This window comes from Desulfosporosinus sp. Sb-LF, from assembly GCF_004766055.1.
In the GTDB taxonomy this organism is placed as follows: domain Bacteria; phylum Bacillota; class Desulfitobacteriia; order Desulfitobacteriales; family Desulfitobacteriaceae; genus Desulfosporosinus.
Genome location: NZ_SPQR01000009.1, coordinates 1 through 115,343 on the forward strand (window position 1 = coordinate 1; position 115,343 = coordinate 115,343).

Consider the following 115,343-nt stretch of genomic DNA (forward strand, 5'->3'; position numbering starts at 1 on the left):
AAGCGCTTGTGTTAATTTTTTAACTTTGGCGAGATTGCCACTGATAACGCTTTTTGATAGTTCTTCAAAGTTTGCCATTGGTCTAATAACCCCTTTCAAATCAATCTATTGGTAATTACTTGCAAATGTTATGCCAATCGCAACGAAAAAGCCTATTCCAATTTGCCGCCTCGGTACGCACCTAAATAATTAGCACAATAGCTATCGCGACCCGCAATGGTCTCAGCGGCTATTATATTAGCCATCATTTGCTTATCTAAAGGATTGATGATTAAACCGTCTAAACCTCGATCAATCGCCATTACTGCAAAAGACTGGTTCAATAATTTCCGGATGGGTAATCCGTAAGAAATGTTCGACAAACCACACATGGTGTGAACCCCTTTATAGGTCGTCATAATCTTTTCAACCGCTTCTAAGAACTCAATTCCAAAAGCATCTTTCGTGGACACTGGCTGTACTAGCGGATCGACAAAAATATTGTCCATTGGGATATTATTCTGAACTAGCCCATTAATAAGTTTATCTGCAATGGAGAGCCTAGCATCTGTGGTTTCAGGCATCCCCTCGTCACTCATGCACAGAGCTACAACTTTGTGTTCTGTACCAGCGATCAAAGGCAAAAGAGCTTTGTAGCGTTCTTTTTCTAAAGAGATAGAATTAATCATAGCGACCCCTTTATGTACGGAAAGCGCTTTTTCAATAGCTTTTGGATCCGGACTATCGATGCAACAGGGAGCACCCTCTGTAGCCTCCTGCACAATTTCTACAAGCCATTTTAAATAGTCGGCCTCTTTACCTACAAAAATCCCGGCGTTTACATCGATATAATTGGCCCCCGCTTCTAATTGATCTACCGCCACTTTTTGAATTGCCACTGTGTCTTGTGTTTCAATCGCAGCTCGAATAGCCTTGCGGCTCGCATTGATTAACTCTCCAACTATAAACACGATCGATCACTCCTTTATATTTCTGAATCTTCCTTTTCTTTACTATTATGCAAGAATTGTGCCAACCCTTAGACCACCTATCTCTTGCCTTAGTCCACTAAAACCAGAAAATAGATTTGCCTATTAACAATCGATGTCTCAAATTAGGATGTAACGCGTGGTAAATCCCCATAAATGGCTTATTGGCGTTTATGTCATTATAGGAAATATATCCTATTATTTTGAGACATGGACAATATAAGAACCTACCCCCTCGGGTAGGTTCTTATATTGCTATCTTTCGCCTATAAATTAAGGCTTTTTTATTGAAGTCCTTTCGCATTAATCTGATCCTCTAAATCCATCTCCTTTATTTTTCTATAAAGAGTTGAACGACTCATTCCTAGTGATCTCGCAGCTCTTTCTTTGGCACGGCTGCCCGGACCAAACCTATTTAAAGCCTCAGTTAGGGCATTTCTCTCCAAATCCGCGATTGATTGAATACGCTCTTGGTGCTGATTCACTGGTATAGTCGTAGCATGTTTAATAATTCGATCAGGTAGATAGTTTACATCAATCAACGAATCAGTGCAGACGTTAGCAGAGTACTCAAATGCATTTTCTAATTCCCGAACATTGCCCGGCCAAGGGTATTCGAGCATTTTCGTTAGAGCTTCCTTTGTATATCCTTGAATATGTTTTTCCAGAATCAAATTGTACTTTTGGATAAAACAGTGAATCAGCAACTTCAGATCCTCCTTTCTTTCCCTCAAAGGTGGAATATGGAAAGGGATAACACTTAAGCGATAAAATAAATCGCTTCGGAATTGGTTTGCCTGTATCATCTCTTCCAAGTTCCTATTGGTGGCAGCGATAATTCGAACATCCACAACTAAAGGTTTGATCCCGCCCACTCGCTCAATTGTAAAGTCTTGGAGTACGCGCAAGAGTTTGACTTGTAAATGTAATGGCATGTCACCGATCTCGTCAAGCAATATGGTTCCACCATTGGCCAATTCGAATTTTCCTGGTTTACCAGCACGTCGCGCTCCTGTGAATGCTCCTTCTTCATAGCCAAACAACTCACTCTCAAGTAGGCTTTCGGGAATAGCTCCGCAATTTACTGCAATAAAAGGAGCATTCTTCCGCATGCTTTCTTGATGAATCGCACGTGCAAACAGCTCCTTACCTGTGCCGCTTTCACCCGTGATCAGAACCGTTGAATCCGTTGTCGCTACTCTACACATTTTCTTTTTAATATCAGTCATTGCCGTGCTTTGGCCAAGAATACCATCAAACGTATGCTTGCGTTCTTCCCGAATAACACGCCCAGCCAACTTACGCATTTCTCCGATTGAGCGAATAGAAATTACGAATCCCCCAACTTCTTCTCCATACTTGACTTCCGTAATTGTACTCATGAAATGCAATGTTTTTTGATCTTTCTTATAAAATACATCTTGCTCTACATAAGGTTGAGTCATCTTTAGGAGCGTACCCATGCTGATTCCTGAAAAGACTTCTTCAACCCGTCTTCCATTTAGCAGATTAGATTGTACCATGAGAAGATTTTCAGCTGAGCGATTAAGGTGGGTTATTTTGCCATGATAATTTACCGCCACAATTCCTTCACGTACAGAATTAATCAAGGTATTAAATTGTTCAGCCACCTCCTTTGATTGTTTGTATAGTGCCATTTCATTAAGTTTTCCTGATATTAATTCAACGACATGCTGTAAAAACGTTTCGAGTTTAGCGAAATCTTTTAATAGATTTTCTTTTTGCGTTTCATTGAATGCGTACAGTGAGATTGAACCAAATACCTTATCTCTAAGCTTAATTGGGTATAACAGGCCCGCCAATACCTTGCAGGTCTCCTTGAGATTACAATTCTGACACAGCTGACCTTTCATGGGATCGGATACTAAGAAACTCTTCTGTGTGCATCGCAACTGATAACTTATTGATCCTGTACCATAAATAACTCCAATTTGATCTTTATACTTTCCAGTACCCGCTATGACCTCTAGGTTCTCATCTACAATGGCTACTTCGAAATCAAGTACTGCTGCAAATGCATCTGCTACGCTTTGGATATAATCTTGCACTGACTTAAGATTAGAAAAGCTTGTGTAATTTTTCTTCAAGCTATTACCTCCCTTTATCTCCAGGCGACATATATTTATAGGCATAGCTTATCCCCCAATTAGGATGGAGTGGGATATAAAAACCTCATGGCCAATAACACCTTCTATCCATATTTATCCATTGTCTTAGTGTACACCTTTTGCAGCTATATTCCAATATGTTCCATTTATATATTTATTGAAAATTACAAATAAAAAGCAATAACTATATTCGACTTCGAAAAGTCGAATATAGTTATCCTTTATTGATTAATTAACTCAATAAGCTTTTCTTCGATATACGCTAACAATTCTTTTTCACCAATATGAACTTGCTCATTTATATCATTTGGTTTCACAACAAAGAAGTTGATGATGAGCTTATTATTTTCAATGAAATATTCCTCAAGATGAAGGGGCAAAAAAATTACTTCTAATTCCTTAAAAAGCTTGTTGCTTTTAGTTGGATCAATTTTCTCTACTAAAGATTGCAAATTGAGTTTCTTAAGCGGCCGAATCATTTTATCAGTGTAAGTGAGATCTTCTAACATCCATAGGTTATTGCTATAAAAACGACCTTCTTTTTTATTTTTGCCGGAAAAGGATTCTCGATTTGTGATAGCACTTAGCGCTTTACGTACAGACTCCGGTGTAAATTCGTCGTCATAGGCATATTTCAATCCTGGCATATCCATTACGTCAAATATGAATAATTCGGAAACCTTGTTCCTCTCTTTTATGGAGTGCCAGTAGAACAGCAGAGCCTCCACAACATCTAAGTTCACCATAATTCTTTCGATCATATTAGTACCCCCGCGGTCTAGGCCAACTTTTAGCACCAGCCTTAATAAACGATGTAGTATTTACAAATTTATACCGGTGAAATTTAAACCACAATGAGGCGAGTATATAGAATAGAAAACCGGACAGGATGTTTACCCAGTAACCGAAGTACATCCCCCCTAAGGTAGCAATGGCCAGAATCAGTAAGATAACAGCTGGCATGGGATGCCAAGGCGCAGTATACCCTCTCTTAATAGTCCCTAACGGATACATTGATCGGAACTTAAACATCATCACTGCAGTTAGTACGTATACCATTATGGCCGAAAATATGGAAAAGGTAATGACTTGGTCCAAAAGTCCCGTAAAGCCAAAGGCTATTGAAATAGGTAGCAGGAAAAGGATGGCTCGATACGGGGTTTTATACTTTGGATGGGTTGCGGCAAAGACTCCAGGAATTAAGGTATCTCGGGACATAGCAAACCAGGCCCGACTGGAATCGTTAATACATCCATTTGCACTAGCAAGGCAGGCTAGAATGGTGCCGATAAAGAGGGCTAGAATGATGTAAGGTTTCCCTGTCGCTAAGGCCGCATCATATAAAGGAAATACAGATTTCCCCAATTTTTCAGCTCCGACCATACCAGAACATACAAACCAAGTTGTAGTGGCACCCACAATTAGGGTGACTAATCCTACCATAGTTCCTACAGGTAGTGCTCGACTAGTGGATCGACATTCTTCTGCCGCCAAAGCAGTCCCTTCAATTCCCAAATAGAACCAGATTCCGAATTGTAAGGCAGCGATGATGCCTACCCATCCGTAGGGCAGTCCATCTGTAAGTTGCTTAATCTGAAGGAGGCTAGTAGCGGGATCATAAAATTTTGTCCCAAGGAGCAAGATGAAAATCGTGACGAAGGCAATGGCTGTAATGAAGAAGTTCAAGGTCAACGTAGCATATACTCCTCGATAGTTTAAATAGGTGAGAAGCAGTAAACTCAAAATGATGTAGGGTAGTGCTTGAACATCAGGATTCAGTGATTTAAGGATCTGCCCTACCACGAGTGCATCTGCTGCTTCGAGCATCACGTATTCGAAAACGAGCATGAGCCCGACGTTAAATGAAGCAAGTGGACCCAACATATATTTTGCCATGGCATATTGACCACCCGCTTCAGGAATAACGGATCCAATTTCAGTGTTTATCATGACTAGAGCGATAAAGAGTATCCCTATAACCCAACAGGCAATAATTGCCCCTAAGGATCCCCCTTTAGCAATCGTAAAATTCCATCCCATGAATTCACCGACTAAAACAATCCCTACTCCAAGTGCCCAAATATGCATGGGGCCAAGTACTTTAAGAAGATGCGATTCTTTAGTCTTGTCACTTGTCTGATTTAGTACAGGCTTTTCTTCCACCTTGCCTCCTCCACCCTTTCTCGCTAAGTTATTACTTTCAAGTGAAACTACTTCTTAGCGTTTTGTTCTTTTTCCACTAGGATGAAATCACTCATAATCAGGAGGAAAATTACACCACACATCCCCCAAGCAACCCAGTTCATGATGCTCCAGAAACTCATTTTTTTACCTCCTTGGGGTTCAGATACACCTGCTTGACCATGACTCTTAACTCTTTTTCACTTTGAGGAATAATAAAGATGAGGTAGCCAACAAACCCCGCTACAATCACTAGAAAAGTGCTGATTTTAAAGACATAATGTATACCCGAAGTAGAATCACCGACGAGTACTCCGCCCTGCATCAACATCGTCGTAAGTAGAGTGGCAAAGCATAATATCATAATAAATAATACATCAAAAATTCCCATCAACCGGGTGTTCTTTGGCGTTTCATTCATTCTATCGCCCTCGATCATTTATTTCTCTACGAATTGGACCCCATGATGTCTTCACTATAGAGTTCGTTTCGATGCTTTTTTAGGTGAGCTAGTACTGCGATGGAAGCAGAGGTAACAGACAAGCCTGCAATCATTCCGACTGTTAGAGCAATCAGACGAACTGTTGCTGTGGGGGCCAGCTTACTAACCACCGTCATCGTATAGATTAGAACTACCCATAGAAAGAGGATAAAGGCAGTCATTAGACTGCGGTCCCTGAAATGCATTTTTAGGATTTTTTCTTCCATTTTTTTACCCTTCGTCTTCTGATAATTAAAAACCAAATTAATCTAATTTCGAGGACCGGAAATTTTGCTGCCGGTCCTCTACAATAGTATTGACTTACTCAAAATGAGTCGGCTTGGTAACTTCAATAGTCAAAGCGTCCACAGCCTTTTTAACTAAGTTTCTTCTAAGGGTATGCTCATTTTCCTTGTTAAGTTTTGGATTTCCTACCGGGAAAGGAATAGCTATCGTCGGAACAATTCTGTTTGCGCCGACTGACTCAGAAATAGTCGTAATAGTTGCCATGTGAACAATAGGAATACCATATCGTTCGATTTCTTTTACAATCGTTGCGCCGCAACGAGTACAAGTCCCTCAGGTTGAGGTTAAAATAACACCATCTACCCCTGCAGCTTTTAATTCTGCTCCGATTTGTACCCCAAATTCCACAGATTTACCGACAGCTGTTCCCGTTCCGGTGGTCGTATAGAACCAGTCGAAGACCTTTCCAATATATCCTTCAGCCTCAAATTCTTTTAACACATCTAAAGGCGCAACGCGGTCAGGCATCTCATTAGCATAGACTGGGTCATAGCCCCCATGGGTTGTATAATAGCAAGGAGCCTCAAGTGCATTAATTTGGCTAATGTTGTATTTACCCCATTTTTGAGCACTGGCTGACTGTATATGATCCGGATTTCCTGCAGGAACGATGCCACCCGAAGTGCACAAAGCAATGGTTGCCTTGCTTAAATCTTTAATGGCTGCAGCCGGTGAAACCACGTCGAACACAGGCATTGGCATTTCCGTTTCAAAGGGCTTGCCTTGTAGGCGGTTAATCAGCATTTCTACCGCTCTTTGTGAGCCTCTTTTTTCCACGAAGAGAGTCTTTCTCATGCCACGGGCAATGTAGCCTTCTACTTCGGGAGGTCCTACTTCGATTCCTTTGGCTAATTTGCAGGTTAGAGAAGCCATTATAGGTAATGCCTTGCGCATTCCGCCTGCAGAATCACTCGTACCGACTACGTAAGCAATCTCTTTGCAAAGATCTAATCCCGGGTTTTCCAAGTACATGCCCGTTATTACCGGGATGTTTAGTTCTTTAGAAACGGCTATAGAAATCTCTGCACAGGCGACTCCATACCGACCAGCATTAAAAGCGGGTCCTGCTACAAACACATCCGGAGAAGCTTCTTTAATGGTGTTTAGAATGCTTTCCATTACCTCTTGTTTGTTCTCATTAAAGTAATTATCACCACAGATAATCGTGCCAACGACTTCGCCCTCTCCTTTAATCAACGTGTTAAAGCCTGTAGCGGGGCCGACCGTTTCCGGCCTGTACTCGGGAGGCATACTCGCTTTATCTTCACCTCCTACCTGGCCAAAAAATTGGTTTACGTAGTAAACAACTCTAAATTTATCTGACATCACATATCCCCCTTTGCGATTAATACAATCTACAGGTCACATTGTGAAAGCCAATTTCCGAAGTGGCACCTATTACCGCATTCAATTCACACATCAAAGTACCATCTTCCAACAAAGCACCCTCCCAGCCACCGGCCAAGACAGCAATAGCAGCCGCATTTCCAATGATCTTATCAGCAGGAGGCAAGGTAACCACGTGACTCACATTTCCACCCGATACGACTGCTACTGCTTCTACTGCTGTATCTGCTAAGGGTTGAGACATGCCGTCTCTTCCTGCACACTCGTCGGTCATCAAGACTGTTTTAATTCCGGAGTTTTCACATTTCTTGCAAATCATTAGTAGATCTGAATCAGGATTTCCGTAGCCTTCTTCGGAAACAATGACTGCATCCGCACCGAATAGTTTCGCCAATTTAACCGTGTAGTCGGAGGCACGGAGTTTTCCCGCTAGGGTCGTATGTTCGGGAACCATGATGCATCCCATGAAATTGATGGTCTTACCATGCTGTGCATATAGGTCAAGGATCATCGAATTGTTTTGATGCTGGTAAGTCGTGATTTTATCACAGGCTGCAACACAGTTTCCGCTAATAACAGCATTGTCTAATTCTTCATTAGGATGGAGTATAGACGGCAAAATAGTCTGGGCGTTGACACCGTAGATATAGGTATCATGGAGTAAACCCTGAGTAATCATCATCTCAGCATACAAAACTTTGGGCAATTCAGGATATTTAGCCGTTTCTTCAAAAACGTTACCAATTTCAAAGGTTAATACCTCATCTGGAACGAGATCCTTTCCTGCTTGCCCAATATAAGTTGCTGCCCGCAAGCCAGCGAACCGGACCGTTTCTTCATGGGTATGCGGAGCGAGATCTTCGACCACACGAATATCCACCGTCAAATTATTCGTCTTGGAAAATGGGGTCCATTTAGCCCCTTCACCCCACATGTCAATAACGCCTTCCTGAAAACCTACCACATCACCCACGGTTACCACAGCACAACCCGATAATACATGGGTTCTTCCTTCCCCACACTGAGCCTGCTTCTCAGTGACCCCTGGAAACCCGTTATTGCCCCCTTGAATTTTCACCCTGGGCTCAATCACGTCTTTCACAGGAATAATCCTTACTTTTTCTCCCGGCATAGCCACATCAAGGATGACGTCTTTGATTCGTTCGTCTTCTTTTAAATAGGCAATCAAGCCCATCTTATCTACTGTCAAGACGCCATTACTTATAGAGCACTCATTACCGAACTGGATATCGTTAATATGAATCCGCCCAATTTCCAGTTTCATTTTATTCACTCCCTATGTTTTGACTTGCATCACCATGTTGCCATTTGTTCCTTTATGGCTGATTCGAGAAGTAGCTGGTCTAACTTTTTGTAGTCATCCCCATTGACGGTATCGGCTTTACGAAAATCCATATGATTTTTGAATTTGATAATGCTATCCTCAATGATTTCTGCATCCAAGAAATTCATACTTTCCAATTTTCTCCCAATAATAATGGAGCGAAATGGAGAGAACATCATCCTTAGGCTCGCCGGCAACGGGTGACTGATTAACTCATAACCCTCATGGACTAAATCCCGCACTTTAATCAGAATCTCTTCCACTGATCCATCCAGGAAAAGGACATGGTCATGTTTTTCGGCGACGATGGGGTTATTGGTGATGATCACGTTTTTCAATCAAGCTCTTCCCCTCTCAACGCAATTCATCCGTGGGGTTATAGAAAATCACTTTTTTTCAAGATTTCTAAGGCTTTTTCCCTATCTTCTGGGGCAATTAGAACAATAGGCCCCGTGCAACCCATGCCACTCTCGGCATAAATGTTGACTTCCCACAACACCTGGACAGCGTCTTCCAATTGCATTACTTCAATACCAGGAATGGCATCGGTTACTGGCTTTTTCAGTGGAGGTGTCACGTTACTTTCCTTTTTGCTAATCATTCCTCCTTGCCTCACGGATTCAAGTAAATCCTCCCACCCTGCTTTTCGGGCAACCGCAAATTCGGTTTTAATCGTTTCTGTCAGGTTTCCTTTGACACAATCCGCCGCAAATCGAAGAGCACCTGATACGACCGGGGCCCCTGAAGCCCTGGAGATAATGCCAATGATTCGGTTAAAGTCTTCTCCTACTCCGGGTCCATAGCCATATCCAGATGCTTCATAATTTCCGCCGGTATTACAGGCCGAAAACACCTTCATTAAGACGTTTCCAGTTAGACTATCTTGAACCATGACATCAGGTACACCCATGAGCAAGTCGTTACCCCGCATGACTAAACCGCCATCCGCCCTGGCTGATTCTGTGAAAGTAATGGGGTAACCCCCTTCTTTCAGCTTGACTAGGGCTCTTTCCAGTTGTCTTGCGCCCTCAATATTTAAGATTCCTACTGTGGGATTCGTCTTCCCACAAGCTTTCGCTACGGCTATCCCATAGATCGTATTCCTGAGCATGGCGGGTATCCGTTCTATGGCCGCGGTACCCGTCGTGGTTGCCAGAAACATTTCTCTCCCCTTAGCCGGAGTGATGACCCTGCCAACCGTCGATACCCCAATGGGGAAACTGTAATGCATCGTTACCGCAGCATCGAGAGTATGGTTTAGTAACATTTCATCCATCAGCGCATGGGCTTTTTCTTCATCGGATGCCGCCACAGTTTCCAAGTGCGTTTGGACCCCATTGCCCAGTAAGACAACTTGGATGTCCGGATTCAGAGCTTGGGCAAGTTCTCCCCCGCGTACAAGTTCCTCAGGCCCATGTTCACTTCCGAGGATGGTTAGACCTACTCTGACCTTTTTACCAAAAGAATTGGCAGCAGCATTGGCTTCGAGATGCTGAGCAATTTCTTCAAAAACATCTGCGATAGTCGAACGAATCGATTCCTTTTTCATGATTAATTTCACCTCCCTTTGGGATGCATATCATCATCAATCGTTTGCCAAAGCCTTAGAAAGATCTCGCATGGCTTCCGCAATCATTAAACGCACGTCTTCTTTTTTGAATCCGATATCAAGCATTCCATTGTTCTTTTCTATAGTGAAGGAGACACCGTCAAAAAGATTGGTCAACCTTCCCAAGAAAAGACTGCCTTTTCCAATGATCATAGCTCTGGAAATATCTCCAGCGAGGATCATCTCTCGGGCGTGACCAATAAATGGAATTCCCGAGGGAATGTGGCCCTGAGTTGGGGCAAATCCAGGCATGCCGAATCCCGCAACAACCTTCGCTAAATCTCCCTTTTCTAATTCCCCTCGTTTAACTCCCAGTGCCCCGATCATTTTGTAGTTGGCAAGGGGCACGTCGCCTGCTCCAGCCGGTTCAGTAATTTCCGGGTTTTGCAATTCAGCCGCATAACGATCGACTTCGGAAATCTTATACCCCATCCTGTCCAGTGGATCGGTCACAATGGCCGTCATTACAGCCTGAGGAGAGGCCCCTGAGCCAATTTTATGTCGTCCAACCCCATCGGTACGAATCACGGGGTTGATACCGTCATTTTCAGCAACGTGAATCGCGAAGGCCCCAAGCATGTCTTCCAAAGCAGGCAGTCCCTTTTTAACATGATCCTTAGAATTCATCCCGAGTTTGGTGGAGGCACCACCGGCTAGGACGACAATGTTTTTATAAATTCCGCTTTGAGCTAGGGCAGCTGCTTCAATGAGTGCATGAGTAGGTCCAGCACAAAAACTCCGGGTATCTGAGCCCGTAGCATTTACACAACCACACATCTCTCCAATGGCTTTGGCAAAGTTTCCGCCCCCACGTTGGTTCATATCTCCACACGCTTCCTCTGAGCATTCGATGAGATATTCGACTTCTTCTGCTTTTAAATCTGTTTTCATCAAGAGCAGTTGTAAAGCAAATGCAGCCGAAGCTTTACTTACGAGATTTTCCATCATGACATGGTCTGATAACGCTTCATCAAACTCATGAGCTTTTTTTACACACCCCACTAACTTGGCGTTAAAGTACAGCGGCTGGGCTAAATGATTATCCACTAACTTCTGAATTTCTTCCGCTATGCCAGGTTGTTTTTCGAGTTTATCCAGTCCTTTCAGTTTGTTGAGTATGATATGGTTTGCAACTTTTTCTTTAACTTCAGTCTGAAATTGTCCCTCTAAAATGACCAAATCAAAGACATCCACCATTTTCATTAACCCTATAAATTCATCTTCTGGCATAATTTCACCAAATTTACCGTCCCGACTCGTACTCAAATCCAAGTGTTCATACCAGGGACGAGCGTAGTCCTTCAACTCATCCGGTGATATATTTCCTATGTACACCTGGTTAGGTGGATACGACACCGCGTGGTCAAAGCTTCTTAAGTGCTTTGGGAGGTCTTGAAGGTGATCTGATTCGGCATTCTTACGTCGTTCCGATGTCTGGGTGGTACCATGATGAACAAGCATGTCGTTCGCTTGGATTAAAGCATAAGCAGCACCTTTTACCACTGGAAAATTCATTACATCACCTCTATAAATTACGCAAAGGGTAATGGAAATAAAAAACTTCATTTATCATTACCCTTGCGAAATACTATTTACGATAGGTTTTCACTTCTTCTATGATCTCATCTACATTGAGTACCATTTCCATCATGCTGATCTGTTCGTCATAGACATCAGCATCAACCTGGTCCTTCAATTCGAACACGTGATAAGCTTTGAGTCCCAACGAGACTCCGGATAACGGACCTGCAAACGTAGGATCGCCGGTTGATACGGTTTCTGCAGCTAGGCCGGAAGCTTCTGCCTCCGCTCCTCCTAACACCACGATGAAATCTTCCTTACCGTATTTTTCCGCTAAATCCTTGATACGCGTTTGGTTTTCCAGATCCATTGCCCCAGCGGCAGTTCAAACAAAGCACTCTGTCGTGGAGAATACCACGTCTGCTCCAGCTGATTTGATACATTCTTCGATGGCAGGCCCTGGTATACCGTCGCGATCACCCAAAATGGCTACTTTTTTACCTTTCAGCATTTCACTCTCTCCCATCCTAAATTAGTTCTTGAAGTTTAGCTTCCACATCTTCAATGGAAAACTCCTTACAAAGTTCTCCCACTATTTTACCCTCTCGGTAAAATAGAATGGTGGGTAAGCCCAAGACCTTTTGGCTAATGGCTAGTCTCTTACTATTGGTGGTATCAAGACTGCAAAATTTGGCTTTTTCAGCGTTTCTGTCGGCTAGTTCATGAACACTGGGCATCATTGCTTTGCACGGTTCACATTTTGGCCCCCAAAAATCGACCATGACTAGACCTTCTGCTTTTAACACCTCTTCTTCAAAGTTCTCCTTGGTTAGTACGATCACGTTGATTCATCTCCTTTTAGGATAAACTCTCCTCATTATTGGGTAATATATTTTTCAGCCTGTGTTGCAGCAATAGCACCATCAGACACAGCTGTAACCACCTGACGAAGTGACTTTTTCCGTACGTCACCAGCGGCAAACACGCCCAGGATGTTAGTCTTCATTTCATCGTCGGTTAAGATGTAGCCACTGTCCATTTTGACCTTATTTTCGAACAAGCTACTTAAGGGTACAAAGCCAACGAATACGAACACACCGAAGGCGCCGTCCTCCTCCGGTGCAAAGATTTCAGTCTCCTCACCACTTTTAACATGCTTGACTACCATACTCTCAAGTAGTCCATCACCTTTAAGTTCTGTGATAACCGTGTCCCATAAAAAGGCAATTTTCGGATTGGCAAAAGCCTTTTCCTGTATGGATTTGGCTGCCCGAAGTTCGTCTCTCCGGTGGATAATGGTGACTTTGCGAGCAAACCTTGTAAGATACAAAGCCTCTTCCACCGCTGCATCTCCCCCACCGATTACATAGATTTCCATGTCCTCAAATAAGGCCCCATCACAGGTAGCACAGTAGGATACACCCTTCCCCACAAGCTTTTTCTCCCCAGGACAGCCGATGGGGCGTGGAAACGCACCGGTGGCTAAAATAACTGTTTTGGCAAGATACTCGCCTCTTTTACCAGTGATCTTTTTCACTTCGCCCTCAAGCTCCACATTCACGATGGTGTCGTATACCTTCGCGGTACCGAAATGCTCCGCCTGATGCACCATGCGTTCAATGAGCGATGGACCGGTTTCGCCCTCTATGCTGCCAGGATAATTTTCAATTTCAGAGGTGATAACAATTTGTCCTCCGTCCTTTTCCTTTTCTACAATTAAGGTATCCAACTTTGACCTACCTGCATAGATACCTGCTGATAGCCCTGCCGGACCTGCACCGATAATAATCAGATCATATATTCTCTCCACTGTAACTCACTCCCCACAAAACCTTTGTCTCTTTTTCTAAAATCCCTGTTTTTTAAATACGATCTTAATCCGTAAAGCGCTGCAGTCATCCCGCCCGGACCGCCGCCAACAATGAGAACATCATAGACCTCAGACGTTTCTGCTCCTCCTTCAAGAAATTCAGACCTTTTGAATCTTCTTTAAACAGGTGATTTACGCTCTCTGTCTGAGATTTAATTTATGCAATTATTATGCCAACTTTAAATGGTACTGCTAAGCAGGCATTTGAAGCATGGGGGTCAAACTAAAAAAGTAACTCGTCTCATTTTCGAACGAAGATCTGTAATATTTATGAAAATAGGCCATTCTAACTCATGGAATTAATAAAAACAGTCCCATTTTAGGACTGTTTCTATAGAAAGACTTTAAAATTATTCCAAAATTAAAACCAAATAGTTAAAAAACGTAGGCCTCACTCTCTTGATGTGAGGCCTACGTTTGAACAACGTATTATCTCATATTTTTCTTGAATCCTTTTTTTGGAGAGACCAATGGAATATTCAGTAACTTAGACGGTTTTAGGGCTTTTCTTCTTTTAGGACGGATTTTCTCATTTTGAAACCTTTGCGACACGTCTTTTTGATAATCGAGTAGGAGTCTACCCATTATTTGAGTAGCCGACCTCGCATGACAAATCTTGTTTCAACCGTGATTGAAACTTATCTCTTCGCGTCCATGATACCTCCTACGGTAAGACGATTCACTTTCATTCCATGCACCAACATCATTTACACTGGTATGTCTGTGTAATTAATTGGACTTCGTTTTGTTTAGCAAACTCGTCCCATATCCTATGCCTGATCATAGTGGACTTTCACCACCAAGTTAATCGCCATGTGTGGCGCACCGAAAAGGGAGCGTAACGAAACTTTAGTTTCGCTACGCCCCCTTTTTATATAGGTATCTAATGGGCTGATCATTATGACAGCTATTGAATGGGTGATCGTTCTAAAGTGCTGCTGCTCCTTATACCCTTTATCTTAGACGATCTTAGTGGTCCACTCTTCCAAATTCCACACATCCGTTACCCAATCTTCGTAGAAGTCTGGTTCATGGGAAACGACAAGCACTGTCCCTTTATAGTCAGTAATGGCTTTCTTAAGTTCTGCCTTAGCCTCAACATCTAAATGATTGGTAGGCTCGTCGAGAACCAGCCAATTTACATCCTTCAGCATAAGTTTACATAGTCGAACTTTAGCGTTCTCTCCACCGCTCAACACCATCATCTTACTGGAGATGTGTTCACTGGTCAAACCACACTTCGCTAAGGCCGAACGCACCTCGCCATTCGAGAGTCCTGGAAACTCGCCCCACACTTCATCCAGCGCCGTTTTCGCGTTCTTGCGACTAGATTCCTGCTCGAAATAACCAGGATATAAATAGTCTCCAAGTTCAACTTCACCAGAAACCGGCGGAATATGCCCAAGCAAGGTCTTTAACAAGGTGGATTTACCTAACCCGTTGACCCCACGAATCGCAACCTTTTGCCCTCGCTCCAGAGATAAATCTAAGGGTCGGGTCAAAGGTTCATCATAACCCAACACGACATTCTTTGCCTCGAAAATCACCTTTCCTGGCGACCGAGCTTCTCTAAATCTAAACTTGGGTTGGATCTTCTCTCTTGGTCGCTCAAGCAGGTCCATCTTTTCCAACTGCTTCTGGCGACTTTTGGCCCGACCCGTCGTTGAAATTCGAGCTTTGTTCCGGGCAATAAAATCTTCAAGCCGATCTACTTCTTTTTGCTGCTTATCGTAAGCTTTAATTTCTTGAACCTTACGGGTTTCGAAGAGAGCCATGAATTGCTCGTAGTTTCCGGTATAGCGAGTTAAATTGGCATTTTCAACATGATAAATAACGTTCACAACGCTATTCATAAAAGGCACGTCGTGGGAAACGAGGATAAATGCATTTTCATACTGATTAAGATAGCGCTTCAACCACTCAATATGCTCCACATCCAAGAAATTCGTCGGCTCGTCGAGAATCAATATACTCGGATTTTGGAGCAAAAGTTTCGTGAGTAAGACCTTTGTTCGTTGCCCTCCGCTTAAATCCGTGACATCTTTGTCCAAACCGACTTCGCCAAGACCCAGTCCATTGGCAATTTCTTCAATCTTCGTATCAATCATATAAAAACCATTGTGTTCTAGTATGCTCTGAATTTCCCCGACATCTTCCAACATCTTGTTCATTTCGCTTTCCGAAACACTGCCCATTCGGTCGTAAAGTTCTAACGTCTCCGCTTCCAAATCAAACATTCCTTGAAACGCCTCTTTGAGAACATCGCGGATTGTTTTTCCTTTTTCCAAAACTGTATGCTGGTCCAGATAACCGACCGTCACCCGGTTTGACCATTCAACGTTCCCTTTGTCAGGCATAAGCTTTCCAGTAATAATATCAAGAAACGTTGATTTTCCTTCCCCATTTGCCCCAACTAAGCCAACGTGCTCCCCTTTTAATAAGCGAAAGCTAACCTCTTCCAAAATCTTACGTCCGCCAAACCCGTGGCTAACGTTTTCTACATTCAATATGCTCATGTGACTTGACTTCTCTCCTTAATTGCAACTTTACTTATCGAACATTCCGCCAACTTTGCGACGTTTAATACCTTTTCTCTTCTCACCGATTTTCTGCGTGGCTTTGGTCGGTCCACCTTGTTCAGAACTCTTCCGCTTTTTCTCTTCAACTAACCGTTTCATCTGTTCCAAAGCTTTATCATCCATATTATAATACATCCTCCAATTATTTTAAGGTAAAATTCGATTCTTTCGATTCAACACTTTTAGCTTATAACTTTTAGCCTTTTAACTTTTTAACGGACGACTATCCTATCCTTTATTTTGAGCTATTTTTTCCGCTAGTTCGTTCAAATGCGTCCAACGCTCGAGCATATCGTCCAGTTTTTGCTCTAAGGCTTGTTGAATTGCCACTAACTCAGTTAGCTTTCCAAAATCACTGCCCACATCATTCATAAGTTGATTGTTTTTTTGAAGTTCCTCTTCCGTTTGCGAAATTTGAGCCTCAATTTGTTCATAATCCTGCTGTTCTTTATAGGTCATTTTAAGCGGGCGTTCTTTCTTCCTCTCAGGTTCAACATTTTCCGACTGAACGTCCGTCTTTCGATACGTTTTAGCCAAAGAAGCTAAGTTATCCGCCTGAGCCTCCGCTTGAGCTATCGCATAGATTTGTTCACGATAGTCCGAGTAATTTCCCACGTACGACCGAATAACCCCCTCTCCTTCAAAGGAGAAAATCTTATCCGTGATTCGGTCGAGAAAATACCGATCATGGGAAACAGTAATGACTGCCCCTGGAAATTCATCCAGATATCCCTCTAAAATCGTTAAAGTTTGAATGTCCAAATCATTGGTCGGCTCGTCCAATAAAAGGACATTCGGAGCACCCATCAAAATCCTCAACAGATAAAGTCTACGTTTTTCCCCTCCGGAAAGTTTCCCTATCTGCGTCCATTGAACAGCTGGTGGAAATAAAAAGCGTTCCAGCATTTGAGACGCAGTCAAAAAGCCCCCATCAGCCGTGGGAATCACTTCAGCCACCGCTTTGATTTCATCAATTACACGAATGTCCGGATTCAAATACGTATTTTCCTGAGTAAAATACCCCATATTGACCGTGGAACCTAGCTCTATACTTCCCCTATCTGGGGTGAGGCGACCAGCAATCAAGTTTAATAAGGTCGACTTACCACTTCCATTAGGGCCGATTATCCCAATTCGATCATTTCTCAAGAGAATATAATTGAAATCTTCGATCACGACACCCCGGTCAGGAAACTCTTTTCGCACATCTGTACATTCTAAGATTTTTTTTCCTAAGCGTGAAGCCCCAGCAGGCATTTCAAGTCGATCAGCGTGCTCCATCGGTTTATCTGCCTGAAGCTTTTCAAAACGATCGATCCTTGCCTTCTGCTTAGTCGTACGGGCCTTAGCTCCTCGACGCATCCATGCAAGTTCACTGCGGAAAAGGTTTTGCCGTTTTCTCTCGGTTGCCTCGACTTGCTCTTCCCGCTCCACTTTCAATTCTAAGAAACGACTATAATTTCCAGGGTAAGGATAAAGTTTTCCCTGGTCTAACTCTAGCACCCGGCCAACGACACGATCAAGAAAATACCGATCGTGCGTAATCATGACCAGCGCACCTTTGCGTTTATTCAAATACTGTTCCAGCCAATCCACCGTATCATTGTCAATGTGGTTCGTCGGCTCATCGAGAATCAGAATATCCGTTGGGTTGATGAGCGCACTTGCTAAAGCCACTCGTTTTCTCTGCCCGCCTGATAGAGTCCCTACCAAGGTATCGAATTTAGAAATTCCGAGTTTATTCAGAATGGATTTAGCTTCGTTTTCCAGTTGCCAAGCATCCAGCTCATCCATTTGTTGCCCTAGCGCAATCAGCGTTTGTTGAAGCCTCGGCTGATCTGGGTCTTCATCCAGCTTTTCCAAGGCCATTTCATACTCCCGCAACAATTGCATAACAGGGGAATTCCCCTTAAAAACCTGCTGTAAGACAGTCGCTTCATCTTCAAAATCTGGATTCTGAGGGAGATACTCTAGGCGCACGCTATTTCCCATCGTGACTTTGCCCTGATCCGGCCATTCCACTCCCGCCAAGATTTTGAGCAGAGTGGATTTACCCGTCCCATTAACCCCGATGAGCCCTATTTTTTCTCCGTCGTCAATCCCAAAGGAAATATCAGCAAACAGTACTTTTTCGCCATAACTTTTCGTCAAATTCTCAGCAGTTAAGATGTTCATGTTTTGTTCCTCTTCCCCTTACCAAAAGCTGTAGAACACCTTATTATATCATAGTTCACTAAAACGTGCCGAAACAAAAATCCCATAACCGTGCAGAAATGCACGGTCATGGGACTAACTTATCTTATCTATAACATTGACCCTATTATCAATTATACCTAGCCTTAAGATACCTCTTCATTGGCTAATCCGTTCAAAATTTCATGAGCACCACGACGAATAGCGCCAAATTATCTTAGCCGACTCCATTTTTAATTGATCCCTCTCTATTTCGGAAATGGAGCCTTTCTCTTCCAACGTCTTCATCCGCTGGCGACTTTCTTCAGATCCTTTCAACATGAGATACATCTCATCTTGACGTGAACCCATGAAATCCATTCTCTGGTTCATGACATCCATTCTCTGGTTTAATCCTGCCACGTCTGTCTTCAATACTTGCACGTCCGTTTTCACGGTCTCAAGTAAGCCTAGGACTTTTCCAAACATCTCTCGAGTTTCTTGATCCACTTCATTACTCCTCCCCGAGCTTGTTTTCTATCCTCTCCCATATGTTTCCATATTACAAATCTTCAAGTAGTTTGTCTATCAAAAATCTTGGAATCCCATACCACGTTCCCCCGTTTAATCACCGTCCCAACCGGATTATTTCCAAAATGATACGGCAAATAATTCAAATTCGGTATGTCGAGAATAAGAACATCCCCCTGTTTCCCCACTTCTAAACTTCCCACCTCATTCGCCCTACCAATGGCATGTGCAGCATTGATTGTCGCCGCCGTCAAGGCTTCCTCAGGAGTAAGGCGAAGATAAAGACAAGCAAGGGTCAAAACTAGGGGCATGGACTCTGTAGGGGATGACCCAGGGTTCGAATCTGTGGCCAAAGCCACAGGCACCCCAGCACTGATCATTTCTCTTGCTCTTGCATACGAATTCTTGGCAAGATTAAACGACGTCGCCGGAAGTAGTACCGCGATCACTCCTTGTTTAGCAAGAGCGGTAATCCCTTCATCCGAAGCCTGAAGTAAATGGTCCGCACTCGTCACGCTCAGTTTCGCTGCCAATTCTGCTCCTCCTGCCGGATCTAATTCATCGGCATGGATCTTCAACTTAAAGTTAAGTTGTTTAGCTTTAGATAAAATTCGCTCACTTGAGTTGACGCTGAACACCCCAGGCTCGCAGAAAACATCACAGAACTCTGCAAGACCCTCAGCTGCAACGTTTGGCAGCATATCTTCAATAATGTAATCTGTAAACTCCTCTTCGCTAAAACCCGGCGGAACCGCATGTGCTCCCATAAATGTAGGTACTAGATCGATTACCTGTTCATGGTTTAATTCCTTAATAAGACGCAACGCCCGCATTTCTTCATCTAACGTTAAACCATACCCGCTCTTCACCTCAACCGTCGTCGTTCCCAGACTAAGCATCGTCTGAAGTCGGCGGCTTGTTTGAGCCTTAATCTCTCCATCCGTAGCCTGTTTTGTACTCCGAACCGTTGAGAGAATTCCCCCGCCTTGTTTAAGAATCTCAAGGTAAGGAACTCCTCTAAGTTTCAAGGACAATTCATTTTCGCGCGAACCAGCATAGATAACGTGCGTGTGTGGATCAACAAACCCCGGAGACACAACCTTACCCTGGGCACCAATTCGCCTAGTTTCCGGCCCAACCAATCCACTAGCAAGAACCTCTTCCGTTGTGCCTACCGCTACAATCTTACCCTCTCGAATAGCCACAGCACCGTCTTCAATCAAACCAATCTCGGACATACCTTCCCCACGAGCCGGACATCCAGAGTGACCCTTCATCGTCACCATCACCTGCGCAGAATGGATCAAAAGATCCGCATACAGCACCAAACCATCTCCTTTAAAAGCTTATCAACCTCGTTCCCAGCCCCACGGCACAGCACCCAAGCAGAGGTGCGATTTTCTTAGAGAGCATGTCAGCGGCGTTGCGTCAAACAATAGCATGCAGCGCATGTATACGTAGAAAGCTCTCCTCGTCGTTCCAATCCCCTTCCGACCCCAGACCAGAGGAAGTTTCTTAGCTTAGAGAAGCACTTTAGCGGAATCGCGTCAATGAGCGCAGACGATAAAGCGTAAAGAAACTCAACGGGACTTGTCCATGGATGGACTGATGCCGCGGTGCCAAGGATGGCAAGGAGCGGCGCACTACAGAACGCCCCAGGGTTTTGCGTTTTAGCCTTATCGTCAAGCGAATAGCGATGCAGCGTGTGCGATCACGATAGTCTCCGGTGGAGACTATCGCCAAAGGCGCTTACCTAAAACGAACACATACCGCCGTAGGATGCTATGACACTTCCTTCCCCTAAAACCCAAACACACGCTTCTCTAAAATCTGCTCACTTGAAAAATCACGCAAACCCAAATAGTAGGTTGCCACATCCATCATAGCATCAAGCGGAACCAGACCAACAATTTCGCTACCGACAATCGGCACTCCGAAGTGAGCGGCTTCAGTTTTAATAAACTCCATAGCCCGATACAGTGGAGTTCCTTCGGTATCCACCATATTCATTGAGATTTGCACAAGACCTTGCTCGGAAAGATCAATCCCCAGCGCCTTGACGTTGACAAATCCTCCGGAGCTCCCACGAATCCCCTTGGCAATAGCCTTACCAATCTCAATATTTGTAGTTCCAAGGTTTACATTAAACGCAACAAGAGGCGGACGAGCCCCAATGGCAATCGCTCCCGCCTTTCCCAAAACACTCGGTCCATAATCCGGAGCACGCTCAGGCGTCGTGATACTCTCCTTCAGTCCTTCATATTGCCCTCTACGAACCTCCGCGAGATTCCGTCTTTCGGCCCTTGTCGCCGCCTTCTCATAGAGATAGACAGGGATTGAAAGTTCTCGTCCAACCCGTTCCCCTAACGTTTTAGCCAGCTCAACACACTCTTCCATGGACATACCCCGTACAGGAACGAAAGGAACAACATCCGTAGCTCCCATCCTTGGATGTTCTCCCTGATGTTGATCAAGATCAATCTTCTCGGCCGCTTTAGAAATCAGCCTCCAGGCAGCTTCAAGCACCTTCTCTGGTTCACCAATCATACTAATAACCGTCCGATTGTGGTCCGCATTACTAGAATAATCCAGCAAAGTAACACCCGCTACCTGCCTCACCTCAGCAAGAATTTCATCTACAACATCCAGCCGCCTACCCTCACTAATATTTGGAATACATTCTACGACTTTTACCACATACAACATCTCCCTAAAACTACTAATCCTTGTATCTCAATATTCCATTTCCCACATTCCGTATCCTATATCCCGCAGGCCCGTTTTCACGTATTCATGTATTCCCGTATCCTGATCCCCGGCGCAGCACCGAAGCAGGGGGGCGATTTGCCTCAAGCCAGAAACTATCCCCAATGTGCGTCCGTGATCCAACCCTGAATCGCTTCAATGAGCGCAAACGCCAAGGCGTTAAGAAACGCAACGGAACTTGTCCATGACTCGAACAGGACGTTTGAGGTTAGAGCATCGCCATGGATGGCAAGGAGCGGCGCACTTACAGAACAACCTAGAGGTTTTGCGTTTTAGCCTCGGCGTCAAGCGAATAGCGATGGAGCGTGTGCGAACGGGCTAAGACACTGACTCTTCTACTTCAACCTCTCCAACACCGTACCCTGACATTCCTCGAACAATCGATTTCCCTCAGAACGTATCACTTGGCATTCCACCAACAAATCCTCTTTCGTTTCAATGGACTTTAACCCCAACGCATTAATTTGCACATTATAGAGAGCTCCCTCAAGACCCGACTTGAACATTAAAGCCGCAACTCCCATGTCACTCAAAGCGTTGGGATTTCCCTTAGCAAGCAAACTAGGGATTTCACGTAAACCTGCCAAACACTCCTTAGCCGTTCGCAAGGGAATCTCCGCCGCCTTAATTGTGGCCACTTCCAAAGCCTCACGACGAAGCATCTTTTCATCCTCAGTATTCTTCGGAAGACCCAAGGCCTCCATCACGACCTTGAAACCATGGGTATCCTCATCAACTAAAGCCAATAACAATTCTTGCCTCGCCACTGCCATGTCCATTAATGACCTCATCTCATCCTGAACAGCAGCAAACTTCTCCCGCCCAATCGTCAATCGACAAACCATAGCCACCAGCGCATATCCTTGAGCCCCAGCATAAGCAGCCACACTCCCGCCACCCGGCGCAGGCGACGACGAAGCCACTTCACGGGCAAATTCACTTAAACTCAAATCCCTAAGATTCAAATTACCCACACCCTTCGTTAGTGTCAACCCAAAATTCCCCAAATCAAGAACTCCCACTGTATCCGTTAACGTTAGCCAAGCCTACGTCCCTCGTCCCCCGCTTAACAAACGCTTTTTCGTCAAAGACGCAAACATCCTCACACGTTCCAACCCCGTCGACCCACAAACCCAAGGGAGTTTCTTAGCTCAGAGAAGCACGAAGAGCGGAATCGCGTCAATGAGCGCAGATGCTAAGGCGTAAAGAAACGCAACGGGACTTGTCCATGGATGGACTGATGCCGCGGTGCCAAGGATGGCAAGGAGCGGCGCACTTGCAGAACAGCCCCAGGGTTTTGCGTTTTAGCCTTAGCATCAAGCGAATAGCGATGCAGCGTGTGCGAACGGGCTAAGAAACTTCCTCCTCGATACAGCAGCGTGTTTCTAAGAAACTTCCCCCCCGAACAACCCCTCAACTAACCTATCCACCAATTCCTCCTTAGGAATAAAAGGAACCGTAATATGTCCTAAACCCTTATAACGCTCATTAAACTCAATGCTCGTTTCAATAGAGTGTTCGTTTCTAGCCCAAGACCGCCGTGCCACTCCGCCCATGACGTCCCATAACAGAGCGGACTTAATCACGTTATCCACTCGCTCGCTCCCATCGAGTACCAAGCCAAAACCACCATTGATAGCTTTTCCAATGCCTACTCCCCCACCGTTGTGAAGGGATACAAGGCTCATTCCTCTAGCGGCGTCTCCGGCAAAGCTTTGTACAGCCATATCTGCCATAACATTACTGCCATCTTTGATATTGGCGGTTTCCCTAAACGGTGAATCCGTCCCGCTCACATCATGATGATCCCGTCCGAGCATAACCGGTCCGATCTCGCCCGTGCGAACCATTTCGTTGAATTTAAGCGCGATCTTTATCCGCCCTTCAGCATCCTGATATAGGATTCTAGCTTGCGTGCCGACCACGAGTTTATTTTTCTCAGCATCCTTAATCCAGATATAGTTATCCCTATCTTGGCCCCGACGATTTGGATCGATACAAGACATCGCTGCCTCATCCGTTTTTCTCAAATCTTCTTTTTTGCCGCTGAGGCAAACCCATCTAAAAGGCCCATACCCATAATCAAAGAGTTCTGGCCCCATAATATCTTCAACATAGGACGGGAAAATAAAGCCATCCTTTTCATCTACACCGTTTTTGGATATCTCATTCACCCCAGCATCATAAACCGCTTTCATGAAAGAATTTCCATAATCAAAGAAATAGGTGCCTTGTTCTACTAAAGTACTGATCAACTCGAATTGACGCTTTAAACTCCGATCGACGAGTTCCTTAAATTCAGCCCGATTCGTGCTAAGAAGCCTTGTCCTCTCTTCAAAAGAAATACCCTGCGGGCAATAGCCCCCTTCATAAGCAACATGGCAAGACGTCTGATCTGAGAGCAAATCCACTTTGATCTTATTTTCAACCGCATACTCCAGCAAGTCCACGACATTCCCTTGGTAAGCAATCGACATAGGTTCTTTCTTCTGCACATACTCATCAGCAATACGGAAAACTTCGTCAAGATCAGCCGACACACGACTAACCCAGCCCTGAGCATAGCGGGTCTTTATCCTCGACTCATCGACTTCCGCGATAATCCCAACCCCTTGGGCTATTTCCACGGATTTCCCTTGAGCCCCACTCATACCACCAAGACCCGACGAGATAAATAATCGTCCTCGTATATCCCCATCATGAGGAACCCCTAACATTAATCTTCCGGCATTGAGCAAAGTGTTGAACGTACCATGCACAATTCCCTGGGGTCCGATATACATCCAGCCGCCCGCCGTCATTTGACCATAATTGGCCACACCCATTTGTTCAGCAACTTCCCAATCCTTCTGATTGTCAAACATACCGACCATCAAAGAATTGGTTATAATCACCCTAGGCGCTTCTGGCCGCGAGGGGAATAGTCCTACTGGGTGGCCCGATTCCATGACCAAGGTCTGATGATCTGTTATCACTTCAAGATATTTCTTAATCAAACGATACTGCAGCCAGTTTTGACAGACACTCCCCGTTTCACCATAGGTGACAAGTTCATAGGGATAAAGGGCTACTTCAAAATCCAGGTTATTATCGATCATAACCTGGAAGGCCTTACCTTCAATGCAGTTCCCTTTATAGTCATCGATTGGCTTCCCATGCAATGGCCCGGCTGGACGAAAACGATAAGCGTAAATCCTACCTCTGGTCCGCAATTCTTCGAGAAATTCCGGGGCCAATGTTTCATGCAGTTCCTCAGGCACATAGCGCAGAGCATTTTTCAAAGCGATCTTCGTTTGAGCCTGTGATAGACTAAACCCCCTGTCAGGAGCCCTTCTGATTCCTTCTACAAACTCCTGTATTTCTGGGAGTTCCGGTTTTAGCTTTATGGTCATGGCTTGTGAGATGTCATAATTATTGATCATAACATAGTCCTCCTCACCCAAATAAGAGATTTACAATCCAGTAATATGCAACAGCCTTAGTTTCAAGTTTCCTACCCATCTTGATATATATCAAAGTATTAAAAACTTAGAATTAGCCTTCCCCAAAACCAGCAGAGTTTTCCAAACAGCTACAGTAGCCCCTTAGGGCTACTGTATTCATTATCTCTACAGATCGTTGACTCCGAACTTGTCCCTTGCTTGTCTAAGAACAGCGTTAATTCCTTCCTTGACTTCCTCACTAACAGGATTTGGCTGGTGCGTCTCTAGGATATGTTTAATTCTCTCTCTAGCACGGTCAACCATCGTCTTACTCCCGTTCCCTGACCAACTTTGATAACTATCGAAATCCGAGAGATCAGGGAACCAATTCTTTCTAAAATGATTAACCGTATGTTCATCTCCCAGGAAATTACCTCCCGGGCCAACCCTCATGATCGCGTCGACCCCTAAGGATTCTTTATCAGTGTCAATCCCTCTTAGCAATCGTCTGGTTCGACCAATAACCTCATTGGAAATCAGCAGCAACTCTAATGATCCAGTTAAGCCAAATTCCATATAGAAAACATCATGCATAATGTTGCACCCTTGAAGCGCCCCCATCAAGGTGAACATGGTCGATTCTGCAATGGCCTGTTCGTCGCAAACCTTCGAGTTGCAGCATCCGGCATAGCCCCAAGATGGCAGCTGGTAGTAATGCGCTAAATCGACAGCCCCTCCTTGGAAAAGCACAGCTTCGGGTGTACCATAAACCGCTTGCATGGTCCGCATATCTAACGGAGAATTACCATAGCCATAAACAAAAGGCGCCCCCGGAGCTTTCAACTGGTGAATAACTAAACCACTCAAGGCTTCGGCATTAGCCTGAACTAAAGCCCCTCCAACCGTCGTAGGCACTGAAGCTCCCGCTACACCACCACACGCGAAATTGGTCGGAACCCCATTTTCTGCGGCAATTAACAATTTATCCACAGATTCTTGCGGATGCTGAAGCGGAGACGTCGGTTCAGTGTAAATCATGAACAGAGGCCTCTGACGCAAGCGTTCTTTCCCGCCCACTGCCACCGCTGCCATCTCGATAATATCCCGCAGAGTATCCCCGTCCTCAGCAATGACCACCTGAGGCTTCACGGTATTTTGCACCATGATGGCATATTGTTCTCGATTAATCATATGGGGACTGACATCGGACAGTAGACCCATAGACATGACAAAATCAATATTTTCCAGATTGTCACATATTCTTATGGCCTGCGCCACGTCCTCTTGGCGCCAACTACGCCTTTCTTGACTAAACGGATCTAAATAATTAAGCGTGTCTGATCCAGTACCAAAATGCACGTTGGTTCCTTCTAAATTCAGTGCTGCCTCTCCATTACGATTGTATAGCGTCACGCGCGAAGGTGCAGTCTGCAGTGCTTTCTTCACAAGATGTGTTGGGAAATAGACCCGATTACCGTTTTCTACATAGGCCCCTGCCTGCCGAAGCAGCTCGACCGCTTCCTCATGGTAAATCACCATACCGGTCTCTTCAAGTATCTTACAACTGGCAAGATGAATCTCCTCTGCCTGTTTTTCAGACAAAGTGCGGAAAAACAGCCCGTTTCCGTGTGAACTTCCCACTCCCATAACGATACCCCCTTTTCTTTCAAACAAACCTATGGATAGCTTAAAGGTCTTTATTAATTTTTTCTGTTTCTGCAATAATATCATTCAACCCTTGGCGGATCGTTTCATCTAACAACATAGGAACGTGGGTGGCAACGATTTCTTTGGCCAAATCAGCGGCATGGTCTTCAACCGTTTTAGATCCCTGTTCTTCCCAAACTTCCCAGAACGAACGGTTAAACTGTTTGGGCATCCAAATTTCTTCACGGAAGTGGTCAAACGTGTGCTGATGACAAACATAGTTTCCACCAGGGCCCACTTCATCAATCACATCGACTGCAAGCGTCTCCTCATCGATGCGTGTTCCCCCACCTATGTAACGTGCGTTATCCATAAAATCATTACACATCGTGAGGAAGGTGAGCGAACCGGTTTTTCCGCCTTCTAGGTACCCTACATCATGGACTAAGTTAGCTCCCATTAATTGAGCCATCAAAATACCGTTTCCTGCTTCCATACCTGCCTGAGCATCTGGCACTGGAGAATTGACACATCCCGCTTCGGTGAAGTTAGGAATTCCGTAAAACTGGGATAATTGCGTCATGATCGCATAATTCATCATGGTCTCCGGAGATCCATACAAGGTTGCAGTGGTTCCCATGTCCATAGGGGTCGCTCCACCACCAATGATGATAGGGGCACCTTTGCACTTTAATTGAGCCATCACGACCCCAGCTAAAGCTTCAGCATTCATTAAGACGATTGTCCCAGCTTTCGTCACGGGTGTGGTAGCTCCAGACAAGATCCCCGGAGTATAAACCACCGGCACTCCATATTCAAAGCAGGCAAACATTTTTGCAATCCCATCATTCGTGTGGACCAAAGGAGAAATCGGCTCAGAGTAAAGGACGATGAACGGGTTTTTCCGAAGTTCTTCCTTCCCGCCAGCCACTAAGGCTGCCATCTCTAATTGAGCACGCATGTTTATCTCATCATGTGCGGTCACTATAATGGGTTTAACGGTATTGGAAACCATGGCTTCTAGTTGATGAAGATCGCTTACTTTGCTACTTTGGTCAGAAGCGATGGCATAACTCATGACAAAATCATAGTTCGGCAAATAATCCATGACCCGACACGCTAATTCCACGTCTTTTTTCGTAGAGCGCCTTCTCATACCCGTTTCAAGATCGATCGTAAAGGGAAGATCTGAGCCCGTTCCGAAATACGTTCTATTCTTCTCCAGAGGCATTACGCGCTTACCTGTTCGATTTGCTACGACGATCTTGCTCGGGGCCAGACGAATGCATTCTTCAACGAGCCAACTCGGAATCCGTACACGGTGCTCATTCACAATACAGCCAGCATCTTTGAGTAGCTGTAACGCTTCCGGGTGGTCTACTTTAACTCCAGTGCGCTCAAGGACCTCCAATGTCGCGAAATGGATTTGCTCTATCTGTCCCTCACTAGCCCAACGTAACTGGGGAGTCAAATTCTCTATACTATTGGAACGAATCTTTTTCATGGGTTAATTACCTGCCCTTCAGAATAGTTTATTACCTTCACCAAGCTTTAAAAGCCACAATCATGATCTTCCAAACTACTAACAGGAACTAGCTGCCTTCTATAAAGGCTTTGCGATCGATCGATAATCAAGGATACTTTCTGCATTCAATACTGTTAATAAAGTAAGCTTGCAACATTTGTGCCAGACCCTCATCAAAGTACATTTTGGTCCGAACGATCCTTTTTCTTAGTAAGAGTAGGCTATATAGCCCTTTTCTAATACGATGCAATTCTTCATCTATGAACTAGTGAAAATTTCTAACGCATAAAATGTTTGCTATAAATCATCTTTTTGAATTCCTATTAACAAATTAGAGATCTCTATAGATTCTTCCCCACAGTGATGTCTTAAGGATTTATTTCAACGTTTATAGAAAGGGTGCATAATTCTTTTGCACTTACCGAAATTTTGCTACAAATATACCTTCAAACCCTTTAGGGTCTTCTAAGTAACTGTCAGTACCTAACTCTCAGGACAGCCCTTCTTTTTAGCCTACCCTAACCATTGTGATAGCCTTATCTGAGCAAGTTTCGACACAGATCCCACATCCCCAACATTGTTCCGGATCGAACTCCACTTTCCTCCGTATTTTCCCGTCGATTACGGTTTCTGTCTCTCCTAAACTAAACGCTGAAAAATTACATCTTTTAGTACAAGCCCCACAATGCGAACATTTATCTTCGTCGCGCTGGGCCACGTATTGGATCACCGGAAAAACGCCCTTCGTTCCCTTTTCTAAAGCCAGACGCGTAGGATAACAACAGCAAGCACAACAATTACATATCCAAGCTAGACCATTTGTCCGCCAGTCACTGTTTACTTGATGCATCAGACCCTTCCGATGCGCCATTTTTACGATCTCTTTCGCTTCTTCCTTCGTTAGAGACTGACCAAAGGTACGATCTGTAATGGAATGATCAAAGCCTAAACAAGTTCCAGTTGGCTTAGTACACTGGCCCGCGAGCTTTCGGCAATTGCAAGGAACTAGGCGTATTTCGCGAACAGAATCCAATAATTCTTCAAGGTTCTCTATCAGCTCAAACGTTTCTGGTACCCTATCTACCGTCTCCCCATTTTGAAGTGATTCAAGATATGGCCCCATTCTCTCTGTGTAAACTTCATAGCACCAATGATCCAACGCCTGACGCAATTCTGGTCCAACTTTCATTTGATAGTTTTCATCAAATTTGCATACATAATCTAACCGTTCATAGAAATCAGCTGCAAAATAAACGAGTTCTTCCCCACGCTTCTCTCTATTGACAATATGCTTATTGTAACAGCCTTCTAATAGATCTTGTGCCTGCTCCGAAGTGCATTCCATCCTGATGGCGATTTCAGAGACAGAACACAACTGACCGTCCATCCCGACCACCAAATCCATATCCCGGTCTGACACAAAACTAGACATATGAGGAACAACGAATTCAGGCACCCCAAACAAGGTGGCAAATTTCTCAATCAAGGCCATAAGAAATCCTCCTTTCACTCGCTTTCATTTTAAGCCTGGATAAAGGCCACTTTACACCCCCAAAACAAGCCGAGAGGCATTTTCAGGGAATAAAGTGGCCAATTTTAAGAGGAGGGGGGAGTTAATGAAGGGGGACTTACTTCAGCAAACCTTTGCTCTTTAGGAACGTCGTCGAAACTTCTTCAATAGACTTCTTCTCAATATCTGCCTGCATATTCAATTCTGTAATTGTCTTGGTATCCAGAATTGAACTCAATTTCTTAAGGTCAGCAGCCAAAGTCGGATAAGCATCGACAATTTGCTTTCTAACGACAGGGCAAGCATTGTAGACAGGAAAAGCCTTCTTATCGTCTTGGAGCATGACAAGCTTATCAGCAACAATTCTCGGTTCTGTGGTGAAGGCCAAGGCCAAATCCCCTTTTTTGGCTTTGAGAGTATCGTAGTTTAGCCCCATAGCCACATCGACAATATCGTCTTTCGGCATTTTGAAATCATACGACTTTTCAAACGATGGCAACCCATCTGCACGACCATCCCATTCAGGGAAGCTAACGAATTTCAAGTGTTCACCCTTCTTCACTTGAGCAACATAGTCCGAGGTCGTTTTTAGGTTGTACTTCTCAGCGACATCTGAACGAACGACGATCCCATAGGTATCATCCATGGGAGCATAATCCAGCCATTCAATCCCGTTCTTGGCATCCCATTCTTTAATGAGTTTGTAGCTTTCTTGCGCTTCAAACACAGGTGCATGATTCATTAAGTTCATGACGCCCGTGCCAGTGTACTCCCAATAAAGATCAATTTGACCAGATGTCAGAGCTGGTCTGATGACAGCCAGTTCACCAAGTCCCATCTTGTTTTCGACGGGGTATCCCAGGCCTTTTAGATATTGCAAGCTAAGCGTTCCCAGTAGTGACGCTTCCGTGAAAGTCTTCGATGAGATCTTAATAGTAGGTCCCTTTTTTGCCGTTTCAGCTTCAGCACCTTTGCTGGCTGTCTGTGAACCGCAGCCCACAACACCCCCCAATGCTAGTGCCAAGGACAAGACTGCAACAATGAAAACTAATGATCGTTTTTTCATGCACATACTCCTTCCTTAGGATAAGTAATCATTGACTAAGTATTAATGGTCATCCTCTCAGAGCCCTTGGTTTATGTTTCAGTCCCCTTACCTAGTTGATCCCCCTCCCTTCAACCGTTCATCAAAGTATATTATTCAACATGCATGCCCGGTGGAGTGATCCGATACTCGATGTAACTTAAAACACGGTCCAGAAGAATTGCCATCAATGCTCCCAAACCTGCTCCGACCAGCAAGTATTCCGGTCGAAAGAGTGCTAATCCGCCTATAATGAGATTGCCCAAACCTCCTGCCCCGATCAGAGCCGCTAATGTACCAATACTGACTACGTAAACAGTAGCCGTTCGAATACCGCTTAGTATGATCGGCATAGCCAGCGGAATTTCCACCTCATAAAGGATTCTTCCTTGGGACATCCCCATACCTGCAGCCGCTTCCTTCACATCCGGGCTTACCTCTATCAAACCAGCAATCGTATTTCTGACGATGGGCAACAGACTCTGGAATAGCAACGCAAGCACTGCAGGTTTCATTCCCAATCCCAGGATCGGCAAAGCCAGGGCAATAATTGCCAAGCCAGGAATCGACTGCAAGACATTCAGCAAATTCAGGGTCACCATGCCGAACGACTTGAATTTGGGTCGAGACAGAAATATCCCGAGCGGAATAGAAATCAAGATCGCTAGAGTGATGGTGATCAAAACGATCAGTGAATGGGTCAGAAGAGCATCCGGGGCCTTTTCGAATAGGGCAACCCTGAAATTCTCCCAAGTCATTTACTCACCCTCTTTCCTGTAAACATGTTTCCTAATGTCTTTGAAAGAGAGCATCCCAACGAGTTCTTGGCCCTTAAGAATCCCAAGATAATCAGCATCAAATTCCAGCAACAAGGAGAGCGCATCGGGTAGGGAGGTTGTCGTTTGGGCGAAAGCTTTCTGAGTGCGAAGAACTCGCTTTCTTAAGCCCTCCAGGTCACTCCCAAAATCCCTCAAATCTTCCAGAGTAAAATACCCGGAAGGCTTACCCTCCTTATTCAAGAGGAACCCCACCTCAGCACCCGCATCCTTCATTTTCTGGGCGGCACTTCGCAATTCAGGGTCTCCTACGATGCAACCGACGGATTTCATGGCTTCAGCAACACGATATAAGTTCAATTTTTTGACGACCCGATCATGACCAATAAAATTCTCAACAAACTCATTCACCGGATTAGTTAAGATCTTTTCAGGCGTGCCAAATTGAACTAACTTACCAGCATTAAAGATGGCGATCTTGTCTCCCATCTTAATAGCTTCATTAATGTCATGCGTGACGAAAACAATGGTCTTCTTAATCTCCTTTTGCAAACGTAGGAATTCATCCTGCAAGCGGGCGCGTGCTATGGGATCGACTGCTCCGAAGGGCTCATCCATCAGCATAATCGGAGGATCCACGGCCATTGCCCTGGCTACCCCTACCCTTTGCATTTGCCCACCGCTAAGTTGAGAGGGATATTTTCCCGCAGTCTTTTCCGGATCAAGCCCCATCATGACGAGGAGCTCTTCCACACGTTTCGCGATCTTTTCCTTTGGCCATTTGTACAACCGTGGCACGATAGCAATATTTTCAGCGATCGTCCGGTGCGGCAGTAAGCCAATCTGCTGAATCACATAGCCAATCCCCATTCTCAACTGATCCGTGTTCGTGCGTGTAATATCTTCTCCGTTAATTTTGATGACACCAGAAGTCGGTTCGATCATGCGGTTAATCATGCGCAAGGTAGTGCTTTTTCCACAGCCCGAGGGACCCACTAAAACGCAAATCTCTCCTTCTGGAATGGAAAGAGACAATTGGTCCACGGCCGGTATCACTTGACTGGGATATTGTTTTGAGATTTGCTTTAGTTCAATCATCTGGATCCCCCTTAGCAACTTTATCCTAGCGGTTAATTCTTAATCCACGTGGAACAATTCTCTTCTCGATCGCCCCAAGGATTGTGTCTAATCCAATGGCAATCACAGAGATAATCAAGGCTCCAGTGACCATCATGGGAGTGTTTGAACGAACAAGCCCTTCCGAAATAAAGCGCCCCAAATTGCGTTCTCCGATATAAGTAGCAATAGCGGCAATACCTGTAGTCATGACCACTGTAATCCGAAAACCAGCAAAAATAATGGGCATACCTAAAGGGACAAGGATTTCGCGCATGATCTTCCCCGAACTCATCCCCATCCCTTTAGCAGCTTCGATGACATTCCGATCAACGTTTTTAACCCCGTCATAAACACTGCGAATTAAAGGCATCATTGCATAGAGAACTAAGGCAAACAGAGCCGACTTTCGTCCCAATCCGAAGTAAGGGATAGCAACCAAAATAGCAAACATCGACAAACTTGGAATGCAAAAAATCGTGTTCGCCAGTGCTAAGACCCGAGCTGCCCATTTATCGCTTTTTGTCAACAACAGTCCAACAGGTACCCAGATCACTAAGGAAATTGTCACTGCCAACAGAACAAGGGTGAAATGATTCTTGCTATATTCCATGATCGTCCCAGTATTTTTTGCGAAAAAATTCATAAAGTCGTTTAAGGTCACTCGCTATCATCCCTCTTTCTTTTCATGCATTTTTTCCCTCTGGGACGCTTTAACGCATTATCGATCGGAGAGTCTCCTCTTAAAGGGTGGAACCTAATCGTTAGTTGCACGAATTGTGAATCCCCAACTTTTTTATTCGGTATTGCAGATTCTGCCTGGCTATTCCGATAGAATCGGCAGCCTTGGTAATGTTTCCGCTGTGGCTTTTCAACGCTTCCCAAAGCACTTGCTTTTCCACCTCACGCAAAACGCTGGCTAACGTGTTGGAACCCTTATTGTAGAGTTCAGAGAACGCTCCATTCTTACTAAGAAATTTCGATTTTAGATAATGGGGTAAATGGTCAATAGTTATCACGTTTCGGCCATCCAGCATGTTCATAGCACTTTCAATAATATGCTCTAATTCACGAACATTACCTGGCCACTGGTACTTTTTGAAAACATTTTTTAATTCAGCACTCATTAAAACGCTTTCTAAGCCATAAATTCTTTGATATTTGTTCAGGAAATAATCGATTAAGGTCTCTATATCTTCCTTCCGTTCTTTTAGCGGAGGAATGAAGAGTGTCATAACCGCTAAGCGATAAAAAAGATCGTTGCGCAAACTTCCGTTATCGACCGATTCCCATGGATCGACATTGGTCGAACTGATGACCCTGCAATGAACCGGAATCTCCGTGGTCCCCCCGACGCGCCTCACCATCTTTTCTTGCAAGACACGTAAGAGCTTAGCCTGGAGGGCAATACTCATGGAATTCAGTTCATCCAAAAACAAAGTCCCATTCCCCGCTTGTTGAAACAGCCCCTTCGATTCTACTGCCCCTGTAAAAGCTCCTTTCGCCGTGCCAAAAAGAATACTTTCCAGCAAAGTTTCAGGAATCGCGGCACAGTTAATGGCCACGAAGGGTTCATATTTTCGAGCACTGTGATTATGGATCGCTTGGACCACTAATTCCTTGCCTGTGCCTGTTTCTCCGAAGACTAAGATAAATCCATCTGCCAAGGCCGCTTTCTTTGCTGAATCAATTAGGCTCTGCATCACCGGACTTGAAAAGACGATCGAAGCGAAGGTATAGCGAGTGCCATTATTCCCACGCTCGTCAAGCCCTTCCAAACCAATTTGATCCTGTAACTGCATAGTCTTAGTCAACAACTCTTTGTATTTAGTAATGTTTTTACACACCGAGTAGACAGCTACAACCTCACCATTTTCTACCACTGGAAAGGTACTGGCAACAATGTTGACCTCTTTCCCTTGGTTGGTAAAATAAGTTTTATGCTTATCCAGAACAGGTTCTTTCGTGAAGACAACCCTTAAATGCTCACTGCTTTCTACCGTCACCGCATCGTATACTTCTGTTAAATACTTCCCGACCACGTTTTCCGATATTAAGTCTTCGAGTTTTGCCATTTCGGAGTTGTAGAAAATTATTTTTCCCTCGCAGTCTGTAACAATGACCCCTTCTTCAATCGAATTAAAGAGTTGCCTAAAAACTTGCGTTAAAACATCCATGGGCAAACTATCACTAGGCACTCTGTTACCTCCCGTTTTGGTTCAAATACATAGACATCTGCCCTGGAAATAGATCTGCAAGAAGATCATAGGCTAAACCCTGAATGGCCTGGCGTTTATAGTCTTGCGAATACCGACCAGGAATAGCCCGATCGACGGCCTCAGTCAATCTCTCGGCAATCTCTTGTGCGAGACCCTCATTTACGCTCTTTCCCTGCAACGCCTGTTCTAGCTCTGCCAGACGAAATGGAGTCCGCCCTAAGGCTCCCACAGCCCATCTTGATTGATGTATACGTCCGCTTTCTGAGTCCACTTCAAACCACGCCGCCATATTCAGACGAGCAATGGTTACCGTAGTACGACTGCCCACTTTGGCAAATCCGCTTAGGACTTGTGCTTTCGCCTCTGTTTCCCATACCGGGAAGTCAATTTCCGTGATCAATTCTTTGGCCTGTAGGCCTGCTCCGCCGCTTGCTGCTTGTAGCTCTGCAAACGAGACTCTCCTTGACCCCCGGGGTCCTAGAATACTCACCCATGCTTCAAGAGCTAACAATGTAGGAAGGCTATCGCCTGCTGGTGAGGCCTGGGCAATATTACCTCCCAGAGTAGCTCGGTTGCGAATCTGAGTGGAACCAACCTGAGAAGCAGCTTGCCCCAGACATCGAGCATTCTTCCAGATGAGACTGTTCTCACGGATTTGAGTGAACGTTGTGGCACTCCCAATTCTGAGCCTGCCCTTTTCTTCTTTTATGTAATTAAGCTCTGGAATTTGGGATAGATCAACAACCCAAGCCGGCTTAATCTGCCCGCTATTTAACTGAAGGACCAGATCAGTCCCTCCACTTATGAAAATAACTTCCCCCTCAAGGCGCGGAAGGGTGTCAGCAACCTCTAGAATATTAATTGGACAGACAAACTGAAATTCCTGCATCATGATTCAAGTCCCTTCATGTTTCTGGCTCATCTATCACTAAAATATCCCAGTTATATTTAATTGATATTAATTCGATGGCAAGCTTAAGATCCCTTCTTCATCACAACAGAAAAGGCTTAATTATTTTGCACTACCCCTAAAATTTTGGCACCCTTCGTATATCTTCCTCGACAGATAATGCATTGTGCAAGCTAAAAAGGAGAGGGCCTAGACGTTTCACGTCCAAACCCTCTCCAAAAGGATATATCCTGCTCCCCCAATCTCGTTGCCTACGCTTATTGGCACCCCTGCTTAATAATTTGTCACGCTGTCAGCAGCTTGAAACCATTTCAATACTTGAAGTAAATCAATTGTGGTTGTTTCATCGAGAGCTTTGGTTGAATCTGTTAAATCGTTTGCATTAGTTACTGAGTTGTTACTTAGATCATACCATAAGCCATTGAAAGATTTGAAGTAGATATGTTGGCCAGGTGCTGTAGCCATTGCTTCTAGAACATTAGCTTGAGTTAATCCATTTGTGTTCAATCGTTGGAATAAATATTTGCCAACTAGCACTGAGTTGTTGAGAACATAAGCTTTAATAGTACCCAAAGTAGTCGTACCACTAATCGCAGCCGGTACTGTAAACGTATTCGCGCTCATCTGTTGCTCGCTCAAGTAACTCACGCTATAGACAACGTTTTGATTAAACGAAACGGGCTTGATGTTTGGCACGTTCAAATAAAGTGTCACATTATCTCCACCAGTGTAACTTGCACTAACTGGGATCGGTGCACTACCATTAATGGACATTGTCACTAAAAACATAGATGTTGTCGGCCCCCCAGTTGAATTCCAGGATGGATCAACTCCGCTCATGGTTAATGTGATTGTTCCATTTACTGCTGATACGTGTTGCAAAGTAACTGCTCCGCCTGAATTACTCACCGTCAAATTGAATGAACCAGTGATACTGCTTCCAGTACTATCCGTCACTGTCACCGGTATACCATTCCAAGTTCCTCCCATTATTGGTGTCCCGCTCAATACCCCATTCGAACTAATGCTGAGACCATCAGGATAATCTGAAGGCTCCCCGGCTGGAATAGGTAGGCTGAATGTATATCCACTGCCCCCGGTCGCAACAAAAGTATAGCTATACGGTGTACCTACCACTGCTTGAGGTAGATCCTGTGGACTCACAAACGCCAGGAGAGTATTTGTTGCATCTATAGCTTCGAACGCTCTGTTATATTTTGCAGCATAATCTTTTGCAGTAGATGAGACATATCCTATAATCTTTGTGGCGGCTGGAATTGTGTATGAACCATCAATTATTGTTGTTGCCGAGTTAAATCTAATAGCAGATAAGCCTGTGCAACCATCAAAAACATCGTTGCCTATACTTGCTACTCCTGCAGGAATACTAATCGTAGTTAGGCCTGTGCAACCGGCAAAAGTCACGTTGCCGATACTTGTTACTCCTTGCGGAATAGTAATACTCGTTAAGCCTGTACAATTTATAAAGGCCCTGTCGCCGATACTTGTTACACTCTCCGGTATGCTAACAGAAGTTAAGATTGAGTAATAGGCAAAAGCCTGGTAACCAATACTTGTTACCGGAAACCCTCCCAAGGAATTTGGTATTGTAACATCTCCTCCAGTCCCTGTGTATCCCGTAATTTGGGCTTTGCCATCTGCTACATTATAAGAATAATCAGGCATCTGTGGAGCGGCTACTATCTGCACTTTGTACGTGACAGTCTTACCACCCACTGTTATTGTAAGCACTTGGTCTGTCGCTGCTACTGTATTGTCAAAGCCCGTTATATTCGCAGCAGTTATGGCCTCAGGCGTAGTGCTACCATCGTTAAATGTACCAATTATCACCAATCCTGTAATATCTAGTGCATCCCCTACGGTATAGTGTAATTTGGTGGCTGGAGTACTTATGGTAATACTTTGTAGAATATTTGTTGCGTCTATAGCTTCGAATGTTCTTCCATATTTTATAGCGTAATCTTTTGCGGTAGATGGGTCATATCCTATAATTTTTGTAGCTGTCGGAATTGTACTCGCGCCAATAATTATTGTTGTTGTCGAATTAAATACTATAGTATTTAAGCCTGTGCAACCTTTAAAAGCCGACTCTCCGATACTTATTACTCCTTGTGGTATGCTGATACTTGTTAAGCCTGTGCAATCCTGAAAAGCCAAATCACCGATACTTGTTACAGGAAGTCCACCTAATGCACTTGGTATTGTAACATCTCCTCCAGCCCCTGTGTACCCCGTAATTTGGGCTCCGCTAGCTGTTAGAATATAAGTATAATCGTTTGCCGGTTTCTGCTCAAACACCGCTGTCACTGTAACATTTGCTGCTGGCATAGTGAAGCTTGTGCCGATGATGACGTGATCCGTTCCATCATTGTACTTCAGCGTTCCTGCTTTCAGTTGCATACCTTCATCTGGAGTTATTGTGAGATTGATGGCTGTCCCGGTAATTGCCAATGTTGGGTTCGCTGTAATATTACCATCTGTTAGAGTTCCAATACTGACGCTGTAGTTTGTTGTGCCAATAGCTTCGAACGCCCTGTTATATTTTGCAGCATAATCTTTTGCAGTAGATGGGTCATATCCTATAATCGTTGTTGTAGACGGAATTGTATCTATACCATCATTATTAGATATTGTTGTTGTTGACGAGTTAAACCTGAGAGTAGTTAAGCTATCGCAGAAAGCGAACGCCCCCCAGCCGATACTTGTTACACTTTGCGGAATGCTAATACTAGTTAAGTGATCGCAGTTGTAAAAAGCCTGGTAGCCGATACTTGTTACACTTTGCGGTATGCTAATACTAGTCAAACCTCTGCATGAGCTAAAAGTCCCTTCGCTTATACTTGTGACTCCTTGCGGAATGCTGATACTAGTTAAGCTTCGGCATCCGAAAAAGGCCCCTTCGCTTATATCTGTAACTCCTTGCGGAATGCTGATACTAGTTAAACCTTCGGGACATGCTATTAAACTAGTCCCTGCTTTGTTATAAAGCACACCATCTATACTCTCATAGTTTAAATTATCAACAGCTACTGAAATACTAGTTAAGGAATCGCAATTTTCAAAAGCATAGTCGCCGATACTTGTTACCCCTTGCGGAATATTTATAGTAGTCAAACCAAAGCATCCGCCAAAAGCTCCCCAGCCGATATTTGTTACTCCTTGCGGTATGTTAATATTAGTTAATAACCATCCGCAATAGAAAAAAGCCCCGTCGCCGATACTTGTTACCCCTTGCGGAATGCTAATACTAGTTAAGGGGCAAAATTGAAAAGCATAGTTGCCGATACTTGTTACTGGGGCTCCTCCTAATGTACCTGGTATTACAACATCTCCTCCAGACCCTGTGTACTTCGTAATTTGGGCTTCGCCATCTGTTACCGTGTATGTGTAATCAGGGTTTACATTTGCTGCTACGTTGACTGTAATTGCCTGGCTAGTAGTTTTACCGTTGACCGTGATCAAAATTGCCGTATCTGCCAGAATAAGGGCATCGCCATCTGCTTTGATTGTTGCTATGTTATTCTCAGCAAAATTTGAAAGAGCAACATCTTGTATGGTTGAATCTGATTTGTTTAAGGATACAACTAAACCGCTTAAGTCTAAGGTATCACCGGCATAATAAGCTACTTTTGTTGGTGCTGTTTTTACTACTACACTGTTTACTGTTACTGCAAGATTTACCGTCCACTTCGCGTATAGCGAAATATCCGTCATCACGCTATCAGTACTGAAATCCCACGCATTGATGCAACTAGATTCCTTGTACCAGCCACCGAAGGCGTATCCCGTCCGTGTCGGAGCTGTCGGTGCGATTATGGCGGAGCCGGAGGTGACATTGTTTATGCTCGATACCGCACTGCCTTCCTGAGAGTCAAAGGTCACGGTATAGGATGATACAGATTGAATGATCGTACCGTAGTCGCCCACCGCCACGAATGTGCTGTTGCCGCAGGTTACTCCTCTGAGAGGATAACTGGTGTTTGACCAATTCCAGGTCGCTCCGTCCAGTGAGGTCAAGAACTTGCCGTATTTGCTCACCGCTACGAAGGTATTGTTGCCGTAAGTTACTCCGCTGGGATAATAGTTGCTGCTTGAAATACGGGTTGTCCAGACCGCTCCGTCCGGTGAGGTCAGGATCACTCCGTTGTAACCCATCGCCACGAATGTGCTGTTGCCGTAGGTTACTCCTTTGAAAAAATCTTCGCTCCATGATCTTCGGGTTGTCCAGGTTGCTCCGTCCGGTGAGGTCAGGATCGTGCCGTACCAGTTCGTGTATCCGTCCGCGCCGTAGGCACCCACTGCCACGAATGTGCTGTTGCCGTAGGTTACTCCACTGAGAGAATTGGCGGTGATTGCGTTTCGGGTTGTCCAGGTCGCTCCGTCCGGTGAGGTCAGGATCGTGCCGGCGTCGCCCACCGCCACGAATGTGCTGTTACCGTAGGTTACTCCAACGAGAGAATTGGTGCTGCCTGAGCTTCGGGTTGTCCAGCTCGCTCCGTCCGGTGAGGTCAGGATCGTGCCAGCGTCGCCCACTGCCACGAATGTACTGTTGCCGTAGGTTACTCCAGCGAGAGAATTGGTGCTGCCTGAGCTTCGGGTTGTCCAGCTCGCTCCGTCCGGTGAGGTCAGGATCGTGCCAGCGTCGCCCACTGCCACGAATGTACTGTTGCCGTAGGTTACTCCAGCGAGAGAATTGGTGCTGCCTGAGCTTCGGGTTGTCCAGCTCGCTCCGTCCGGTGAGGTCAGGATCGTGCCAGCGTCGCCCACTGCCACGAATGTACTGTTGCCGTAGGTTACTCCAGCGAGAGAATTGGTGCTGCCTGAGCTTCGGGTTGTCCAGCTCGAACCGTTTGCTGAGGCTGATCCTGGGACACCCACTATAAAAATAACCAACAACATAAAGGAAAGTACTAAATACATAAACTGATTAAATTGTTTTATCATATTAATCCTCCCACTACTTAAATTTTCCCTGACCAAGAATTAAGACACCTCCGTACGTATTTCCCCGCACTCCATCCTAAACCATAAAAATTGATGCATTGAATTAGTTCCTGACCATTTCGCAGTGGGAGAGTTCTTAGACGCCTTCTTTATTGCATTTCCATCTTACATTGCACAATAGGGTTTCTACCCTGGCATAACGCAAGCACAAATAACTTCTTTAAGCCTTTGTCCCTCATGGATATCCTCTCAATGTTAATAATTCATTGCACCCGAACCGTTGCCATTTGTTGTAGTTCCGCTCAAAATCGATTGACCAACTTGATTTCCAGATGCATCGAATAGTTTAACTGTTAATTGGGTCATGTCTCCAAAGGCAACACTCAACGTTCTGAAGTAGTTATTGGCTCCAATGATATTTATTTTGCCTGAAATCGCACTGCCGTTCGCCCAAACCTCATATTGAGTGGCTTCACTAATGCCAATTACATTGATTGTAAAATCGCTGGTTATGGCATCATTAAAGGTTTTCCCTAAATTCCAAGTACCGGTTACAGGAGTAACCATCATTTGTCCAGATCCTGCACCATCAACTACTGTTCCCGACAGAATGCCTTTAGCGATCATTTGTATGCCTCCGGCATCTTTGTAAAACTTTACTACTAATTGAGATGGATCACTGAATACGATGCTACCTGTTCTGATAGTCGCATTGGTAGCTTTATACGTATCGATTTGAGCTCCGTCAGTTGTAAATAATCCATAATACGTTGCCCCAGCCGGTACAGCGCTGGCATTTAGGGTAAAGTCACTGGCGTTTCCGCCATCTACTGATTCAACTAACCAATTAGCAATGGTACTATTATTTTGAGAATTTTGGCCCCGTGACGGAGTTTGGGTTGGTTCCGGTGTTGGATTTTGAGTCGGCTCAGAAGCCGGTGTCGTAGCAACACCTATAGCCTCTTTCCCAATACTATCAATTTGTTCCTGACTCACTCCGGCTGCCTTCGCAGCTTCAACCACTTCAGACTTGATGACCTCAGTCTCGGATTTTATCGTATCGATGGTCTTTAGCACTTGTTCTATAGTCTGCTGGTTATCTTGAAGAACTTGCTTCACGGCTTCCAATTTATCAGATTTCTGCAGACTACTCATAAACTCTTTGCCAAAACTAGCTAGCTCAACTAATTTAGAGGACGTACCAATAGCCGCTTTAATATCATTAATATTGCCCGTTTGGCTGAAGGTTTTCTGTTGCTCCTTAGTTTTATCCGCCAACTCCATCGTCCGTTCAGTAATATCATTAATTAAATGCACAAGGATTTCTGGTTGAGTATTCTTGATCAATCTCTGAGGATCTATTGCTTGCTTATCTGGCAACGGCTCGGTTAATGAAACCAGTTTCAAGGTCTGACCCATTGTCACTAACTGGACTGGTGCAGCCTTAGTATCTTCATTATTTTGCGTAACTCCTACTGTACCATCAATAACGTCACTTTGGGTTGAACCCGTTTCTTGATCGATACTAACCAAATATAAGGTACCACGCACGCCCATCACCGCCGTTGGCGTCTCAACTTCATATTTGTCATCAATATTTACAAGGCTTTTAACTTTACTCCAAACACTACCCGCCCACAATTGAATAGAAGACTGGTGTCCATCTTTCCAGGATGTGATACGAGCTTGACGTCGAGAGGATACCGAAATAGTATCACTTGAGGTTAATTGTTGAATATTTATGTAGGAGCTAGCTCCAATAGTGGCTTCTGTTCCGTCTTCATACGAGAGTTTGGCAGTACCGTTCTTACCTGTACGCAGCCAATCGCCCTGAACCAGTTCAGTCCCATCCACAGCAGGGAATTCACGCAGCCCTCCCCCTATCTTGATGATTACTTCCCCTTTGACACTGCTCAATTTCACCGTAGGCTGGGCAGCTGAAGCTTTCTTAGGTGAAAGGATCACTTGGCTACAAATAAGGACCAGTACTATAAAAATAGTTGTTAATTTAATTTTCATTTTTCGTCGAACTCTCCCTCTATATTGAAATGGCGCAACTTGGATATATGGGCGTTTTCAAGTAGATATCTTCCTATTTATTGCGTATGATGAATAATTACGAATTTGGAATATTCTTCATGAAACTAATAAAATCCTGCAATAATTTTGTATTGCAGGATTTTATTATTAAATTTATTTAATTCTGTGTAAAATGATTGCGTTCAGTCTTCCCTATAATTGGCTGTTTGACTATTTTGGTAGTCAAACAGCCAATTATCAGCATCAGAGCGCAAGAATCATACGGGTAACTGTACCTTTCCCATCACCAAGCCTTACTTCGGCAGAATTATCATCGGTTTAGTCTTAGACTGCCTGAACAACAAGAAATTCCGCCCGATGACTTGTACAAGTTCCGCCCCAGCCTGCTCGGCTAGCTCAGCCGCCAAGGTTTTGGGTTCATCAGGACTGTTTTGTAAAACCCGACACTTAATCAATTCTCGGGCCTCCAAAGCCTCGTTCGTTTGAGCAACCACCATTTCCCCAATTCCGCCCTTGCCCACTTGCAGAATAGGCACCATTTCATTTCCCATGGATCTTAAATGACGTTTTTGTTTACCTGTCAACACGCATATTTCCTCCCAAATTTCAAACTGATATAGAAGAGCCGCAAACTAACAGCCTCAGGCCTACTCTTCAAATACACTACTTATACTTTTCAATTACTACATTAAACATTTCTAACTAACTTTCTTAGATACTCTGAGATATCCCTAAGATTTTGAAGTATCCTAAAGTTTCGGCTCTCTTCTACACCTTTACTCATACCTCAACGCTGTCATCGGCTCTAGTTTAGCAGCCTTTACTGCCGGATAGAAACCGAAAAAGAGTCCCACTCCAATAGAGAAGGAAACAGCAAAGACAATTGCCCATCCCGACAAGAGCGGGGGCCAATGCAAGAGATAGGCCACCATCAAGGCACTCCCAGCTCCTAATGCGATCCCCACGATTCCCCCGACCAGGGATAAAACCATGGCTTCTATTAGAAACTGCGTTAGAATATCACGTTCTTTCGCTCCCACAGCTTTACGCAACCCAATTTCACGAGTGCGTTCCGTCACAGAAACCAGCATAATGTTCATAATACCGATCCCTCCTACAAAAAGAGAAATTCCGGCCACCAAACCGATAACGCTTGTCAAGATACGCGTAATCTTATTGGCTGATTGAACCAACTGTTGCACATTATAAGCCTCATACTGATTCGTGGTGCCATGGCGCACGTTCAAGATACGCTTAGCATTTGAGATCGCACTTTCTAAATCCGTCTCTCGTGAGGTTGCGCCTTCGAGTTGGTCGACACGCTGTGACTGAAAAACGTCCGACCACGTTCCCCAAGGAACATAGGCATAAGCATTCTGAGGCCCCACATCAAATTGGGCAAAAGCGGACTTATCCTTAGCCAAAACCCCAATCACCCGACAGGGCACATTGTTGATGATCACTTGCTGTCCAAGAGGATTTCCAGCGCCAAATAAAGCATCTCTCAACGTCTCATCGATCACCACCACTCGGCGTCCCGACGAAAATTCCTCATCCGTGAAAAACCGACCTTTGGCCGTTTCCCGACGGCGCAACTCAGCAAATTCAGGGGTCGTTCCCACGACCATGGCTGAAGAACGCTTTTGATTCACCTCTAACGCAGTATACTCAATACTCGCTGGCAGCAAGGTTTTGACTTGAGGTAGCGCCCGTCTCAAGCTTTCCCCATCCTGAATCGTCAAGCGATCCCCTTCGGCCTGTCCGGTATTTCCGACCGTTTTCGTATACAGTACGAACAAGTTGACCCCGCTTTTCTCCATTTCCTGCATGATGGCGGCCTTGCCCCCTAGCCCGATGGTAACGACGGCAATCACGGCAGCAATTCCGATGATGATTCCCAACATCGTTAACCCTGTCCGCAGCTTATTCGTACGCAAGCTAAAGAGTGCTCCCCGTAGGGCTTCAAGCAGGTTCATGTACTCCCACTTCCCATATCAGGCGTTACCGGCATTCCTTCCGAAAACTCGGTTGAGGGATTCAGCATCACTAATTCCCCTACTTTTAGCCCGGCAGTGATTTCCTGATGCGTGTCATTCCCTATCCCAATCTTCACGTCCGTCTTTTGAAGACGACCCCCTTGGATACGATAGACATAACTTTTGTTCCCTTCCTGAAACAGAGCTTCTTGAGGTACCGCCAAGACTCCTTCTCTGGTGGCAACGACGATTCTTATCGTAACACTTGAACCCGGCTTCAGCCCAACGGGTACTTTATCTAAACTGATCTTCACGCCCACCGTCGGCGAGGAGTTCCCCTGGACACTCGGTTGAGCTACCGCCTCTGGTGCCATCTCGGCAATCGCGCCTTGAACCGACGCACTTCCCAGCACTTTACTGGTAACCGTCACTTTAAGACCAAGTTGAACTTTTCCCGCATCCACTTCATTCAGTTGCGACTCGACATTCATCTGGGAAAGATTTGCCAAGACCACAAGCGGTTGTTGAACAGAAGAAAGGTTCCCTTCCTGGGCATTGACCTCAAGGACAGTTCCAGCGATGGTCGATTTATAAACCATTTGGCTCTGTTGCACTTGAACAACCTTTAGAGCTTCCTGAGCCTGTTTTAAAGCTGCCTTGCTTTGTGCCAAAGCGCCCTCAGCCTGCCTAACCGTACTCGAATTAATAGCATTCCCCTGAGGAATGCTATTTTGCTGATCAGCCGTAAACTGCGGAAGCGAGGAACCTGTAGCATCAGCACCGGAAGCACTTGCAGCACTGCTAATACTGAGAACAGCGGAACTTTGAGCTTTCTTCAGCTCGTCTAAATTGGCTTGAGCTGAATTGACACCTGTTTGAGCTGCCTCGACATTCGCTTTAGCCTGAGCAACTTGGGCATCTGGAAGGGTTGAATCTAAAGTCACGAGAGTTTGGCCCGATTGGACGGAATCTCCAACCTTCACCGCCACCTTCGAGACAAGACCTGGGGTTAAAACACGAACCTCTTGGCGAGAAACTGGAACAACGCTCCCCGTCGCAAAGACTTCTTCCTGCATTGAGATCGGGGCTACCGCAATAGCCTTGACCTTCATAGGTCCCTGGGACCTTCCCCACATCCACCATGCACCTGAGGCTAACGCAAGAATCAAGAGTATCCCAAATCCCCACCAAAGACGTTTCTTCACATTTTTACCCCCAAACGCCCAAAATTCCTTTCTCGAACGACCCTCTAAACCCAATCAAAGCTTACGCCAGCAATCTCCACTTTATCCCCCTCTTTAATCCCTTGCTCACGGAGGGCCTCATCAATTCCCATGGCTTTTAAAATATTTTGGAATCGATAAACACTCGCTTCACGCTCAAAGAAGGTCATCTTAACGTGTTTTTCAATTTCTTTACCAACTACGATAAACGAGCCCTCTTCCTTCAAGATTTCAAAGCGCTTATCGGACTGTGCCTTCGTCACCAAGTGTTCTGTCGGCAGGTTGAAAATCTCTGGTACCGGTGTATCCGGTAAGAGCTGTGCAATACGATAGATCAAGGGTTGTAGCCCTTCTCCCGTCGCGGCAGAAACTGCGAAAATCTCTTGACCCTCGTCCACTACTTCCTTCAAACGTTGCAAATTTTCCTCAGTACCCGGAATATCTATTTTATTGGCCACAATAATCACGGGTCGCTTGGCGAGTTCTGGACTGTAGAGCCGAAGCTCTTCCTGAATAATCCGTAAATCTTCTAACGGATCCCGCTCTTCTGACCCTGAGATGTCCAACACATGCAGGATCAAGCGAGTTCGCTCTGTATGCCGTAAAAATTCATGCCCTAATCCAGCCCCAGTATGAGCCCCCTCAATAAGCCCCGGAATATCGGCCATAACAAAACTCTGACCATCTTCCAGCTCAACCACGCCTAGGTTTGGAACAAGGGTGGTAAAATGATAATCGGCAATCTTCGGCTTGGCCGCCGAGACCTTCGAAATGATCGTGGACTTGCCCACATTCGGAAAACCAACCAGCCCAACATCCGCTAAGAGCTTTAGCTCCAAGCGCAGCCAATGTTCCACACCTGGTTCTCCGTTTTCAGCTAACGTCGGGGCTTTATTCGTGTTACTCATAAACCGAGCATTGCCTCTGCCGCCCCGTCCACCGGCAGCAACAATGACACGCTGATCATGTTCGGTAATATCCGCAAGGACTTCACCCGTATCATCATCTAGGACGACCGTACCCACCGGAATACGAAGAATTGAATCTTCTCCACCTCGACCACTCATATTCTTCGCTTGTCCGTGGTCACCCCGATTCCCCTTGTAATGCCGCTTATAGCGAAAGTCTACAAGGGTTCTTAAACCTTCATCCCCAACAAAAACTATATTCCCCCCGCGGCCGCCATCTCCACCGCTTGGCCCGCCTTCTGGAACATACTTTTCCCGACGGAAGGCGACGGCTCCCGCCCCACCGTCTCCACCTTTAACATAAATCTTGGCCTGATCGTAAAACATAAACATACTTGATTCTCCTTAACTGTTAAGATCTCCTCAATGAATCACTTTATTTCAGGGCTTTTAGTAAACCTAACCGTTTTATCATAGAGAACAGTTTCCTCATCCGATAAGATATACTGACAAGAAAATCCTCCTGGTTCGTCATACAAATACACCTCAGAAATTAGATCTTTAAGCTGCTTAGACTGTGAAGACACTTCCAAGCATTCTCTAGTGTACCCGTATAAGCCCTCTACATATTCTTCCTGCCAGTGAACTTGCCAAAAATCTTCTCGCTGCATCTCCTCGGGAAAATCAATCGAAGCGGTAATGCCTTCCAGCCTAAGACGAATAATAAAGCCCAGCAAGATCGCCGCAAGCCCTGATTCTGGAATTTGAGCCAACTTCTGTTCTTCCAAAGACGCAGCGACCGTCTCCCGCATGTAGGCAAGAGCCTTTTCGGGTTGGTTAAGCTGTAGATTACCCATGATCACCTGCCAATGATTCAGAAAGTCATGCCTCTGAAGGCGATACCACTGCAACAGCTCCGACAACAACATAGTTTCAACCTGTGCCATATAAATCAAATTCCTCTCATTGAGTTTGTACTATATGAGTTTTCGTAGAACTTATATAGTGCCCAGCGCCTATACATTGCTAAGTCCAAAATTCGAACCTCGAACTTTTACCTCAAGCCTTGGCATATGTACCTATACACGAATAAAACCCCTGGGAAAACCCAGGGGTTAATAATCAAAACAGCTTATTGGGCTATAGCTACCGGTGTTGAACGTTCAGCATAAATACTTACTTGTTTGTGCAACCGATCTTTATGCTCGAATTTAACATAACCGTCAATCAGAGCAAACAAAGTATCATCTTTACCCAAACCACAATTCTTCGCGGGATGGAACTTTGTTCCGCGTTGACGTACGATAATCGTACCAGCTTGTACGAATTGACCGTCGCCACGTTTCACACCAAGACGTTGAGCGTTGCTATCCCGGCCGTTACGCGAGCTACCAACCCCTTTTTTATGGGCGAAAAGTTGAAGATTCATTTTTAGCATGGAGTCCACCTCCTTCGATCTATAAATATATAATCTTGACCGTAAGTCGTTTGTATTAATTCAATGCCTAACACCATGGTTTGCAAAATCCACTGAGCCTTCTCCAGTTCTTGCTCTGCGATACCAAAAAGCTGACAGGCGAGATGTCCATCCCCCTGCTGTACTTTAGGAGCCACCGACAAGAAATGTTCCAACCCATTGTAGGCCGCAATGCTCAGTGCGGAAACACCTGCACAGACAATATCTTGACCCTCACTCGCAAAACCAGCATGTCCAGACAACTCGAATTCACGTATCCGCCCTTGATCATCCGCCCAAACTATCAAGCGAATGCCTTCTTGACACTTACGCTTGGAGCGCTTCGACAACAACTTTTGTGTAGGGTTGACGATGTCCTTGTTTGCGACGATAGTTTTTCTTAGACTTGAATTTGAAGACAATAATCTTCTCCCCTTTGCCATGCTCAACAACCTTGAGCACTGCTGTAGCACCAGCCACGACTGGGGTTCCAATACTAACCACACCGTCTTTTTCCGTGAGGAGAACCTTATCAATCGTTACGGCATCCCCTACGTTGGCTTCTAATTTCTCAACGTAAAGTACATCGCCCTCTTGAACCTTGAATTGTTTACCACCGGTTTCAATCACTGCGTACATTTTTATTACACCTCCCATGCCCTAGACTCGCCATTGCAGGTCGGTTTTTCTTAAACAAAAAAACCCGTTATACCTGATTCGCGCGGTTGCGGTGAGAAGTCACCACATTTAAGTATTTTAGCATTTGAGCACTTCATTTGTCAAATAAAGTTTGCAACGACTGTTGTCAACGCCTCAATAATTTCCTTAACCCACGAACACTCATAACAACACCCATATAAATTGCAAACGCGACTATGAAACCCCAGAGACCTTCTACAATATCTTGGAATTCCATATTGCCACGACCTGTTATCTTTTGCTCAATCTCAATGGCGAAAACAAAAACAGCCATAACAGTAAACGTATAGAAAAAGGAAATCGCCGTGAGGCTATACTGGACAAGATACTTAAACAACTTATGAACAAAAAGAAAAAGTATAATTCCTATAAGCCCAATGACCAAGAAATGGAGTTGTTTATCGTTGAATTTTAGGCCCATCAACTTCGTCAATAAGATTAATTTGTCGTGGAAATAGTTCACAATGCTAGTTATGAATTTCAACGTACTACTCAATATTATTTACCTCCGAGGGTTTCTTGCTTGAGCCCTCTATCTAAAGACCTTTTTCATACCTACTCGATACTAGAATTTCTGGAGCACAATCTTGCTAAACTCTTTCAAGTATGAACAATAGCTTCAATCTGAGAAGAATTAAGTGCAAGTGAATCGGTCAAAAAAATTCGTCCCCTCATCGAAGGTTGCTGCTAATTAATTAAGTTTTAGGAACTGTTTACTCACCGAGTCTTATTTTAATTTCCTCAAGCAAATTAACAAGTGCAATGGCATATTTCGCTTGTATATTATGACATATTTCAATCGCCAATTGTTCATTGTAGATGTGTGCTGTTGAATTTCTGTCACTGAGCATAGAAAGCCACAATTCGTCATCTTTGATAAGCTCTGCCGCAAAGGCTTCACGCAAGACCGTCTTCGGAGAATTCAGGCCTGTTAAGCCCTCATATTCAAAGACTGCCTTTAAAGTTTTCCACGCAAGCTCAAAGGTAAACACAAAACGCTGTATTACCCCATCTCTTAACAGGTCATCGGATTCATCGTATTTGGCGATCCCTTCTTTTAGTCTGGAAAGTGCATTGTCAAAATTAGTGACTTTTATGTTTGGTTCGCTCATATAGAAATACACCTTCTCTCTCGATGTTTTTCAATAATTCAGGATCAACATGTTCATTAATGAATACGATGTCTATTTTCAAGAGCGTATTAAGGTCGTCAAAGTCACTACTCATATGCCCTCTGCTATCAAACTCTGGCAATAGAAAAACTGCAAGATCGATATCGCTTGTTGGCTTATGATCACCTCTTGCCCGTGACCCGAAAAGAACTATTTGTTCTATGGCATAGTTTTGACCAATTTCTTGGATACTCTGAATTAGTCGTTTGTCTAAATCAAAAGCCATTCATGCGCCTCCTCTTAACAAGCTTTCTATTTGGCAAACTGCTAACATTCTCCCAAAGTAATATTTTACCATTTCCAGAGTGAATATTCAACGTAATTCCATTGTGTTACCCTGAGAAATCCCTTTAAACGCAGATACTACTGGCCTCCTGGGATCTTACAGTGTCATAATAGTGTGAAATAACGGAGATAAGAGGGGGTCCTGGAACCCACGACTATTCATTCACCGACTTTGTTAATTTCCTATAGCAAATTAACATTTAATGAATTTTCCACCTCTGCAGGGAGGATTATGTCGATAAGAACAAGAATAAAGTAATTGATTAAGTGACTATGAGAAATACTCTTAAAATAGCGGAGGAGGTAAATTAATGAAAAAGCTCAATCTCAAATTAGTAGCCCTAGTACTATGTTTATTAATCTCAACCTTAATATTTCCGAAAAACAGTTTAGCGTTAAGTACCCCATCAACACCGACAAATCTTACAGCTACGGTCGCAAGTAGCAATCAGATATACCTGACATGGAATCCTGTAAGTTCCGCAACTTACTATTATGTTTACAGGGCAACCACAACATCCGGAACTTATACAAATATTGCTTCGATTACAACCGCCAATTATACAGATTCCAGCTTGTCACTAAACACTACCTACTGTTACAAAGTGCTGGCTGTAAACAGTGCCGGAACAAGCTCTGATTCCTCCATAGTTTATGCGACAACGACTAATTCTAGCGGTGTTCCATCAACACCGACAAATCTTATCGCCACAGTTGCAAGTATCAATCAAATAAACCTAACATGGGATCCCATAAGTTCCGCAACCTACTATTATGTCTATAGATCAACCTCCCCCTATGGTACTTACAGCATTGTTGCTGTGCCAACAACCACAAATTATACAGATCCCAACTTGTCAATAAACACTACCTATTATTACAAAGTACAGGCCGTTGGCAGCGTCGGAACAAGCTCAGATTCTTCGATAGTTTATGCGACAACTATTGTTTCTAACGGCGCTTTGTCTGCACCGACAAATCTTATAGCTACAGTTGCAAGTAGCAATCAGATATACCTGATATGGGATCCCGCAAGTTACACAACCTACTATGATGTCTACAGGTCGACCTCGCCAAATGGCACTTACACCATTATTGCTGTGCCAACAACCCCAAATTATACAGATTCTAACTTGTCACTGAACACTACTTATTATTACAAAGTACAGGCAGTAAACAGTTCTGGATCAAGCTCTTTTTCGTCGACAGTCTATGCGACAACGGCTAATTCTAATGGTGCTCTGCCAGCACCGACAACTCTCACAACCACGGTCGCTAATTCCAATCAAATGTACCTGACATGGAATCCCGTAAGTTCCGCAGCTTACTATTATGTTTACCGGGCAACATCGCCCTCCAATGCCTACACTAATATTGCTACCATCACAACTACAAATTATACAGATTTCAACTTATCACAGAACACTACCTATTATTACAAAGTACAGGCAGTGAACAGTTCTGGATTAAGCTCTTTTTCATCGATAGCTTATGCAACCACTGCTAACACAGACAACACTGCTCCACCGGATGCTCCACCGGATGCTTCATCACAAATTCAGTCTGACCGATTAGCCGGAGAAGACATGTATGAAACTTCTGCAGAAGTTGCGGAATCGGGATGGAAAACCTCTTACTATGCCTTTATAGTCAGTGGGGAGAATTTTTCTGATGCCTTATGCAGTGCCCCACTTGCCCAAAAATATAATGCTCCACTATTACTAACGCCAAAGGATACCTTAAACGAACAAACAAAGACTCAGCTTTTACGCTTAAAGGTGAAAAACGTTATCATTATAGGTGGATCAGGTGTTGTTTCATCGGTCGTTGAACAAAGCATAAAAAGTATGGGAATAGAAGTATCAAGGATCGCGGGAAACGATCGCTACGAGACATCGATTAAAATTGCCCAATCGATGGGTCAATTTAACCAAGCTATAATTGCCAGTGGCGATACCTTTCCAGATGCTCTGTCAATTGCCCCAATTGCTGCAATGAAGAGAATTCCAATCCTTCTTACACCTAAGGATAGTTTACCTCAAAGCGTAAGAGCATATTTATTAAAAAATGTACAAAGCACCTATGTAGTTGGTGGGACTGGAGTTGTCAGTGAAAATGTACTTAAGCAACTTCCATCTCCCAAACGGCTAAGTGGGATCAATAGATATGAAACTAACATTAGTATTATTAAAGAATTCGCAGACGAACTCGATTTTAATCTTTGCTACATATCAACAGGTGAATATTACGCTGATGCTTTGGCTGGTTCAACGTTAGCTTCATTAACAAATTCACCCGTCATCTTGGTTAGCAATCCTGTCGACCAATCAACCATAGACTTTTTTAGAGATAAAACTAGTAGTATCAAGAAAGAAATTGTTTTTGGAGGAACAGTCGTTGTACCTGAAAGTGTTTTAATAAGCTTAAATGGAACTACCGTTGGGACTGATACACCGTCCACACCTGCAGGAGTAAGTGCAACAACCGTAAGTTCCAGCCAAATAAACCTTACTTGGGAGTCTGTTAGTGGAGCAACATCCTATTATGTTTACGGGGCAACCTCGTCTTCTGGGACTTATACCCATATTGCTACAGTTACAACCACTAGTTATGCAAATACCGGCCTATGGGCAGATACCACTTATTATTACAAAGTTCAGGCTGTAAACAGTGCAGGCTCAAGCTCAGATTCACCTCTAGCTTACGCAAAAACTACTTAGTCCAAGAGTCTTCCACCGCTCGACATCACGAGAAATTGAGCCGAACTGATATTTTGCCTGATATTATAAGAAATAAGCCGACTTCTAATTTTAGAAGTCGGCTTATTCACTGTGACCCCGTCTACTCGTTTGTGTGTCCAATGCGGCTTTTTAATCTTAGTTACGGTATTTTGATAAAAAGTAACAAGAAGTAATAAATGGCAATATATCCAATAGCCTTTTAATGTATTTTTTCGTTTAATATGTTAATATTCGATTGTCGAAAGAATTATATACGACAGCATTCGACCTTTTATTTGTTTCTTCATCCTTAGTTGTTCTAAAGGGTACGCCGCCGGAAGGATAGATTTTTGGAGAGGACGCTTCCATAAAATCCGGTGGGAGACTTTTAGATGCTGCGCAATGTTCCAAATTGAGAGGAGATTTATTACAACATGAATAAAACTAAAAAAACCTTAGCTTCATTAGCTATTGCAGGTATGACCTTAAGCATGCTACCATTCAACGCCTTTGCCTCTGGTACGGTTCCAACTCGCCTAGCCGGCACAACCGCTGCCCAAACTGCAGCAACCATCGCTGATCAAACTGGCTGGACAGGCACCGCAGTTCTGGCATCATCTGCCTCTTATGGCATGGTGGATGCACTGACATCTGGTCCGCTCGCTACGTTCCTTAATGCTCCAATTCTTCTACAAGAGCCTGGAAACGTTTTGAATGCTGATACTAAAGCTGAGCTCACAAAACTGAATGTAAAAACAGTTTATGTAACTAGCGGAACTGCCGTGATCAGTCAAGCAGTGCTTGATCAATTAAAAGGTATGGGTATTACAGTTGTTCCCCTTGGTGGAGCAGACCGCTTCGAAACATCCGTGAATATAGCTAAGAAAATGGTAACCCTTGGCGCTCCCGTTTCTAAAGTTGCTGTTGCTTATGGCTGGTTGAACCAAGACGCGCTCTCGATTGCTTCGATAGCCTCAGCTTCCAATGAGCCGATTCTCTTAACTGAAAGAGGTTCAGTTCCTGCGAGTGTACAAGCTTTCTTGACTGCCAACACAAGCATCATATCCTCGGATGTTATCGGCGGAACAGGCGTTATCAGTGATGCTGTAAAGGCTGCCTTTCCTGACGCAACCCGTCACGCTGGCAATACTGCCTATGACACTAACAACCAAGTCATCCAAGATTTCAGCTCATCTCTTGAGTTTAACAATGTCTATGTAGCTAACGGCGTAACAGGCATTGATGCTCTTGCTGGTGCACCACTTGCAGCTCAGACTAAATCAGCAATTGTTCTCACGGACGGAACAGTTCCCGCTGCTGCTACGTTTGTTCACAGTAAACTTGCTGCTGGTAGTGTTGTTACAGCCCTCGGTGGTTCGGCCGTCGTTTCTGATTCAGTCCTAACCGGAGTGGTAAACGGCACTCCGACACCTGCACAAGGTAATCTCGCAGTTACATCCGTAAGTGCTATCAGCGCTTCGAGCTTCAAAGTAGTCTTCAACCAAGCTCCAGCAGATACTTCCAAGGTTACATTTACTGTGCAGAGATCAACGACTCCTGTTACGGTAACCATGACTTGGAATGCCGCTAAGACAGAAGCTACCGTGAGCAGTGCCTCCAATTTGCCAGAAGGATCTTATACAGTAGCTGTTAAGAATGACACAACCGATCTTGGAACTTCAACTGTTGCTATATCCGCACAAAAGGTTGCCAAGATTAATATTACGTCGACTAAATTATCGATCACCAGTGCAAATGTTGGGTATGCAACTTACAATGTCTTAGACCAATATGGAAATGATATTACAACGTCATCTCTTGCTAATAGTTTAACATTCCAAAGTGGAGCTGGTACTGTTACCATAAATAAAGGCTTGCTTAAATTAGACCCAGGTGCAGGTGGTCAGAATCTTATGCAGTCTCCTTCGATAAGCATAACTGGTTATGATTCAACGTCTGGAGTTTCAACCAATGCTACTTTAACTACGTCTTCAGCACTTGGCACATTAAGCAATATGACCCTGAATACCTTATCAAATGCTAATGGAAAAGTTTTGACAGATGGAGATACCTCAAGCGTATTCTATATTGATTATACTGCTACTGATGTAAGTGGTAATGCTACAAAAGATTATGACCTCGTAGTCAATGGTTTGATCACTAATACTATCAGCGGTAATCAGAATTGCTTAACGACTTCAAACTCTAATGTCCTAGCTCAAGTAGTCACGGACCCTAGCGATTCTAACAAAGCGGCCATAAAAGTTACTGTTGTTGGTAATAGTAATCTTTCAATGGATCTTCCTGTAACAATTACAGCAATGTCATATTCAGGAACTACTTCAACCTTAAATGTAACCTTAAAGAAAGCCGCAACAGTCGATACCTTTACGCTAATGGTTCCAGCCTATGATATAGCTGTTAACGAACAAAAAGAGATTCCTTTTACAGCTTTTGATCAAAATGGCGTTGCTTTAACCAAGAAAAGTGATTTGACGGGTATTACCTTTACCGGAGCAACACTTGACACAAACATCGATGGAACAGCTGTGTTGAAAAACAACTCACAATCCGTTGACGGTCCTATGATCATAACAGCTATGACATCAACCGGTAAATTTAGTTCAATCACCATCAACATTCAAAAAGCTGTCAAAGCTGACACATTAAGTGTAGATTCTTCAATCCTAGTAAGCGCTATGCAAGCAGGTGCTGCTCAAAAAATCGACTTCGGTTATGATAAAGGTGGTTTATCTGTTAAAGATCAATATGGTAGACTCATTGATATGACAGGTGGTACCGACACTTACGAAGTTCTAGCTGTATCAAGTGATAACACTATTGTAAGTACAACGGGACCAGCAAAGGTTGGCCAAAATCCAATTATGATTAACGCCGTAAAAACTGGAACTGCAACAGTCAACTTCCAATTAGTCGCTATAGCTGATCCAACCAAAGTGATTAACTCGCAATCAGTCACGTTCTCAGTCATAAAAAATGATGATATTAAAGGCTATACAGTCGATGCAGTGGCAAATCCAATCTATGCTAATGCCGATTTGACTGCTATCACTGGAAGAGATACTGACTATCACGCTAATCCAAAAGTTTATGGTGCGACAGCAAGTGGAACAAAAGTACTATTAGGTGGCACTCCAATCATTGGAGCATTTGTAGATAATACAAAAGACTTTGCTATCGAAACTCCAGTAGGTGCCTATGATACCGTAAAGGTAATTGCCGGGAAATTAGCTAATAATGTTACAGATTCAACCACAAATTTAACCGTAACGATATTAGGCACGGATGGCACTGTCAAGTCACTTACGACACCGATCAAATCTTCGACTGCAGCACCTGTCGCTAGTACTCTTGTCGCTAAAGTTGATTCTTCTGTGCCTGGCGTTTCAGTAAGTTCCGACGGAACTACTGCAACAGTGAGTGTCGCTTCTGGTGTCTTAGCTCCCAACAAAGTTATGGCAAGATTTAATGCCGCTGGAAGTTCTACAGACAGAGCAGCCATTTACTTCTATGCTCTCGATCAATATGGTACAAAAGGTATGAAATTAGCACAAATTACAAAGGTCGCTTCTGGAAGCACTTTAACGAATGACCAATTCAATGTCAATTCCGATGGCACGATCACAGGTACTGGTGCAGTTGCTGGCGGAACCGTTACGCTCACTGGGGTTACCTCTAATGGATTAATAAAAACCATTAAGGTGATATTTAACTAATAGTACCAAATTACAATTTAATGCCAAAATAAAGAGAAGGACAATTGCTGTCCTTCTCTTTATTTTCCGTCCAAATTAACAAGTCGACGACATATTTTTATCATCTTGGAGAATATAGGCCTGTTAATCGAACCATGATCTTTTAAGATCATGGTTCTGTGAAGGATTATTTATTGGTACTGTGCTGCTTATTGGGTAACTTTCTGTCTGGATTCCCTTTACCTTGATGCTTTTTATTTTGTTCGGCTTTCTCCTGCGTATCGTGTATTTTTTCTATTTCATCCATTGCTACCCCTCCTTGATTTATTGAACCTTGGTTTATTTTGACCATACGTTCCTAAAAACATGCTCCCTCTCTTGCAGTCTTATATTTAGTCATTATTCTCATCTCATCCTCTGTAGATCAACAGCTAACTTAAAGTATAATCTCTTGTCCCTTTTGAAAAAGAGTCAAAATTTTGCTGGGGCATTCCTGCATCTTGTTAGCAAACTTCGTGGCGATCTCAGGGCTATCTGCAAAGTGCATCGGAATGAAAATACGGGGGGCAAGCTCCTGAATAAAGTACTCCGCTCCTGCACTATAGTTTTGCTCGAGCCTCGGGTCGACCGGGAAGAAAGCAATATCGATCGTTTCCCCCTTGATTTTTTGAACCTCGTCTTTAAAACCTTTTTCGGCCTTGATCATTTCCTCTGGGGTGTCACCAGACCAGTACCACCAGTTTAAATCTCCGGCATGAAAGAATCGAATACCTTCTACTTCGACAAGAAAGGATACGCCTATATCCGTTGAATTGTAGGCCTTTATTTTCAAGTCACCTAGTTCAAGCTTCTCATAGGGAGATAGAACGTTAATGTTCTCCATCGTTTGTGGAACACTAATATCAGAGCTTAAGATATATTTGATATCTGGTCTGTCTTTTTGCCATTCTAGGATCACAGGATTAAAATGGTCAGGATGACTATGAGAGGAAAAGATAAAGATATGTTTAGAACTTTCTTTGACTAAACTTTCGGCCTCGCCTTGATAGTAATCAAATATAAGCAGATTTTTATCCGTTTCTACTAAGAAACCACTGTGATACAAATATTTAAGTTTGAAATTTTGGTTTACCATTGTTATCACCTCGTCATGATTATACAATAATTATTGATCCCTATCAGTTAGCTAATCAAGTCTTAGGATAGGATTTTCCGAAAGAAACTAGTCAAGATCGACAAATGAAAGGAAGGAATTAGAACGATGAAATTCAGATTTGACCATAACAATATCAATGTTTTTAATCTTGAGAAGAGCCTCAAGTTCTACAAGGATGCCTTAGGATTAATAGAGGTTAAACGACATGAGCAGGCGAATGGGGACTTTATCCTTGTTTATCTTGGAGACGGTGTTACCCAGCATAGCTTGGAGCTAACTTGGCTGAAGGAGAGAACCGAAACCTATAACTTAGGAGAAAACGAATTCCACGTTGCGTTTACGGTCGATGATTTTGAAGCTGCATACGAACATCACAGGCAAATGGGTTGTATCTGCTACGAAAACAAGGAAATGGGCATCTACTTCATTAATGATCCAGATAATTACTGGGTAGAAATTTTACCTACCCGATAATCTGTCCCTTATCATATTAGAACATAAAAGAACTTTAAAGAAATGTAACTTTATAGGACTGCGGAACAGCAAAGAATCCCTGGGATGCCTGTGTTATTGGCCCCCCAGGGATTCTTTACTGTTACATCCACCAGAACGGAAGTTTTCATAATCTCCTACAAGGAATTGCCCATAGGAAGACCCATCTCCCTTTACACAAGTTTCTGGTATATTACTACGATTAATAGGCAAACTGCTAAAAAACAAAGCAAAAATAAGGGGTAATTATCATGAAAAATAATAAAAAGGGAAATAGGAAGGTCATCATATGGTCAATCATCGGAGTTTTAGCCGTGGCATCAGGTATTGCACTTTATGCTATGCCTAAAAAAACAAACTATACCGAAGTTAAACCTATGGTTGGAAATTTAGCAACCAATTACAGCTACTCGGGCAGCGTAGAGGCCAAAAACAGACAAACGGTTTTAGCGGATAAGACGATGCAAATCAACGAAATTAAGGTTAAAGAGGGGCAACAGGTTACAACGGATTCTGTTTTAATGACGACCGTGATGGGCGGAGAGATAAAGCCAAAGATCGCTGGAGAAGTTTCAACCATATATGTTGAAGAAAATGCACAGCTTATGCCTGGCTCAAAGCTGATTGATATTGTTGATTACTCTGATTTGCAGCTGAAAGTACAGGTTGATGAATACGACCTGTCGGCTGTTTCGATAGGCAAGGACGCAACCGTTACCATTCATTCCTTTAGTAAAGATGTTAGTGGGAAAATAACCGATGTGTCTAAAGAGGGTGAATACGCTAACGGTGTTACAAATTTTATAGCGACCATTTCACTCCCTAAGGATAGCAACCTGCGCGTAGGTATGTCGGCAGAAGCCAAGGTCTTAAATCAAAGCGTGTCTAATGTCGTTCTTCTACCGATGTCTGCCCTACAGTTTGACGCGAACAACAGTCCTTATGTCTTGATAAAAGACAGCAACAACAATAATACACCCAAAACTGTCGCGGTAACACTAGGTATTAATGATGGAGTACACGTAGAGATTAAAAGTGGTGTGACCGCCAATGACACCGTACTAGTCCCTCCAACCGTTAAGCCCACCGGTTTTGGTTCTGGCTCCCCAATGAGGCAAAGCACCAAAGAAACCGCAACCCCTCAAGGAAGCTCCGGAGGTGCCAAGGGACAATGAGTGAAATTCTAAGTATGCAGGACATTGTCAAATGCTACTTTTTAGATGCTGAAGAACTCGTGGTACTTAATAATATCAATCTGAAAATTAATGAAGGTGAGTTTGTATCGATCTTAGGACCCTCCGGCTCCGGCAAATCCACCCTTATGAATATTATTGGCTGTCTTGATGTTCCTACCAGCGGAAACTATATGCTAGCCAATCAAAATGTTGAAGATCTAGACGAAAAGGAATTAGCACGAATACGAAATCGAGAAATCGGTTTTGTGTTTCAGAGCTTTCAGCTTCTGCTGAGATTGAATGCCCTTGAAAACGTAGAATTGCCCATGATTTATGCGGGTGTATCGCCGGAAGACCGCAAAAAAAGAGCTGCAGCAATACTGGAACGTGTAGGCCTTGCCGGGAAAATGAATAACTACCCGAACCAGCTTTCGGGTGGACAACAACAGCGTGTTGCAATTGCCCGTTCTGTTGTGACTGAACCGTCAATCCTGCTGGCCGACGAGCCAACCGGGGCACTGGACCAAAAGACCGGACAACAAATTATGCAGTTATTTAAGGAACTTAATGATGAAGGAAGAACGATTATTATGATTACCCATGATACGAGTATTGCCAAACATTCTAAAAGAATTGTGAATATCCTTGATGGACGTTTAAGTGAGGAGGAAATGAACTAATGCTACAAGAAAGTATGAAAATGGCTTGGAGCAATATTACACATAATAAAATGCGTTCCTTTTTAACGGTCCTTGGTGTGCTAATAGGGGTATCTTCTATCATCGCGCTTATTACCATAGTACAAGGTGCAACGGGAAGCATTACGAGCCAGATATCCTCACTGGGTGCCAATAAAATCACCATTACCGCTATGGGTACTCGGTTGAAACAAGGGCTGAGTGAAAAGGATTTAGAGCAGCTTTCAAGGGTGAATAATGTTAGTGGAGTTTCGCCGACTGTTTCGGGTAAAACCTCAATCGTGTATAACCGTCATGTAAAAACAGGCGTTTCTGTGCAAGGTAAAAATGATGTTTACTTCAAAACAGAACAGGAAAGTTTGGCAAGAGGCAGAGGTGTTAACATTCTTGATGTTAATACAAAAAACCAAATTGCCGTACTGGGCAGCGACCTTGCAAAAGAGCTATTTTTCGGTGGTGAGCCCATTGGCCAGCCACTATTAATCAATGGCAATACAGTTACCATTGTTGGCGTGTTAAACGCAACGAGTGGTTCGATCACGGGTTCGACCAACGATATCGTCATTATGCCCTACACCTCAGCTATGAAGACACTCGGAGTAAGGAACATTACAAATATTGATGTGTATATGAGCGATCCAACCAAGTCAGAGAGTATTATTAATGATGTTACCACAATTCTCAATTCTGCCTTTAACTACCGTGAAAACACCTTCAATGTGCTTAATATGCAGAATATCATTGATGTTATCGGTAATATAACAGGGATGCTAACCCTTTTGCTTGCCGGCATCGCCTCAATATCACTGCTTGTCGGTGGAATTGGAATTATGAATATGATGCTTGTCTCCGTTACGGAACGCACGACAGAAATAGGGCTTCGAAAAGCGTTAGGAGCGGAGCCTGCCCAAATTCAATTACAATTTCTCATTGAATCTATCTTTATTTCCCTATTCGGGGGCATATTAGGGTTGATCATAGGAATCTTAGTGGCCTTAGCTGCGTCGATCATCATGGAATTCTCGTTTATAATTACAGCTTGGACAATTATACTCGCCGTTGGCTTCTCGGCAGCAGTGGGTATGATCTTTGGCCTAGCTCCTGCGAGAAAAGCAAGCAGATTAAATCCAATAGATGCACTAAGGCATGTATAATCACTAATATCAGACTACACAACAAATGTGGGTTCACTGTTTTCTAGGGACTGGCCCATTCGAGGAAATGTCGAATTAAAAGAGCGAAGCGGGTTCCTGGAACCCGCCAAGAGGTGATGTCAAGAATACCTTCTTGACATCACCTCTCACATTCGGTATTACATTGTTTCCTATTACATACCACTTCATTTGATCCACAATGTTTGCACACTCGTCCCCGCTCCTCAAAGGTTATCATCGTTTCATTTCCACAGGAACTACATTTGAAATTGCAGACATTTTTAGTATAGTGCCCTCCCCCTACAGTGATCGCTCTATTTTCTATGAGGGCTGTCGCAACTTTTTTCCTCGCCTCATCGATAATATTCTGAAAGGTTTGTCTAGAAATCTGCATCCTTCCGGCACACTCTTCCTGGGTGAGTCCTTCTATATCCTTAAGCCTCATGGCTTCTAATTCCTCTATTTTAAGTTGAACCTCTTGAATTCCCTCCAGGCATGCACATTTCCCCTTTGGACAGGGTGCGAAATATTTATTCTCGGGAATAGACTCAACCCTTCTCCATTTAACTGGCCTAGGCATATTATCACCTTCCAAATGATTTTCTATATTATTGCACAAAAGAATGATAGCATGATTATTGTCAAATGCCAATAATCATGCTATCATTTTCACATAAACTTAAGTAACTTGGAGGTTAAATCTAACAGCTGAAGGAGACGTTATTCATGAGCAAAAAGGTACTCATTGTTGGCGGAGTTGCTGGAGGAGCCAGCGCCGCGGCACGATTGCGCCGTTTGGATGAAGAAATGGAAATCATTATCTTTGAGCGTGGAGAACATATTTCCTATGCCAACTGTGGCTTACCCTATTATGTTAGTGGAGTCATTGTTGAGCGGAATGCACTTTTAGTTCAAACACCTGCTGGTATGAAAGAACGCTTTGATATCGATGTTCGAATCCACAGTGAGGTCACCCGTATTTTTCCTGAGCAAAAAGAAATAGAAGTCAAAGAAGCTAATGGCCATATCTACCGAGAATCCTATGATGAATTGATCCTTTCTCCAGGGGCAGCCCCGATTCGTCCACCTATTCCTGGGATCAACGATATCGAATCCTTTGTCGTGCGTAATGTTTCGGATATTGATCAGATTAAGGGCTATATTGATGAACAGCAACCTCAAACCGCAGTTGTAGTAGGCGGTGGATTTATCGGCTTAGAAATGGCTGAAAATCTCCAGGCTCGAGGAGTCAATACAACGATTGTAGAAATGGGCGATCAGGTCATGGCTCCTCTAGATTTCGAAATGGCCGCAATTCTCCATGAACACATTTTCACCAAAGGAGTCAACCTTATTTTAGAAGATGGAGTAAAAGCCTTTGATAAAAAAGAGAATAAAACCATCCTTACGCTCCAAAGCGGTGAACAAATTGAAGCTGATTTAACAATCTTAGCCATTGGAGTAAAACCCGAAATAAAATTAGCTAAAGAAGCCGGACTGACGATCGGGGACTTAGGTGGAATAAAAGTTAATGAGAGACTACAGACCTCTGATCCTAATATTTACGCTGTGGGCGATGCTATCGAAGTCAAACACTTAATAACAGGACAAGCATCACTTATACCACTAGCCGGACCTGCCAATAAACAAGGTCGCATTGTTGCCGACGTTATCGCGGGTCGGAATAGTCAGTATAAGGGTACTCAGGGGACTTCTATCGCCAAGATTTTTGATCTGGCTGCGGCTTCGACCGGTGCGAATGAAAAAACGCTCAAGAAATTAGGAATACCTTATGAAGTGTCCTATACTCACTCTGCTTCCAACGCAATGTATTATCCCGGAGCAACACGGTTATCCCTTAAGCTTATCTTTGAAAAAAGTGCTGGTCGAATTCTCGGGGCCCAAATTGTCGGGTCTCAAGGTGTCGATAAACGAATCGATGACATCGCTGGGGTAATCCGTCGCCAAGGCACTATCTATGATTTGCAAGAACTCGAGTTGGCTTATGCTCCACCGTTCTCATCGGCTAAAGATCCAGTTAACATGGCAGGCTACGTTGCTGAAAATATTATCAATGGAGATGTTCGTACGGTCCATTGGTATGACGTACAAAAAATGAACCCGAAAGAGGTCTGTATCGTCGATGTACGGACGATTGAAGAACGAAGAGGTAAATTTATTCTCGGTTCTCTACACATACCGATCGACGAACTCCGCAACCACTTAGCCGAACTTCCCAAAGATAAGGATATCGTAGTTTACTGCGAGATCGGCTTACGCGGCTATTTAGCTTATCGAATTTTAACTCAACACGGATTTACACGAGTTAAGAGCTTAAGCGGAGGCTGGGTCACCTATTTTCCAGCAGTGTTTAGTTAATTATACATCAAGGGTAAAATTTTAAAGAGTCATCGAAGAGGTTTCCCTTCTGATGACTCTTTACAGCACCCTTTTTATGAATAGTATCTTGCACCTCGCAAGGTACTATTTTACTTTTTCTATTACATTGAACTATGCCTGAAAAATCGGCATGCTAAGTACTACCTAAGGGCTTTCAAAGTCTCTTCACGGATAAGTTCAAGTAATCGGTTCTTAAGACTTAAGAATTCTGAGCTGCTCTTAATATTGTAATCGCGAGGTCTAGGCAGATTCACAGAGATGTTCTCTTTTAGACGTCCCGGTCTAGCCGTCATGACATAAACTGAATCTGCTAAAAAGATGGACTCTTCCACATCATGCGTGATAAAGAGAATCGTCTTTTTGGACTCTTCCCACGCCTTGAGCAGGATTTCCTGCATAATGCTCCGAGTCTGAGCATCTAGGGCACCGAACGGTTCATCCATTAAGAGTATTTCAGGGTCATTTGCCAGCGCACGGGCAATCGCCACCCGCTGTTTCATTCCCCCCGATAGTTGGATCGGATAGTGTTTCTCAAAACCGTTTAACCCAATAAGCTCAAGATAATGTTGAGCTACTTCTTTACATTGTTTTTGAGAGGTTCCCTTGAGTTTTAATCCAAAGGCTATATTATCTTCCACGGTTAACCAAGGATAAAGGGTATAGGATTGAAATACCATACCTCGATCAGGGCCAGGGCCTTTGACCTCATGCCCATCAAGGTAAACCTTTCCTGAGCTTGGCTCTTCGAGTCCCGCTACGATCCTTAATATGGTGGATTTTCCACACCCTGAAGGACCGAGGATCGTGATAAACTCGCCTTCTTTTACCTTAAAAGACGTACGATCGAGTGCGACCATTTCGCCACCCTTAGTAGAAAACACTTTGCCCACCTGGTCAATGACAAGTTTATGATCCATTTACACTCCCTCCTTTCTCATCCAAGAGAATGAAGCACGATAGATGAACTTGAAGAGAATGTCTGTCACCAGACCCAGCAAGCCAATAATAATAATTCCCACAAAAATTTTATCAGGCCTTAAGAATCTGGAGGACTGCATGATCATATACCCTAAACCACTCGAAGCACCGACAATTTCGGCTACAACCAAATACGTCCAAGCCCAACCAAAGGTGATCCTTAGAGTATCCACGATACCTGGGAGAGAGGCAGGAAGGATTACTTTGCTAAAGATCTGTGCTTTACTTGCCCCCAGAGTATAGGATACTTCAATTAAATCATTTTGAACGTTCTTGGTCACATCCATAACCATCAGGGTTAACTGAAAGAATGTCCCGAAGAAAATGACACTCATTTTTTCACCCTCACCGAGGCCGATCCACAAAATGAACAGGGGAATGAAGGCTGAAGCAGGCATATAGCGAATAAAACCCATTAAGGGCTCTAAAAATCCTTCCATGATTCGGAGTGTCCCCATAAGAATCCCTAAGGGTACACCGATTAGTGCAGCCAGCAAAAAGCCTAAGCTCACCCTTGTAAAACTAATTCCAATATCCTTTAATATATCTCCTTGAGAAAATAGATTAATAGCCGTGTCAATGACCTTACTGGGACTTGGAAGAAAGAGCGGATTTACAATTCCGGTAAAACTAAGGATAGACCAGATTAAAATAAATAGTATGAAGGCCAAGAGCCCCGCCGAAGAATATAAACCTTTAGAAATTTCCTTTTTGGGAGCGAAAATATTTTTCCACATCACTACTCCCCCTTTCAATGTGTTTTATCGCCCGGTTGCTTGACGTTGCTTTTTAAGATGTGAGACATTAAATAAGGAGGCCCTTGCGGGCACTCCTTTCTTCATTCCTACAGTCCTTCAACAAACTTGGAATTGATAATACTTTCCGGAGTAATGGCCTTATCGATAATCTTTTGCTCGACGTAAAAATTAATGTCACTCTTGGTTGCTTGATAGATTGAGCCTTGATTTGCACTTGATCCAAATAATTTTTTATTGTCTTCTTTATTAAAGAACTTAAGGCCAGGAACCGTAGAGGTAAACTCTTTTACATCGATTTTTAAGCCTTTAGCCATAATTTGATCCGATTCGTCCTTGTTAGCCTTCCAATAGTCCATTGCTTCTGCCATTGCAGCAACAAAGGCTTTAACATCATCGGGACGTTTTTCAATGACTTCATTTCTAAAGCTAATGCTATCCACGATAATCCCTGGAAGGTCCTTAGTGGAAACTAACACTTTACCATTAGCACTGGCCCCTTTGGAAAGCCAAGGTTCCCAAGTGACTGCAGCATCAACTTTTCCAGCCACAAAAGCGGCTCCAGCATCCCCTGCTGACATGGGTACTACTTCAACATCCTTGTCCGTTAAACCAGCTTTCTTTAACACAGACAACATCAACAAATGGCTTGTGGAACCAACTTCAAAGGCAACCTTTTTCCCTTTTAAGTCGGCAGCGGATTGAATTTCCTTCTTAACAAGGATTCCGTCCCCACCGTAGGAATCATCGATAAGCCATACGACTTGTACAGGAACTCCCGAAGCGGCTAGGGTGACCTGAACATCTTGAGCTGTTGCCATGCCATCAATCTTACCGCCGGCCAAAGCTTGCTTACGCTCTGCTAAACCGTCAACGATCGTTAACTCAACATCAACTCCATGTTTTTTAAAGAGTCCTTTCTCTTGTGCAAGGAATAAGGGTCCATAACCAGTCCAGGTCGGTAACGTTACTTTTAAGGGCGCTTTTTGAGCGGCTGCTTGTCCCTCTTTGGGTTGCTCCTTTGTGGTAGTCGCGGCGCCGCAACCTGCTAAACTGAGAATCAGAACTAGAGCTAAAACCAGGGCCATAATCTTTTTCATGTCGTTTCTCCTTCCATTTTTGGGCTTTTTGGGCAACTGAATTAATGTGGAAACTGAACTTTTACGCTTGGGTCATAATTTGTTTTAAGGCGTTAACAAAAGCAAGGACTCCCTCGTGCTTCCCTACGGATACCCGAATGGATGTATCCAGCCCGTAACCCTTTAGCGTTCTTACGATTACTCCATGCTCGGCCAACTTTTGAAATATCACGTTACTATCCATTTTGGTATCGACGAAAACAAAATTGGTATCGCTTTTTCGATAGGGTAATCCCAGTGATTCGAAGACTTCATACATCAGTTCTTTACCCTGATTATTGAGCGCCTTCGCTTCTTGAATATGCTCTAGATCCTCTAGGCTGGCTAATGCTCCCGCCTGGACGACGGCATTGACGTTAAAGGGCGGGCGAACATGATTGATGGCATCAATCACTTCCATCGTCCCAATACCATATCCAAGCCGCGCACCCGCCAAAGAATGAGCCTTAGAAAAGGTACGGACCACAAAGAGGAATTTGTGTTGGTTTAAATACCGAACCCCAGATTCAAATTCGGGTGAAACTGCATATTCATGGTAAGCTTCGTCGATGACTACCAGAATATGATCCGGCAGTTTATTTAAAAATTTCACAAGCTCGGCTTTAGGAATGATGGTACCCGTTGGATTGTTCGGATTACACAAAAAGATTGCCTTGGTTTTTGAGGTCACTTTTCTAAGTACATCTTCTAAATCATAGGAGAGATCTTCGCTCATTTCAGAAAAGACCGGTGTCGCTCCCATAAGATTCGTCGCTGCAAGGTATTGAATAAAACTCACTTTCGGAATGATGACCTCATCCTCTGGCTCTAAAAAGGTTTGGGCTATAAGGAGGATCATCTCATCGGCACCATTGGAAAGAATAACCTGACCTGGGCTAACTCCCTCGATCTCAGCGATTTTCTTCATGATCGAATCCCCTGCTGAGCTAGGATAAAGGTTCAAATCACAAAGTGACTCTGTCATGGCTTGGATTACTTTCGGCGATGGACCTAAAGGACTTTCATTGAAGGATAGCTTGTACACCGTTTCCTTGCCAAGAACCGCTTTAATCTCTTCGACTGGTAGGTCCGCTAGCTCGCACTTATAAGGTGTTAACTTTGGATAAACCTTGCGGACGATGTTGTTTACATTCATAGAACTCTCTCCTTTGTGCGCCCCAGTTGATCGGCACGACGAATTCCATCGATTACCATTTGAGGGGTAACTTCAAAGGGCATATTAGCCATATCCTCAATTTCAACCGTAACACTACCAAGTGTTTGCCATTTTTCTTCTGAAATGAGGGAAGCGTCAATCCCCATCTCGCCTAGGGTTTTGGGCAAATCGACTTGTTTGTAGTACGAAATTACGTCTAGGATTTCTTCATCTGGACGACCTTCCATAGCCAACTGGGTCAATATCCCGAACGCAACAATTTCTCCGTGGTATACCTCATGAACCTCCGGGAAAATAGTGAGGCCTGAATAGACAGCATGAGCGGCAGCGGTCCGACAATCATCTCCACCGTAGTTACTGATACTACCGCTTACGACGATAATCGCATCAATAACATCTTCGAGTTCTCTTGAAACGACCCCATTGCGTATCGACTCAGCAGCACGTTTTCCTTCCTTTAATAGGAGTTCATAAACAAATCGTGCTAACGTGACGGCACCGCAGTTAAACGCATTCGGTTCTGCTTTTTGGTTTGAAGCCTTGGATTCAAACCATTTTGCTAACGTATCGCCGATCCCAGAAACTAAATACCGCACGGGTGCTTCAAGGATAACTTGAGTGTCAACTAAGATCAGATCGGGGTTTTTAGAGTTACGACTGATCTCCAGATACTCTCCTTTATCATCGTAAAGAATGGATATACAAGTCGCTGCAGCACAGGTCGAGGCAATCGTGGGAATTGCAATCACAGGGAGATCCAGTAGGTATCCCAACGCTTTAACGGTATCGATTGCTTTCCCTCCACCCGCGACCAAAAGAACATCGGGCTGAAACTCCTCGACTTGATTTTTTAGGTTATGTATATTGCTCTCACTACATTCTCCTCCATACCAAATGGGAGGAAGCACCTCAATACCGTGTTGCGAAAGGTCTTTCATTATCGGAGCTGATACAAGACTTAGGGATGTTTTCCCACCTAATAAACAGGCCTTCTCGCCAAAGGAGCCTACATAGTCTCCGATTTGACCGATCAAACCTTCCCCACGAATATAGTTACCATGTCCAGAAACTATTTTCATATAATGCCCCTAACTTTCGAGCGAATTATACGCTTATATGTATTTTTATTCAGACCCTAATTTTAGAATGATTTATATAGTCTGTCAACCATTCTTTTCCTACTCCGAAAGCAACTGATAACTAAAACCTCCTTAACAACAACAGAACCGAGTAGAATTTTTTTGCACTTATACAGATCACATGTATTGAATTGTATTGTATAACATGCTATCATATCTCTAAACTGTTGATGGGGAAGTAAAACCGTCAAACCGACCTTTTAGCGAACCGAGAATGGTGGAAGCTCGGCAGGTTCTGGAGCGGTAAATGGGCCCCTGAGGGTGGAGTGAAAAAGCCTAGGCTTTAGTAGCTTTCAACGCTAGCCAGCGTTATTGGGCAAGGGTGTGATTGCACCTGGTAAGCGAAGATGCCTTTTAAATGGGCATTAGTTAAGGTGGTACAGCAGGTTAAGCCTGTCCTTATTTAAGGGCAGGCTTTTTTGTATATACACAAAATGTGGAGGTGATTGAATGAAGCGTAATCGTCGGTTATCGTTGATTTAATGAAGGAGGAGTTCTTGTGTCTGATATCTCAAATGATGCCCTATTAGAACGTGAAAAAGGCCTCAATAGGCAACTCGAAAAACGCCAACTTACCATGATTGCCATTGGTGGCGCAATTGGCACCGGGCTTTTCTTGGGAAGCGGTTTTGCCGTCAGTCTGGCCGGTCCAGGAGTCATTATCTCTTATATTCTGGGTGTTTTAATCACGTTAATTATGATGTATGCACTCTCCGAGATGACGGTGGTCCATCCAACCGCAGGTTCCTTCGGAGTGCTCGCCGAAATTTATATTAACCCTTGGGCTGGTTTTGTTGTTCGATATACATATTGGATTGCTCAAGTTATTGCCATCGGCGGAGAAGTTACTGCCGCCGCCACCTTTACAAAGTTTTGGTTCCCAGCGGTGCCTATGGTGGTATGGGTCATTATCTATTCGATCGCTCTCATTATCGTCAACCTTTCCTCGGTTAAGCATTTTGGCGAGATTGAATATTGGTTTGCTATGATCAAGGTATCTGCCATTGTTTTCTTTATTATTTTAGGGATCGGTTATATTTTTAATGGTTTTGGTCAACCGGCTCCGGGATTAAGCAATTTAACCGCCCATGGAGGCTTTTTGCCGAAGGGTTATAGCGGCGTCTTAAAGGCCATGCTGATTGTTATTTTCTCCTTCTACGGTATTGAAGTCATCGCCGTAACGGCCGGTGAAGCCAAGGACCCGGAAAAATCGATCCCTCAAGCTATGAAATCGATGCTCTTTCGTTTAAGCACGTTTTATATTCTGGCCATCGCACTGGTTGTGGCTATTGTTCCCTGGACTAAAGCCGGCCTGAGTGAAAGCCCCTTCGTTACGGTGTTCCGCTCCGTAGGAATACCCTATGCTGCAGGAATTATGAATTTCGTGGTTTTAACTGCGGCTTTGTCGTCGATGAATACCAACCTTTATTTAACCGGCCGAATGCTCTTTTCCCTTTCTCGAAGCGGACACGCTCCTAAAGTATTCGGACAGTTAAGCAAGGAAGGTGGACCCCGTCATGCTGTGTTAGCTTCGACTCTTGGTCTCCTTCTCGCAGCTTTCCTTTCCGTTAAATTTCCGGATACAGCGTATATGTATCTTTTTGGAGTGTCGATCTTTGGTGGAATCTTTGTATGGATTATGATCCTGGTAAGTATTTTACGTTTCCGGAAACTTCGTTCTGAGAAGGGTCTACCGCCCAGTCCCTTTAGAATGCCCCTATTTCCCATTTTGCCATGGATCGGGATTCTAGCCTTAGTCGCTATTCTCGTGGATTGCTTCTTTATTCAACTCGAGTCAGCTTGGTACGCGGGGATACCCTGGATCATTTTCTTGACCTTAGCGTACTTTATTAGCAAAAAATCGAAGGACAAATCTCAACACACCTCGAATCTAAAGCAAAACCTTTAAACTCTTCATTTTAAGGCAAAGCAATAATAGCCTGAAAAAGGAGGAAGCTTTCTTGCATCGTGTCAAAGGAGGTTACCCAAGTTACGGCCAATTGGCGGGGATTCTCATGCTCGGCTCAACCACTCCCCGAGCCCCCGGGGATTTAGGACATGCCCTAACGTTCGATTTTCCTGTTCGTTATGGATTCGCTCCGAACTTTCCGTTTTCGGATTTAGTTCTGGGGAAAAGCGATAATCTACCTTGGGTGATTGAGGCGGTTAACGATCTACAAAACCAAGGTTCACGGTTTGTCGCAGCCGATTGTGGCTTGTTCTCCGTGTTCCATCGAGAAATTAATGATCAATGCGATATTCCTTTCCTATCCAGTAGCCTAATGATGATTCCTTTTCTTAAAGGGATCTATCCCGGGAAGAAACTTGGAGTCTTAACGGGAGATACAAGGATTTTGAGTGATCAACACCTTCGACCCGTGGGAGCCTGCTTAGAGGATGTCGTGATGGAGGGCTTGGAATCTAGTTCAGAATTCCAGCGAGTGGTCATTGACCATGAGGACAACTTAGACCTCGCTGCTTTAGAAAGGGATACTCTACAAGCCGGACTGCGCCTCATAAAAAAACACCCCGGGATCGGTGCTGTGATCCTAGAGTGTACGAACCTCAATACCTTTAAACAATCTCTTCAACAACAGCTTGGTCTGCCTGTCTATGACATGATAAGTCTTGTGAATTGGGTTGCCGATGGCTTTCTCTTCCGCACGTATGCAGAACGATTCATTTAGTTTGCCTCGTTGTATTTACACCTCAAATTAACCACCCGCGACCGGGGTAACTAGAGTAATGCAACATGAAGGGGGCAACATCGTCTCAAGGTCTGTCGGGCGTTCTAAAATCCGTCCCGGCTCCCCTGGAGAAGGAGAAATAACCACAACCTGACTGCTTAGCATGTCCTGAACAATGGCTGGTCCTAAAATCTCTTCTAAACGATTGAAAAGCGTCTTTAGCCGGACTGCTTCTTCCGGAAACTCTAACTCATCCATTTTTCTCTTAACCATAAGTCGAGTTGCTCCAAGGTAACGAACTATAATTTTAGCCATAGGGTTACTCTCTTTCAATTAGGGTATGCCCATCAACTTGCGTTATGACCGCTGCTATTAAAAGAAGGATCGCTTTTGCGACCCTTCTTTTTTTAATGCTTAGCTTTAAAGCAAACCTTTGCTTTTTAAGTCAGCGGCTTCTTTTTCTAAGCCCAGTTCGCATAATTTCTCGAAGGTCGGTTTGCCCGTTGCTACATCCCAGTTCCTCGACAAGTAATATTCATCTAACATTGGTTCAAGTTCCACCACGCTTCCCGCTGAAGACCCGGAAGAGGATGGCAAGGGTTCCTCTGTAAACCGTGTGGGAAGGCGATCATCCTTACGGGATAAGCCTTCCCGAGTATTGAAGGCCCGTTCCAGATTAACCACTCGTTCACAGATTGTCTGAACTTCTGCACCATCAATATCCCAGCCTACAACGGCTTGCAGTAGTTTTGCGGCGGTATCAAAAGGGATCATTTCCATGTTCACTACGGTGTTCTTACACACCCCTAAACAATCGGAAAGAACACTCCACTCCTCATAATGTTTGACCACTCGGCCTTTACCCTCATACTTCAAGCGATAAGCAGCATCCGGTGAGCCGTAAAGACGTAACCCTTCCTCAGGATTCTCCGAGAATTCAAACGAGGGCTCCGAGCGTAAATGGTCTCCTCCCCGGCTAGCTAAAGCATATCCCAAAGCATAAGCTTTTAGGCCTCGAGGATCGGCCTGGAAGAATTCCAGCCCCTTGACATGAAAGGCATACTCCTCAGAGCCGCGGCCAATTTTCTCGGCAGCAGCTCTCACGCCATCCGCCAAAATATCCCCAAATCCCTCGCGATGGGTGATTTTCTCAATGAGAGTTAACACAGTCTCAGTGTTTCCCCAGCTTAAATCGAGACCGTCTGCGTCCGCACGGTTGATAATCCCTCGTTGGTAGAGCTCCATGGCAAAAGAAATCACTTCCGACGTCGTAATCACATCTAACCCGTGACGGTTACACAGATCCACTCCTTTAAGTGCGGAGGCAAGATCCTTCACCCCAACACGCGAAGAGAATCCAGCAAGGCCTTCAAATTCCGGGCCTTCACTTTTTAACCCTTTCCAGGGACCCTCCGTCACTTCATAAAAACGACTACAGGGAATAGTACATGAAAAACAGGATTTGGATTTGGTTTTATAGGTCTCAGCTAAGGCCTCCCCACTGATTTCCTCCGCCCAATCAAAGCGGCCCGTTTGGAAATGATGGGTTGCTAAACAGCCGGCCTCATTCAAAGCGTGTACCAGTTTCGTCGTACCCATAAGTGCGCGGGTCGCATATTCCGGATGAGCGTAAATCGCTAAGTCCAGTTCTTTTACCAACGCTTCAAATTGTTGTGGGTGAGCAACACGAATCGTACCCGTGCCACGAACAGCGATGGCTTTGAGATTTTTGGAACCCATGAGAGTTCCCATTCCGGTTCGTGCGGCAGCCCTTACCAAATTATTAAAGAGACCGGCAAATTTAACGCCATTTTCTGCAGCCGGACCGATCGTAGAGATCTGAACTCTTGAATCCCCGAGTTCGTTTAAAATCTCCTGATGAGTCGCCCATATATCCTTACCCCAGAGATGCTCCGCCGGTCGTAATTCCACGTTTTCCCGGGTGATCAAAAGATAGACCGGGTGAGGTGCCTTCCCTTCGATAATCACTTGATCATAACCCGCAAATTTGAGTTCCGGTCCAAAAAAACCGCCCGAGTTCGAATCCCCTAAGATCCCCGTCTGAGGAGACATACCACTCACATTAAAACGGGCAGCACCCGACAGCATTGTCCCCACCAAGGGGCCTACGCCAAAAAAGAGCTTATTTTTGGGGTCTAATCCATCGAGATGCGGAGGAATTTCATCATAAAGATGGCGCATATTGATGCCGCGTCCTCCTATATAGTTCCTAACCTTTGTTTCATCCGTTAACTCATAGGAAATCTTCCCTGACGTCAAATCCACCCGTAATACTTTACCGGCGTAACCGCCAGCCATCCGATCGGACATGTCCATCCTCCTCTACTTGATCGCTGCTCTTGCCCCGCCTTTAATCGGAGCCTCTCCAGCTCGGCCAAAGGTCAAGGCTCCCGTAGCACACCGTTCGACACACTGAGGGTTACCGCCGCATAAGTCACAGAACATTGGCTGTTTGCTCAAAGGGTGAACCTGCACAGCCTTGAAGGCACACGCTTTTTGACACGCCAAACAGCCGGTACATTGGTCCTTATCGAGGACAATAGCTTTAGTCTGAGGATCTCTGGATAAAGCCCCAATCGGACAAGCCTCTAAACAACGGGCTGTACCGCATTGACGACAGATCCGGGGTATATCTAAACCGTTCGCCTCATCTTTATCAATTCGCACACGCGATTCATCAACACTAAAACCTTCTGTATGTTTGAAGCTGCAGGTCATTTCGCACGTCCGGCAACCCGAGCACACTTTTTCATTCACTAGAATACGAGGAAAGGGCTTGTCCTCGCTAGACTCGTTAGTTTTACTCGACTCGTTAGTTTTGTTAGTTTCACTACTTTCATTAACTCGTTCAATACGATATATCACTAACCCATTCGGATCTGGACAACACATCCGAGATGTACTCGGCAACCAATCATTTTCCTCAACGATATTCCGTTGTTTTGCGGGCAACATAGGAAGTATGCTGGCTAAGGCCCAAATACACATATGTTTCCCTTCAGGGATGATGAGCCGACCTCCTTTAACTTCACAATAGTCCCCTATAACCATTGGCAAATCACAAAAGCCGCGGATTTCTTCAACAACAATCCGTAAATCGTACAAGACGCCTCCACCTTTCTCCTAACAACTGCCATCGATTCTGGCTCTAAGCAGCTAATTCTTTTCTATTGTGTCTATTATAACAAATGATCTTGTCCTAAAATACTACTATAATAACTATAGTAAATAGACAGAGGACAGTTTCCTGCCCCCTGTCTATTTAGAGTATTTTACTTAAGAATAATTGAGTCCGTTCTTCTTGAGGATGACTAAAGATCTGTTCTGGTGTTCCTTGCTCAACAACCCGGCCTTCATCTAAAAAGAGAACGCGATCCCCAACCTCGCGCGCAAACCCCATTTCGTGGGTAACTACAACCATCGTCATCCCTTCTCTGGCCAAATCTTTCATGACCGCCAAAACCTCTCCGACCATTTCAGGGTCGAGTGCTGAAGTTGGTTCATCAAAAAGCATGACAATTGGGTTCATAGCTAAGGCCCGAGCAATCGCAACCCGCTGTTGCTGCCCGCCGGATAGTTGTTCCGGATATGCCTTGTCCTTATCGTTAAGCCCAACTTTATTCAAAAGCTCATAGGCTTTCTTTTCTGCTTCTTCCCTACTTTTCTTAAGGACCTGTATCTGTCCAATGGTTATATTCTCAAGGACGGTCAGATGTTGAAATAAATTAAAACGTTGAAAGACCATCCCAACTTCCTTACGAACCAAACTCAGGTTAGCTTTATTGTGGGTGATTTCGATTTCATTAACAAAGATTTCGCCCTTAGAAACGCTTTCCAGACCGTTCATACAGCGTAAAAATGTGCTTTTTCCCGAACCCGAAGGACCGATAACAACCACCACTTCCTGTGGTGCGATTTCCACGGAGATCTCCTTGAGTACTTCATGGTGGCCAAAATACTTTGTAATGTTTTTAACGCTGATCAACTTGCCACCTACTTTCGATATAACTGGAAAGCGCTGTCAAACTAAGGATAATCACCAGATAGACGATCGCAATCGCAGTCCAGATTTGCAAGCCCGCGAAGTTAACAGAAATAATCATCTGTCCCCGCCTCGTCAGTTCAGCGACCGAAATTGCGGAAAGTAAGGAGGTATCCTTAATGGTTTGAATAAACTGGTTAACCAAGGGAGGCACCATTCGTTTAAAGGCTTGCGGGAGAATAATGAAACGCATCGTTTGAAAATTGGTCATACCAATGCTCATCGCCGCTTCTGTCTGACCTCGATCAATTGATAAGATTCCTGCACGGATAATTTCCGTAATGTAAGCCCCTTCGTTGAGGGCTAAAGCTGTAATCCCTGCTATAATCACATAATTGTTTCCAAACCAGACTTGGAGAGGGAACACGGAAGGTAAGGCAAAATAGATATAAAAAATGAGAACAAGAAGAGGTAAGCCCCTAAAAATATGGACATACCCTTGCCCAATTCTCCGAAGGATGGAGACTGACGATAATTTAAATAGAGCAAAAGCTAAACCTAAGATTGTTGCAAAAAAGACGGCAGCAATTGAGTAGAGGATTGTCAGTTTAGCGCCTTCAAGAAGTTGGGGCATGGCATCCATAATAATCGGCCAAAAGTTCATCCTTTCACCTCTCCTCAAAATTCAATAAAGTTAAAGAGCGCAGCCTGGGGCTGCGCTCATGCAAATAAATCACTAAACCCTTACACTTACTTTTGAGTGACTAACCCATAATTGTCTTTGAAATATTTATGATAGATTTTCTCATACTCGCCGCTTTTGATAATTTTATCAAAACCCTCATTGATCTTGTCTACGAGTTTAGCATCCTTCTTCGTCACAGCAATACCATAATCTTCACCGGTTAAAAGGCTCCCGACGACTTTTACGTTATCATGACCTGTATTAATGTAGTTCTGGTGAACGGGATTATCAAAAATGACAGCATCCGCACCCGCGTTTTGCAATTCACGATAAGCCTCGTCAATGTTATTGAAACGTTTAACGGTCACGCCTTGCTCTTTGCTCATCATGAGATCTCCAGTGGTGCCTAGCTTTACAGCCACTGTTTTTCCCTTCAGATCTGGTACTCCTGTAATCGTACTATCCTTTTTAACGAGTAAGGAAAGTCCTGATTTATAATAAGGTTTGGAGAAATTAACCTGCTGAGCGCGTTCCGGTTTAATCGTAATCCCGGCAACCGCTACATCAAGTGATCCTGTTTGAATGGCCGGAATCAACCCTTGAAAGTCCATGGTTTTAATATCTCCATCGATTTTAAGGTTGGCTTCTTTGGCAATCGCCGTAATGATGTCAATATCGAAACCTGTGACTTTACCGTTTTCCATCTGCTCAAAGGGTGGGAAAGTGACGTCCGCTCCAAGTTTAATCGATTGGGCAGTTGCTGCCCCTGTGCTCGTTCCACCCGCAGTAGAAGAATCAGCGGGTGGTTTTGCTGCACCACACCCTGTTAACAATAACCCTAAAACTAAAGTACTCGCGACCAATGAACTCAATTTACGCAAATCCAATACCTCCTCAATACTATTTTTAGTATTCTCTGCTTTTCTCTGAAAATATTCCTTAAATACCAATCTTCTATATTCGACAGGGATAAGACGAATTCCTCCGTTCTAGGTTAGGAATACAGAATTATTTTAGAAAGACCTTCATGCGATATCCGCCTAACTGACCTCGGAACGCTTAAGAAAGCGCAAATCATCCCAACGCTTTTTAGCGACATCTATGTCCTCGATACACCTGACACCTTCTTGGTACCAATTTCGCAAGATCCCCAAGACATAACCCATCTGGCGATTGTCAGCAGCAACTGCACATCGCAGCGCTTCCATCAAAAGATCCCCCGTATATCCAAGTCTAACAAAGCGATCTAATCCCTCCTTCTCGTACGGAGTCAATGGGTGCCCCACTTCTTCCATCCAACAGATAGCGAATTCAAGCTGTTCTTCGTTACCCCGTTGATCGTTATCCGTTATATCGTTATTTTCGTTGTTATATTGACGATTTAATGAATGATGGTTTAACGGATAACGTGGTAACTCGTTATCTCTTACAGAGATAACGTTTTCAGGAACATCCTGTCTAGGGAAGACTACGTCTTCCCTAGACTTAAGAGCACGTTGACTCAGTGAGACAGAATCTGTCTCACTGCTTGTCCCGAAACTAGTCCCAGAGCCTGTCCCACAATCTATCCCAGGACTTGTCGCTAAGCTTGTCCCCTCATCAATGTCTGGCCAAAGTCCAACGACTAATAACTTCCCATCCCGTTCAATATGCAACACACCGAGCTCTACCAACTTATTCCTAGCCCTTTCAAACGTTTTTCGTTCATGAATTCCAGCGACTGTACGCCATTCTTCAGCCGTGAGCCTGACTGTCTTGGTTCCCGATTTCTCCTGGGATCCTAACTGCTGTTGAACCATACGTTTCAATTCAATGACCGCGATCAGCGCTACTCCACTAGCCCCCACTTGACTTCCTAAGGACAACTGTAAAAATCGTTCTATTCCAGCCCATGCTTGCATATCCCCTGCCCCTTTCTACATTCAACGTCTCCCCATAATCCGCAGCTTATCTCGTCAGATCTGTACTGTAAGCACTTAGAGCCTCGGAAATTCTCTTCGACCAATTTGGGCTCATCGAGCGTCGCCCCCGTTCCAAATCACTGATGATACTCGGAGCAATACCTGTCCTATCAGCTAATTCTCTTTGACTACCAATGCCAGCCTTTAGGCGAGCATCTCTCATGGTTCGTCCTGCGTAAATCACTTGACTCCTCTCACTCATACCCTCACCTCCTCTTGCATCAAATTCTTTTTACATTGAATGGTATCCCATTAACAATCTTTTCTATATATGAACTATTATAACTCAACCGAACATTTCAGAACATAGGTTCCGGGCGATTCGACAAAATCTCGGTGATGAAATCACACCTCAAAAAACCCTCATCGCACATGCCACAAGGATTTAAAGCTTTGTATTTTTTTGAATTGTGATACTTTTCGACATGAATCTGCCTAACTCTCAGTTTTTTGAAAGCATTTATATCTGATAATTATTTCATCCAATCGTAAGGCTCCCATTTTAACAATTGGGAGAGGGTGTGATTTCATAACCTAACTTCAGCAAGGCTGTTGACAGAAATATTCAGTGTCAAGTATACTAAATATAGAACAAACGTTCTCGGGCAGGGAACGGTTCACATGATCTCTACCTGCCCTAGAGATCTGTGAATAACCCTTCCCAAGTAAAGCAGTCGGCAGAAACCGGCTGCTTTTTCTTACGAAAACGTTTGTTATGACCAAACTTAGGTCGAAAGGAGGTGAACAAGATGGCTGTTATCTCAAGTGCTAAAGACACAGTGATGGTAGTAACCTATCAAACCGGTTTAACCCCAGAAGGCTCTCCGAAACTCAGTCAGCGTAGCTTCCCGAATCTGAAATCTGACGCCCTGGACCAAGACGTCTATGACGTGGCCACTGCCCTGTATGGACTTCAAGATTACCCACTAATCGGGGTACGTCGGGACAACCGTTTTGACCTCGCGGAGTAATCGAGTGCCAGTAACCTTTGTGATTAATCGTATAGAAAGGAGGAAAAATCATGGCTAGTACAAGCAAAAAAGTCTTACGCATGACCTTTAACAATGCTCTTGGGAGTGCGGTAAGTTTCACCCTGCCAGAACCTAAAGTGGATCTGACTGCTGTTCAGATCGAAGCAGTCATGGATCAGATGATCGCCAAGAATATCTTCTTGACATCCGGTGGTGCGCTCGTATCTAAACGAGATATCAAGATCATCGATACGACAACCGACGACCTTTACGAAATACCTGTAGCGTAAGCAATGTGCGACCATTGCGCCTCAGCGGATAGCTTCGGGGAGGAGGGGCATTCGAAGCTCCTCCTTCTCTCATAAGAGTCTGAATGAATCATCAGCATAATCATTTTAGAGAAAAGTCACTGAAAGGGAGGGAACCGCATGGAAGATATGTTGAAACTCGTGGGTAATTTTGGCTTTCCGATCGTGGTGAGCGCCTATTTACTGGTGCGGATCGAAGGAAAACTCAACGAACTTTCCTCGAGCATTACGGAACTTGCCAAGGCTGTTGCCATCCTAAGAGCTTAAAATAAGAGGAGGAATATGGGGATGGATTGGCAAAAGATCGTCATTCACCACACAGCAAGTCCCACAGAAGTGCGTCGTTCCGGAAGTATCGTTCCAGTCGACGCAGCCATGATTCGGGAGTGGCATAAAACCAAGGGTTGGAGCGATATCGGCTATCACTTCGTGATTATGCCAGATGGTCGTTGTGAAGAAGGAAGACCCTTATACCGACCAGGAGCCCATTGCAACGTAGGGCATCGTAATTTTATTGGAATCGGAGTTTGTCTAGTAGGGAATTTCAGCGAGACAGAAGTTCCGGATGCTCAACTCAGCGGTCTAGTAACTAAAATAGTTCAACTTATGGAGGCCTTTAAGCTAGGTATTGAGGCCGTTGAACTGCACCGAGACGTATCTGGAGCTACCACAGAATGCCCCGGACGGTACTTCCCGACAGATAGTTTGATGAAGGAGTTGGAAGAGAGTTTTCGTTGAAACGAGTTAGAAACTTCATTATAGAGAGTAGCAAATGCTGCACTGAGAAATTCAGGGCAGCATTTCTTCAGTGAGAGCATTGAGATTGTTAGACATAATTTGTCATGAAATTTTTCTCCCTTACCGCATATAGTTAAACGTTACTAGCCGAGAAGGGAGATCTTTAACGTGGAAGAGGATGCTAGCCCTGCGGAACTATCAAGAAGCCAAGGTTTTTTAAAACGGCATAAAATCCTACTAATTATCTTAAGTACTGGAATAATCTTATTCGGAGTTCTTACTCTTACACTCGTTTTATATACCCAGGACAGAGGACAAATTGCCAAAGGAGTTATCTTAGAAATCCCTTTGGGACAGCTCCCTATTGAGGAGGCCCATTCGAAACTTAAACAACTGAGAAACGAGACTTATAAACGACCCGTTCAGTTCATATCCGGCGATAAAAAGTTCAATATAAGCATGGAGGAACTTGGTTTCACCTATTCCTATGATGAACCACTTCGACAAGCCTCTCTCATTGGGCGAGAAGGAACCCTCTTTAACAAGGCGATTAGTAAGTACAAAGCAAGCTTTGGAATCACCTTTAAACCTGACTATCACTGGAATGATCAAGTCCTTACGGAGGCATTGACTAAACATCTCTCGACCTTGAACATTCCTGCAGAGGATGCGCACTTTTCCATTAACTCGGATAACTCCCTGCAGATTATCCTAGAAAAACCCGGGAAACAAGTCGATATTAATTCCCTCATCACGAGCATAAAAAAGCAGGCCCTTGATGAGGCCCAAATAATCTCTATTCCCTTCAGCACAGTCACGCCAAGCCTTACGAAAACGGTCCTCGAGAATGTAAAATTGAACAAACACCTAAGTGACTACACCACCTGCTTTAATCCAAACCAGAAAGAACGAACACTCAACATTCAGCTTGCATCCAAAGCCCTCGATGGCTTGGTGTTAAAACCTGGAGGGGTGTTCTCTTTTAACAATTCTGTAGGCCCCAGAACTGCCGAGGCTGGTTACCAGGAAGCCATAATTATTGAAGGGAACAAATTCGTTCCCGGTCTAGGTGGAGGAGTCTGTCAAGTTTCCAGCACCCTTTACAATGCCGTTCTTTTGGCATCTCCATCCCTAAACGTTATCGAACGTTCGCGTCATAGCTTACCCATTGCCTATGTCCCTCCTGGTCAAGATGCAACAGTAGCTTATCCAACTCTAGATTTTAAGTTCAGAAATGATTCAAATGGCTATCTTCTTATCCGTAGTTCCATCAATAACAATACATTATTGTTTAGTCTAGTCATTTTCTCATAAATAACCGGTTACGCAAACGTTAGTTTAAGTAATTAATGGTATAGCATTTATTGATTTCTTACGAAAATATAGTCTCCAACGTCTATTACCTGTCTTGGACTTATACATTCCTGTCTATAATAGACATAGAATGCCCGAGATCCCCCTTGGATCTCTTAAATATTCTGTTTATGATTTTACTCTTCAGGCCTTCAGAACTTGATAACCCTTCAATTGAAGTTGTCTAATTAGGCGCTGTTCCTTTTCTTCTTCGCGTTTGACAAGGTACTCTGTACCCAATTCTTTATATGGCTCCCTGGTCAGTAATATCTTATATGCAATCCGGAGAATTAGATGTCCTAATGCAAGCAAAGCCTTTTTCTTTCCCATACGTTTTACCCATCGCCAAAATGTCGAGGATAGTCGGGTGTTTTTGGTTTTAGAAGCTGCCCAGGCACATTCACATAAAACTGACTTTAATGCTTTGTTACCCGAAGTGAATAATATGCTCCGCAAGAGCCACCAATGAACTGCACCCCAAATATTGGACATTGTGATATAATCATTTTGTTCATGAAAGGGGTTCCAAGATGGTTATCAAAGGTCAAAAACTGAAGCACTACTCTGGAGACTTTAAACTAAGTGCAGTTGAAGAAGTGCTAACCGATCATATGGGTCTAAGAGAGACAGCACGAAAATATGGAGTAACTCATAAGATGGTTCAAACCTGGATTCGTTTGTTTCTTGAAAAAGGTAAGGATTCTCTTTACTCTAATGCCTCAAAACATAAAACGACGTTGATTAATGAAGTTCCACCCACACAAATCTCAGATTTTAAAGACCAAGTTACGCCACGAAAGCTAAGGCATCCCAAAGTGGACGAGTCTTCATTGCCTGATGAAATTCGTAATGAACTCAATAAGTTACGAATGGAGAATGAATATCTAAAAAAATTGAACGCCTTAGTCCGGAAAAAGGAAAAGTCACAAACAAGGATAAAGCTCAAATAGTACACGAGCTAAGGCGTAAATATAAAGTCAATGAGCTAGTAAAAATGGCTGGTATACCTCGAAGCACATATTACTATTACACTAAATCCCAAAGTAAACTAGACAAGTATGCTACGATTCGGCCAGTTATGAAGCAAATCTTCACTGATAATAAGGGTCGTTATGGTTATCGTCGGGTAACCGCTAAACTAAAGAAACAAGGTATGGTCATCAACCATAAAACGGTAATGAGGCTAATGAAAGAATCAAACCTACATTGCTTTGTACGAATAAAAAAATACAATTCGTATCGAGGTGATGTAGGTAAAGTTGCACCAAACCTGTTAAATCGCGAATTTCAAGCAGCCAAACCTAATGAAAAGTGGGTTACTGATATCACAGAGTTTCATCTGTATGGTCAGAAGATATATTTATCTCCCATTTTGGATTTGTATAATGGAGAAATTATCAGCTACGACATTTCTAATCATCCTCGATTTTCACAGGTTATGGTAATGTTAGATCGGGCTTTTAAAAAGATACCTGACAATACCGGGAGTTAAACAATGGTCTATTCTCATCTCAACATGAGCAATTGTTTGTTCTAAAAACTTCAAGTGTTCCCAAGAATAACGGATCATTTCTCGATGATGGCCTCTTAGTCGGCTGTTTAAAGCATCGACTAAACCGAGAACTTTGCTTTTCACTTTACCTTTTACCATCTGGGTAAGCTTTTCGGCTGTGATGACTTCTCCATCAATAAGTGACCCTATGATATTGCGCCCCGAGACACCGAAAATGTCGGAAATATAGGTTGTGATCTTTATATTAGCATCCTGCAAAACCTTATGAATCCGATTTTTCTCCTGAGTCGTATCCTGAAGAATTTTTTTCCTGTATCGAGTTAGATCTCTTAAATCACGGATCTCCACGGGCGGAACAAAACTTCCTGCAATTAAACCACTTCGAAGGAGTTGGGCAATCCATTCCGCATCTTTGACATCCGTTTTTCGTCCAGGAACATTCTTGATTCGTTGGGCATTGGTCCGAGGATGAGTTGAAACGTTCCCGTCTCGAGAATGTTCCACACGGGCTTCCAGTAGATTCCTGTACTTTCCATCGCAACATGAGAACACTTTTGCTCTTCTAGCCAGTCAGCTAGTTTCAAAAGATCAGGCGTCGTTGTGCTAAACATCCTAATTTCCTTTTTGGGCTTATGTTCAAGGGGCCCTAAAAGAACACAAGCAACTACTGTTTCCTGATGGACATCCAACCCAGCACAGCATTCCAAAACAGCATCCATTAAACCACACCTCCCAATAAGGCAGGTGACCCAACAACCGAAGAACATCTATCGAAATTTCTTACACGTGCTCAAGGCACATTTACCTGTACTCATAGGTTGTTGGAACCAGTTTATACTCCGGGGTATAATCCACCATAAATCAAACGGCTTACAGCACCTACCTAGTTATGATTATCCCAGGTTATCGATGCTATGAATAGTTAATCCTTGTATAATTTTCATTCCTCCCTGTGAACAGAAAGTTCATGAACGTTTATACTGAAAACTGACCACAGTTTTTGTGGTCAATTTTCAGTATAAATCAACAGTAAGTTTGGACGAAAACAAAAGGGGTACTTCTTCCAGCAATCGCGCATTAAGATCATCGTCATTAATTCTTCGCTTCCTGAAGATCTACAACGAATTATCTGCGCCCATGAGTTAGGTCATGCTCTTCTTCATAAAGATCTTGCAGCCAAAAATACGCTCAATGATTTCGCCTTGTTTGACACCGTAGCTAAGCCGGAATTCGAGGCTAACCTCTTCGCTGCGGAACTTCTTATTAGCGACAATGCGGTGATCGAAGGATTAAACGACGATTTGTCTTTTTTTGGCGTTGCCAGTGCTCTGTATGCCCCAGCTGAGCTCCTTGATCTCAAGTTTCGCATTTTGAAACACAAGGGGTATCGCCTAGAAGCCCCAATCCATGCACGTGGAGATTTTTTGAGACATTAAGATGTAACATAGATTGAAAAGGCTCAAACTTATGTTTTTAATTGTAAGAATTGTTCCCCGTTGTGCAAGGGTACGACCCCGGCACAATTCCCGATGAGACGGAGGGGATTGCGCCGAGCATAGAGCGCAGCGGAACCGAAGACTGCTATAAATGTTTATTAAATTATTTTTCATTATCTTCACCCTTCAATTTCTTTATTTTTAATGTTTCTATAATCATTTTATATAGATAAGTGGCTCCAGAGCTCGCACATCTTCTATACAACAGTAGTAAAATTGAGACGCAAATTACATACAGTACAACAGAAATAACACCAAATTGATAAAAAGTATTATACCACGCATAAAGAACCGCAATGACCGTCATAATATAAAATCTTGTCAATGCAAAATCAATATAAAAGTATCTGTTTGAGATAAGCGTCCTGAGTGTGAAAAACACTATATAGGAAATGCCAGTTGAAATCGCCGCCCCTTTGTATCCATAAACCGGAACCAGAAAAGAATTTCCCACAAAATTTACTAAGCAGGAAATTGCACCGATTACAATCTGCATTTTGCTTTTCTTCATAAATACTATTCCAGACACTGTTGTCTCCGAAATCGTATACATGATTGGATTGAAAATCAGAAAAGGTAGAATGTAGGCAGCCTCTCTAAATTCTGAGCCGAGCAATAACACAAGCAAGTCTTTCACTAGAATCAGGGAGAAACCAATCCCAAACATCACGATTGTGATGTACTGATTAACCTGTTGATAAAACTTGCAGTCTTCTTTATCATTTTCATAATGCTCTACAGCCATAGGAGCCCACAATGAATTAAAAGTAGACTGAATAATTGCGAAAATATTAACAAGTGACAGAGCACTGGAATATATTCCAACTTCTTTGTACGTACAGAAATAATTCAGAGAGATTTTGTCCACAGCTTGAAACAGCTGAGTCATGCCCATTGAAATGATAAATGGCCAACCGTATTGAACCAAACTTTTAAATGAAACTGAAATTTGGGTTGTGCAATTTCGAAAATTCCATACATCCTTCTGCCAAAAAATACTAAAGAGCAGGCAAAGCAACCCTGCAGTCACCGTTGCAAGAATGAGGGAGAGAAAATAGTCGATCTTTATAAAGAACATTAGTGGAAGAGCCAATCCTACATAAACAGATTTTGACAAAATATTCAAAAGTGAAAACAGTTTTGATTTATATTCCAGTCTGACAACTAAAACACTGAAACGATAAATAAGCTGGAATAAAATATGGATACACAACAGAACTATTACCTTTGGTGCAAATTCAAATTCAATAATGTGGAACACAGATAATATAATCACAATGACACTAATTGCCACTGTGGAGAGTACCGGTACAACAACACATTTGAACAACAACCCACTTCTATACTTCAAGTCTTTTTCAGAATAGTAGTATCTGACTAATGATTGATCCAAACCAAGGCAAAGCACCATTATCGCGATACTCGTATACATATTAAAAATGGAAAGCTGACCATAATCCTCCGGGGTAATGATTCTTGTGATAATTGGTGTTGTCAATAACCCCATAAACATGGTGATTAGTGTGCCAGCACCAATCACCATAAAATGCTTAATAAAACTGTTCTCTTTCATAACGCTCTCCATAAACATAATATTAGGTTTTATGCTCTATTAAACGGATCTTCCGTATTTCTCTACACTGATAACAAGTCAGTCAGTTCAACGATCATACTATATCCATACAACATACGTTCTGTCATAATCTGATTTTCTTCTGCTCTTGAACTACTTTAGTTAAAATTAATCTTGAAATAGTTACACACATTACTCATACATATATCGTTGTTCTCTCCAAAATAATTAAGATTCATTAAGGCATTTTCTTGAGTGTCTTCAACTGGCCATGGATACTGCTTCGTAGAATCAGTTTTCACAACTGGAATATTAGAAATAACTTCAATTCCTTTTAGCCAAATATCATCATTTGTAAGTGATAATTTCTTGATTAAAGATAAATCAAATGTTTCTTCGGGAAAAATTTGTGCTGGATAAAGAACTCCACCAATTCCCAACGCGCATACATTATGTGAGGGTTCAACAATTGTATTACATTCAAATTCCCAATCACTATACTTAGCTACCTTTCCTTGAGCGTCTGTAATAATTCGATGTACTCTTCTAGATACAACACAATTGGGATATTGCTTATGCTTAGCCATAAGTAATTCAATTGTATCAGTTCTGTAAATCATATCATCATCAAAAGTAACAACCAATTTGTCCCGATATTCCTGCAAAGCATAGTAATATTTCTTATGAGGCTTGATATTCTCTGGTCTATTTAAAATAACGAGGCCCTTTTTCTGAAGCTTTAAAACCTTTTTGGGAAGTGCAACTTTGTCCACATCCTCGTCCAAATATAGTACTATTTTTTCCGGCCGCACACTTTGCCTAAATGCACTGTTCAGGCTAGAGTAAATCTTATCAAATCTGGCTGGATAACTCGTTATTGATACCACTATACCGTTTCCCTCTGTTAATGTTTTAAAAACAGGTACATGAGAATAATAAAATCGAATCGCAATCAATTTAAGCTTTGATAATAATTGACGCATTTTGACTCATCCTCCTTTTCATATCCCACGCAAATTCCAAAAGAACAAAAAGCAACGGGTAACTGGAATAGGCGCTATATGATTCTACCATCATAATAACTAGGTAGACACTTATACTTATAATAAGTAGCTTTTGATACTTCATATGCTCATGCCTATAAATCTTACCAAGTCTCCCCAGCGGGACAGCTACAATTACCAAAAAAAGAAATAGACCTACTATTCCGGAATGAAGCAAAACATCCAATATTTGATTATGAGCGCCCGAAACTCCAATCCTCCAAAAAAATACTGTCTTTGCTCGCTCTATATTATAACCATATCCGATGAGTGGTGATTCTTTGATGTATTCCAAAGCCCAGCCCCATATGACAGTTCTGCCACCCAGAGTTAAGCCTATATTATATGCATTCAAAAGAATACTAAACAACTTCTGAAGTTGCATTGAAATCAAGCCTATAAATAAAATCCCAGATACAACAATTGCTTTTTTACCAGATAGCATTTTATATAAATTACGTGATTTCATCAGAACCAAGATCAAAAACAAACCTATTATTCCTGTTACAGATAGTGTAATAACAACTTGCAAAATACATATTAAGTTAAACAATTTATAAATATTTTTGCCCCGAATCTGTAAAAGATAATAATTCAAAACAATTGTCGGCAACACAAACGAAATAAGACCATTATCATAGCCAAGAAAGTAAACATCTCCAACGCTACCCATAACAGTTGAACTATTCGCGTACTCCATTCCTCCATAAAACAGTATAATTGTAAATAAATTCACAAACTGTAAGATATTCAAACTTATTGTGAATAATTCCAACTCTTCTGTATCTTTACTGAGTATAATCCAATGAAAATAAAATGCAGCCACTGCAATGTTCACAACGAAACTTATACATTGTTCCATATCAACGCCGGACTTCCAAGTAGAATATGTCGTTAAAAGAAGTAGCAGAGACAATAATATCAAATAAATAGAAACATTTACCTTCCCTTTTTTCAGTCCTAATAAAAGATAATATGCTCCGCGAACGAGCATCAAAGCAATACCGATATATCTACAAACTGAAAAAAAGTGATCTATCATTCCTAGTCCGCTAAACATTGAAAATCCAGATATGGCGGTGCCTCTAAAAAAGCTGTATGTCAGAATGAGAAATATAAACAGTTTGGGAATTTTATTAAAAGAAATCAATTTTTTTTTTCGTGAATTAACTTCCAAAATATTAACCTCCTCAATTACATCATTTGCGTTTTTTCAAAACATACAACTTAGACTCTAGTTTAGTAATAATTTCATATTTGAATAAGAAAGAAAGTATATATTCTAGCCAATTTTTTAGTCCATTATTCTTCAAAAACGGCTTCAGTGTTTTTCTGTACTCTTTTCTACAATTGCTGCGCAAATAGCGATAGGAAACATTTCGAATATTATTTTGCTCTAACCGCTGCCTTTGGTCTGTTGTTAAACAAGCCAATTCCTTTTCAAACTTTGTTTCAATATAATTCAGTGCTAATAAATATTTATTTACATTGTTTGTAATCTGTGTACTATTTCCTAAATATTGATAATAACGGATTAGAGGCTTCTTGATGATATCTACTTCACATGACATACAAACACGATACGACAGTTCAATTTCCTGTATTGCTGGTATGTTCTCATCAAAACCTCCAATTGCATCTAAAATTCCTTTGTATATCATCATAGTGCTAGTCACATTCATCCAACTGGATACAAAAAAGTCGTATGGCTGATGATTGATTTTCAAATTGGAGTAAGACACATATTCCTTCCCTCCAATTACATAAACATATTCCAAATCACATGAAACAGCTTTGATTCTCGTGTTATCATTCAGGTAATTAACCTGAATTTCCGTCTTATCCGGTTTCCACTCATCATCATCATCAAGAAAAGCAACCGTCTCACCGCTTGCCATACGGATACCAGTATTACGGGCATAGTTTCCTCCTCTGGTTTCCTCAAGTGGAATCTTTTTATACTTAACACGATGGTCTCTCTTCATCACTTGCCTAATATAATCTTCTGTATCATCGGAAGAATTGTCATCTACAACAATGATTTCAAGATTTTTATATGTCTGATTCAACACACTTTTTAATGCGCGCTCTAATAAATTTCTTCGGTTGTGTGTAGTAATTACTACAGACACCAACCAGCTGCTATCGGCCATAATTCCTCCATTGTTTGAATGATTTCTCATCTAATATATATTTAGACTGGGTTTTGTTGTTATCCACAATCCATATATTATATGTATTAAAACATTCACAAGAATAATTCTCTTCTCACTGACCATACTCTTTATTAATGCTTTATTGATCCTTTGATCTTACCTTTCTTATTGGTTTTCCTACCATAAATGGTAAATATTTGTATATTATTAATGCTGTTATACTTAATATCGAAATCGCAACAATAACTGGAATCACGCACAAGACAACCGTATTTATTACTCCTAAATGGCCTAACACGGATCGGAGGCTTTGTAGCAAAAATCCCTGGAATGAAAAATAGATAATAGAATGAGTTCCAACAAACCCAAGAAATTTCTTTTTTCCTAGTAGCTGAGAAATTAACAGAACAATCGCTGTTGCAATCAATGCCTCCAGCACAAAAAGCCACTGGAAACCAAACCGTTCCTCATGAATATTCACATCATTATCATACATTAGGCAGAGTACCAGATAAATAATAATCATTCCTGCCAACACAATTGGGTGATTTAGAATATTCTTAATTTTTTCCTCATGTAGCCGGTATACAAATCCCCACGAAACAAAAACAGACGAAACACAGGCGATTTCAAACTGCCACGGCAGATGGACGCCACCCCATGCAATATAAACAAATCCGACAATTCCAATCAGGTGAGATATGAGAAGGACCACCTTTTCATTTGTGGAATATCGAACAATCACATAAAACATGAGTTCACAAACAAATAAACATGCAAAAAACCACAGAGATTCATATCCGTCCGCTTGTTGAATTAGAATTCCAAGCAAGCGCACATAGAAAGGAATATTCTTAAACAGTACACCTACAACACCATTAATTAGACTCAGGAAAACCAATGGAACTAAAATCGTTCGAACCTTCTGCAGGAAGAAATTCTTAAAAGAATCCCGCATATTAAAGGTATAACCGCTTGCAAAGAAAAATCCAGATAAAAAAAACGGTGTATATAACCTGATCCAAACTGTAGGTGGATATGCATGAGATATAATGACAAAAATCATGCACAGACCCTTTAATGTGTCAACCCACGGGATCCTGCTCCGTAAACTTGTTGTCTTCATAAATTCTCTCTTCTCCCAATTTACAAGTCATTCATCAGCATATTATAGAAAGTTTCCGCAGATTTTTTCCATGAATATTTTTCAAGTGCTACACGAGCATTACAAACATTTGAAGCCATTATTCTTTTTAAATCAATATTTTCATAGTTATAAGGGTCAATATAATGAGCCGTATCACCATAGATTTCCGGCAAACATGATGCTTTAGCCACAATAATCTGGCTTCCTTCGCTCAATGCTTCTAATGGTGGAATACCAAATCCTTCATAAAACGATGGCTGAATAAACGCCTTGCAATATTTCATCAACGACTTTATCTCTTCATCTGACAAATACCCCGTAAAAAATACATTGTCAGGAATATCGTCTTCCATGTCCGATGACTTTTGAAAATTTGTACCTGTAATTACAAAACATTCATTCGCATTCTGTTTTGCTGATTTAATGATCCATTTAATATTCTTATGGAAATAACGACTTCCCAAGGCAAAGAAATAATTTTCTTTATCAAATCCCTGCGGCAGTTTACTAAGGATTTCATCGTCATAGCCAATATTGTTAATATGCTGCCATGCACAACTGATAACGACGATTTTATCCTCTGGAATGCCAATATATTTAATAATATCCTTTTTAGCATCATTGCTCAGAGTAATTACCTTTTTTGCCTTTCTAGCAGACTTGATGATTCGGTATGCATTTAGCTTTCGTGCAATTTTTTCCTTTGCTCCCGGAAAATTTCGTGGATATTTTAGAGTAATGCAATCAAAAACAGCACAAATATCACATTTGAATAGTTGCTGAGCAAATGCCAAATCGACAGAAACGCCGTTTACACGAGCCACATAAAGCGGATATGCTACCTTTTGCCAGATCTTCATTCCGCTTTTTCCTTTTTTCATTAGCCATGGTGCAACTTCAACAATTTTGAGATTCTTAAATTGAACATGAATATCTTCCTTGGACGGAACAGCTATTTCAATATTACTGCAGTCAAGCCCTGCATCAAGCTCACGAACAATTTCGGTTGAAAATCTATGCAATCCAACGGGTCGTTTTTCGGCTAAAAAATATCCGTCTATAACGAATCTTCTATTCCTCATACTGCTCCTCCGTCAATTTAATCTCTCTTGTAAGGGCTTCTTTAATCCTCGATCAAACGGCCAAAATAAGTCTTATTGCCGTTAACTACCGGCTCATACTTCTCTTTGTATGTTAATTTATGAATATAGGCTCGTTGAATAAGCTTCTGATAATGTACTTCATCAACCTTTTCATTTCTGATAGGCTCCAAGAAGTCAAATACGCCCATATTATTAGTTGGAACTTTTCTGATCAATTTTTCAAAATCAGTTATTTCCTCAAAGCCAATACCTATAATACAGTCAAGTATCAAATAACATATTATTGTATCTTCTTTGCTCCAATATTCCATGAGCATATCATAACAATAGTTGATAAAATCATTATTTCTTCCACTAGCTAGCAAGCTCAACGACCACAAGTCCTTTGATACAACCCACTTTCTCAGTTCATTGTTAGAAATTGAAAAGAAACAACAATCATAAAATTCTTTCTGCAAAGGAGCTGTGACATAATAGGTACTATCCAGCCAAATACCTCCGTGCTGTTTCAATAGTGTAATCCGTAAAATATCAGAAAATGCAGCTATCGAAATTTTCCCTTCCTCAAACTTTTTCACAATAAAGTCAGGAACATCCGCATAGTCCTTGTAATTATCTTTGTCCAAGACAATAACCGGGTGATTCGCCGAATTTCTTTTTATGCTTTCCAAGCACAAATTGACTGGATACAGAGTCTTATCCTCTCCTTGCCACCAAAATGTCCATATTGGCGCATCATTTTCTATTTTTTCAGACAAACTGTATGTTTTCTTAGCTTTGTATTTATTTATAATATTAGAATAGTGTGCACGTAAATAAGTTTTGCAGGTTTCATGCCTTTTGAAGTGCATTTTTTCATAAAGTCTCATTGCTCCGACTCTACGAACAAAACCGTCAGCAAACGACCAAAAGCCTAACCAAAATCCGTATTCTGTAAAATACTCTACAAGGAGTTTTACATTTGCCAGCTCCTTTTTTAGCTTTGCTTCATTCATGGTTAACTCCTTTATTCAAGGCTTCATTTTTATCTCATTCTAGATTCGATTTTCTTTGCTTCTACAGCCCAAGAAAACTTTTCAGACTGCTTCTTTCCCTCTAAAATCAATCTTTTAATTTCTTCCGCATTTAATGATATTGCTCGCAACAAACCCATTGTTAAATCAGAATCATCTTCATTTTTGAAATAAAGGGCAGCATCTCCAAGAACTTCTGACAGTGAAGAAGCGTCTGAAGATAAAACGGGTGTCCCACAAGCCATAGCTTCTAGCGGTGGCATACCAAATCCTTCATATTTAGATGGGAAAACGAACAGTGTGGCATTCCCATAAACATCCGGAAGATCTTCATCAGCAATAAAGCCAGTGAAATAAATCTGTTCTTTGACACTTTGTTCAATTCCGTTTAATAGAGCATCTAGTTTCCATCCCTTTCTTCCTGCCAGCACCAGCGAAATAGACATATCCCCCCGCAAGACCAATTTTCGATAAGCTTTTACCAAAAGTTGTAGATTCTTACGTGGTTCAAGTGTTGAAAGTGAAAGGATGTATTTATCTGGAAGATTATACTTTTTCTTAATATTTTCTTGACCTCCCTTGTCCTCTATAAAAGTATTAAATTTATCATCAATACCACAATAAATCAACCATATCTTGTTTGCATCATAATTTAGTCTCTCTGAAATCCTTTGTTCAGAAAATTTAGAAATCGTGATAATATTGCTGCACTTAAGCATCGCCAAACGATGCGATATTCTAAAATACCATTTACTCATACCATTCATCGTTTCAGGACAATCCCAACAACATATATCATGAATTGTTGAAACCATATTCTTCTTCCAAAGTAGCCACGGTACTGGAAAAGCCAAAAACAGATAATAATCGGCCCTATATTTTCTAATCACCAATGGCAACTTCACCTGATTAAACAACAATTTTTTGCAAGCTTCTATGATAACTGTTTTCACATTTTCCTGCTTACTAACGCTTTCAAAAAGCATATGCACTTTTCCTTTGAAACATAGGATGTAATCATTATTTCTATTTTTGATTAACTCCAAGACCAAGCACGCAGCATAGCGTTCAATTCCCGAAAAGTTATCCGCTAAAGATGTAAGATCAATCAAAATAGTCATATTATTTATCTTCCAGTCATTTATTTCGACATTTTATAATTATGGGCACAATTGATACTGCATCATTCCAATATCTTTTGGCCAAACGTTTCGGCTCTTTGATTGTTCGGTATAGCCACTCAAGTCCTACCTTCGACATCCACTTCGGAGCTCTTTTTACATTGCCTGCCTCAAAATCAATGGTTGCTCCTATAGAAATGCTCAATGGAACCGAATATTCATGCAAATGGTGATAAATAAATTTTTCTCCTTTTGGAGAACCTAGAGAAACCGCTAAGATATCCGGATTTGCTTCAGTAATGAGTTTTCGAATTTTCTCTAACTCATTCGTATTTTTCTCAAACCCAAATGGCGGAGAGTAAGTACCAACAATATTCAATCCCATATATTGCTCTTTCAAATTAGCGGCCGCTTTAGCAGCTACTCCATTGGCAGCTCCTAATATATAAATACTATAGCCTTTCATTGCCGCCATTTGGCATATTTCGGGAAATATATCCGAGCCAGAAACTTTTTCCTTAATTGATGTTCCCAGCAATTTAGAAATCCAAATAAGTGGTTTACCGTCTGCCAATATTAAATCTGCATTTTTGTACACTTTAGCAAATTCATCATCTTTTTCTAGAATTACTATGTGATCTAGATTCGGTGTGACAACATATGCGCTATTATTTTCTTGAATTAGTGAAGCTATACTGTCCACAGCCTCTTCCATTGACACATTGTCAATTTTTGTATTTAAAAAATCAATCCTGGGCATAACGATCCCTCTCGTAATTCATTGTGTTCTAACATAGTATTCAAACATTTCTCTCAAAGCATCAAAAACGCTGTATTCCGGCTTCCAACCAAGCTCTTTCTCAATCAAACCGTTATCGCAGCAAATCACAGAATTATCAACGGGGCGGAATCTATCCGGATCCACTTCAACAGTAATGTCTTGACTGCTTAAAGACACGATGTAATCCAGCATTTCATTCAGTCCATGTGCTTGGCCAGAGCCAACATTATAATTCTTCATGCAGTCATCGCTCTCAATAATCATTCGATAAGCTCTGACAATATCCTTAACATGGCTAAAATCACGTTTCGCTGCAAGATTACCCACCTTAATTGTTCCAGACTTTCCTGTCTTTTCAATCTCTGCGGCTTGTTTGCAAAAGCTTGGCAAAACAAACGAATCTCTCTGGCCAACGCCTGTGTGGTTGAACGGTCGAACACAATAGACCTTCATTCCATACTGTTCCTTGTAGAGAGCCGCAAACCTCTCTTGTGTCACCTTAGAAATACCGTAAGGGTTATTCGCATTCAGTGGTGTTCCTTCATTCATCGGTTTATCAGAGGTTTCATATTCCTCGCTTGAACCGATGAACATTACCTTTGGCATCACTTCCTGTTTTCTTGCCGCTTCCATAATGTTTAATGCACCTACCACATTTACCATCATCGTTGTCTGTGGAATATTCCAAGACGCACCCACGCTGCTGATAGCTGCAAGGTTTACGACCATATCTGGCTTTGTATCAGAAATGAGGTGAAGTACATCCTCACCATTCATTAGGTCTACTTTGGTAAATTCAACTTCTATCTGAAGATTTCCCGGTTTATTTATATCGCTTCCGTATACTTCATAGCCAGCATCCAGGAATTCCTGCGCCAGATAATGACCTACTAATCCCCCGATTCCAAAAATCAATACTTTTACATCCAAAATATTAACCTCCAGCCATAAACAGGAATAGAGAAAGCTGTCCACCAACGCCAGCATATCTGACAGCATCCTCTTTCCCATCACTTCTTACTTCTTTGCAGCTTCTTTCTTCGCCAGCTGCAGGTCATGCTCTGCCATCAGAGCGCACAGCTGCTCATAACTGGTCTTCTGAGGATTCCAGCCCAGCTTGGTCTTAGCCTTGGTCGGATCACCCCAAAGGTTGACAACATCGGTCGGACGGAACCACTGGGGATTAACACAAACCATCATTTTTCTAGTCTTTTTGTCATATCCTTTCTCATCCATGCCTTCGCCCTTCCACTCAAGTTCGATACCATCGTTAGCGAAAGCCAGAGTGGTAAACTCGCGAACAGTGTGCTGAACACCGGTAGCAATAACATAGTCATCCGGCTCGTCCTGCTGAAGGATCAGCCACATGCACTCTACATAGTCCTTTGCATAGCCCCAGTCACGCAGGGAGTCCAGATTACCCAGTTCCAGATTGTCCTGCAGACCACAAGCAATTCGTCCGGCTGCCAGCGTAATCTTACGAGTAACAAAATTCTCACCACGGCGCTCGGACTCATGATTGAACAAAATACCATTGCAGGCGAACATACCATAGGCCTCGCGGTATTCTTTCATCATCCAGAAACCATACTGTTTGGCAACAGCATATGGGCTGTAAGGATAGAACGGAGTTTTCTCATTCTGCGGGAACTCCTCAACCTTGCCATACAGCTCAGAAGTGGAAGCTTGATAAATGCGGCAGGTCTTATCCAGTCCCAGCATGTGGACAGCCTCCAGAATACGCAGTACACCCAGTGCATCTACATCACCAGTGTACTCAGCAGCATCAAAGCTGACACCAACATGGCTCTGTGCAGCCAAATTGTAGATTTCGTCTGGCTTCACCTCATTAACCACGCGGATAATGCTGGAAGAGTCAGACAAATCACCATCATGCAGTTTGATTGCATTCCTTGCAATCAGATGATCTATACGCTCAGTGTTAGAGACAGAAGAACGGCGGACAATACCATGAACTTCATAGCCTTTTTCCAGCAGAAACTCTGCCAGATAGGAACCATCCTGTCCAGTAATACCAGTAATCAATGCTTTTTTCATTTTCAATAATCTCCTTTAGTGTTAATTGACCTACATTGTGTCGAATAGCGTTTCAAATCTCTCTGTTAATTGCAGCTTATTTCTATGTGTGGCATACCCTGTAATCGTTGTATGTCATATATGACTCACTACAATAGAAAGCAGCCCATTAACCTTAATTGTTCCTGTTACAGTTGGAACAAAAACACTCTCACCAGGCTACAATCTCCATTTTGGAGTCCTGTAATTCCATCGTTCCATTACCCTTGATACAAACAATAGAATTGAACTTGCTGTCATCAATAGGTATCTTTGTTTCTCCATTTGCCTCATAAACAACAGATTCAAAGTACTTGCAGTTGCTAAGTACTTTGCCTTCCTCATCTTCATTCCGTTCTAATGCTACCTGCTCATACTGATTGAAGTTCAGCACATCCAGTGCCTTCCCAGAATGAGGCATTTCAGATGCAGAACATCCATCATGTCCCAGCTTCCAACATCATTCCAACCAAACTCGCCCGGAATGACAAGCACATTACCTTTAGAAGCAGAAGGTTCCATGATTGCATAGTCAATAGAAATATTACAGATGTTGGGATAAACAGCTTCAATCGTTTCATTTTCTGCATCTGTTCCCATTGCATCGCCAACATTCGCCAATTTCTTGTAAATATTAGGAATATATTCCTTGAACTTTTCCAGAATCACACTGGCTTTCCAAACGAACATTCCACTATTCCATGAGTATACACCAGAGGCAACATACTCTTTAGCCTTTTCTTCATTTGGCTTTTCCTTAAACTCGATAACTGGCTTTGCATTATCGTTGCTAGCGCCATCGAACTTGATATAACCAAATCCAGTAGACGGGAAGGTCGGTGTAACGCCAATGGTCACAAGTTTGTTGCTCTGTTCCGCTGCTTTCACCGCACTATTCAGTATTCTGGTAAAACCTGCAGTGTCCTTGATATAGTGATCAGAAGATGTAATGACCATAATGCCATCACCGTACTTCTTGATAATTTCCATTGCTGCATAGCCAATGCAAGCCGCCGTATTGCGAGCTGACGGCTCAGACAGGACATGATCCGGTTGGATTCTGCCCTCTGTTGTTTTGAGCATTGGAGGAACCTGAGTTGCATTAGTTATAATAAAAATGTTTTTCTTATCAACAACATAAGACAGACGATCAACTGCTTCATTGACTATCAGCTCATTGCCTGTCAAATTCAATAACTGTTTAGGGGTCTTTTGTCTGGAAAGCGGCCAAAAGCGAGTACCACCGCCACCGGCCATAATTACTCCATAAGTATTCGTTGTTCTATCTCTTGTGGAATCAGTCTCTTCTAAAAATATCTCTCGTATAAACCTTATCCTGAACGTCATCCAAACAGCTATCGTAGCGGTTCGCGATAATAGCCTGGCTCTGAGCCTTAAATGCCTCCAAATCATTGACGACCTTACTACCGAAGAAAGTGCTTCCATCTTCGAGAGTCGGTTCGTAAACAATTACGGTTGCACCTTTGGCTTTGACACGCTTCATAACACCCTGAATGGAGCTCTGGCGGAAGTTATCGGAGTTACTCTTCATTGTTAACCTATATACACCGATAACACATTTCTTTTCATCGGCTGCGCTGTATTCCCCACGATTGTAGTAGTCATAGTAACCAGCCATCCGGAGGACACGATCGGCAATGAAGTCCTTACGAGTCCTGTTTGACTCGACAATCGCTCCTATAATGTTTTCAGGAACATCCATATAGTTAGCATGTAACTGTTTAGTGTCTTTCGGCAGGCAGTAACCACCATAACCGAAGGATGGATTGTTGTAGTGACTACCGATACGTGGATCAAGGCAAACACCGTCGATGATATGCTTGGTTTTTAAACCTTTCATTTCAGCATAAGTATCCAGTTCGTTAACGTAGCTGATGCGAAGTGCCAAATACGTATTAGCGAACAGCTTGACAGCTTCGGCCTCAGTGAAGCACATAAACAGTGTATCGATGTTCTCCTTGATTGCACCTTCAGCTAGTAAAGCTGCAAATGTATGAGCAGCCTCTACTAGACGCTCATCCTCCATATCAGTACCGACAACGATGCGGCTCGGATACAGATTGTCATATAACGCCTTGCTCTCGCGCAGGAATTCCGGGCTAAAGATGATGTTCTTGCTACCAGTTTTTTCACGAATATGAGCTGTATATTCCACAGGAATTGTAGATTTGATGACCACGATAGCGTTCGGGTTATATTCCATAACCAACTGTATAACCGTTTCAACTGCTGAAGTGTCAAAAAAATTTTTCTTGCTATCGTAATTAGTCGGTGCAGCAATTACAACAAAATCCGCATTACTATATGCCATCCTTGCGTCCATCGTTGCAGTTAGATCCAATTCCTTAGTGGCAAGATATTCTTGAATTTCCTTGTCCACGATGGGCGATTTTCTGTTGTTGATCATCTCCACTTTTTCCTGGATGATATCCACTGCAAAAACCTTATGATGCTGAGACAATAGTACGGCAATTGATAACCCTACATAGCCAGTACCGGCTACAGCAATGCAGTATTTTTTACCCATGATTAATTCCTCTTCCCCGCTCAACGAACGGCCCTCAATTTATATCTCTTTAACTCAACTTTCGCAGAGCGAAAGTTTGTTTAAACCATTGGTGTTAAACGAAAAGGTACTCCGACAATATGTTCATTGACGATAGAAAACACCCCTTTCATTTGGTATAGTGAATTTGTCCAGAACCCACTACCAAATAGAAAATGAGGTGTCTTCTACTTGATAATGATAACGCATAAGGAACAAAAAAATTAACAACCAAAAGAGACGCTTTTAAGGGATTAAGACTCTAGAACATTTAAGAAGCTAAGGTATTACGAAGAATTTAGGCTTTAGTTGCTCCTATCTCTTCCAAGTAATATTTATTTTATTCCACCACAAAAACTGGTTCCGACTCCTTGAGACTGAGAGGGGTGAGCTATTTCCAGGTAGGGGGCGCTGTTTATCGTTTTTTTAACCACTCGGGCTATGCTTGGCGTCGCTTTCTTACCTCCTTAAGTGCGGAAACGGTTAAAAAGGTCTGTTCATTAACTTCCAGTAATCGTTTAAATGCTTTTATCGTCGATGATTCCATGTATGAGCGAAATAGGAGTAAGGCTGTAGAACTGGGACTTCGTTGAACTATGCAACGAGAAATCCACAGGAGTGAACGTATGTCCATCCGACCATCCTAAGGTGAGCATGCGAAATCCATGATAGTAGCAGCTCATAGCGTAATCCCAACACCTCGCGAATTAACGGGATATCTGAGAAAATTGATATACGTACATCGGGTTATAAGCGACGAACAGAAGCGTTGCGCCGTTCCACAGAATTAGCTCCAGTGATGCTTGATCAGGCTTTGGCGGACGGAATGACGGCTTCTTATGTTTTAATGGATAGCTGGTTTACGTTCGCTCCACTGATACGGGAGATTACTCAACGTGGAGTGGATGTCATCGGCATGGTTAAAAACACAAATCAACGTTATTTAGTCAACGGTATGAAGTTATCTCTTAAAGAACTTTACACTGTTGCAACACCGGCACATGGGGAAAAAAGGGGATTCCCCGTTCAATCCGCACTCAGATGGTACCCGGAATACCTATGCAGATAGTGTTTGTTAGTCATCGTACCAATAAAAATGAATAATTAGCTATTCTCAGTACCCATTGCAATGAAAATTTCTTCACTTAAGTAGCTGTCTACATGATTTTATCCCTAACTCGCCCCCCGCCTCCCCAGCACCACTGGCACAGTCCTAGCCAATATCTCCATATCCAGCCACAATGACCACCGATCCACATACTCGGCGTCCATTTCCATCCACTCATCAAAGTCCACTGTATTACGCCCGCTAATCTGCCAAATGCACGTAATCCCCGGCCTAACCGCCAATCTCTTCCTATGCTTTGAATCATACAAATTCACTTCACTCGTAAGCGGTGGTCGAGGTCCGACTAGACTCATATCCCCTTTAAAAACATTGAACAGTTGCGGGAGTTCATCAATACTAGTTTTTCGAATAAATTTCCCCACAGCTGTCACTCTAGGATCATTGGCAATCTTAAATACGGGACCGCTCATTTCATTTAAATGAGCCAATTTCGCCTTAAGATCCTCAGCGTTTATAACCATGGAACGGAACTTATATATTTTAAATGCACGTCCGTTTAATCCAACACGATCTTGCGCAAAAACCGCGGGCCCCTTAGACGTCATTCTTATCGCTAAGGCAACGAATATAAATAAAGGACTAAGAACAATAAGTCCAATACCAGACAGAATAACATCCATACACCGCTTGCCCACTTCCTGCCAAGGCCGCCTTGGGTAACTGTCATACATAACCATCGACAGCCCACCAAAATCGACAGGCCTGCTTCGGGCGACTTTCGTTACTATATCATCGAGCAAAACAGCAACATTTTTCCCCATAACATCGAGGATCTCAATTGATTCTTGAATACCCTCCTCTGTAATGAGCGCTGTGACAACGGTTAAATCCACAATATTCATACGAATGATGGATTCTAGATTCGTATAGTTCCCTAAATAAGGAATTTTAAGACCATTTTTGGTAGGGGCGATATATCCAATAACTTTGTACCCTAACTGAGGGTTATTCTTTACTTTCTGCAGATAAAGTTCAGCTGCAGAGCCCCCCCCCAGAATCAAAACGTAACGGGTGTTACGTCCGATTTTTCGCCAAGCTTGTAGTATTATACGAACCACAATATGAACGCCTATAGTTAGGGTTACAACCAAGGCCCCAAAGTAAAAAAAGAAGCGGTTGCGGAGTAAAATTGGACTGTAGAGATTGATCAATACCATACTCAAGGCGAAAGCAAAACAATGCGCTTTAAGCACTTGCCTCAGTTCACGCCAGGCAGACATAAAACGACGCGATTGGTAGACTTTATAAACATTGCTTCCGATTATCCAGGTCAAAAGATAGATAAAGAAGATTACAAAATTTTCTGGCCATATATGACTTAGTACGTGCTTTAAACGATATAAATCAATTGCCAAAGAGAAGCCGATTGCAATTAGAACAATGTCCACTAGTTCTGAAATGTTTTCCATGATCCCCCGATCCCTTAGCATTGTCCCACTTTCCTTTCCTCTTCTCCCCAGCTAATCAACCTATCTTCAAGCCTGACTTATTAACTTCAGAGACCTCTTCACTGGCCGTCCTGCAATGCATCTCAACCTCATCCCAACCCATAAAGATCCTCACAATGTCACCCTCAACCAAATCAGTCCCCGCTTGCACCTCAATAAACTCCAAATCTGTCCTGGCCCTAATCCCATGTTTTGCACCAACCGGAATATGTAAGACATCCCCGGGCTTTACTTCATAGATCACATCGTCAAGCGCAAACTCGCCCTCGCCATTCGTAATCGTCCAAACTTCACTTCGTAGATAATGCAACTGATAACTTAAGCTCTTGCCCGCTGAAACCCCTATCCGTTTGGTCAGAACCTCATGGCCATTTTCATATTTCGTATAATCAAGTACCCGGTACCAACCCCAACGTCGCTCCTCAAACATGGGCCTCTGGGCAATTCCATTGACCAAATCCTTAATCTGCGGGCTGTCTTTTTTATTCGTAACCAAGATCCCATCTGGGCTTGCCGCAACCACGACGTTGGATAATCCAAGGACAATAATCGGTATGTCCAATTCATTAATGAGATGAGTCCCTAAGGATTCCTTACATAAGGCTCCATTCCCGATAATCGGGGCAGCGATTTCCTCTGTTAAGGTGTTCCAAGTTCCGAGGTCTTTCCACTCCCCATCATATCGAATCGCCACAACACTTTTGGCTTTTTCCACCACTTCATAGTCAAAACTAATCTTTGGTAACATCTCATACTCGTTTTTCAATGCCAGATAGTCCGTGGGCAGGCCAATTTCCTCAAGTTTAGAAAGGATATAGCCCAATTTAAAGGCAAATACTCCACAATTCCAAAGGGCTTGCTCTGCGATAAGTTCGCGAGCTTGCTCTTCCTTGGGCTTTTCCTGGAAATGAGAAACTTTCAGGAAAGAAAGACCGTCTTGCTTCGACTCAGGGACGATATACCCATATTTTTCAGAAGGATAGGTGGGGGTCACCCCCACAAGAGCAAGGTCTGCTTCCGTAGTAATAAGTACATTCTCCAACTCCTTAACCTGCTGGAAAAAGCGATCATCCACAAAAGAATCCACTGGAAGTACGGCAACCACTTCATTAGGATCAACGCGTTCAACCGAAGATAAGTAAGCAGCAGCTAAGGCAATCGCCGGGTAGGTATCTCTGCGTTCCGGTTCAACGACCATCTTAACGGAGTCACCCAGCTGACTTTGTAGCATATCTACTTGTGACTTACTTGTAGCCACAACTGCCGAATCTGCTAACCCCACAGTTCTGAGCTGACCCCAAACCCGTTGCACCATCGATTCACTCTCACCATTACTGCTTTCCAGTACTTTGAGGAATTGTTTCGATCGAGCATCATTCGATAACGGCCAAAGGCGTTTACCTGATCCACCCGAAAGTAAAATTAATTTCATGCGAAATCCCCTTTTTTTACAGCCAACAGTTCCCAATGATTTTTAGTCTAATCCTATAAAATCAAAACCGCAGATCCAACCGCATGAGTCTACGGCACTAGGACGTATGTACTATATGATTTCGCTGTTAAAAGCAAATGTCCTCCAAGTAAAAGAAAATTTCTCACACTATCGTGCACGTTGTGTTGATATATTCGAATAAAAAAATACTTGATTATATAAATAATGACATATTGCAATTGTCACTTTCAATTTACCTCAACTTTTGCTATTTTGTTCACCAATTCGACTTATCCCCGGAACCATTCCCAAAACCTATGTTTCCTTTTCTTGATCTCCGGCTCCTTAAGCAAATACTCCCCACCGCTCGGCACGATCTTCCCTTCAAGAATTCTCTGGGGATTTGTTTCTGTTACTTCTCGGAATCTTTTCTCGCCTATGGTTTGCCTTACACACTGGAGCGCCTCCCGATCAACGGAGTCACTGCGAGAAACACGGTGTGCGTCGGAGCCTACGAAGTGGATTAAATCACTGCTTAACATCCTTTCTGCGAGTTGCTTGGGCTGAGGGCCGTATCGTCCACTTAAGCTTCTTAAATCCAGTTGGAAAAGAATCCCCTTTTTAGCCCAATCAATAAGACGCTCCGGTTCTTGGAATAACCCTTTATATCTCTCAGGATGAGCAAGCACAGGAGTCAGCCCCTCAACTTGGAGTTCAAAGAAGACTTGATCAGTATAGTGGGGGATTTCCAGCATTGGAAGCTCGACGAGAATATACTTTCCTGTGTTTCCTAAGGTCAGCAGTTTCCCAGCTCGCACCCACTTGCCCATGTCTGGGAAGATATAGTTCTCTGCGCCAGGTAAGATTTCGACGGAAATACCAGCCTCAGCGACCGCTTGGCATACGTCCGCTGTCGCAGTTAAGATTTCTGCTGGGCTAAGAAAATCAGTCCCCTCCAAGACATGTGGGGTGGCCAGAATTGTCTTAAACCCTGTTCCTTGTAGTTGACGCACGATTCCTAATGTCTCTTCTATGCTCTTAGACCCGTCGTCTAGTCCAGGCAGGATGTGACTATGGATGTCAATCATTTTGAGCTCTCCTATATATCAACTTGATTCAGATCAATTTTATTTGTATTCGTCACCAAAATAACATTTTCCTTCAGCTTTTCATTTGTAAATCATTGACCCGAAACTGTCCTTTTTAATTTCATTAAAGAATGATACAATTTACAAAGAATCTGCAACTAAGGAGAGAAGCTCAAATGTTAAAGATTAAACCTCGCCGCATCCTAGCCGTCCTAGGGGTGGTTATTATAGTAGTTGGAGGCTATGCAGGTTGGCAAGTCTATAGTGGACAACAAATGGCTAATCAGTATGTGGCAGACGCCCAGCAACAGGCCTCAGGAGCAAGCAACGGTTCCGCATCTTCGAATACCCAAACATCAGGGTCTAAGGGGAACACCTCTCTCGATCCGACGAATTCCGGGCAGACTAGCCCCTCCGGGACTTCTCCCTCTTCAGCGGGCTCTTCTCTAGACCCATCTTCAAGCTCTCCTGCGAATTCTAGCGCTCCCGGGTCCGCTTCTGGCGCCTCTAATCCCGGAGAATACAAACTGTTGATGACCAAGACCTATCAACAGACCCTACAAGCCATGCAGACTGTGAAGAGTAATACCCTTGCATTACAGAGCAAAAACCTCTCAATTTCTGCGTATCGGTCTAGCATTCTTCAATCTCAAGCGACCTTTACTGCAGCAGAAGAGTTTGTTCGGGCTAACCCTCCGACGGAAGAAAAGCTAAACCCCTCCTATCAAGAGTTTTTGGCTGGTATCAGCTTAGCGAAGGAATCGATGGGGGTTGTCTTGAAAGGAATTACTTCGTTCAGCCCCGCCAACCTTTATGCTGCCCGTGAAATGGGTAAAAAAGCACAACAACAAGTCGCCGAAGGTTATTCCCATTTATAGGGGCAATTCATGAATTGCCCCTACAGTTCAACGACGTTAGAAGACATCCTCCCTCTTTGTAGAGGGAGGATGTCTTCTTGAATTACCGTGCTTTATGACGCTTATTATGCTTCTTCTTAGTGTCATCTGAGCCATGATAATAATAGTAATAATAGTATTCGCTGGTTTTCATGTCCGCTTTATTGAGAACAGCCCCCAAGATCTTGGCTCCTACTTTATCCAGTTGTTCTTTGGCTCTTTGCGCAAAGTCTTTGTTCACTTCGCCCGAGGCCAAAACTAGGATGACTCCATCAACTTCTTGAGCCAGGATTGCAGCATCCGTTACCGCCACAATAGGGGGAGTGTCAATGAGGACGATATCAAATTGTTCACTGGCTTCTTCAATCAAACGCTTCATCCGTTTGGATCCGACAAGTTCGGCAGGGTTGGGGGGAATAGGTCCTCCGGTGAGAACCTTTACACCGGGCACAGCTGTTTCTTTTATGAATATACGATAATCCTGATCTAGAACTAAGGCAACGGATAACCCTTCTACATTACTTAACTCAAATAGTTTATGCTGAGTTGGATTGCGTAAGTCAGCATCCACCACAAGCACAGACTTCCCGGATTGAGCAATACTTACAGCGAGGTTAGCGACGGTGGACGATTTTCCCTCCCGAGGACCTGCGCTTGTTACCATTATCTTTTTAGTTTCTGAGTCCACGCTCGTAAACTGGACGTTTGTCCGAAGCGTTCGAAAGGCCTCTGAAATTGGAGATTTCGATTGCTCCAATGTAATTAGTGAGTATGCCAATGAAATCCTCCTCTCTTAAGCCTTTTTTCCCATTTCATAATTTGGTATAACACCTAAGACGGGTATCCCTAGCAAGGTTTCCACATCATTAGACGTCTTCACGGTATTATCCAGGTATTCTAGCAAGAAGACTAGTCCAACCGAGGCCATCAGTCCCACTACAAAGGCAATCAGTACATTGAGTTTCTTATTCGGTTTGACAGGAACGTCCGGCGTCACGGCTTTATCGACGATACTAACACTGTCCACTTTTTTAATTTCGATAACTGCTTTAGAAAACTCTTGGGCAATAGTGTTGGCAATTGAGGCTGCCAACTCAGGGTTGGTATTAGTCACCTGTATTTCTAGGATTTCCGTGGTTTTTACTTGGTTTATGGCTATCTGTTTATCGATTTCGGCCACAGTCATCGGTAGATTTAAATCCTTAATGACATTTTCTTCTACCGTTCTGCTCTGAGCAATCGTGGCATACGTCTTAGCCAGTTGTTGATTGGCGAGTAAGACACTATTATCCAACATTTGAACTGCTGCTTGACCAGCCTCAGACGCTTTCTTTCCGACGATCAGAGTCGTGGACGCCTGATACGAGGGTTTTATGATAAAAAAACTAATGACTCCACTCGTTAGCGCTGCTATGAGAGGTAAAGCCACTACAATCAGCCAACGTTTGCGCAACACTTCCCAGTACTGCCGTAATTCTATTTCTTCTTCCATTGTCACCCTCCCAAATAGTCCAATAAAAACTTGTCCGACTATGTACTATTCGAGGTTTATTTCAGTTTTCCTTCCAAGCGTCCTAATAATCACTTCTTTTAGAGAAAGTTCTTTAGTTCATTACGCGAACCTCAGATTCTTATGCCCTAGGCCGCAGGGTTTTTCATCCTGATAAATGAACTACATGTTGATGCTCCGACAGAAGAATAAAACTATAATTAATTAGATGTCTTCTTATTATCCAGAAGGGAAACAAGGGGTTGAATGTCGAATATTGTTAACTACTAAAGTATCCGCTACCTATTTTGGGAGGGAACATTTGATGAACCGAACAACAAAAATCCAAGTATATGTAATTTTTTCTGCTTTAATTCTTGCACTTATTATTATTGTCTTATTCTGGGCACTGAATTATGGAAAAACAACCAAATATACGTTAAATCAAACCACCTCGACAGGTATAACAATACAAGCGGGTTCAGAAACCATAACGAGTCCTAACAAAAAAAATATGACTGCCGCCCCGGTCACTCCAGGCATTCACAAAGGATTGACAAAGCTAATGGAGACGGCATCAGTTAGCGCCCTTATAATTGGAGATTCTATCGCAGAAAGCCAAGGGGCTTCCAATAAAGATCTATCGAGTTGGCACGCCCTAGTCGACAACGATCTGCACGATAGATACCCTGGTACGATTCAATGGCACTTTAAGACCAGTGCGGGAGCATCAATTAATGATGCCCTAAAGTTCACGCCCTCGGCAACACAAGATACCGACCTTATTATCCTTTGCTTAGGCCGACAAGATTCCGGCAGGATGAAGCTCTCAGAGTTTAAGCAAAAATACGAACAACTTCTTGTAAAACTGAAAGCCCAGAGCCCGAATGCGGACCTCTTTTTAGTGGTAGAACCCCCTGTTAAAAGCAATGTAGAGAATAACAAGTTTTTCCCATATCGTAAAATCATTCTTGATTTAGCTCAAAAACATCAGCTTCCGGTTATTGACGAGTGGACGGCCTTTATCAACGACCCAGTCCCTCTCACTAGCTTGTTAGCAGATAACGGAAATCCTAACGACAAGGGTTACCGAGTTTTTGCTGACGGTGTATTAAAAGGGTTCGAGGGATATTTAATGCCTGCGTATTGACCAAATTTTACCTCTTAGTTTTTGAATTTCAAAGTGATTGTTAAAGTGCCAGCGGATGTCCCGTTTTTTAGCAATTCACCCCGCAAAGTTTTTGTATTATAGACAAGTCTGAATGCCCCCAGATCTAGCCCACCTTGTATTTGTCCACCTGTGATCAAATCTCCCACTGTTACAATTTTCTGTTGTCCTGCTATTAAAGGAATGTTCTGGGTATTATTTAGTACTTTAAATTGAAGGATGCAGTTCTGATCAGCAGTCAGGCTAAACCCTAGAACTTTTACATCATCATCCAGTCCCGAGAGATCAACAACCGCTCCGTTACTAAAGGTCCCCAAGGAATTCGCTGGATCAGTGTTGACTTGAAGATTGCTTATGGTTACATTAGCAGGCACAGTAGGATTAGGAGGCGTAGTGACCGCTCCACCTGCCGACGGCAGAGCAGGCGATGTCACTGGAGAGGTAGCAGGTGGAATGACAGGTGAATTTGGCAGTTCATTAGAGATATCTGTCAACGACTTAAGTACGCTATCAGGTACTGCGGCCACTCCTCCAAGTGCAACAAAATCCAGTAAATTATTTAGTTTTAAGAAATCTTTCATCTTGCTCGACCATTCACTTTGACCTAAAACGATCGGGGAATGAGTGAGTACTGCTAGCGGTACTCCCGATAGGGCATCTACAAACGTTTCTCCATTAGCCACATAAACCTTTTCATAATGAACATCATTTGCGAATCCTTTCAGCACTTCCAGGTTTGTATCAAATTTAGTCACACCAGAGTAGCGATGAACCGTCCCCGGAAGTGCTCCCTTGATTCCATCTCCTACAACCGCGGTCCCACCTATCACATAGGAATCCGTAATACTGTTTAGTTTATTCAGAAATTCCTCAACAGAAGAAGGTAATTCGTTCTGCGTAGTTGCTAAAATTGGGATCTCCAGAGTAGCTGCGATGGAGGAAACAGACAATGCATCCACCGGAGCCATCCAGCCTGCGGCTACGACCACCTTTGTTACATTGGTCCCAAGTTCAATCATTTCCTTGGCGATGTTTACGGACGTTTCATATTGATCTAACCCACCGAGTGGAACCGGAGTAATTCCTAGTGCTTTGATTTCGTCAATGGCCGAGGGTTTAATTACCGCCGTACCACTGGTTATGTATACCTTTTTTGGTTTGAGGCGCTGTAACTCGGCTTTAGTGAACAAGTCTAGACCTTGCCCACCATCTGTTAAAAGAATCGGGGCCTTTAATTTAGCCGCTAACGGGCCCGCCGCGAGTGCATCCACGAGGGTATTACTCATTCCAGAGGAGAGAACGACATTGTCTGTTGCTTCCGGCCAACCCTTTTCAGCGATTAGTGCAGCTGTCTCGAACTGGTCAACTCCACCAATCCTGGTTACGGCACTTGAGGTATTTGTAGTGGCTGCGTTTGCGATAATTGGAGTTAGGGTTGAAGACAAGACAACGACAGCTGCCATACAACTATTTAACAGCTTCTGTTTTGTTATTTTACTCATGATTCGTCCTCCTTTTTTTACTTTCCAATAAGCCTTCGAAGTTTAGGAACATTTATATGATAATTACTTTACCTTCCACCCTCGATAATGGACAATCATTCAAATTTATTCGCCATTCCAATGAATATTCCTGCAGGGATATTCATTTTCTGATTATTTCTACCTTATGAGTCCTAATTTCAAGTGTTTTAAACAAACCTCGAACCTTATTTATCAAACAATATCTGTTACTGAAAAAATATTATTACAAATTTAGAAGGACCCGCTACTCATCCTAGCGGATCCTTCCTTCAGGCAAATACTCTTTAATCTCATGGCAAACCTGTTGCTCCAAAAATCGCAGGGTCGTTGAGAGAGTTTATCTTATTGATATGAGCCTAAAACCGTCAGTGTATAGGTGGGAGATGTCCCAAAACTAATAGATTTACCCATGAGCTTACACAGCGGTATATTATTAAAGACGTATCCAGGTACATTACCCAAAATACTGGTTTGCAGCTGTGCAGCCGTTAAACCACCATTGGAAGTGTAATCTACACTACTAAGCAGCATGGAAGAAACAACCTTAGCAAAATCAAAACTACTTCCGTTAGTCAGCGTACCCATGGTTGTTGCACCATACCCGTCCTTGATTCCAACCGTAACTGTTGTTGGGCTAGTTTTAGTAATCGTCATCCATGTATTCGATATTGTGGTTACGTCGTCAGATGTGGCCGAACCCAAGGTAATGTTCACAGTTACCGTGGAACTTGGAGTAAAACCAGTTTCTGTCAATTGCCCCTTTAAGACCACTGGCCCAGCACCAAAGACTAGGCGGAGATTCGCTAGAGAAACTCCGTTATTTCCCATATCCAAAGCGCCTAGTAACGATGAAGTTGCCACTATTCCATTTACAGGAACTGCGGTCAATTCACTGATCAACCACTCTTCGCCTCTCGCCTTTATAGACGTGATCTTCAAGCTTGGGTTCACGCCATTTGATGTGAGCTGTAAACCTGTAAAACGATCTGAGTCTAAAGCAGACGTTAAATCAAAACTATAATTAGAACCACTTTTTGTCGCAATGATAGTGGGATTTGTTGCGCTCGAAGTTTTTCCAACCAAGGAACTCAAAACCAAGGGAATACTTTCAGTTGTTCCAGCTGGTAGTGTGGAACCGCCTACACTAGCACCACCTGTAACTGTGGAAGCAACCGTAGTCGAAGCAGGAGATTGTTCAATGGTCGTCCCACTTGCATTAATAACTGCGTTACCTATGGAACCTGTGCCAGTGATCGATGTTCCAGCATTCAGGGTCGCAGTCGTTACTGTTGCTCCTGTAGCCACGCTTACAGTCGTATTGGCCGCGGTACTCGCAACCGTGACTGCACTAATCGTACCACCATTTACATGCACTTGAGCTGTCGATTGGATATTAAGTTGTCCGATATTTCCCGAACTCATCGAGACTGAAGTATTGCTCACCCCTTGCGGGATTGTCAATGCAGTGACCGTTCCACCGGTAACATTGACGGAACTTCCAGTCGCACTTTGCCCCAATGTTAGGGCTGACACCGTCCCATTTGGAACCGAGATCGTAACTCCAGGGGCATCCAATATGACACTAGAAAAATCCCCTTCGAGATCAATACTGTTGTCCTCACCTGTAAAATTACTCACTGTAACCTCACCGAAGGCTGAGCTTGACCCCGTATCATTCTGCAAGGTAACTCCCGATTGCAATTGGACGTTTGGAATACTTGTACTTCCCGCCGCCACAATCCGCACTCGACCATCTTGCCTAATCACGATCAACGCACCTGTTAAATTCGAATTAGTAATGTGTATACTGTTCTGTCCTCCGCCTTTGACAATTGTCTGACCCGTGACTGTGACATTCTCCAAATAGACATTTCCGTCTCCAACGGAGGCAGCAATTTCTAGATCTCCATTAATGCTTAAATTCTGTAACTTGACCTCTCCTGCAGTGATCAGAGCGTTACCCTGCACGGAAGTACTAAATGTACCCGCCGTATCATAAGTTGTTGTTGACACACCGCCACTATTGTGACCACCACTATAACCGCCACCACCAGTAGCACCACCACCGGCAGGGGCAGTGTAAACTATCCCTGTGCGAACAACATCAGGTACAACTGCTGTACCACCTATTGCCGTTACAACGCTGGTAGCGGAAAGTTTGCCGCTCACATAAGCTGTACCCTCATTTGCAACTCCATTGGTGAGTACGATCCCTGCATTGTATTTCGCTGCCAAAGGTGCCCCAGCCAAAGCGTCAATTGCTGTTTCACCATTAGCAATAAAGACATGATCATACTTCAGAACGCTGTCAAATGCCTTAAGCACAGCAAGGTTCGTGTCATATGCCGTGTTTCCTGACTGACGGGTTGCGCTAGGAAGCTGAGCTCTGACACCTTCACTAATAACACCTGTTCCACCAATCACATCCGTGGTTTTCACACTCGTGTTTGTAGTCAGAAATGCTTTTACACTGACAGGAATTGTTTCTTTTTCGGTTAAGAGAATCGGCTCAGTTTGAGCAGAGGCAATCGAGGCGATGGAGAGTGCATCTTGATTCTTCCATCCGTAAGCAACTGCAGCTTTGGTTACTGGAGCGCCGAGATCTACCATTTTTTGAGCGATATTGGCGGATGTAGCGAATCGGTCAACTCCACCAAGCGGTTCGACTGTAATATCCATACCTTTTAACTCATCAAGCACTGCTTGGCTAATCACACCTGTCCCGCTGGTTACATAAACTGTCTTAACTTTCAGCTTAGTGAGTTCATCTTTAGTATCAGCATTTAATCCATCCCCAGCCTCTGTTAATAGGATAGGCGCTTTAAGGTACGTAGCGAGTGGGCCCGCCGTCAGTGCGTCAACCATGCCGTAAGAAGTTGATGATGCAAGTATTGCTGTGCCAGTCCAACCTGTTTGATCAGCAATTTGCACTGCCGTCTGCGCAGCACTATATCCACCTAAGCGAGTAGGGACTGCACCCTCAGCGAGGGTATTTAACGGGATCATAGCGAGTGCCATAACAGCAATAGCTAATGTAGCAACGGCTTTTTTAGTTCTTTTCATGCAGTTAACTTCTCCTCCTCTTTTTTATTGAAAAAATGGGATCCTTTTTCCTTTAACCTAGGACGTCTCAGTCGTCCCTCACCCCCTTAAATTACCCAAGATACTCCTGGTGTTAATTGCTTACGGCTTTTCCCCGATGGACTAACTTTATGGATATATGACCATAAACCTTGTTTTAACCCCATTATGCTTTTCGAAATTATGTAACCTATTCCTAATTATTCTTTATAAAAGTAAATACTCCTGCTTAGTTACAACCTTATAAATGAAATTTCACTAATCTAATGTCTATGCGCTGAAAGAACAACACCACATATTTTAACTGAACTAGACCCTATTGATTAAGAAAACTACCCCGATAACGACCGCTGCAAATACAATACTCATAAGAATAATATAATAGTTCTGCCTCTTATGATTAAGCTTGTGCCATGGTAAGGCCATAAACCGCCTGCCCCTTTCTGAATAAACCCTACTTATAACGATAGTTTATTACAAAAACCGACAGTCAACAACATTCTTCTTTAGTTCAGAAAAGGAAGTTAGGTATTTGTGAGATCATTCAGCGCAAAAAACGATCTTGAGAAACAAGGGATTTTGGCAGTTTATCTAACTCAAATCGTATCGTGTTTCACCTCGAAATCACAGGTAATTACAAACAGCAAAAAGTCCCGAAGAGATTATTTTCTCTTTCCGGGACTTTTGCTATCAGTTTCATACTCTACCGCTTCCATCACAAGTCGGACAAGGCGATGTATACCTCACGGCTAACGTCTGACCCACTTTCTTCCGGGTCATTTCCACGAGCCCCAATTGAGTCAGCCCCAAAACCTGAGATTTCGTCTTATCTCGAGCACAGGCCGTCTCCAAGACCTCAATCACCCGTTGCTGATCTTCTTTCGAGGTCATATCGATAAAGTCGATAACAATGATCCCACCTAGGTTTCTCAAACGCAACTGCCGCGCAATCTCTCGAGCCGCCTCTAAGTTCGTGTGGACCACCGTTTCCTCCAGGGATCGCTGCCCCACATATTTCCCGGTATTCACATCAATCACGATTAAGGCTTCTGTCTGCTGAATTACCAGATAGCCTCCGCTTTTTAGCCAAACCTTCGCCCGCAACGCTTTGCGGATTTCATCATCTACACCATACCTTCCAAAGAGATCCTTTTCCGCGGCAACGAGTATATGTTTTGCCGCCGGGTGTTCTATCTCTCGCAAAGCCTGGCGTAATATCAAAGCAACTTCATTCTGATCGACCGTGATTTTCTCCACATCTTGATCCACCCAATCGCGAACAAGACGAGAAATCAAATCCACATCCTTATGTACAAGACCGGGCACGGAAACATGCGGAATCCTCGGTTGTAAAACTCGCCACTTCTCCACCAGCTGAGCAATATCTTCCGCAATCTCTTCCCCGTCAACCCCAACGGCAAGAGTGCGAACAATAACACCCATACCCTCCGGCTTCGACGCAGCGGCCAGATCCCTCAGCCTCACCCGCTCCTCATTCTCTAGAATCTTCCGAGACACACCGACATAATTCACCAAAGGGAGGAGCACCACATACCGACCAGGCAACGTTAAGTTAACACTAATCCGCGCACCCTTACCACCTACTGGTTCTTTAGTAATTTGAACTAAAAGCTCTTGACGTGGTTTAACAACCTGCTCGATCCGATCTTGACTCACCAGAGAAGGCTTATCATCCTCATCAAAACGTGCCGCCACAGCATCTCCCACATAAAGAAACGCATTCTTGTCCAGCCCGATATCGACAAAAGCAGCCTGCATCCCAGGAAGAACATTCTCCACCCGTCCCCGATAAATATTCCCAACCAAATGAGACGAACCGCCCTCTTCCTCAAACACATCCATCAAATCGCCATTTTCAAAAACGGCAGCCCGCATTCCCTTGGCCCTACTTTGCAGAACAATTTCCTTCAAACCAGACCCCACACTTTCACTTCTCATAGGAAAACACCTCCCTAGGAACTTCGCGATACTTCAAAGCCTCCAACACAGCACCGATTCAGAGGTGCCGGTCCCACATGCTTGAATAGCATGTCCCAACAAGCACGCCTAAACAGTTCCTATCCCGAGCTTCCCGAAAAGCAACACCCCAGCACCCGTTCCCACCCCGAAGGCGCAGCTCAGCAAACGTTCCATCCCCCGTCGACCCCAGACTAGAGGAAGTTTCTTAGCTTAGAGAAGCACTTTAGCGGAATCGCGTCAATGAACGCAGACGCCAAGGCGTTAAGAACCGCAATGGTTGACATGCAGAACTGCCCTGAGGTTTTGCGGTTTAGCCATGGGGTCAAGCGAATAGCGATGCAGCGTGTGCGAACGGGCTAAGACACTTCCTCCCCGTTCCCAGCCCAGAGGCGCAGCTCA

At 43.2% G+C, this 115,343-nt stretch carries 106 protein-coding genes and 1 pseudogene; 23 read left to right on the top strand and 84 right to left on the bottom strand.

From position 1 onward, the window contains the following. Nucleotides 1–152: 152 nt before the first annotated feature. The 20 genes from E4K68_RS14085 to ftcD form a co-directional block, all read right to left on the bottom strand. The gene (locus tag E4K68_RS14085; protein WP_135379578.1) at nucleotides 153–950 is read right to left on the bottom strand and encodes a methyltetrahydrofolate cobalamin methyltransferase; all 798 of its coding nucleotides are present in this window, start codon (nucleotides 948–950) and stop codon (nucleotides 153–155) included. Nucleotides 951–1,252: 302 nt separating this feature from the next. Further along, nucleotides 1,253–3,076, bottom strand: a complete 1,824-nt coding sequence (locus tag E4K68_RS21470) for a sigma 54-interacting transcriptional regulator (RefSeq protein WP_282432994.1) — start codon at nucleotides 3,074–3,076, stop codon at nucleotides 1,253–1,255. Between the two features lie 242 nt (nucleotides 3,077–3,318). Further along, nucleotides 3,319–3,858 carry a hypothetical protein gene (locus tag E4K68_RS14095; RefSeq protein WP_135379580.1) on the bottom strand — a complete coding sequence of 180 codons (540 nt, stop codon included), beginning with the start codon at nucleotides 3,856–3,858 and terminating at the stop codon, nucleotides 3,319–3,321. Between the two features lies 1 nt (nucleotide 3,859). After that, nucleotides 3,860–5,260 (bottom strand): amino acid permease, encoded by a 1,401-nt coding sequence (locus E4K68_RS14100; RefSeq protein ID WP_243450378.1) that lies wholly within the window; start codon nucleotides 5,258–5,260, stop codon nucleotides 3,860–3,862. 157 nt (nucleotides 5,261–5,417) lie between these two features. Next, nucleotides 5,418–5,699, bottom strand: a complete 282-nt coding sequence (locus E4K68_RS14105) for a hypothetical protein (protein ID WP_135379581.1) — start codon at nucleotides 5,697–5,699, stop codon at nucleotides 5,418–5,420. Between the two features lie 26 nt (nucleotides 5,700–5,725). Continuing rightward, entirely contained in the window at nucleotides 5,726–5,986 is a 261-nt protein-coding gene (locus E4K68_RS14110) for a hypothetical protein (protein WP_135379582.1), read from the bottom strand. A gap of 94 nt (nucleotides 5,987–6,080) precedes the next feature. Further along, nucleotides 6,081–7,391, bottom strand: coding sequence for a glycine/betaine/sarcosine/D-proline family reductase selenoprotein B (locus E4K68_RS14115; protein ID WP_135379583.1), 1,311 nt, complete (start codon nucleotides 7,389–7,391; stop codon nucleotides 6,081–6,083). A gap of 19 nt (nucleotides 7,392–7,410) precedes the next feature. Next, nucleotides 7,411–8,697 (bottom strand): glycine/sarcosine/betaine reductase component B subunit, encoded by a 1,287-nt coding sequence (locus E4K68_RS14120; RefSeq protein WP_135379584.1) that lies wholly within the window; start codon nucleotides 8,695–8,697, stop codon nucleotides 7,411–7,413. Nucleotides 8,698–8,726: 29 nt separating this feature from the next. Beyond that, entirely contained in the window at nucleotides 8,727–9,086 is a 360-nt protein-coding gene (locus E4K68_RS14125) for a GrdX family protein (protein ID WP_243450393.1), read from the bottom strand. A 47-nt stretch (nucleotides 9,087–9,133) separates the two neighbouring features. Continuing rightward, nucleotides 9,134–10,306 (bottom strand): glycine/sarcosine/betaine reductase complex component C subunit alpha, encoded by a 1,173-nt coding sequence (gene grdD, locus E4K68_RS14130; protein ID WP_135379586.1) that lies wholly within the window; start codon nucleotides 10,304–10,306, stop codon nucleotides 9,134–9,136. A gap of 36 nt (nucleotides 10,307–10,342) precedes the next feature. After that, nucleotides 10,343–11,881, bottom strand: a complete 1,539-nt coding sequence (grdC, locus tag E4K68_RS14135; RefSeq protein ID WP_135379587.1) for a glycine/sarcosine/betaine reductase complex component C subunit beta — start codon at nucleotides 11,879–11,881, stop codon at nucleotides 10,343–10,345. Nucleotides 11,882–11,954: 73 nt separating this feature from the next. Continuing rightward, complete coding sequence (grdA, locus tag E4K68_RS14140) at nucleotides 11,955–12,398, bottom strand: glycine/sarcosine/betaine reductase complex selenoprotein A (RefSeq protein ID WP_135379588.1); 444 nt, start codon at nucleotides 12,396–12,398, stop codon at nucleotides 11,955–11,957. 16 nt (nucleotides 12,399–12,414) lie between these two features. Continuing rightward, on the bottom strand, nucleotides 12,415–12,729 hold the full coding sequence (locus E4K68_RS14145; RefSeq protein WP_135379589.1) for a thioredoxin family protein: 315 nt from the start codon (nucleotides 12,727–12,729) through the stop codon (nucleotides 12,415–12,417). Between the two features lie 35 nt (nucleotides 12,730–12,764). Further along, nucleotides 12,765–13,697, bottom strand: coding sequence for a thioredoxin-disulfide reductase (trxB, locus tag E4K68_RS14150; RefSeq protein WP_135379590.1), 933 nt, complete (start codon nucleotides 13,695–13,697; stop codon nucleotides 12,765–12,767). A gap of 1,019 nt (nucleotides 13,698–14,716) precedes the next feature. Further along, nucleotides 14,717–16,273, bottom strand: a complete 1,557-nt coding sequence (locus E4K68_RS14155; RefSeq protein ID WP_135379591.1) for an ABC-F family ATP-binding cassette domain-containing protein — start codon at nucleotides 16,271–16,273, stop codon at nucleotides 14,717–14,719. A gap of 30 nt (nucleotides 16,274–16,303) precedes the next feature. Further along, complete coding sequence (locus tag E4K68_RS20685) at nucleotides 16,304–16,459, bottom strand: hypothetical protein (RefSeq protein ID WP_199241777.1); 156 nt, start codon at nucleotides 16,457–16,459, stop codon at nucleotides 16,304–16,306. 105 nt (nucleotides 16,460–16,564) lie between these two features. Continuing rightward, on the bottom strand, nucleotides 16,565–18,511 hold the full coding sequence (locus tag E4K68_RS14160) for an ABC-F family ATP-binding cassette domain-containing protein (protein ID WP_135379592.1): 1,947 nt from the start codon (nucleotides 18,509–18,511) through the stop codon (nucleotides 16,565–16,567). A gap of 201 nt (nucleotides 18,512–18,712) precedes the next feature. Beyond that, nucleotides 18,713–19,018 carry a hypothetical protein gene (locus tag E4K68_RS14165; protein WP_135379593.1) on the bottom strand — a complete coding sequence of 102 codons (306 nt, stop codon included), beginning with the start codon at nucleotides 19,016–19,018 and terminating at the stop codon, nucleotides 18,713–18,715. 62 nt (nucleotides 19,019–19,080) lie between these two features. After that, on the bottom strand, nucleotides 19,081–20,364 hold the full coding sequence (gene hutI, locus E4K68_RS14170; protein WP_282432995.1) for an imidazolonepropionase: 1,284 nt from the start codon (nucleotides 20,362–20,364) through the stop codon (nucleotides 19,081–19,083). Nucleotides 20,365–20,839: 475 nt separating this feature from the next. After that, on the bottom strand, nucleotides 20,840–21,736 hold the full coding sequence (gene ftcD, locus E4K68_RS14175) for a glutamate formimidoyltransferase (protein WP_135379594.1): 897 nt from the start codon (nucleotides 21,734–21,736) through the stop codon (nucleotides 20,840–20,842). 253 nt (nucleotides 21,737–21,989) lie between these two features. Here ftcD and E4K68_RS20415 point away from each other — a divergent pair, with 253 nt between their 5' ends. Continuing rightward, complete coding sequence (locus E4K68_RS20415; RefSeq protein WP_158291428.1) at nucleotides 21,990–22,127, top strand: hypothetical protein; 138 nt, start codon at nucleotides 21,990–21,992, stop codon at nucleotides 22,125–22,127. A gap of 13 nt (nucleotides 22,128–22,140) precedes the next feature. Here E4K68_RS20415 and E4K68_RS14180 read toward each other — a convergent pair whose 3' ends face one another. Next, complete coding sequence (locus tag E4K68_RS14180) at nucleotides 22,141–22,797, bottom strand: cyclodeaminase/cyclohydrolase family protein (protein WP_243450379.1); 657 nt, start codon at nucleotides 22,795–22,797, stop codon at nucleotides 22,141–22,143. A gap of 200 nt (nucleotides 22,798–22,997) precedes the next feature. Here E4K68_RS14180 and E4K68_RS20420 point away from each other — a divergent pair, with 200 nt between their 5' ends. Then, nucleotides 22,998–23,159 carry a hypothetical protein gene (locus tag E4K68_RS20420; RefSeq protein ID WP_158291429.1) on the top strand — a complete coding sequence of 54 codons (162 nt, stop codon included), beginning with the start codon at nucleotides 22,998–23,000 and terminating at the stop codon, nucleotides 23,157–23,159. A gap of 31 nt (nucleotides 23,160–23,190) precedes the next feature. On the opposite strand, the gene E4K68_RS14185 is transcribed toward E4K68_RS20420, so the two are convergent. From E4K68_RS14185 to E4K68_RS14295, 23 genes are all read right to left on the bottom strand, one after another. Further along, entirely contained in the window at nucleotides 23,191–25,227 is a 2,037-nt protein-coding gene (locus E4K68_RS14185) for a urocanate hydratase (RefSeq protein WP_135379595.1), read from the bottom strand. A gap of 186 nt (nucleotides 25,228–25,413) precedes the next feature. Then, the gene (locus E4K68_RS14190) at nucleotides 25,414–26,874 is read right to left on the bottom strand and encodes a trimethylamine methyltransferase family protein (RefSeq protein ID WP_135379596.1); all 1,461 of its coding nucleotides are present in this window, start codon (nucleotides 26,872–26,874) and stop codon (nucleotides 25,414–25,416) included. A gap of 40 nt (nucleotides 26,875–26,914) precedes the next feature. Continuing rightward, complete coding sequence (locus tag E4K68_RS14195) at nucleotides 26,915–28,378, bottom strand: trimethylamine methyltransferase family protein (protein WP_135379597.1); 1,464 nt, start codon at nucleotides 28,376–28,378, stop codon at nucleotides 26,915–26,917. Nucleotides 28,379–28,907: 529 nt separating this feature from the next. Continuing rightward, a complete protein-coding gene (locus E4K68_RS14200) occupies nucleotides 28,908–29,891 on the bottom strand; it encodes a 4Fe-4S dicluster domain-containing protein (RefSeq protein WP_135379598.1) in 984 nt (327 codons plus the stop codon). Between the two features lie 136 nt (nucleotides 29,892–30,027). Beyond that, nucleotides 30,028–30,975: a glycine betaine ABC transporter substrate-binding protein gene (locus tag E4K68_RS14205; protein WP_243450380.1), complete on the bottom strand. Its 948-nt coding sequence runs from the start codon at nucleotides 30,973–30,975 to the stop codon at nucleotides 30,028–30,030. Nucleotides 30,976–31,106: 131 nt separating this feature from the next. Beyond that, a complete protein-coding gene (locus tag E4K68_RS14210; protein WP_135379600.1) occupies nucleotides 31,107–31,751 on the bottom strand; it encodes an ABC transporter permease in 645 nt (214 codons plus the stop codon). After that, complete coding sequence (locus tag E4K68_RS14215) at nucleotides 31,752–32,867, bottom strand: ABC transporter ATP-binding protein (RefSeq protein ID WP_135379601.1); 1,116 nt, start codon at nucleotides 32,865–32,867, stop codon at nucleotides 31,752–31,754. A 25-nt stretch (nucleotides 32,868–32,892) separates the two neighbouring features. After that, nucleotides 32,893–33,531 carry an ABC transporter permease gene (locus E4K68_RS14220; RefSeq protein ID WP_243450381.1) on the bottom strand — a complete coding sequence of 213 codons (639 nt, stop codon included), beginning with the start codon at nucleotides 33,529–33,531 and terminating at the stop codon, nucleotides 32,893–32,895. Between the two features lie 118 nt (nucleotides 33,532–33,649). Further along, a complete protein-coding gene (locus E4K68_RS14225) occupies nucleotides 33,650–35,083 on the bottom strand; it encodes a sigma 54-interacting transcriptional regulator (RefSeq protein ID WP_243450382.1) in 1,434 nt (477 codons plus the stop codon). 4 nt (nucleotides 35,084–35,087) lie between these two features. Next, nucleotides 35,088–35,996, bottom strand: a complete 909-nt coding sequence (locus E4K68_RS14230) for an FAD binding domain-containing protein (RefSeq protein ID WP_135379603.1) — start codon at nucleotides 35,994–35,996, stop codon at nucleotides 35,088–35,090. A 291-nt stretch (nucleotides 35,997–36,287) separates the two neighbouring features. Then, nucleotides 36,288–40,979: a leucine-rich repeat protein gene (locus E4K68_RS14235; protein WP_135379604.1), complete on the bottom strand. Its 4,692-nt coding sequence runs from the start codon at nucleotides 40,977–40,979 to the stop codon at nucleotides 36,288–36,290. Between the two features lie 255 nt (nucleotides 40,980–41,234). Continuing rightward, nucleotides 41,235–42,998, bottom strand: coding sequence for a FecR domain-containing protein (locus tag E4K68_RS14240; RefSeq protein WP_135379605.1), 1,764 nt, complete (start codon nucleotides 42,996–42,998; stop codon nucleotides 41,235–41,237). Nucleotides 42,999–43,312: 314 nt separating this feature from the next. Then, nucleotides 43,313–43,606: a ribosome assembly RNA-binding protein YhbY gene (gene yhbY, locus E4K68_RS14245; protein WP_135379606.1), complete on the bottom strand. Its 294-nt coding sequence runs from the start codon at nucleotides 43,604–43,606 to the stop codon at nucleotides 43,313–43,315. A gap of 189 nt (nucleotides 43,607–43,795) precedes the next feature. Continuing rightward, on the bottom strand, nucleotides 43,796–44,995 hold the full coding sequence (locus tag E4K68_RS14250) for an ABC transporter permease (protein ID WP_135379607.1): 1,200 nt from the start codon (nucleotides 44,993–44,995) through the stop codon (nucleotides 43,796–43,798). Beyond that, nucleotides 44,992–46,200 (bottom strand): efflux RND transporter periplasmic adaptor subunit, encoded by a 1,209-nt coding sequence (locus tag E4K68_RS14255; RefSeq protein ID WP_135379608.1) that lies wholly within the window; start codon nucleotides 46,198–46,200, stop codon nucleotides 44,992–44,994. The genes E4K68_RS14250 and E4K68_RS14255 overlap by 4 nt, the downstream gene beginning before the upstream one ends. Before the next feature lie 44 nt (nucleotides 46,201–46,244). Continuing rightward, nucleotides 46,245–47,513: a GTPase ObgE gene (gene obgE, locus E4K68_RS14260; RefSeq protein WP_135379763.1), complete on the bottom strand. Its 1,269-nt coding sequence runs from the start codon at nucleotides 47,511–47,513 to the stop codon at nucleotides 46,245–46,247. Between the two features lie 44 nt (nucleotides 47,514–47,557). Beyond that, nucleotides 47,558–48,073, bottom strand: coding sequence for a Spo0B domain-containing protein (locus tag E4K68_RS14265; RefSeq protein WP_135379609.1), 516 nt, complete (start codon nucleotides 48,071–48,073; stop codon nucleotides 47,558–47,560). 185 nt (nucleotides 48,074–48,258) lie between these two features. Then, a complete protein-coding gene (rpmA, locus tag E4K68_RS14270; protein ID WP_135379610.1) occupies nucleotides 48,259–48,564 on the bottom strand; it encodes a 50S ribosomal protein L27 in 306 nt (101 codons plus the stop codon). Continuing rightward, nucleotides 48,558–48,896, bottom strand: coding sequence for a ribosomal-processing cysteine protease Prp (locus E4K68_RS14275; protein WP_243450394.1), 339 nt, complete (start codon nucleotides 48,894–48,896; stop codon nucleotides 48,558–48,560). Before E4K68_RS14275 ends, rpmA begins: the two co-directional genes overlap by 7 nt. 13 nt (nucleotides 48,897–48,909) lie before the next feature. After that, nucleotides 48,910–49,221 carry a 50S ribosomal protein L21 gene (gene rplU, locus E4K68_RS14280; RefSeq protein WP_135379612.1) on the bottom strand — a complete coding sequence of 104 codons (312 nt, stop codon included), beginning with the start codon at nucleotides 49,219–49,221 and terminating at the stop codon, nucleotides 48,910–48,912. 166 nt (nucleotides 49,222–49,387) lie between these two features. Next, a complete protein-coding gene (locus tag E4K68_RS14285; protein WP_135379613.1) occupies nucleotides 49,388–49,777 on the bottom strand; it encodes a hypothetical protein in 390 nt (129 codons plus the stop codon). A gap of 217 nt (nucleotides 49,778–49,994) precedes the next feature. Continuing rightward, the gene (locus E4K68_RS14290; RefSeq protein WP_135379614.1) at nucleotides 49,995–50,393 is read right to left on the bottom strand and encodes a nucleotidyltransferase substrate binding protein; all 399 of its coding nucleotides are present in this window, start codon (nucleotides 50,391–50,393) and stop codon (nucleotides 49,995–49,997) included. Further along, entirely contained in the window at nucleotides 50,365–50,679 is a 315-nt protein-coding gene (locus E4K68_RS14295) for a nucleotidyltransferase domain-containing protein (protein WP_135379615.1), read from the bottom strand. The genes E4K68_RS14290 and E4K68_RS14295 overlap by 29 nt, the downstream gene beginning before the upstream one ends. A 370-nt stretch (nucleotides 50,680–51,049) precedes the next feature. Between E4K68_RS14295 and E4K68_RS14300 the strand changes: the two genes are divergently transcribed. Continuing rightward, nucleotides 51,050–53,458: a cell wall-binding repeat-containing protein gene (locus E4K68_RS14300; RefSeq protein ID WP_135379616.1), complete on the top strand. Its 2,409-nt coding sequence runs from the start codon at nucleotides 51,050–51,052 to the stop codon at nucleotides 53,456–53,458. Between the two features lie 434 nt (nucleotides 53,459–53,892). Continuing rightward, nucleotides 53,893–57,195, top strand: a complete 3,303-nt coding sequence (locus E4K68_RS14305) for a cell wall-binding repeat-containing protein (RefSeq protein ID WP_135379617.1) — start codon at nucleotides 53,893–53,895, stop codon at nucleotides 57,193–57,195. Nucleotides 57,196–57,361: 166 nt separating this feature from the next. Here the strand turns inward: E4K68_RS14305 and E4K68_RS14310 are convergent, their stop codons facing one another. Then, entirely contained in the window at nucleotides 57,362–57,481 is a 120-nt protein-coding gene (locus E4K68_RS14310; protein WP_135379618.1) for a DUF4023 domain-containing protein, read from the bottom strand. Between the two features lie 129 nt (nucleotides 57,482–57,610). After that, nucleotides 57,611–58,309, bottom strand: coding sequence for an MBL fold metallo-hydrolase (locus tag E4K68_RS14315; RefSeq protein ID WP_135379619.1), 699 nt, complete (start codon nucleotides 58,307–58,309; stop codon nucleotides 57,611–57,613). Nucleotides 58,310–58,435: 126 nt separating this feature from the next. Between E4K68_RS14315 and E4K68_RS14320 the strand changes: the two genes are divergently transcribed. From E4K68_RS14320 to E4K68_RS14335, 4 genes are all read left to right on the top strand, one after another. After that, the gene (locus tag E4K68_RS14320) at nucleotides 58,436–58,804 is read left to right on the top strand and encodes a VOC family protein (protein WP_199241779.1); all 369 of its coding nucleotides are present in this window, start codon (nucleotides 58,436–58,438) and stop codon (nucleotides 58,802–58,804) included. Nucleotides 58,805–59,073: 269 nt separating this feature from the next. Next, nucleotides 59,074–59,997 (top strand): HlyD family efflux transporter periplasmic adaptor subunit, encoded by a 924-nt coding sequence (locus tag E4K68_RS14325; RefSeq protein ID WP_135379621.1) that lies wholly within the window; start codon nucleotides 59,074–59,076, stop codon nucleotides 59,995–59,997. After that, a complete protein-coding gene (locus tag E4K68_RS14330) occupies nucleotides 59,994–60,677 on the top strand; it encodes an ABC transporter ATP-binding protein (RefSeq protein ID WP_135379622.1) in 684 nt (227 codons plus the stop codon). Before E4K68_RS14325 ends, E4K68_RS14330 begins: the two co-directional genes overlap by 4 nt. Beyond that, a complete protein-coding gene (locus E4K68_RS14335) occupies nucleotides 60,677–61,849 on the top strand; it encodes an ABC transporter permease (protein WP_135379623.1) in 1,173 nt (390 codons plus the stop codon). The genes E4K68_RS14330 and E4K68_RS14335 overlap by 1 nt, the downstream gene beginning before the upstream one ends. Before the next feature lie 139 nt (nucleotides 61,850–61,988). Here the strand turns inward: E4K68_RS14335 and E4K68_RS14340 are convergent, their stop codons facing one another. Then, nucleotides 61,989–62,429, bottom strand: a complete 441-nt coding sequence (locus E4K68_RS14340) for a DUF134 domain-containing protein (protein WP_135379624.1) — start codon at nucleotides 62,427–62,429, stop codon at nucleotides 61,989–61,991. Nucleotides 62,430–62,575: 146 nt separating this feature from the next. On the opposite strand from E4K68_RS14340, the gene E4K68_RS14345 reads away from it, so the two are divergent. Continuing rightward, the gene (locus E4K68_RS14345; protein ID WP_135379625.1) at nucleotides 62,576–64,228 is read left to right on the top strand and encodes an FAD-dependent oxidoreductase; all 1,653 of its coding nucleotides are present in this window, start codon (nucleotides 62,576–62,578) and stop codon (nucleotides 64,226–64,228) included. A gap of 161 nt (nucleotides 64,229–64,389) precedes the next feature. Here E4K68_RS14345 and E4K68_RS14350 read toward each other — a convergent pair whose 3' ends face one another. From E4K68_RS14350 to E4K68_RS14370, 5 genes are all read right to left on the bottom strand, one after another. Further along, nucleotides 64,390–65,166, bottom strand: coding sequence for an ABC transporter ATP-binding protein (locus tag E4K68_RS14350; protein ID WP_135379626.1), 777 nt, complete (start codon nucleotides 65,164–65,166; stop codon nucleotides 64,390–64,392). Next, nucleotides 65,167–65,964, bottom strand: coding sequence for an ABC transporter permease (locus E4K68_RS14355; RefSeq protein ID WP_135379627.1), 798 nt, complete (start codon nucleotides 65,962–65,964; stop codon nucleotides 65,167–65,169). Nucleotides 65,965–66,071: 107 nt separating this feature from the next. Next, a complete protein-coding gene (locus E4K68_RS14360; protein ID WP_135379628.1) occupies nucleotides 66,072–67,082 on the bottom strand; it encodes an ABC transporter substrate-binding protein in 1,011 nt (336 codons plus the stop codon). Nucleotides 67,083–67,143: 61 nt separating this feature from the next. After that, nucleotides 67,144–68,256 carry a histidinol-phosphate transaminase gene (gene hisC, locus E4K68_RS14365; RefSeq protein WP_135379629.1) on the bottom strand — a complete coding sequence of 371 codons (1,113 nt, stop codon included), beginning with the start codon at nucleotides 68,254–68,256 and terminating at the stop codon, nucleotides 67,144–67,146. Further along, nucleotides 68,253–69,356, bottom strand: coding sequence for an iron-containing alcohol dehydrogenase family protein (locus E4K68_RS14370; RefSeq protein WP_135379630.1), 1,104 nt, complete (start codon nucleotides 69,354–69,356; stop codon nucleotides 68,253–68,255). The genes hisC and E4K68_RS14370 overlap by 4 nt, the downstream gene beginning before the upstream one ends. 559 nt (nucleotides 69,357–69,915) lie before the next feature. Here E4K68_RS14370 and E4K68_RS14375 point away from each other — a divergent pair. Then, entirely contained in the window at nucleotides 69,916–71,325 is a 1,410-nt protein-coding gene (locus E4K68_RS14375) for an amino acid permease (RefSeq protein ID WP_199241780.1), read from the top strand. 52 nt (nucleotides 71,326–71,377) lie between these two features. Then, nucleotides 71,378–72,103 carry an aspartate/glutamate racemase family protein gene (locus tag E4K68_RS14380; RefSeq protein WP_135379631.1) on the top strand — a complete coding sequence of 242 codons (726 nt, stop codon included), beginning with the start codon at nucleotides 71,378–71,380 and terminating at the stop codon, nucleotides 72,101–72,103. Nucleotides 72,104–72,130: 27 nt separating this feature from the next. Here E4K68_RS14380 and E4K68_RS14385 read toward each other — a convergent pair whose 3' ends face one another. From E4K68_RS14385 to E4K68_RS14420, 8 genes are all read right to left on the bottom strand, one after another. Continuing rightward, on the bottom strand, nucleotides 72,131–72,418 hold the full coding sequence (locus tag E4K68_RS14385) for a hypothetical protein (protein WP_135379632.1): 288 nt from the start codon (nucleotides 72,416–72,418) through the stop codon (nucleotides 72,131–72,133). A 105-nt stretch (nucleotides 72,419–72,523) separates the two neighbouring features. Next, nucleotides 72,524–74,434 (bottom strand): aldehyde ferredoxin oxidoreductase family protein, encoded by a 1,911-nt coding sequence (locus E4K68_RS14390; protein ID WP_243450383.1) that lies wholly within the window; start codon nucleotides 74,432–74,434, stop codon nucleotides 72,524–72,526. Nucleotides 74,435–74,446: 12 nt separating this feature from the next. Then, entirely contained in the window at nucleotides 74,447–75,229 is a 783-nt protein-coding gene (locus E4K68_RS14395) for a TIGR04076 family protein (RefSeq protein WP_135379633.1), read from the bottom strand. Between the two features lie 157 nt (nucleotides 75,230–75,386). Beyond that, on the bottom strand, nucleotides 75,387–76,109 hold the full coding sequence (locus E4K68_RS14400; RefSeq protein WP_135379634.1) for an amino acid ABC transporter ATP-binding protein: 723 nt from the start codon (nucleotides 76,107–76,109) through the stop codon (nucleotides 75,387–75,389). Then, the gene (locus tag E4K68_RS14405) at nucleotides 76,096–76,770 is read right to left on the bottom strand and encodes an amino acid ABC transporter permease (RefSeq protein WP_135379635.1); all 675 of its coding nucleotides are present in this window, start codon (nucleotides 76,768–76,770) and stop codon (nucleotides 76,096–76,098) included. Before E4K68_RS14405 ends, E4K68_RS14400 begins: the two co-directional genes overlap by 14 nt. A gap of 86 nt (nucleotides 76,771–76,856) precedes the next feature. Next, a complete protein-coding gene (locus E4K68_RS14410; protein ID WP_135379636.1) occupies nucleotides 76,857–77,672 on the bottom strand; it encodes a basic amino acid ABC transporter substrate-binding protein in 816 nt (271 codons plus the stop codon). A 159-nt stretch (nucleotides 77,673–77,831) separates the two neighbouring features. Beyond that, entirely contained in the window at nucleotides 77,832–78,692 is an 861-nt protein-coding gene (locus tag E4K68_RS14415) for a DnaD domain protein (RefSeq protein WP_135379637.1), read from the bottom strand. Between the two features lie 46 nt (nucleotides 78,693–78,738). Continuing rightward, nucleotides 78,739–78,954: a helix-turn-helix transcriptional regulator gene (locus E4K68_RS14420; protein WP_135379638.1), complete on the bottom strand. Its 216-nt coding sequence runs from the start codon at nucleotides 78,952–78,954 to the stop codon at nucleotides 78,739–78,741. Nucleotides 78,955–79,501: 547 nt separating this feature from the next. On the opposite strand from E4K68_RS14420, the gene E4K68_RS14425 reads away from it, so the two are divergent. The 5 genes from E4K68_RS14425 (at nucleotide 79,502) to E4K68_RS14445 (ending at nucleotide 82,083) form a co-directional block, all read left to right on the top strand. Beyond that, nucleotides 79,502–79,723, top strand: a complete 222-nt coding sequence (locus E4K68_RS14425; RefSeq protein ID WP_135379639.1) for a DUF1659 domain-containing protein — start codon at nucleotides 79,502–79,504, stop codon at nucleotides 79,721–79,723. Nucleotides 79,724–79,773: 50 nt separating this feature from the next. Then, a complete protein-coding gene (locus E4K68_RS14430) occupies nucleotides 79,774–80,013 on the top strand; it encodes a DUF2922 domain-containing protein (RefSeq protein WP_135379640.1) in 240 nt (79 codons plus the stop codon). 138 nt (nucleotides 80,014–80,151) lie between these two features. Continuing rightward, nucleotides 80,152–80,298: a YvrJ family protein gene (locus E4K68_RS14435; RefSeq protein ID WP_135379641.1), complete on the top strand. Its 147-nt coding sequence runs from the start codon at nucleotides 80,152–80,154 to the stop codon at nucleotides 80,296–80,298. Nucleotides 80,299–80,319: 21 nt separating this feature from the next. Next, nucleotides 80,320–80,769: a peptidoglycan recognition family protein gene (locus E4K68_RS14440; RefSeq protein ID WP_135379642.1), complete on the top strand. Its 450-nt coding sequence runs from the start codon at nucleotides 80,320–80,322 to the stop codon at nucleotides 80,767–80,769. 168 nt (nucleotides 80,770–80,937) lie between these two features. Continuing rightward, nucleotides 80,938–82,083 (top strand): VanW family protein, encoded by a 1,146-nt coding sequence (locus tag E4K68_RS14445; protein WP_135379643.1) that lies wholly within the window; start codon nucleotides 80,938–80,940, stop codon nucleotides 82,081–82,083. Between the two features lie 183 nt (nucleotides 82,084–82,266). Here the strand turns inward: E4K68_RS14445 and E4K68_RS21140 are convergent, their stop codons facing one another. Next, on the bottom strand, nucleotides 82,267–82,614 hold the full coding sequence (locus E4K68_RS21140) for a hypothetical protein (protein WP_243450384.1): 348 nt from the start codon (nucleotides 82,612–82,614) through the stop codon (nucleotides 82,267–82,269). Nucleotides 82,615–82,652: 38 nt separating this feature from the next. Between E4K68_RS21140 and E4K68_RS14455 the strand changes: the two genes are divergently transcribed. After that, nucleotides 82,653–83,072, top strand: coding sequence for a helix-turn-helix domain-containing protein (locus E4K68_RS14455; protein ID WP_135379644.1), 420 nt, complete (start codon nucleotides 82,653–82,655; stop codon nucleotides 83,070–83,072). After that, on the top strand, nucleotides 83,069–83,614 hold the full coding sequence (locus E4K68_RS14460; protein ID WP_243450396.1) for an IS3 family transposase: 546 nt from the start codon (nucleotides 83,069–83,071) through the stop codon (nucleotides 83,612–83,614). The genes E4K68_RS14455 and E4K68_RS14460 overlap by 4 nt, the downstream gene beginning before the upstream one ends. Here E4K68_RS14460 and E4K68_RS14465 read toward each other — a convergent pair. After that, nucleotides 83,570–84,402: pseudogene (locus E4K68_RS14465) on the bottom strand (transposase). The gene E4K68_RS14460 and the pseudogene E4K68_RS14465 sit on opposite strands and share 45 nt — an antisense overlap. 255 nt (nucleotides 84,403–84,657) lie before the next feature. Between E4K68_RS14465 and E4K68_RS14470 the strand changes: the two are divergent. Then, nucleotides 84,658–85,071: an ImmA/IrrE family metallo-endopeptidase gene (locus E4K68_RS14470; protein WP_135379646.1), complete on the top strand. Its 414-nt coding sequence runs from the start codon at nucleotides 84,658–84,660 to the stop codon at nucleotides 85,069–85,071. Nucleotides 85,072–85,234: 163 nt separating this feature from the next. Here E4K68_RS14470 and E4K68_RS14475 read toward each other — a convergent pair whose 3' ends face one another. From E4K68_RS14475 to E4K68_RS14540, 14 genes are all read right to left on the bottom strand, one after another. Continuing rightward, nucleotides 85,235–86,704 (bottom strand): oligosaccharide flippase family protein, encoded by a 1,470-nt coding sequence (locus E4K68_RS14475; protein WP_206751207.1) that lies wholly within the window; start codon nucleotides 86,702–86,704, stop codon nucleotides 85,235–85,237. Nucleotides 86,705–86,862: 158 nt separating this feature from the next. Next, nucleotides 86,863–87,687, bottom strand: a complete 825-nt coding sequence (locus E4K68_RS14480; RefSeq protein ID WP_135379648.1) for a glycosyltransferase — start codon at nucleotides 87,685–87,687, stop codon at nucleotides 86,863–86,865. Next, entirely contained in the window at nucleotides 87,662–88,924 is a 1,263-nt protein-coding gene (locus E4K68_RS14485; RefSeq protein ID WP_135379649.1) for an O-antigen ligase family protein, read from the bottom strand. The genes E4K68_RS14480 and E4K68_RS14485 overlap by 26 nt, the downstream gene beginning before the upstream one ends. A 22-nt stretch (nucleotides 88,925–88,946) precedes the next feature. Next, a complete protein-coding gene (locus E4K68_RS14490) occupies nucleotides 88,947–89,900 on the bottom strand; it encodes a glycosyltransferase family 2 protein (protein WP_158291430.1) in 954 nt (317 codons plus the stop codon). Nucleotides 89,901–90,042: 142 nt separating this feature from the next. Then, nucleotides 90,043–91,029: an acyltransferase family protein gene (locus E4K68_RS14495; protein WP_135379651.1), complete on the bottom strand. Its 987-nt coding sequence runs from the start codon at nucleotides 91,027–91,029 to the stop codon at nucleotides 90,043–90,045. 20 nt (nucleotides 91,030–91,049) lie between these two features. Beyond that, nucleotides 91,050–92,132 carry a glycosyltransferase family 1 protein gene (locus tag E4K68_RS14500; protein WP_135379652.1) on the bottom strand — a complete coding sequence of 361 codons (1,083 nt, stop codon included), beginning with the start codon at nucleotides 92,130–92,132 and terminating at the stop codon, nucleotides 91,050–91,052. 41 nt (nucleotides 92,133–92,173) lie between these two features. Beyond that, on the bottom strand, nucleotides 92,174–93,148 hold the full coding sequence (locus E4K68_RS14505) for a capsular polysaccharide synthesis protein (RefSeq protein ID WP_135379653.1): 975 nt from the start codon (nucleotides 93,146–93,148) through the stop codon (nucleotides 92,174–92,176). A 29-nt stretch (nucleotides 93,149–93,177) separates the two neighbouring features. Then, nucleotides 93,178–94,287, bottom strand: a complete 1,110-nt coding sequence (locus E4K68_RS14510) for a glycosyltransferase family 1 protein (RefSeq protein ID WP_135379654.1) — start codon at nucleotides 94,285–94,287, stop codon at nucleotides 93,178–93,180. 16 nt (nucleotides 94,288–94,303) lie between these two features. Beyond that, nucleotides 94,304–95,047, bottom strand: a complete 744-nt coding sequence (locus E4K68_RS14515) for a WecB/TagA/CpsF family glycosyltransferase (protein ID WP_135379655.1) — start codon at nucleotides 95,045–95,047, stop codon at nucleotides 94,304–94,306. Nucleotides 95,048–95,065: 18 nt separating this feature from the next. Further along, entirely contained in the window at nucleotides 95,066–96,079 is a 1,014-nt protein-coding gene (locus E4K68_RS14520) for a GDP-mannose 4,6-dehydratase (RefSeq protein ID WP_135379656.1), read from the bottom strand. Nucleotides 96,080–96,085: 6 nt separating this feature from the next. Next, complete coding sequence (gene gmd / locus E4K68_RS14525; RefSeq protein ID WP_135379657.1) at nucleotides 96,086–97,126, bottom strand: GDP-mannose 4,6-dehydratase; 1,041 nt, start codon at nucleotides 97,124–97,126, stop codon at nucleotides 96,086–96,088. Between the two features lie 190 nt (nucleotides 97,127–97,316). Next, nucleotides 97,317–97,538, bottom strand: a complete 222-nt coding sequence (locus E4K68_RS14530; protein ID WP_135379658.1) for a hypothetical protein — start codon at nucleotides 97,536–97,538, stop codon at nucleotides 97,317–97,319. Next, the gene (locus E4K68_RS14535; protein ID WP_135379659.1) at nucleotides 97,532–98,491 is read right to left on the bottom strand and encodes a mannose-1-phosphate guanylyltransferase; all 960 of its coding nucleotides are present in this window, start codon (nucleotides 98,489–98,491) and stop codon (nucleotides 97,532–97,534) included. Before E4K68_RS14535 ends, E4K68_RS14530 begins: the two co-directional genes overlap by 7 nt. Then, nucleotides 98,442–99,692 carry a nucleotide sugar dehydrogenase gene (locus tag E4K68_RS14540; RefSeq protein ID WP_135379660.1) on the bottom strand — a complete coding sequence of 417 codons (1,251 nt, stop codon included), beginning with the start codon at nucleotides 99,690–99,692 and terminating at the stop codon, nucleotides 98,442–98,444. Before E4K68_RS14540 ends, E4K68_RS14535 begins: the two co-directional genes overlap by 50 nt. Before the next feature lie 404 nt (nucleotides 99,693–100,096). Between E4K68_RS14540 and E4K68_RS14545 the strand changes: the two genes are divergently transcribed. Continuing rightward, entirely contained in the window at nucleotides 100,097–100,303 is a 207-nt protein-coding gene (locus tag E4K68_RS14545; protein ID WP_199241781.1) for a hypothetical protein, read from the top strand. Between the two features lie 176 nt (nucleotides 100,304–100,479). Then, nucleotides 100,480–100,779, top strand: coding sequence for a transposase (locus E4K68_RS14550; protein ID WP_282432996.1), 300 nt, complete (start codon nucleotides 100,480–100,482; stop codon nucleotides 100,777–100,779). Nucleotides 100,780–100,883: 104 nt separating this feature from the next. Here E4K68_RS14550 and E4K68_RS14555 read toward each other — a convergent pair whose 3' ends face one another. The 3 genes from E4K68_RS14555 to E4K68_RS14565 form a co-directional block, all read right to left on the bottom strand. Beyond that, nucleotides 100,884–102,269, bottom strand: coding sequence for a sugar transferase (locus E4K68_RS14555; RefSeq protein ID WP_135379662.1), 1,386 nt, complete (start codon nucleotides 102,267–102,269; stop codon nucleotides 100,884–100,886). Between the two features lie 34 nt (nucleotides 102,270–102,303). Further along, the gene (locus E4K68_RS14560; RefSeq protein WP_135379663.1) at nucleotides 102,304–103,719 is read right to left on the bottom strand and encodes a sugar phosphate nucleotidyltransferase; all 1,416 of its coding nucleotides are present in this window, start codon (nucleotides 103,717–103,719) and stop codon (nucleotides 102,304–102,306) included. Nucleotides 103,720–104,009: 290 nt separating this feature from the next. After that, nucleotides 104,010–104,807, bottom strand: coding sequence for a CpsB/CapC family capsule biosynthesis tyrosine phosphatase (locus E4K68_RS14565; RefSeq protein ID WP_135379664.1), 798 nt, complete (start codon nucleotides 104,805–104,807; stop codon nucleotides 104,010–104,012). A 176-nt stretch (nucleotides 104,808–104,983) separates the two neighbouring features. Between E4K68_RS14565 and E4K68_RS14570 the strand changes: the two genes are divergently transcribed. Next, nucleotides 104,984–105,685: a hypothetical protein gene (locus tag E4K68_RS14570; protein ID WP_135379665.1), complete on the top strand. Its 702-nt coding sequence runs from the start codon at nucleotides 104,984–104,986 to the stop codon at nucleotides 105,683–105,685. 82 nt (nucleotides 105,686–105,767) lie between these two features. Here E4K68_RS14570 and E4K68_RS14575 read toward each other — a convergent pair whose 3' ends face one another. Further along, complete coding sequence (locus E4K68_RS14575) at nucleotides 105,768–106,481, bottom strand: CpsD/CapB family tyrosine-protein kinase (protein ID WP_135379666.1); 714 nt, start codon at nucleotides 106,479–106,481, stop codon at nucleotides 105,768–105,770. 15 nt (nucleotides 106,482–106,496) lie between these two features. Beyond that, entirely contained in the window at nucleotides 106,497–107,195 is a 699-nt protein-coding gene (locus tag E4K68_RS14580; protein WP_135379667.1) for a Wzz/FepE/Etk N-terminal domain-containing protein, read from the bottom strand. Nucleotides 107,196–107,517: 322 nt separating this feature from the next. Here E4K68_RS14580 and E4K68_RS14585 point away from each other — a divergent pair, with 322 nt between their 5' ends. Beyond that, on the top strand, nucleotides 107,518–108,342 hold the full coding sequence (locus E4K68_RS14585) for an SGNH/GDSL hydrolase family protein (protein WP_135379668.1): 825 nt from the start codon (nucleotides 107,518–107,520) through the stop codon (nucleotides 108,340–108,342). Between the two features lie 14 nt (nucleotides 108,343–108,356). Here the strand turns inward: E4K68_RS14585 and E4K68_RS14590 are convergent, their stop codons facing one another. From E4K68_RS14590 to E4K68_RS14600, 3 genes are all read right to left on the bottom strand, one after another. Further along, nucleotides 108,357–109,862 carry a cell wall-binding repeat-containing protein gene (locus E4K68_RS14590; protein WP_135379669.1) on the bottom strand — a complete coding sequence of 502 codons (1,506 nt, stop codon included), beginning with the start codon at nucleotides 109,860–109,862 and terminating at the stop codon, nucleotides 108,357–108,359. A 363-nt stretch (nucleotides 109,863–110,225) separates the two neighbouring features. Then, nucleotides 110,226–112,946 (bottom strand): cell wall-binding repeat-containing protein, encoded by a 2,721-nt coding sequence (locus E4K68_RS14595; RefSeq protein ID WP_135379670.1) that lies wholly within the window; start codon nucleotides 112,944–112,946, stop codon nucleotides 110,226–110,228. Between the two features lie 714 nt (nucleotides 112,947–113,660). After that, nucleotides 113,661–114,896, bottom strand: coding sequence for an Rne/Rng family ribonuclease (locus tag E4K68_RS14600; protein ID WP_135379766.1), 1,236 nt, complete (start codon nucleotides 114,894–114,896; stop codon nucleotides 113,661–113,663). Between the last annotated feature and the right edge of the window lie 447 nt (nucleotides 114,897–115,343).

What these genes read in the sequence shown, in the direction of transcription:
- E4K68_RS14515 (WP_135379655.1), bottom strand. Translation starts at nt 95,047, where the DNA reads ATGCCCAGGATTGATTTTTTAAATACAAAAATTGACAATGTGTCAATG.
- E4K68_RS14355 (WP_135379627.1), bottom strand. Translation starts at nt 65,964, where the DNA reads ATGTGGAAAAATATTTTCGCTCCCAAAAAGGAAATTTCTAAAGGTTTA.
- grdC (WP_135379587.1), bottom strand. Translation starts at nt 11,881, where the DNA reads ATGAATTTTCCAGTGGTAAAAGGTGCTGCTTATGCTTTAATCCAAGCG.
- E4K68_RS21140 (WP_243450384.1), bottom strand. Translation starts at nt 82,614, where the DNA reads ATGTCCAATATTTGGGGTGCAGTTCATTGGTGGCTCTTGCGGAGCATA.
- E4K68_RS14520 (WP_135379656.1), bottom strand. Translation starts at nt 96,079, where the DNA reads ATGGGAAAGAGGATGCTGTCAGATATGCTGGCGTTGGTGGACAGCTTT.
- E4K68_RS14105 (WP_135379581.1), bottom strand. Translation starts at nt 5,699, where the DNA reads ATGAATGAAACGCCAAAGAACACCCGGTTGATGGGAATTTTTGATGTA.
- E4K68_RS14215 (WP_135379601.1), bottom strand. Translation starts at nt 32,867, where the DNA reads ATGATTGAACTAAAGCAAATCTCAAAACAATATCCCAGTCAAGTGATA.
- E4K68_RS14220 (WP_243450381.1), bottom strand. Translation starts at nt 33,531, where the DNA reads ATGAATTTTTTCGCAAAAAATACTGGGACGATCATGGAATATAGCAAG.
- E4K68_RS14430 (WP_135379640.1), top strand. Translation starts at nt 79,774, where the DNA reads ATGGCTAGTACAAGCAAAAAAGTCTTACGCATGACCTTTAACAATGCT.
- E4K68_RS14190 (WP_135379596.1), bottom strand. Translation starts at nt 26,874, where the DNA reads ATGGGAGTGGGAAGTTCACACGGAAACGGGCTGTTTTTCCGCACTTTG.
- E4K68_RS14540 (WP_135379660.1), bottom strand. Translation starts at nt 99,692, where the DNA reads ATGGGTAAAAAATACTGCATTGCTGTAGCCGGTACTGGCTATGTAGGG.
- E4K68_RS14305 (WP_135379617.1), top strand. Translation starts at nt 53,893, where the DNA reads ATGAATAAAACTAAAAAAACCTTAGCTTCATTAGCTATTGCAGGTATG.
- E4K68_RS14495 (WP_135379651.1), bottom strand. Translation starts at nt 91,029, where the DNA reads ATGAAGACAACAAGTTTACGGAGCAGGATCCCGTGGGTTGACACATTA.
- E4K68_RS14210 (WP_135379600.1), bottom strand. Translation starts at nt 31,751, where the DNA reads ATGACTTGGGAGAATTTCAGGGTTGCCCTATTCGAAAAGGCCCCGGAT.
- E4K68_RS20415 (WP_158291428.1), top strand. Translation starts at nt 21,990, where the DNA reads ATGACTCGAACAGGACGTTTGAGGTTAGAGCATCGCCATGGATGGCAA.
- E4K68_RS14510 (WP_135379654.1), bottom strand. Translation starts at nt 94,287, where the DNA reads ATGACTATTTTGATTGATCTTACATCTTTAGCGGATAACTTTTCGGGA.
- E4K68_RS14160 (WP_135379592.1), bottom strand. Translation starts at nt 18,511, where the DNA reads ATGAACATCTTAACTGCTGAGAATTTGACGAAAAGTTATGGCGAAAAA.
- E4K68_RS14595 (WP_135379670.1), bottom strand. Translation starts at nt 112,946, where the DNA reads ATGAAAAGAACTAAAAAAGCCGTTGCTACATTAGCTATTGCTGTTATG.
- E4K68_RS14315 (WP_135379619.1), bottom strand. Translation starts at nt 58,309, where the DNA reads ATGGTAAACCAAAATTTCAAACTTAAATATTTGTATCACAGTGGTTTC.
- E4K68_RS14300 (WP_135379616.1), top strand. Translation starts at nt 51,050, where the DNA reads ATGAAAAAGCTCAATCTCAAATTAGTAGCCCTAGTACTATGTTTATTA.
- E4K68_RS14565 (WP_135379664.1), bottom strand. Translation starts at nt 104,807, where the DNA reads ATGATTGACATCCATAGTCACATCCTGCCTGGACTAGACGACGGGTCT.
- rpmA (WP_135379610.1), bottom strand. Translation starts at nt 48,564, where the DNA reads ATGCTAAAAATGAATCTTCAACTTTTCGCCCATAAAAAAGGGGTTGGT.
- obgE (WP_135379763.1), bottom strand. Translation starts at nt 47,513, where the DNA reads ATGTTTTACGATCAGGCCAAGATTTATGTTAAAGGTGGAGACGGTGGG.
- E4K68_RS14420 (WP_135379638.1), bottom strand. Translation starts at nt 78,954, where the DNA reads ATGAGTGAGAGGAGTCAAGTGATTTACGCAGGACGAACCATGAGAGAT.
- E4K68_RS14320 (WP_199241779.1), top strand. Translation starts at nt 58,436, where the DNA reads ATGAAATTCAGATTTGACCATAACAATATCAATGTTTTTAATCTTGAG.
- E4K68_RS14250 (WP_135379607.1), bottom strand. Translation starts at nt 44,995, where the DNA reads ATGAACCTGCTTGAAGCCCTACGGGGAGCACTCTTTAGCTTGCGTACG.
- E4K68_RS14185 (WP_135379595.1), bottom strand. Translation starts at nt 25,227, where the DNA reads ATGATCAATAATTATGACATCTCACAAGCCATGACCATAAAGCTAAAA.
- E4K68_RS14235 (WP_135379604.1), bottom strand. Translation starts at nt 40,979, where the DNA reads ATGATAAAACAATTTAATCAGTTTATGTATTTAGTACTTTCCTTTATG.
- E4K68_RS14325 (WP_135379621.1), top strand. Translation starts at nt 59,074, where the DNA reads ATGAAAAATAATAAAAAGGGAAATAGGAAGGTCATCATATGGTCAATC.
- E4K68_RS14415 (WP_135379637.1), bottom strand. Translation starts at nt 78,692, where the DNA reads ATGCAAGCATGGGCTGGAATAGAACGATTTTTACAGTTGTCCTTAGGA.
- E4K68_RS14505 (WP_135379653.1), bottom strand. Translation starts at nt 93,148, where the DNA reads ATGAATGAAGCAAAGCTAAAAAAGGAGCTGGCAAATGTAAAACTCCTT.
- E4K68_RS14590 (WP_135379669.1), bottom strand. Translation starts at nt 109,862, where the DNA reads ATGAGTAAAATAACAAAACAGAAGCTGTTAAATAGTTGTATGGCAGCT.
- E4K68_RS14095 (WP_135379580.1), bottom strand. Translation starts at nt 3,858, where the DNA reads ATGATCGAAAGAATTATGGTGAACTTAGATGTTGTGGAGGCTCTGCTG.
- E4K68_RS14360 (WP_135379628.1), bottom strand. Translation starts at nt 67,082, where the DNA reads ATGAAAAAGATTATGGCCCTGGTTTTAGCTCTAGTTCTGATTCTCAGT.
- E4K68_RS14580 (WP_135379667.1), bottom strand. Translation starts at nt 107,195, where the DNA reads ATGGAAGAAGAAATAGAATTACGGCAGTACTGGGAAGTGTTGCGCAAA.
- E4K68_RS14585 (WP_135379668.1), top strand. Translation starts at nt 107,518, where the DNA reads ATGAACCGAACAACAAAAATCCAAGTATATGTAATTTTTTCTGCTTTA.
- E4K68_RS14205 (WP_243450380.1), bottom strand. Translation starts at nt 30,975, where the DNA reads ATGAAAAAACGATCATTAGTTTTCATTGTTGCAGTCTTGTCCTTGGCA.
- E4K68_RS14120 (WP_135379584.1), bottom strand. Translation starts at nt 8,697, where the DNA reads ATGAAACTGGAAATTGGGCGGATTCATATTAACGATATCCAGTTCGGT.
- E4K68_RS14440 (WP_135379642.1), top strand. Translation starts at nt 80,320, where the DNA reads ATGGATTGGCAAAAGATCGTCATTCACCACACAGCAAGTCCCACAGAA.
- hisC (WP_135379629.1), bottom strand. Translation starts at nt 68,256, where the DNA reads ATGAATGTAAACAACATCGTCCGCAAGGTTTATCCAAAGTTAACACCT.
- E4K68_RS14200 (WP_135379598.1), bottom strand. Translation starts at nt 29,891, where the DNA reads ATGGCCTTGATTGAGAAATTTGCCACCTTGTTTGGGGTGCCTGAATTC.
- grdD (WP_135379586.1), bottom strand. Translation starts at nt 10,306, where the DNA reads ATGAAAAAGGAATCGATTCGTTCGACTATCGCAGATGTTTTTGAAGAA.
- E4K68_RS20420 (WP_158291429.1), top strand. Translation starts at nt 22,998, where the DNA reads ATGCTAAGGCGTAAAGAAACGCAACGGGACTTGTCCATGGATGGACTG.
- rplU (WP_135379612.1), bottom strand. Translation starts at nt 49,221, where the DNA reads ATGTACGCAGTGATTGAAACCGGTGGTAAACAATTCAAGGTTCAAGAG.
- E4K68_RS14535 (WP_135379659.1), bottom strand. Translation starts at nt 98,491, where the DNA reads ATGACGTTCAGGATAAGGTTTATACGAGAGATATTTTTAGAAGAGACT.
- E4K68_RS14370 (WP_135379630.1), bottom strand. Translation starts at nt 69,356, where the DNA reads ATGAAAATAGTTTCTGGACATGGTAACTATATTCGTGGGGAAGGTTTG.
- E4K68_RS14385 (WP_135379632.1), bottom strand. Translation starts at nt 72,418, where the DNA reads ATGGCTAAAATTATAGTTCGTTACCTTGGAGCAACTCGACTTATGGTT.
- E4K68_RS14435 (WP_135379641.1), top strand. Translation starts at nt 80,152, where the DNA reads ATGGAAGATATGTTGAAACTCGTGGGTAATTTTGGCTTTCCGATCGTG.
- E4K68_RS14425 (WP_135379639.1), top strand. Translation starts at nt 79,502, where the DNA reads ATGGCTGTTATCTCAAGTGCTAAAGACACAGTGATGGTAGTAACCTAT.
- E4K68_RS14345 (WP_135379625.1), top strand. Translation starts at nt 62,576, where the DNA reads ATGAGCAAAAAGGTACTCATTGTTGGCGGAGTTGCTGGAGGAGCCAGC.
- E4K68_RS14290 (WP_135379614.1), bottom strand. Translation starts at nt 50,393, where the DNA reads ATGAGCGAACCAAACATAAAAGTCACTAATTTTGACAATGCACTTTCC.
- E4K68_RS14155 (WP_135379591.1), bottom strand. Translation starts at nt 16,273, where the DNA reads ATGAGCATATTGAATGTAGAAAACGTTAGCCACGGGTTTGGCGGACGT.
- E4K68_RS14500 (WP_135379652.1), bottom strand. Translation starts at nt 92,132, where the DNA reads ATGAGGAATAGAAGATTCGTTATAGACGGATATTTTTTAGCCGAAAAA.
- E4K68_RS14405 (WP_135379635.1), bottom strand. Translation starts at nt 76,770, where the DNA reads ATGAACTTTTGGCCGATTATTATGGATGCCATGCCCCAACTTCTTGAA.
- gmd (WP_135379657.1), bottom strand. Translation starts at nt 97,126, where the DNA reads ATGAAAAAAGCATTGATTACTGGTATTACTGGACAGGATGGTTCCTAT.
- E4K68_RS14455 (WP_135379644.1), top strand. Translation starts at nt 82,653, where the DNA reads ATGGTTATCAAAGGTCAAAAACTGAAGCACTACTCTGGAGACTTTAAA.
- E4K68_RS14195 (WP_135379597.1), bottom strand. Translation starts at nt 28,378, where the DNA reads ATGAAAAAGATTCGTTCCAATAGTATAGAGAATTTGACTCCCCAGTTA.
- E4K68_RS14340 (WP_135379624.1), bottom strand. Translation starts at nt 62,429, where the DNA reads ATGCCTAGGCCAGTTAAATGGAGAAGGGTTGAGTCTATTCCCGAGAAT.
- E4K68_RS14555 (WP_135379662.1), bottom strand. Translation starts at nt 102,269, where the DNA reads ATGCTAAGGGATCGGGGGATCATGGAAAACATTTCAGAACTAGTGGAC.
- E4K68_RS14295 (WP_135379615.1), bottom strand. Translation starts at nt 50,679, where the DNA reads ATGGCTTTTGATTTAGACAAACGACTAATTCAGAGTATCCAAGAAATT.
- E4K68_RS14110 (WP_135379582.1), bottom strand. Translation starts at nt 5,986, where the DNA reads ATGGAAGAAAAAATCCTAAAAATGCATTTCAGGGACCGCAGTCTAATG.
- E4K68_RS14475 (WP_206751207.1), bottom strand. Translation starts at nt 86,704, where the DNA reads ATGAAAGAGAACAGTTTTATTAAGCATTTTATGGTGATTGGTGCTGGC.
- E4K68_RS20685 (WP_199241777.1), bottom strand. Translation starts at nt 16,459, where the DNA reads ATGGATGATAAAGCTTTGGAACAGATGAAACGGTTAGTTGAAGAGAAA.
- E4K68_RS14330 (WP_135379622.1), top strand. Translation starts at nt 59,994, where the DNA reads ATGAGTGAAATTCTAAGTATGCAGGACATTGTCAAATGCTACTTTTTA.
- E4K68_RS14230 (WP_135379603.1), bottom strand. Translation starts at nt 35,996, where the DNA reads ATGATGCAGGAATTTCAGTTTGTCTGTCCAATTAATATTCTAGAGGTT.
- E4K68_RS14350 (WP_135379626.1), bottom strand. Translation starts at nt 65,166, where the DNA reads ATGGATCATAAACTTGTCATTGACCAGGTGGGCAAAGTGTTTTCTACT.
- E4K68_RS14390 (WP_243450383.1), bottom strand. Translation starts at nt 74,434, where the DNA reads ATGTCCGATCGGATGGCTGGCGGTTACGCCGGTAAAGTATTACGGGTG.
- E4K68_RS14310 (WP_135379618.1), bottom strand. Translation starts at nt 57,481, where the DNA reads ATGGATGAAATAGAAAAAATACACGATACGCAGGAGAAAGCCGAACAA.
- E4K68_RS14570 (WP_135379665.1), top strand. Translation starts at nt 104,984, where the DNA reads ATGTTAAAGATTAAACCTCGCCGCATCCTAGCCGTCCTAGGGGTGGTT.
- E4K68_RS14490 (WP_158291430.1), bottom strand. Translation starts at nt 89,900, where the DNA reads ATGGCCGATAGCAGCTGGTTGGTGTCTGTAGTAATTACTACACACAAC.
- E4K68_RS14480 (WP_135379648.1), bottom strand. Translation starts at nt 87,687, where the DNA reads ATGCGTCAATTATTATCAAAGCTTAAATTGATTGCGATTCGATTTTAT.
- E4K68_RS14240 (WP_135379605.1), bottom strand. Translation starts at nt 42,998, where the DNA reads ATGAAAATTAAATTAACAACTATTTTTATAGTACTGGTCCTTATTTGT.
- E4K68_RS14560 (WP_135379663.1), bottom strand. Translation starts at nt 103,719, where the DNA reads ATGAAATTAATTTTACTTTCGGGTGGATCAGGTAAACGCCTTTGGCCG.
- E4K68_RS14265 (WP_135379609.1), bottom strand. Translation starts at nt 48,073, where the DNA reads ATGGCACAGGTTGAAACTATGTTGTTGTCGGAGCTGTTGCAGTGGTAT.
- E4K68_RS14335 (WP_135379623.1), top strand. Translation starts at nt 60,677, where the DNA reads ATGCTACAAGAAAGTATGAAAATGGCTTGGAGCAATATTACACATAAT.